This is a genomic window from Ignavibacteriales bacterium (assembly GCA_026390775.1).
Classification (GTDB): domain Bacteria; phylum Bacteroidota; class Ignavibacteria; order Ignavibacteriales; family Melioribacteraceae; genus Fen-1258.
Genome location: JAPLFF010000003.1, coordinates 173,014 through 288,356 on the forward strand (window position 1 = coordinate 173,014; position 115,343 = coordinate 288,356).

At 35.3% G+C, this 115,343-nt stretch carries 109 protein-coding genes, 7 tRNA genes and 1 other RNA gene (2 of these 117 only partly in view); 91 read left to right on the forward strand and 26 right to left on the reverse strand.

The window, feature by feature from the left end; all coding sequences use genetic code 11:
* The 3 genes from NTZ27_00965 to NTZ27_00975 form a co-directional block, all read left to right on the forward strand.
* Nucleotides 1–65, forward strand: partial view of an amidohydrolase family protein gene (locus NTZ27_00965; GenBank protein ID MCX6173313.1) — the 3' portion only. It extends 1,282 nt beyond the left edge of the window; 65 of the gene's 1,347 nt are visible here — the last part of the coding sequence; the start codon falls outside the window, past its left edge; the stop codon is at nucleotides 63–65.
* Nucleotides 62–652 (forward strand): RdgB/HAM1 family non-canonical purine NTP pyrophosphatase, encoded by a 591-nt coding sequence (gene rdgB, locus NTZ27_00970; GenBank protein MCX6173314.1) that lies wholly within the window; start codon nucleotides 62–64, stop codon nucleotides 650–652. The genes NTZ27_00965 and rdgB overlap by 4 nt, the downstream gene beginning before the upstream one ends.
* A gap of 79 nt (nucleotides 653–731) precedes the next feature.
* Complete coding sequence (locus NTZ27_00975) at nucleotides 732–1,928, forward strand: hypothetical protein (protein MCX6173315.1); 1,197 nt, start codon at nucleotides 732–734, stop codon at nucleotides 1,926–1,928.
* Nucleotides 1,929–1,967: 39 nt separating this feature from the next.
* Here the strand turns inward: NTZ27_00975 and ubiE are convergent, their stop codons facing one another.
* A complete protein-coding gene (gene ubiE / locus NTZ27_00980; protein ID MCX6173316.1) occupies nucleotides 1,968–2,657 on the reverse strand; it encodes a bifunctional demethylmenaquinone methyltransferase/2-methoxy-6-polyprenyl-1,4-benzoquinol methylase UbiE in 690 nt (229 codons plus the stop codon).
* Between the two features lie 49 nt (nucleotides 2,658–2,706).
* On the opposite strand from ubiE, the gene NTZ27_00985 reads away from it, so the two are divergent.
* A complete protein-coding gene (locus NTZ27_00985; protein ID MCX6173317.1) occupies nucleotides 2,707–3,030 on the forward strand; it encodes a hypothetical protein in 324 nt (107 codons plus the stop codon).
* An 81-nt stretch (nucleotides 3,031–3,111) separates the two neighbouring features.
* On the opposite strand, the gene NTZ27_00990 is transcribed toward NTZ27_00985, so the two are convergent.
* Together NTZ27_00990 and rsmA are read right to left on the reverse strand one after the other, a co-directional pair.
* Nucleotides 3,112–4,041, reverse strand: coding sequence for a phosphatase PAP2 family protein (locus NTZ27_00990; protein ID MCX6173318.1), 930 nt, complete (start codon nucleotides 4,039–4,041; stop codon nucleotides 3,112–3,114).
* Between the two features lie 19 nt (nucleotides 4,042–4,060).
* The gene (gene rsmA, locus NTZ27_00995) at nucleotides 4,061–4,849 is read right to left on the reverse strand and encodes a 16S rRNA (adenine(1518)-N(6)/adenine(1519)-N(6))-dimethyltransferase RsmA (GenBank protein ID MCX6173319.1); all 789 of its coding nucleotides are present in this window, start codon (nucleotides 4,847–4,849) and stop codon (nucleotides 4,061–4,063) included.
* 92 nt (nucleotides 4,850–4,941) lie between these two features.
* Between rsmA and NTZ27_01000 the strand changes: the two genes are divergently transcribed.
* The 12 genes from NTZ27_01000 (at nucleotide 4,942) to NTZ27_01055 (ending at nucleotide 17,132) form a co-directional block, all read left to right on the forward strand.
* On the forward strand, nucleotides 4,942–6,036 hold the full coding sequence (locus NTZ27_01000) for a glycosyltransferase (GenBank protein ID MCX6173320.1): 1,095 nt from the start codon (nucleotides 4,942–4,944) through the stop codon (nucleotides 6,034–6,036).
* 21 nt (nucleotides 6,037–6,057) lie between these two features.
* Nucleotides 6,058–6,879, forward strand: coding sequence for a DUF1207 domain-containing protein (locus tag NTZ27_01005; GenBank protein ID MCX6173321.1), 822 nt, complete (start codon nucleotides 6,058–6,060; stop codon nucleotides 6,877–6,879).
* 1 nt (nucleotide 6,880) lies between these two features.
* Nucleotides 6,881–7,876: a site-2 protease family protein gene (locus NTZ27_01010; GenBank protein MCX6173322.1), complete on the forward strand. Its 996-nt coding sequence runs from the start codon at nucleotides 6,881–6,883 to the stop codon at nucleotides 7,874–7,876.
* Between the two features lie 213 nt (nucleotides 7,877–8,089).
* A complete protein-coding gene (locus tag NTZ27_01015) occupies nucleotides 8,090–8,902 on the forward strand; it encodes a hypothetical protein (GenBank protein MCX6173323.1) in 813 nt (270 codons plus the stop codon).
* A complete protein-coding gene (locus NTZ27_01020; GenBank protein MCX6173324.1) occupies nucleotides 8,902–10,479 on the forward strand; it encodes a hypothetical protein in 1,578 nt (525 codons plus the stop codon). The genes NTZ27_01015 and NTZ27_01020 overlap by 1 nt, the downstream gene beginning before the upstream one ends.
* A gap of 2 nt (nucleotides 10,480–10,481) precedes the next feature.
* Nucleotides 10,482–11,477 (forward strand): hypothetical protein, encoded by a 996-nt coding sequence (locus NTZ27_01025; GenBank protein MCX6173325.1) that lies wholly within the window; start codon nucleotides 10,482–10,484, stop codon nucleotides 11,475–11,477.
* A complete protein-coding gene (locus NTZ27_01030) occupies nucleotides 11,464–12,387 on the forward strand; it encodes a PorV/PorQ family protein (GenBank protein ID MCX6173326.1) in 924 nt (307 codons plus the stop codon). Before NTZ27_01025 ends, NTZ27_01030 begins: the two co-directional genes overlap by 14 nt.
* A gap of 103 nt (nucleotides 12,388–12,490) precedes the next feature.
* Nucleotides 12,491–13,450: a GNAT family N-acetyltransferase gene (locus NTZ27_01035; GenBank protein MCX6173327.1), complete on the forward strand. Its 960-nt coding sequence runs from the start codon at nucleotides 12,491–12,493 to the stop codon at nucleotides 13,448–13,450.
* Nucleotides 13,451–13,464: 14 nt separating this feature from the next.
* Entirely contained in the window at nucleotides 13,465–14,586 is a 1,122-nt protein-coding gene (locus NTZ27_01040) for a glycosyltransferase (protein MCX6173328.1), read from the forward strand.
* Between the two features lie 99 nt (nucleotides 14,587–14,685).
* Nucleotides 14,686–14,782: signal recognition particle sRNA small type (gene ffs, locus NTZ27_01045), an RNA gene on the forward strand.
* Nucleotides 14,783–14,980: 198 nt separating this feature from the next.
* Nucleotides 14,981–16,840: a hypothetical protein gene (locus NTZ27_01050; protein MCX6173329.1), complete on the forward strand. Its 1,860-nt coding sequence runs from the start codon at nucleotides 14,981–14,983 to the stop codon at nucleotides 16,838–16,840.
* A 31-nt stretch (nucleotides 16,841–16,871) separates the two neighbouring features.
* The gene (locus NTZ27_01055; protein ID MCX6173330.1) at nucleotides 16,872–17,132 is read left to right on the forward strand and encodes a hypothetical protein; all 261 of its coding nucleotides are present in this window, start codon (nucleotides 16,872–16,874) and stop codon (nucleotides 17,130–17,132) included.
* Between the two features lie 115 nt (nucleotides 17,133–17,247).
* Here NTZ27_01055 and uvrC read toward each other — a convergent pair whose 3' ends face one another.
* On the reverse strand, nucleotides 17,248–19,077 hold the full coding sequence (uvrC, locus tag NTZ27_01060) for an excinuclease ABC subunit UvrC (GenBank protein MCX6173331.1): 1,830 nt from the start codon (nucleotides 19,075–19,077) through the stop codon (nucleotides 17,248–17,250).
* 106 nt (nucleotides 19,078–19,183) lie between these two features.
* Nucleotides 19,184–20,422 (reverse strand): glucose-1-phosphate adenylyltransferase, encoded by a 1,239-nt coding sequence (gene glgC / locus NTZ27_01065; GenBank protein ID MCX6173332.1) that lies wholly within the window; start codon nucleotides 20,420–20,422, stop codon nucleotides 19,184–19,186.
* Nucleotides 20,423–20,536: 114 nt separating this feature from the next.
* On the opposite strand from glgC, the gene NTZ27_01070 reads away from it, so the two are divergent.
* The 20 genes from NTZ27_01070 to NTZ27_01165 all read left to right on the forward strand — a co-directional run bounded on the left by NTZ27_01070 (nucleotide 20,537) and on the right by NTZ27_01165 (nucleotide 44,101).
* The gene (locus tag NTZ27_01070) at nucleotides 20,537–22,258 is read left to right on the forward strand and encodes a M1 family metallopeptidase (protein MCX6173333.1); all 1,722 of its coding nucleotides are present in this window, start codon (nucleotides 20,537–20,539) and stop codon (nucleotides 22,256–22,258) included.
* Nucleotides 22,259–22,269: 11 nt separating this feature from the next.
* Nucleotides 22,270–22,992 (forward strand): UDP-2,3-diacylglucosamine diphosphatase, encoded by a 723-nt coding sequence (locus NTZ27_01075; GenBank protein ID MCX6173334.1) that lies wholly within the window; start codon nucleotides 22,270–22,272, stop codon nucleotides 22,990–22,992.
* Nucleotide 22,993: 1 nt separating this feature from the next.
* Nucleotides 22,994–25,306, forward strand: coding sequence for a PBP1A family penicillin-binding protein (locus NTZ27_01080; GenBank protein MCX6173335.1), 2,313 nt, complete (start codon nucleotides 22,994–22,996; stop codon nucleotides 25,304–25,306).
* A gap of 44 nt (nucleotides 25,307–25,350) precedes the next feature.
* Nucleotides 25,351–25,434: transfer RNA gene (locus tag NTZ27_01085), tRNA-Leu, on the forward strand.
* Nucleotides 25,435–25,492: 58 nt separating this feature from the next.
* A complete protein-coding gene (hpnC, locus tag NTZ27_01090) occupies nucleotides 25,493–26,302 on the forward strand; it encodes a squalene synthase HpnC (GenBank protein MCX6173336.1) in 810 nt (269 codons plus the stop codon).
* Nucleotide 26,303: 1 nt separating this feature from the next.
* Nucleotides 26,304–27,146: a presqualene diphosphate synthase HpnD gene (hpnD, locus tag NTZ27_01095; GenBank protein ID MCX6173337.1), complete on the forward strand. Its 843-nt coding sequence runs from the start codon at nucleotides 26,304–26,306 to the stop codon at nucleotides 27,144–27,146.
* Nucleotides 27,146–28,438: a hydroxysqualene dehydroxylase HpnE gene (gene hpnE, locus NTZ27_01100; protein ID MCX6173338.1), complete on the forward strand. Its 1,293-nt coding sequence runs from the start codon at nucleotides 27,146–27,148 to the stop codon at nucleotides 28,436–28,438. Before hpnD ends, hpnE begins: the two co-directional genes overlap by 1 nt.
* 69 nt (nucleotides 28,439–28,507) lie before the next feature.
* Nucleotides 28,508–29,815, forward strand: coding sequence for a citrate (Si)-synthase (locus NTZ27_01105; GenBank protein ID MCX6173339.1), 1,308 nt, complete (start codon nucleotides 28,508–28,510; stop codon nucleotides 29,813–29,815).
* 95 nt (nucleotides 29,816–29,910) lie between these two features.
* Nucleotides 29,911–30,861 carry a lytic transglycosylase domain-containing protein gene (locus NTZ27_01110; protein MCX6173340.1) on the forward strand — a complete coding sequence of 317 codons (951 nt, stop codon included), beginning with the start codon at nucleotides 29,911–29,913 and terminating at the stop codon, nucleotides 30,859–30,861.
* Nucleotides 30,862–30,957: 96 nt separating this feature from the next.
* The gene (locus NTZ27_01115; protein ID MCX6173341.1) at nucleotides 30,958–32,586 is read left to right on the forward strand and encodes a CTP synthase; all 1,629 of its coding nucleotides are present in this window, start codon (nucleotides 30,958–30,960) and stop codon (nucleotides 32,584–32,586) included.
* Nucleotides 32,583–34,073, forward strand: a complete 1,491-nt coding sequence (locus NTZ27_01120) for a DUF3808 domain-containing protein (GenBank protein MCX6173342.1) — start codon at nucleotides 32,583–32,585, stop codon at nucleotides 34,071–34,073. The genes NTZ27_01115 and NTZ27_01120 overlap by 4 nt, the downstream gene beginning before the upstream one ends.
* Before the next feature lie 97 nt (nucleotides 34,074–34,170).
* On the forward strand, nucleotides 34,171–34,782 hold the full coding sequence (gene purN / locus NTZ27_01125) for a phosphoribosylglycinamide formyltransferase (protein ID MCX6173343.1): 612 nt from the start codon (nucleotides 34,171–34,173) through the stop codon (nucleotides 34,780–34,782).
* Nucleotides 34,783–34,795: 13 nt separating this feature from the next.
* Entirely contained in the window at nucleotides 34,796–36,313 is a 1,518-nt protein-coding gene (purH, locus tag NTZ27_01130) for a bifunctional phosphoribosylaminoimidazolecarboxamide formyltransferase/IMP cyclohydrolase (GenBank protein MCX6173344.1), read from the forward strand.
* Nucleotides 36,314–36,321: 8 nt separating this feature from the next.
* Nucleotides 36,322–37,347, forward strand: a complete 1,026-nt coding sequence (locus tag NTZ27_01135; protein ID MCX6173345.1) for a rod shape-determining protein — start codon at nucleotides 36,322–36,324, stop codon at nucleotides 37,345–37,347.
* Entirely contained in the window at nucleotides 37,347–38,174 is an 828-nt protein-coding gene (gene mreC / locus NTZ27_01140) for a rod shape-determining protein MreC (GenBank protein MCX6173346.1), read from the forward strand. Before NTZ27_01135 ends, mreC begins: the two co-directional genes overlap by 1 nt.
* A 7-nt stretch (nucleotides 38,175–38,181) precedes the next feature.
* Nucleotides 38,182–38,667 (forward strand): rod shape-determining protein MreD, encoded by a 486-nt coding sequence (mreD, locus tag NTZ27_01145; GenBank protein ID MCX6173347.1) that lies wholly within the window; start codon nucleotides 38,182–38,184, stop codon nucleotides 38,665–38,667.
* Nucleotides 38,667–40,484 (forward strand): penicillin-binding protein 2, encoded by a 1,818-nt coding sequence (gene mrdA / locus NTZ27_01150; GenBank protein MCX6173348.1) that lies wholly within the window; start codon nucleotides 38,667–38,669, stop codon nucleotides 40,482–40,484. The genes mreD and mrdA overlap by 1 nt, the downstream gene beginning before the upstream one ends.
* On the forward strand, nucleotides 40,474–41,703 hold the full coding sequence (gene rodA, locus NTZ27_01155; GenBank protein ID MCX6173349.1) for a rod shape-determining protein RodA: 1,230 nt from the start codon (nucleotides 40,474–40,476) through the stop codon (nucleotides 41,701–41,703). The genes mrdA and rodA overlap by 11 nt, the downstream gene beginning before the upstream one ends.
* Nucleotides 41,704–41,710: 7 nt before the next feature.
* Nucleotides 41,711–42,517, forward strand: a complete 807-nt coding sequence (gene pyrF / locus NTZ27_01160) for an orotidine-5'-phosphate decarboxylase (GenBank protein ID MCX6173350.1) — start codon at nucleotides 41,711–41,713, stop codon at nucleotides 42,515–42,517.
* 99 nt (nucleotides 42,518–42,616) lie between these two features.
* Nucleotides 42,617–44,101: a DUF2851 family protein gene (locus NTZ27_01165; protein MCX6173351.1), complete on the forward strand. Its 1,485-nt coding sequence runs from the start codon at nucleotides 42,617–42,619 to the stop codon at nucleotides 44,099–44,101.
* Here NTZ27_01165 and NTZ27_01170 read toward each other — a convergent pair.
* The 3 genes from NTZ27_01170 to NTZ27_01180 are packed head-to-tail and all read right to left on the reverse strand — an operon-like array spanning nucleotide 44,098 to nucleotide 46,441.
* Nucleotides 44,098–44,706 carry a bifunctional nuclease family protein gene (locus NTZ27_01170; protein MCX6173352.1) on the reverse strand — a complete coding sequence of 203 codons (609 nt, stop codon included), beginning with the start codon at nucleotides 44,704–44,706 and terminating at the stop codon, nucleotides 44,098–44,100. The genes NTZ27_01165 and NTZ27_01170 overlap by 4 nt on opposite strands.
* A gap of 8 nt (nucleotides 44,707–44,714) precedes the next feature.
* Nucleotides 44,715–45,683 carry an electron transfer flavoprotein subunit alpha/FixB family protein gene (locus tag NTZ27_01175; GenBank protein MCX6173353.1) on the reverse strand — a complete coding sequence of 323 codons (969 nt, stop codon included), beginning with the start codon at nucleotides 45,681–45,683 and terminating at the stop codon, nucleotides 44,715–44,717.
* An 11-nt stretch (nucleotides 45,684–45,694) separates the two neighbouring features.
* Nucleotides 45,695–46,441 carry an electron transfer flavoprotein subunit beta/FixA family protein gene (locus tag NTZ27_01180; protein MCX6173354.1) on the reverse strand — a complete coding sequence of 249 codons (747 nt, stop codon included), beginning with the start codon at nucleotides 46,439–46,441 and terminating at the stop codon, nucleotides 45,695–45,697.
* 132 nt (nucleotides 46,442–46,573) lie between these two features.
* Here NTZ27_01180 and NTZ27_01185 point away from each other — a divergent pair, with 132 nt between their 5' ends.
* From NTZ27_01185 to NTZ27_01195, 3 genes are all read left to right on the forward strand, one after another.
* A complete protein-coding gene (locus NTZ27_01185) occupies nucleotides 46,574–46,861 on the forward strand; it encodes an ATP-dependent Clp protease adaptor ClpS (protein MCX6173355.1) in 288 nt (95 codons plus the stop codon).
* A 96-nt stretch (nucleotides 46,862–46,957) separates the two neighbouring features.
* Complete coding sequence (gene ychF, locus NTZ27_01190; protein ID MCX6173356.1) at nucleotides 46,958–48,034, forward strand: redox-regulated ATPase YchF; 1,077 nt, start codon at nucleotides 46,958–46,960, stop codon at nucleotides 48,032–48,034.
* Nucleotides 48,035–48,049: 15 nt separating this feature from the next.
* Nucleotides 48,050–49,525: an aminoacyl-histidine dipeptidase gene (locus NTZ27_01195; GenBank protein MCX6173357.1), complete on the forward strand. Its 1,476-nt coding sequence runs from the start codon at nucleotides 48,050–48,052 to the stop codon at nucleotides 49,523–49,525.
* A 296-nt stretch (nucleotides 49,526–49,821) separates the two neighbouring features.
* Here the strand turns inward: NTZ27_01195 and NTZ27_01200 are convergent, their stop codons facing one another.
* The 4 genes from NTZ27_01200 to NTZ27_01215 all read right to left on the reverse strand — a co-directional run bounded on the left by NTZ27_01200 (nucleotide 49,822) and on the right by NTZ27_01215 (nucleotide 50,581).
* A complete protein-coding gene (locus NTZ27_01200) occupies nucleotides 49,822–50,061 on the reverse strand; it encodes a GIY-YIG nuclease family protein (protein ID MCX6173358.1) in 240 nt (79 codons plus the stop codon).
* A gap of 78 nt (nucleotides 50,062–50,139) precedes the next feature.
* Nucleotides 50,140–50,379, reverse strand: coding sequence for a GIY-YIG nuclease family protein (locus tag NTZ27_01205; protein MCX6173359.1), 240 nt, complete (start codon nucleotides 50,377–50,379; stop codon nucleotides 50,140–50,142).
* Nucleotides 50,380–50,400: 21 nt separating this feature from the next.
* Nucleotides 50,401–50,474, reverse strand: a tRNA-Cys gene (locus tag NTZ27_01210).
* Nucleotides 50,475–50,508: 34 nt separating this feature from the next.
* Nucleotides 50,509–50,581, reverse strand: a tRNA-Gly gene (locus tag NTZ27_01215).
* 172 nt (nucleotides 50,582–50,753) lie between these two features.
* Here NTZ27_01215 and NTZ27_01220 point away from each other — a divergent pair.
* From NTZ27_01220 to NTZ27_01265, 10 genes are all read left to right on the forward strand, one after another.
* Nucleotides 50,754–51,392, forward strand: coding sequence for a protein-L-isoaspartate(D-aspartate) O-methyltransferase (locus tag NTZ27_01220; protein MCX6173360.1), 639 nt, complete (start codon nucleotides 50,754–50,756; stop codon nucleotides 51,390–51,392).
* Nucleotides 51,377–52,294 carry a tRNA (adenosine(37)-N6)-dimethylallyltransferase MiaA gene (gene miaA, locus NTZ27_01225; GenBank protein MCX6173361.1) on the forward strand — a complete coding sequence of 306 codons (918 nt, stop codon included), beginning with the start codon at nucleotides 51,377–51,379 and terminating at the stop codon, nucleotides 52,292–52,294. Before NTZ27_01220 ends, miaA begins: the two co-directional genes overlap by 16 nt.
* Before the next feature lie 89 nt (nucleotides 52,295–52,383).
* Nucleotides 52,384–53,430: a hydroxymethylglutaryl-CoA synthase gene (locus tag NTZ27_01230; GenBank protein ID MCX6173362.1), complete on the forward strand. Its 1,047-nt coding sequence runs from the start codon at nucleotides 52,384–52,386 to the stop codon at nucleotides 53,428–53,430.
* A 13-nt stretch (nucleotides 53,431–53,443) separates the two neighbouring features.
* On the forward strand, nucleotides 53,444–54,634 hold the full coding sequence (locus tag NTZ27_01235; protein ID MCX6173363.1) for a thiolase domain-containing protein: 1,191 nt from the start codon (nucleotides 53,444–53,446) through the stop codon (nucleotides 54,632–54,634).
* A complete protein-coding gene (locus NTZ27_01240) occupies nucleotides 54,631–55,020 on the forward strand; it encodes a Zn-ribbon domain-containing OB-fold protein (GenBank protein MCX6173364.1) in 390 nt (129 codons plus the stop codon). The genes NTZ27_01235 and NTZ27_01240 overlap by 4 nt, the downstream gene beginning before the upstream one ends.
* A gap of 298 nt (nucleotides 55,021–55,318) precedes the next feature.
* Nucleotides 55,319–56,680, forward strand: coding sequence for a DUF1446 domain-containing protein (locus tag NTZ27_01245; protein ID MCX6173365.1), 1,362 nt, complete (start codon nucleotides 55,319–55,321; stop codon nucleotides 56,678–56,680).
* Nucleotides 56,677–56,991, forward strand: a complete 315-nt coding sequence (locus NTZ27_01250; protein ID MCX6173366.1) for a hypothetical protein — start codon at nucleotides 56,677–56,679, stop codon at nucleotides 56,989–56,991. The genes NTZ27_01245 and NTZ27_01250 overlap by 4 nt, the downstream gene beginning before the upstream one ends.
* 84 nt (nucleotides 56,992–57,075) lie before the next feature.
* Entirely contained in the window at nucleotides 57,076–58,113 is a 1,038-nt protein-coding gene (gene prfB / locus NTZ27_01255; GenBank protein MCX6173367.1) for a peptide chain release factor 2, read from the forward strand.
* Nucleotides 58,114–58,116: 3 nt separating this feature from the next.
* The gene (locus tag NTZ27_01260) at nucleotides 58,117–58,530 is read left to right on the forward strand and encodes a secondary thiamine-phosphate synthase enzyme YjbQ (protein ID MCX6173368.1); all 414 of its coding nucleotides are present in this window, start codon (nucleotides 58,117–58,119) and stop codon (nucleotides 58,528–58,530) included.
* 76 nt (nucleotides 58,531–58,606) lie between these two features.
* Nucleotides 58,607–58,948: a methylated-DNA--[protein]-cysteine S-methyltransferase gene (locus NTZ27_01265; GenBank protein MCX6173369.1), complete on the forward strand. Its 342-nt coding sequence runs from the start codon at nucleotides 58,607–58,609 to the stop codon at nucleotides 58,946–58,948.
* Here NTZ27_01265 and NTZ27_01270 read toward each other — a convergent pair.
* Nucleotides 58,945–59,841 (reverse strand): DUF5668 domain-containing protein, encoded by an 897-nt coding sequence (locus NTZ27_01270; GenBank protein ID MCX6173370.1) that lies wholly within the window; start codon nucleotides 59,839–59,841, stop codon nucleotides 58,945–58,947. The genes NTZ27_01265 and NTZ27_01270 overlap by 4 nt on opposite strands.
* A 13-nt stretch (nucleotides 59,842–59,854) precedes the next feature.
* A complete protein-coding gene (locus NTZ27_01275; protein ID MCX6173371.1) occupies nucleotides 59,855–60,304 on the reverse strand; it encodes a PspC domain-containing protein in 450 nt (149 codons plus the stop codon).
* A 145-nt stretch (nucleotides 60,305–60,449) separates the two neighbouring features.
* On the opposite strand from NTZ27_01275, the gene NTZ27_01280 reads away from it, so the two are divergent.
* The 7 genes from NTZ27_01280 to NTZ27_01310 all read left to right on the forward strand — a co-directional run bounded on the left by NTZ27_01280 (nucleotide 60,450) and on the right by NTZ27_01310 (nucleotide 70,082).
* Nucleotides 60,450–62,090 (forward strand): NAD+ synthase, encoded by a 1,641-nt coding sequence (locus NTZ27_01280; protein ID MCX6173372.1) that lies wholly within the window; start codon nucleotides 60,450–60,452, stop codon nucleotides 62,088–62,090.
* Nucleotides 62,091–62,109: 19 nt separating this feature from the next.
* Nucleotides 62,110–63,858 (forward strand): protein-disulfide reductase DsbD, encoded by a 1,749-nt coding sequence (gene dsbD, locus NTZ27_01285; GenBank protein MCX6173373.1) that lies wholly within the window; start codon nucleotides 62,110–62,112, stop codon nucleotides 63,856–63,858.
* An 88-nt stretch (nucleotides 63,859–63,946) separates the two neighbouring features.
* Entirely contained in the window at nucleotides 63,947–65,800 is a 1,854-nt protein-coding gene (locus NTZ27_01290) for a 2-oxoacid:acceptor oxidoreductase subunit alpha (protein ID MCX6173374.1), read from the forward strand.
* The gene (locus tag NTZ27_01295; GenBank protein ID MCX6173375.1) at nucleotides 65,790–66,821 is read left to right on the forward strand and encodes a 2-oxoacid:ferredoxin oxidoreductase subunit beta; all 1,032 of its coding nucleotides are present in this window, start codon (nucleotides 65,790–65,792) and stop codon (nucleotides 66,819–66,821) included. The genes NTZ27_01290 and NTZ27_01295 overlap by 11 nt, the downstream gene beginning before the upstream one ends.
* A 188-nt stretch (nucleotides 66,822–67,009) precedes the next feature.
* Nucleotides 67,010–67,990 (forward strand): bifunctional oligoribonuclease/PAP phosphatase NrnA, encoded by a 981-nt coding sequence (locus tag NTZ27_01300; protein ID MCX6173376.1) that lies wholly within the window; start codon nucleotides 67,010–67,012, stop codon nucleotides 67,988–67,990.
* Between the two features lie 19 nt (nucleotides 67,991–68,009).
* On the forward strand, nucleotides 68,010–69,506 hold the full coding sequence (locus NTZ27_01305) for a leucyl aminopeptidase (GenBank protein MCX6173377.1): 1,497 nt from the start codon (nucleotides 68,010–68,012) through the stop codon (nucleotides 69,504–69,506).
* 21 nt (nucleotides 69,507–69,527) lie between these two features.
* Nucleotides 69,528–70,082 (forward strand): ORF6N domain-containing protein, encoded by a 555-nt coding sequence (locus NTZ27_01310; protein MCX6173378.1) that lies wholly within the window; start codon nucleotides 69,528–69,530, stop codon nucleotides 70,080–70,082.
* A 73-nt stretch (nucleotides 70,083–70,155) separates the two neighbouring features.
* On the opposite strand, the gene NTZ27_01315 is transcribed toward NTZ27_01310, so the two are convergent.
* The 8 genes from NTZ27_01315 to NTZ27_01350 all read right to left on the reverse strand — a co-directional run bounded on the left by NTZ27_01315 (nucleotide 70,156) and on the right by NTZ27_01350 (nucleotide 79,309).
* Nucleotides 70,156–71,124 (reverse strand): NAD(P)-dependent alcohol dehydrogenase, encoded by a 969-nt coding sequence (locus NTZ27_01315; GenBank protein MCX6173379.1) that lies wholly within the window; start codon nucleotides 71,122–71,124, stop codon nucleotides 70,156–70,158.
* Nucleotides 71,125–71,365: 241 nt separating this feature from the next.
* Entirely contained in the window at nucleotides 71,366–72,574 is a 1,209-nt protein-coding gene (locus NTZ27_01320) for a T9SS type A sorting domain-containing protein (protein MCX6173380.1), read from the reverse strand.
* Nucleotides 72,575–72,820: 246 nt separating this feature from the next.
* Nucleotides 72,821–73,318, reverse strand: a complete 498-nt coding sequence (locus NTZ27_01325) for a hypothetical protein (GenBank protein MCX6173381.1) — start codon at nucleotides 73,316–73,318, stop codon at nucleotides 72,821–72,823.
* Nucleotides 73,319–73,435: 117 nt separating this feature from the next.
* The gene (locus NTZ27_01330) at nucleotides 73,436–73,912 is read right to left on the reverse strand and encodes a hypothetical protein (GenBank protein ID MCX6173382.1); all 477 of its coding nucleotides are present in this window, start codon (nucleotides 73,910–73,912) and stop codon (nucleotides 73,436–73,438) included.
* Nucleotides 73,913–74,246: 334 nt separating this feature from the next.
* A complete protein-coding gene (locus NTZ27_01335; GenBank protein ID MCX6173383.1) occupies nucleotides 74,247–75,986 on the reverse strand; it encodes a hypothetical protein in 1,740 nt (579 codons plus the stop codon).
* 59 nt (nucleotides 75,987–76,045) lie between these two features.
* The gene (locus NTZ27_01340; protein ID MCX6173384.1) at nucleotides 76,046–76,744 is read right to left on the reverse strand and encodes an ABC transporter ATP-binding protein; all 699 of its coding nucleotides are present in this window, start codon (nucleotides 76,742–76,744) and stop codon (nucleotides 76,046–76,048) included.
* Nucleotides 76,745–76,857: 113 nt separating this feature from the next.
* A complete protein-coding gene (locus NTZ27_01345) occupies nucleotides 76,858–78,084 on the reverse strand; it encodes an ABC transporter permease (GenBank protein ID MCX6173385.1) in 1,227 nt (408 codons plus the stop codon).
* A 1-nt stretch (nucleotide 78,085) separates the two neighbouring features.
* Nucleotides 78,086–79,309: an ABC transporter permease gene (locus NTZ27_01350; GenBank protein ID MCX6173386.1), complete on the reverse strand. Its 1,224-nt coding sequence runs from the start codon at nucleotides 79,307–79,309 to the stop codon at nucleotides 78,086–78,088.
* A gap of 216 nt (nucleotides 79,310–79,525) precedes the next feature.
* On the opposite strand from NTZ27_01350, the gene NTZ27_01355 reads away from it, so the two are divergent.
* The 20 genes from NTZ27_01355 to NTZ27_01450 all read left to right on the forward strand — a co-directional run bounded on the left by NTZ27_01355 (nucleotide 79,526) and on the right by NTZ27_01450 (nucleotide 94,480).
* Nucleotides 79,526–79,600: transfer RNA gene (locus NTZ27_01355), tRNA-Pro, on the forward strand.
* Nucleotides 79,601–79,657: 57 nt separating this feature from the next.
* Nucleotides 79,658–79,731 (forward strand) — tRNA-Arg (locus tag NTZ27_01360).
* A gap of 34 nt (nucleotides 79,732–79,765) precedes the next feature.
* Nucleotides 79,766–79,842 (forward strand) — tRNA-His (locus tag NTZ27_01365).
* A 22-nt stretch (nucleotides 79,843–79,864) separates the two neighbouring features.
* Nucleotides 79,865–79,936: transfer RNA gene (locus NTZ27_01370), tRNA-Glu, on the forward strand.
* A gap of 110 nt (nucleotides 79,937–80,046) precedes the next feature.
* Nucleotides 80,047–80,853, forward strand: a complete 807-nt coding sequence (locus NTZ27_01375; protein MCX6173387.1) for a lysophospholipid acyltransferase family protein — start codon at nucleotides 80,047–80,049, stop codon at nucleotides 80,851–80,853.
* A 70-nt stretch (nucleotides 80,854–80,923) separates the two neighbouring features.
* Nucleotides 80,924–81,697 carry an alpha/beta hydrolase gene (locus tag NTZ27_01380; GenBank protein ID MCX6173388.1) on the forward strand — a complete coding sequence of 258 codons (774 nt, stop codon included), beginning with the start codon at nucleotides 80,924–80,926 and terminating at the stop codon, nucleotides 81,695–81,697.
* Between the two features lie 99 nt (nucleotides 81,698–81,796).
* Complete coding sequence (locus tag NTZ27_01385) at nucleotides 81,797–82,819, forward strand: medium chain dehydrogenase/reductase family protein (protein MCX6173389.1); 1,023 nt, start codon at nucleotides 81,797–81,799, stop codon at nucleotides 82,817–82,819.
* A gap of 98 nt (nucleotides 82,820–82,917) precedes the next feature.
* Nucleotides 82,918–83,100, forward strand: coding sequence for a hypothetical protein (locus NTZ27_01390; GenBank protein MCX6173390.1), 183 nt, complete (start codon nucleotides 82,918–82,920; stop codon nucleotides 83,098–83,100).
* Between the two features lie 156 nt (nucleotides 83,101–83,256).
* The gene (locus tag NTZ27_01395) at nucleotides 83,257–84,315 is read left to right on the forward strand and encodes a porin (GenBank protein MCX6173391.1); all 1,059 of its coding nucleotides are present in this window, start codon (nucleotides 83,257–83,259) and stop codon (nucleotides 84,313–84,315) included.
* A 22-nt stretch (nucleotides 84,316–84,337) separates the two neighbouring features.
* A complete protein-coding gene (pstS, locus tag NTZ27_01400) occupies nucleotides 84,338–85,384 on the forward strand; it encodes a phosphate ABC transporter substrate-binding protein PstS (GenBank protein ID MCX6173392.1) in 1,047 nt (348 codons plus the stop codon).
* Nucleotides 85,385–85,398: 14 nt separating this feature from the next.
* Nucleotides 85,399–86,367 (forward strand): phosphate ABC transporter permease subunit PstC, encoded by a 969-nt coding sequence (gene pstC, locus NTZ27_01405; GenBank protein MCX6173393.1) that lies wholly within the window; start codon nucleotides 85,399–85,401, stop codon nucleotides 86,365–86,367.
* On the forward strand, nucleotides 86,352–87,218 hold the full coding sequence (gene pstA, locus NTZ27_01410; protein MCX6173394.1) for a phosphate ABC transporter permease PstA: 867 nt from the start codon (nucleotides 86,352–86,354) through the stop codon (nucleotides 87,216–87,218). The genes pstC and pstA overlap by 16 nt, the downstream gene beginning before the upstream one ends.
* Before the next feature lie 15 nt (nucleotides 87,219–87,233).
* On the forward strand, nucleotides 87,234–87,983 hold the full coding sequence (gene pstB, locus NTZ27_01415; protein ID MCX6173395.1) for a phosphate ABC transporter ATP-binding protein PstB: 750 nt from the start codon (nucleotides 87,234–87,236) through the stop codon (nucleotides 87,981–87,983).
* A gap of 16 nt (nucleotides 87,984–87,999) precedes the next feature.
* Nucleotides 88,000–88,674, forward strand: coding sequence for a phosphate signaling complex protein PhoU (phoU, locus tag NTZ27_01420; protein MCX6173396.1), 675 nt, complete (start codon nucleotides 88,000–88,002; stop codon nucleotides 88,672–88,674).
* A 197-nt stretch (nucleotides 88,675–88,871) separates the two neighbouring features.
* The gene (locus NTZ27_01425) at nucleotides 88,872–89,813 is read left to right on the forward strand and encodes an LD-carboxypeptidase (GenBank protein ID MCX6173397.1); all 942 of its coding nucleotides are present in this window, start codon (nucleotides 88,872–88,874) and stop codon (nucleotides 89,811–89,813) included.
* Between the two features lie 263 nt (nucleotides 89,814–90,076).
* On the forward strand, nucleotides 90,077–91,123 hold the full coding sequence (hydE, locus tag NTZ27_01430; protein MCX6173398.1) for a [FeFe] hydrogenase H-cluster radical SAM maturase HydE: 1,047 nt from the start codon (nucleotides 90,077–90,079) through the stop codon (nucleotides 91,121–91,123).
* 70 nt (nucleotides 91,124–91,193) lie between these two features.
* Nucleotides 91,194–91,697 (forward strand): tetratricopeptide repeat protein, encoded by a 504-nt coding sequence (locus NTZ27_01435; GenBank protein MCX6173399.1) that lies wholly within the window; start codon nucleotides 91,194–91,196, stop codon nucleotides 91,695–91,697.
* A complete protein-coding gene (locus tag NTZ27_01440) occupies nucleotides 91,697–92,605 on the forward strand; it encodes a DUF58 domain-containing protein (GenBank protein MCX6173400.1) in 909 nt (302 codons plus the stop codon). The genes NTZ27_01435 and NTZ27_01440 overlap by 1 nt, the downstream gene beginning before the upstream one ends.
* Before the next feature lie 328 nt (nucleotides 92,606–92,933).
* The gene (locus NTZ27_01445; protein ID MCX6173401.1) at nucleotides 92,934–93,671 is read left to right on the forward strand and encodes a hypothetical protein; all 738 of its coding nucleotides are present in this window, start codon (nucleotides 92,934–92,936) and stop codon (nucleotides 93,669–93,671) included.
* A gap of 224 nt (nucleotides 93,672–93,895) precedes the next feature.
* Nucleotides 93,896–94,480: a hypothetical protein gene (locus NTZ27_01450; GenBank protein ID MCX6173402.1), complete on the forward strand. Its 585-nt coding sequence runs from the start codon at nucleotides 93,896–93,898 to the stop codon at nucleotides 94,478–94,480.
* 48 nt (nucleotides 94,481–94,528) lie between these two features.
* Here the strand turns inward: NTZ27_01450 and glmM are convergent, their stop codons facing one another.
* A complete protein-coding gene (gene glmM, locus NTZ27_01455; protein ID MCX6173403.1) occupies nucleotides 94,529–95,902 on the reverse strand; it encodes a phosphoglucosamine mutase in 1,374 nt (457 codons plus the stop codon).
* A 103-nt stretch (nucleotides 95,903–96,005) separates the two neighbouring features.
* Between glmM and NTZ27_01460 the strand changes: the two genes are divergently transcribed.
* The 14 genes from NTZ27_01460 to NTZ27_01525 all read left to right on the forward strand — a co-directional run bounded on the left by NTZ27_01460 (nucleotide 96,006) and on the right by NTZ27_01525 (nucleotide 112,726).
* Nucleotides 96,006–96,728 carry an endonuclease III gene (locus NTZ27_01460; GenBank protein MCX6173404.1) on the forward strand — a complete coding sequence of 241 codons (723 nt, stop codon included), beginning with the start codon at nucleotides 96,006–96,008 and terminating at the stop codon, nucleotides 96,726–96,728.
* 229 nt (nucleotides 96,729–96,957) lie between these two features.
* Nucleotides 96,958–97,671: a lipoyl(octanoyl) transferase LipB gene (gene lipB / locus NTZ27_01465; protein ID MCX6173405.1), complete on the forward strand. Its 714-nt coding sequence runs from the start codon at nucleotides 96,958–96,960 to the stop codon at nucleotides 97,669–97,671.
* 65 nt (nucleotides 97,672–97,736) lie between these two features.
* Nucleotides 97,737–99,824 carry a dehydrogenase E1 component subunit alpha/beta gene (locus NTZ27_01470; GenBank protein ID MCX6173406.1) on the forward strand — a complete coding sequence of 696 codons (2,088 nt, stop codon included), beginning with the start codon at nucleotides 97,737–97,739 and terminating at the stop codon, nucleotides 99,822–99,824.
* Between the two features lie 77 nt (nucleotides 99,825–99,901).
* Nucleotides 99,902–101,506: a 2-oxoglutarate dehydrogenase, E2 component, dihydrolipoamide succinyltransferase gene (gene sucB / locus NTZ27_01475; GenBank protein MCX6173407.1), complete on the forward strand. Its 1,605-nt coding sequence runs from the start codon at nucleotides 99,902–99,904 to the stop codon at nucleotides 101,504–101,506.
* A gap of 62 nt (nucleotides 101,507–101,568) precedes the next feature.
* Complete coding sequence (gene lipA, locus NTZ27_01480; protein ID MCX6173408.1) at nucleotides 101,569–102,471, forward strand: lipoyl synthase; 903 nt, start codon at nucleotides 101,569–101,571, stop codon at nucleotides 102,469–102,471.
* A 319-nt stretch (nucleotides 102,472–102,790) separates the two neighbouring features.
* Nucleotides 102,791–103,078 (forward strand): ferredoxin family protein, encoded by a 288-nt coding sequence (locus NTZ27_01485; GenBank protein ID MCX6173409.1) that lies wholly within the window; start codon nucleotides 102,791–102,793, stop codon nucleotides 103,076–103,078.
* The gene (locus NTZ27_01490; protein MCX6173410.1) at nucleotides 103,075–104,145 is read left to right on the forward strand and encodes a 3-methyl-2-oxobutanoate dehydrogenase subunit VorB; all 1,071 of its coding nucleotides are present in this window, start codon (nucleotides 103,075–103,077) and stop codon (nucleotides 104,143–104,145) included. Before NTZ27_01485 ends, NTZ27_01490 begins: the two co-directional genes overlap by 4 nt.
* Nucleotides 104,142–104,978, forward strand: a complete 837-nt coding sequence (locus tag NTZ27_01495; protein MCX6173411.1) for a thiamine pyrophosphate-dependent enzyme — start codon at nucleotides 104,142–104,144, stop codon at nucleotides 104,976–104,978. Before NTZ27_01490 ends, NTZ27_01495 begins: the two co-directional genes overlap by 4 nt.
* A gap of 2 nt (nucleotides 104,979–104,980) precedes the next feature.
* Complete coding sequence (locus NTZ27_01500) at nucleotides 104,981–105,535, forward strand: 2-oxoacid:acceptor oxidoreductase family protein (GenBank protein MCX6173412.1); 555 nt, start codon at nucleotides 104,981–104,983, stop codon at nucleotides 105,533–105,535.
* Between the two features lie 148 nt (nucleotides 105,536–105,683).
* On the forward strand, nucleotides 105,684–105,866 hold the full coding sequence (locus NTZ27_01505; GenBank protein MCX6173413.1) for a hypothetical protein: 183 nt from the start codon (nucleotides 105,684–105,686) through the stop codon (nucleotides 105,864–105,866).
* A 2-nt stretch (nucleotides 105,867–105,868) separates the two neighbouring features.
* Nucleotides 105,869–110,308, forward strand: a complete 4,440-nt coding sequence (locus NTZ27_01510; protein ID MCX6173414.1) for a PAS domain S-box protein — start codon at nucleotides 105,869–105,871, stop codon at nucleotides 110,306–110,308.
* Nucleotides 110,309–110,363: 55 nt separating this feature from the next.
* Nucleotides 110,364–110,726, forward strand: a complete 363-nt coding sequence (locus NTZ27_01515) for a response regulator (protein MCX6173415.1) — start codon at nucleotides 110,364–110,366, stop codon at nucleotides 110,724–110,726.
* Nucleotides 110,727–110,897: 171 nt separating this feature from the next.
* Nucleotides 110,898–112,307: a F0F1 ATP synthase subunit beta gene (gene atpD / locus NTZ27_01520; GenBank protein MCX6173416.1), complete on the forward strand. Its 1,410-nt coding sequence runs from the start codon at nucleotides 110,898–110,900 to the stop codon at nucleotides 112,305–112,307.
* A gap of 2 nt (nucleotides 112,308–112,309) precedes the next feature.
* Entirely contained in the window at nucleotides 112,310–112,726 is a 417-nt protein-coding gene (locus NTZ27_01525; GenBank protein ID MCX6173417.1) for a F0F1 ATP synthase subunit epsilon, read from the forward strand.
* An 88-nt stretch (nucleotides 112,727–112,814) separates the two neighbouring features.
* On the opposite strand, the gene NTZ27_01530 is transcribed toward NTZ27_01525, so the two are convergent.
* From NTZ27_01530 to NTZ27_01540, 3 genes are all read right to left on the reverse strand, one after another.
* The gene (locus NTZ27_01530) at nucleotides 112,815–113,426 is read right to left on the reverse strand and encodes a superoxide dismutase (GenBank protein ID MCX6173418.1); all 612 of its coding nucleotides are present in this window, start codon (nucleotides 113,424–113,426) and stop codon (nucleotides 112,815–112,817) included.
* Nucleotides 113,427–113,541: 115 nt separating this feature from the next.
* Nucleotides 113,542–113,895 (reverse strand): iron-sulfur cluster insertion protein ErpA, encoded by a 354-nt coding sequence (gene erpA / locus NTZ27_01535; protein MCX6173419.1) that lies wholly within the window; start codon nucleotides 113,893–113,895, stop codon nucleotides 113,542–113,544.
* A gap of 17 nt (nucleotides 113,896–113,912) precedes the next feature.
* The gene (locus tag NTZ27_01540) at nucleotides 113,913–114,215 is read right to left on the reverse strand and encodes a hypothetical protein (GenBank protein ID MCX6173420.1); all 303 of its coding nucleotides are present in this window, start codon (nucleotides 114,213–114,215) and stop codon (nucleotides 113,913–113,915) included.
* 456 nt (nucleotides 114,216–114,671) lie between these two features.
* On the opposite strand from NTZ27_01540, the gene NTZ27_01545 reads away from it, so the two are divergent.
* Nucleotides 114,672–115,343, forward strand: the 5' end (the start) of a protein-coding gene (locus NTZ27_01545) for a sodium-translocating pyrophosphatase (GenBank protein ID MCX6173421.1). Its footprint extends 1,854 nt past the window's final position; the window shows 672 of its 2,526 coding nt (coding positions 1–672); the start codon lies at nucleotides 114,672–114,674; its stop codon lies beyond the right edge, outside the window.

Consider the following 115,343-nt stretch of genomic DNA (forward strand, 5'->3'; position numbering starts at 1 on the left):
AGGATGAATTGATGAAGAATGGTAAAAATGAATTACAACAATTATTAAAGCGAGCCCACGTTTGAAAATAATCTTCGCTACACAGAACAAAGGTAAAGCAAATGAAGTTAAAGCGATCTTCACAAACACACCCATTGAAATAATTTCTCTTTATGATCTTGGAAACAATATTGATATAGAAGAACATGGATCAACTTTTAGTGAAAATGCTTTCATAAAAGCTAAAGCTGTTTATGAAATCTATAAAGAACCGGTTTTAGCAGATGATTCCGGACTTTCAATTGATCAGCTAGATGGCAGGCCTGGTGTTTATTCAGCAAGATATGCAGGAGAGAATTGTACTTACGAGGATAACAATTTCAAAGTAATAAATGAACTGAAAGAATTTCCCGAACCGCACAAAGCAAAATTTATCAGCTGCGCAGTTTTTTACGATGGTAAAAATAAAATCGAAGCTTTTGGTGAATTACATGGCAGAATTATTATGGAACAACGCGGCACTAACGGGTTTGGTTATGATCCGATTTTTATTCCGGATGGATATGATAAAACAATTTCCGAATTTGAATTCGAAGAGAAAAATAAAATCAGTCACCGTGCAAAGTCTTTCAACGTTCTAAAAGAAAAACTATTAGATTTTTATTTCGGTTGATATTTGTTCAAACTATTCATTTATTTATAAAGTTGATGTTACATACTGTTACTTCCATTAATAAATGAGGTTGTTCTAAATGGAATGGATCCTACTAATATTATGGCTTTCGATAATTAATGGGGCTTTAGGCGGGCAATATGTTCTTAACTGGATGGGGAATCAGGAAAGATTTGTTGGTAACCAGCCGGTAGGTGTTTCTCCAGGTGTAATGACTTGGTGGAGAGAGCTTTCAAAATTAGTTTGGGCTTTGATTGCAGTTATCATTGAGGTGGCTCGCGGCAAGAAAATGAAATACTTATGGCCAGGTGTCATTTCTATGATTACAATTTCTATCTGTGCATTTACCGGAGTAATTGAAAACATCGGATTCTTTTATTTACCAAGATATTATTCTCCTCACCTCTTTGCGCCTTATGTAAATATTTATTTAGCGCTCCTTCCGTTTTTTGGAAAGATACTTTTCGATGCACCTATCAGAAAAGCACATTGGATTGGAATTCTGTTAGTCATAACCGGTTTAACGATTCCATATCTTCCACGTATTTTGGGAGGAGTTGTTGACCCGAAGTCGGTTCTTGATGGATCTGCGATTATCTGGATAATCATAATTAATTGTTGCCTCTTCTCTCAGCAAATACTTAATAACAAAACTGTTCAGACCGCATTTAAGGGAGTTGGACCAAACGCATTGGTAGTATGGCGTGAGATATGGAAAATGGTTTTTATTACATCAGCTTTATTTATTATTCCTTTGATCGGTAATTTGATGAATGTAAATATTCCCGATCAAATAAAGGCAAATACATTTGAGACAAGAGTATTAGCAAAGTTGGATGCTGGGAAAAAAGAATATCTTCTAAACTGCTATTTTGAAAAAGATGGTTCATATATTCAAAAAGAAAATCTTGATGAAGCAACAAAAGAAAATGTTAAAAAAATATTCGTATCAACTGAGTATCACAGATTCTTTTCTTTATTCCAAGGGAATATAATTCCCAAAAACTGGTGGCCGATTTTATTTGTTGTACTAGCTGGATTCACCGGGTATATCTACAGTTTCGGATTTTTCAAATTGGCAAAATTTGCTGCACATTTTTGGGTTCCATACACAAATGTTTATTTAGCAATAATTCCTTTCGTTATGTTTTTGTTTGGACAAAACGTTACTACCTATCAAATCATCGGAGCTGTTATTACAACTGCCGGATTGATGGTGGGAGTTTCTGATTATAAAAAGAATAAAATTGAAGAGATAGAAAAAAGATATAAGTGAAAATAGTTCTTGTTTTTGTGTTGTAAAGGAGAAGTTGAATTATTTTTCTGCTATTACTATTTGCACTAGTCCAAATGTAAGTGAATATTTTTCAACTTTGGAGAAACCACACACATTAAAAAGTTTAACAAGATTAACCTTTTTATCGAATTCGCCAACCGACTCTGGCAGATAAGTATATGCTTCTTTGTCTTTGGAAATCATTCGACCGATAAAAGGTAAAACTTTATTAAAGTAAAAGAGATAAAAATTTCTTACAAGTGGATTTGAAGGAAGACGAAACTCGAGAACAGTAACTTTTCCGTTGGCGGAAAGAATTCGATGGAAAGATTTAAATGCCTGAGGTATGTCGTAAAAATTTCTAACACCAAACGCCACGGTAATATTTGTAAACGTATTATTCTTAAAGGGTAAATACTCTGCTGCAGTTTCAACTACTTTACCGTTAATCCAATCTACTTTTTTGTTGAAGAATAAAAGCATATTGAATGAAAGATCTGCACCAAAAATATTTTCTATGCCAAATTTTTTTGCAGTGATTGCAAAATCACCTGTGCCGCAAGCAATATCCAGCAATTTCGATTCGGATGACATCCCGGAAAGTTTGATCGCCTTTTTACGCCAGTAAAAATCAACTCCTGCACTTAAGAAATGATTTAGGAAATCATATCTGTAAGAAATAGAATCAAAAATTCTTCGAACCTGAGATTTTTTATTTGTGCCTTCCATCTTTCCTAACTAATTGGTAATTTTTCTGTTGTATTAACAAGGCAAATTTATGGATAAATATTTAAAAGCATTAAAACAAAATGTATGTTCGATTTGTGTAGACTCCAACGAAAAGGGCGGCTGTACATTAAACGAAAAAGAAACATGTGCAGTTGAACTATATCTTACTAAGATTGTAGAAGTCATTCATAGTACTGATGACGCAGACATTAAAGAATTGCATAATAAATTAAGAGAAACAGTTTGTGTAGAGTGCCGCGCACAAGAAAGTGGCAACTGTTATTTGCGCGAAGATGCAAACTGTTCATTAGATAGGTATTTTTCGCTTATTGTTGAAACAATTCAAAAAGTAGATGCCGGTTTTATTTCTTGATCTTGCTCTTGATCATACTCATGTTATTGAAGAGATCAAGGTTATGATCAAGAGCATGAACCACATAAATTAAGTCGAAAATTAAAAATCATCTTTTACCCTCATCCACCAATAGTAGAGATATTCGCCGCTCCAAAGAGTTAAGAGCATAAAGAAAAACCCGCCGATTAAATCTACAACGTAATGATATCTAAGATAAACCGTTGCAAATATTAATAGTGTCCCGTTTACAATAAAAAACCATTTCAATTTACTTCCGAACTTCATTGACAGAAACATAACCAGTAATGTCATTTGTGTGTGTCCACTTGGGAAAGCATCGCGCTGAACAATCATAGCGGCATTAATTGTTCCGCTTGGAATGGATTCTCCGCTGTTAACGATCTCACGCAGAAAATTAGTTACAAATAATCCGGGTAATTCTAAATTATTAGTTCCAAAATTATGAAGAGTAAAACGAGGACCAATTGCCGGAACCAAGATGTACCCTATTAAAGACAGAATGAATCCATAAACAATTATGAAAGCAGAGTAATTAAATTCTTCAGATTTCTTTTGCCGTATCAAGTCTATACCAAGAATAATAGGAAGAAAGAAGAACGTTCCGTAAACAATTTGCAAAAGTTCTGTCAGATATGGGTTTGTGATTTGATAAAGAGCTATAGTAGGATCAGTTCGGAAAATAAATCTATCTATTAGAATGAGCATATCATCATAAATTTTTCCGCGTATCGGATCGATCATATTATAAAGTTCTTTGAAAAAGATGAAAACCAACGGAACTAAATACCAGAAATGAAGTTGCTTCCAAACAAAGTTCCGAGTTCTTATTTCTTGATAGACTGTTAGCAGAATGAATAAGATGATTATTATATTCACTAAAATATGAATATGCCATAATGCAATTTTTTGAACGAAGATTAAATTCAAGAGAGAAAGAAAAAAGCAAAAAGCAATAACAATAAAATCTGCCGGTAATAAATTTTTGATAGATGATTTAATGAAGTTCATGTTTCTAAAATGATTCATCCTATATTAGTTTGTCTTGGTAATTTTTTATGATCTGAGTCAGTTCAACAAATTCTTTAATTGTTAATTCCTCCGCACGTCGCGACAAATCAAAATCACACGCTTCAAAAACTATATCTGAAAAAATACTATTGCCGAGAGAATTTTTTAATTTTTTGCGTCTGTTACCAAATGCTGCTTTTACAACTTGGATAAAAAGTGTATCATCAACTTCACTTGGAAGTTTCTTTGTAAAATTAAGATGAATGATAGCCGATTCAACTTTAGGTCTTGGATAAAAAACATTCGGAGAAATCTTAAAACACAATTTAGTTTCAGCAAAATAGTTTAGAAGTACACCAAGTATTCCGTAATCATCACTTTTTTCTTTAGCAGTAATTCTTTTTGCAACTTCCAACTGAACCATAAGCATTGCATCGGAGACAAGAGGACGATTCTCGATCAACTTAAATAATATCGGCGAAGTAATGTTGTATGGAATATTGCCGATGATCCGAAAAGGAATATCATTGACTAAATAATTTAAATCCAGTTTCAAAAAATCATGATTTATTACGGTCACAGACGGAAAACCCAAAGCTAAACTCTCAACAACTCTTTTATCTATTTCAACAGCATAAAGTTTTTTTACTGAATTCATCAACTCGGCTGTTAGAGCGCCGGTACCTGGACCGATTTCCATAACTATATCAGTTTTTTGCGGATTGAATTCCCGGACAATTTTTTGAATGATGTTCTTATCAATTAAATAATTTTGTCCGAATCGCTTTAATGGTTGTAACTTTGGCATTAACTTTTTGTTAAAATTGAAATTTACATGTGCAATATAAATTTCTTCGCTTTAACTTATATCTATGAATTTACTTTTAAAGGTGAATTAAGTTGCTGTTTGAAATCATATTCTTAATCGGGCTTTCGCTCTATTTTATTCAACTTGTGATATTTACTATTGGAACGGGTAAGAAGTATCATAAAATACCGGAAGATAAATATTTATCAGCGACTGTAATTGTAGCTGCACGCAATGAAGAAAATAATATTCTCGATTGTTTACAATCTTTAGATAATCTTATCTATCCGAATGGAAAGCTTGAAATAATTATTGTGAATGATCATTCAACGGATTCTACCGGGAAGATCGTTGAATCATTCATAAAAGATAAACCAAAATTTAAGTGTATAATTCCGAATGAATCGATCGGCTCATTAAGAGGCAAGACAAATGCGTTAGCAAATGCAATTAAAATGTCGCATGGTGAAATCATCCTTACTACAGATGCTGATTGTATTGTATCTCGGGATTGGGCTCAAACACATTCATCATATTACCAAGATAATGTTGGTTTTGTAGGCGGATTTACCACTCAACAAGATCAAAATTCATTTTCCGGAATGCAGGCGATTGATTTTGTTTATCTTCTAACAGTTGCTGCCGGATCAATAAATCTTGGTAAACCGTTAAGTTGTATCGGCAACAATATGTCTTACCGGAAAAGTGTTTACAATGAAGTTGGCGGTTATGAAGGATTGCCTTTTTCGGTTACGGAAGATTTTAATTTATTAATGGCAATTCATGATCTAAAAAAATATAAAATAATTTATCCGCTTGATGTCGGTGCATTAGTTACATCGAAAGCTTGTCCTGACTGGAAGACTTTATATTGGCAAAAGAAACGTTGGGGTGTTGGAGGAATGGAAAGTGATTTGATCGGTTATTCGGTTATGGTTTGGGGATATATAGCTCATGCTGCCATGCTATTGCTTCCTTTCTTTTTCTCAATGACGGGATTATATTTAAGCATATTTAAAATATGCGTTGATTATTTTTTCGTTAAACCAGTATTTAATAAATTAAATCTAAGGATGAAATTCTCTCACTTCATTGCATTTGAAATTTACTTTATCATTTACGTCTTAGTGCTTCCATTTATAGTTCTTCTTAATCGAAAAATAAAATGGAAAGGAAGAACCTTTTAATTATTAACGGGTAAATGTATTATGAAAAAGCTTTTCTTATTAATTCTTTTGCTTTCTAGTATCACAGTTGCTCAAATAGAAGTTGAATACTTCCCGGATGGTTTAACGATTCATCCTTTTGCGGCAAATACTTTAGAACCAAAATTGGGATTTTTATTTAAAATCAACAGTAATGAATTGCAATTAAATATCGGCAATTCCATGGATCTCGTGAGAATTCAAAAAGGCAAACAGACATTTTCAGTCGGGGCGGATCTTTTTACTTGGACACTTTTAAGAAAGGAAAATAATTTCCATTTCCCTGTGGATGCTGTTGATTATCTATTCGGATTAAATTTTGGTTACAAGAGAGTAATGCATAATTTTAGTTTCGGAGCGCGTGTTAGATTAAGTCATATCAGCGCTCACCTTGTTGATGGTCACTATAACGGAATTCTCAACCAATGGAATAATGATCATTATCCTCGCGTTTACAGCCGCGAATTCATTGAAGGTCTTGCCTACGTTAAATATAAAAGACTTAGAGTTTATGGCGGGATAACTTATTTATATCATGTGGATCCTGTAGAGATCAAAAAAGATAATTATCAATTGGGATTCGATTACTATTTCAATAAATATTTTGGTGGTGGCATTACACCGTTTATTGGTTATGATCTAAAACTGGTTCATCTTTCAAAATATACCGGTAATAATTCTTTTACAGCCGGAGTTAAGTTCGGTAAAATAGAAGGTAAGGGATTGTCGCTTGCTTTCAATTACTACTCTGGTTATAGTATTCACGGCGAATATTTTGACTCTGTGGACAAGTATTCTTCCTTAAGCATTAATTTGGATCTATAGAATGTCTGGAAAAATATTCGAAACTATCACAAAATCATTCCGTACCAAAAAGTTTGTGCATAATTATATTCTTCATATATCATTGTTTGTTGTTACTTTCATAACAACCGTTCTTGCCGGAATTGAATGGACAACCGGGAAGATGGGTCCATATCAGCTAAGTGATTTGATGTACGGATTACCATATTCTCTCTCGATTTTATTCATTCTTGGAGTTCATGAGTTCGGACATTTTTTTGCAGCAGTTTATCACAAAATAAAAGTTACACTTCCTTTTTTTATTCCTTTCCCTCCAATTAGCGGATTTTTTAATTTCGGAACGATGGGTGCAGTTATAAAAACCAAAGAACCAATTCCCAATAACAAAGCTATGTTTGATATCGGCGCAGCCGGCCCCATTGCCGGATTTGTTGCATGTTTGATTGTATTGATCTATGGTTTTACTCATTTACCTCCGGCAGAATATATCTTGCAAATTCATCCTGATTATTATTCACCGGAGTATGGGAAAAATGCAATCCGTCTTGCTTTTGGAGACACACTTTTATTTTCAATGTTAAAATTTTTATTTACTAATGTCTCGCAATTCGTTCCTCCTATGTCTGAAGTTTATCATTATCCGTATTTGTGTGTGGGTTGGTTCGGCTTATTTGTTACATCTATGAATTTAATTCCGGTGGGTCAATTAGACGGCGGACATGTAATTTATAGCATGTTCGGTGAGAAGAAACAAGAAGCAATTGCAAGTATAGCAATGATATTGTTAGTAGCTCTCGGAGTATTTGGAATATTGGAATCATTTCTAAATATTGGTATAACAATTGGATGGAGCGGTTGGTTATTTTGGTCATTAATACTCTATTTCTTTATAAAGATTAAACATCCGCCTGTAAATCAGTTTGAAGAATTAGATTGGAAAAGAAAGATTTTGGGTTATTTAGCAATTCTTATCTTCATAATATCATTTTCACCTACACCAATTATTATTTCACTTTGAACTAAGAGTAAAGATTACTCTTGATTATATTATCAAACATCTATTAATTTACATATAAGAAAATGGGAAAAGATTATAGAGAACTCTGCTACTGTTAATTTTTTGATCTTAATAAAGTAGGATAGCAAATTCTCTATGGTGTTTTCTTTTTTTATGCATACCGATGATAATTCCAATAACTCAAAGATTCATTTCTCATTGATTCCATTATACATGAAAAAATTTGTAATAAATATTTTAAGTCTACTTTTAATTGCTTCGTCATTTATCTCTTGTGATAAAATCCCGGACGGAATTGTTGATTCGCAAACGGCAGATCATCGCGTTCTCAATGTAACCGCTCCAGCAAACTTTACTCCGACTTCAACCGATTCTTTTTACGTTACATCGCTGAAAATCGAAAACCCTGGAAGTGTAAATGAAGTCTGGTGCACTGTTAAGATACTCGGGGCAACAAAAAATATTTATGATAGGATAAATCTTTTTGATAACGGAGATCTTGCAAACAACGGCGATGTGAAAAGAAATGATAGTGTTTATACCGGAAAATTTTTGATGAGTCGACAATTCTCAAGCGGAGAATATGTAATCGAATATTTTGTTAAAGACAATATAAACAATGAAGGTAGTAACGTTACCAATGTTGTAGAGCATCAATTCGTTTTCAATAACGGAAAGAACAACAAGCCTCCTGTTATTTCAGATTTGACGATGCCTCCATCTGTTAACAGGAATGTGGATTTTGTAATTCAAGTGAAAGTTTCTGACCCAGATGGCTTAGCAGATATTTCAAGAGTAGAATTCAATCTTTATCAGCCGGGCGGATCTTATATCGGTAAGTTTGCGCTGCTTGACGATGGAAATACAGCTTCCGACGGGGATATTACCGCTGGTGACGGGATCTATTCATCTAAAAGGTCTTTTCGTGCGGATGTTACTCCCGGAGTATGGAAATTTGTTTTTCAAGCAACCGATCTTGTTGGAAATCCGAGCAATACAATAACTTCTTATTTGACAATCAACTGATGAAAAAAATATTAGGTGCTTTTATTATCCTTATGCCGATACTGAGTTTATTCGCTCAAACTATTCCGTTTGAATATTCTTTCGGCAAAAACCGTCTTTCGAAAACTTCGGATCAAACACCCGCCGGCAATACTATTGAAAAAATATTGATCCAGGATAATATTATTTGGTTGGCCACGGGCGAGGGTTTAAGCAAATCGACCGATAACGGCGATACCTGGACAAACTATAACAACACAATAGATTTCGGCACCGAAAGCGTTTCTGCAATCGGCTATTCTTCCGGCACAATCTGGGCTGCTACTTGGCATTTCGAGGATAGACTTGGGACCGCTACTCCGGTAGGAGCGGGCTTGCGTTATTCTCAAGACAACGGTGTTACGTGGAATGTTGTTCCACAACCTGTTGATAAATCTTCCGACACTGTTGAAATCTATGGCATTAACCGGATAAAAGCATTACCTGTGATTAATAGCGATCAAAATTTTGTTCGGCAAATTGCATTAACAAAGAACACGATATGGATTGCAACGTCCGGTGGCGGTTTACGCAAATCTACAGATATGGGAAGAACTTGGAAAAGAGTTGTAGTACCGCCTGACAATTTAGATTCGATCAAACCGACCGACACATTGAATTTTTCACTTGGACCACCGTTCGGTCCGTTCGGAAACCTGAATAATATCGGTTATTCTATTTTAGCTGTTGACGACTCGACACTTTATTTTGGTACTTATGGCGGTGGGATAAATAAATCCACCGACGGCGGTATGAGTTGGATTAAATTCAATCATGTGAATGAAACCAAACCGATTAGCGGCACTCAAATAATGGATCTTGCATACAACGAATTTGATAAAAGTATTTGGGCTGCTACGTGGAAATTATTCGGTGATACGGAATATTGGGGCATCAGCTTTTCAAAAGACGGGGGACAAACGTGGGAAACAACATTGCCCGATTCGCGGACACTGGATTTTGCCTTTAAATACTTTGGGACACCCGGTAGTTATACCGGCGCTGATGTCTTTGCAGCAACGCAAAACGGAGTATATCGAAGCGGCAATGGAGGTTCAACTTGGATAACTTCACCTAACATCAAAGATGATCAAACTGGTGTTGGTATAAGTACGACAAATTTCTTGAGCGTAAAGACTAACAGACGAAGCGACGGCTCAACTGATATCTGGTTTGGAACAGATAAAGGGTTAGCAAGATTAAACGAGACTAATGGATTTTGGAGCGGGAAGTGGAAAGTTTTTCTTGCTTTTGAAAAACTTGCTTCTACAAATGATACTTATGCTTTTCCGAATCCTTTTTCTCCGGATGTAGAAGGAACTAAGATTGTCTACTCAACATCTACAGTTGATAATGTAACAATCAGAATATTTGATTTTGGAATGAACCTCGTTAAAACTTTAATACAAAATGCCGGACGTGGAATCAGTGGTGAACATATTGCGTATTGGGATGGCAGAGATGAATCCGGGAAAATTGTTCCGAATGGAGTTTATTTCTATAGAATTGATATTGGTTCCGGTACTCCATTGTTTGGAAAAATTATGGTGGTAATGTGATAATGAAAAGAATATTTCTACTAATAATTACTGTTACTATGATTGTATCCGCCCAGTCAACAGTTTCTGATATTAGCAGTATGCCTGGTGCTTTTAGCCGTATGGGTTTCGGTGCCCGCGGCATGGGTATGGGAAATGCAATGTCTGCCGTCAGAGATGGGAGTCTTGTCTCTTATTACAATCCGGCTCTCGCACCATTCCAAGAAGGAAATTCTTTTCAAACATCATACTCAATTTTATCTTTAGATCGCTCACTTAACTTTTTAAATTATACACGAAGATTCGAACTTGGTAAGAAAGAAAACCCAGATGGTACCATAGGACCTAGGTCTGTAGCCGGTATAAGTGTTGGAATTATCAATGCGGGTGTTTCAAAAATTGATGCTCGTGATAATCAAGGAAGAAAGACAGGTGACTTATCAACAAGCGAGAATCAGTTTTTTGTAGCATTAGCAAATAGATTTTCAGGGAAACTTTCTATCGGTATTGCATTTAAGTTTTACTACTACAAATTGTATGAGAGTGTAACTTCCACAGGACTTGGATTTGATTTGGGTGCATTATATTTGCTCAATGAGAATATGACTTTATCATTTATGATTTCAGACATTAACAGTAAATATGAATGGGATACTGGCAAGATTTATGGTGCAAGTGGCAACATCACAAAAAATAAATTTCCTTTGTTGAAAAAGATTGGATTCTCATATAAGTTCGATGAGCCCAAGATTATTGCAGCAGTTGAATTTGAGAACAGTGATGGCGGAACCAACTTCATACGTGCCGGTGGTGAATATAATATTTATGAGAATCTTTTTTTGCGTGCAGGATTTGATAAACTGAACATTAGCAATTTTGATTTCCCCATAAGACCCACTTTTGGGTTCTCTTATTTTTACTTACTTAATTCAGTTAAATTTGGAATAGATTATGCATTCGTTATCGAACCTTATTCATCAAGCGATCAACATATAATAGGTATCAATGTTAACTTCTAAAAAAGAAAATATTGCAATAAAATTTCTGGTTTTGTTTTTCTTTTGCACAGTTTCATTTGCTCAGTCCGCCGGAGAAAGCGGATTGGCATTCTTAAAATTTGGATTTGGTGCACGCAATGTGGCAATGAGTGATCTTGGAGTAGTGGCTGCAAATGATCTAACATCTTTAAATTATAACCCTTCTTTAATTGCACTTAATAGCAAAACTCAATTGTCGTTCACACACAATTCTTTATTTCAAGATCTTAATTCGGAAATGTTCGGTGCAAGTTTTTCGGTTTTCGGTCTGCCGGTCGCGGTTGGAATTAATACAACCACTATTGCAAATATTGAAGTACGCTCTCAACCTGGTGATGTAGAATCAATATTCAGCGCACATTATTTTGCCGGAAGTATTTCAACAGCTTATGAGATAATAAATAGTTTCTATGCCGGTGCTACAATAAAATATCTTTATGAAAATCTTTTTTCTGATGATGCAAATGGATTAGGATTTGATTTTGGTATTTCATACGAAGGATTAGTAAATGGTCTATCACTTGGCGCCGCATTGCGTAATATTGGTTCAATGAATGAACTCCGTTCTCAATCAACAAAACTTCCTACGGATTTACGGATTGGTGCTGCTTATAATTATTACATTACAAATTCCAGATTAGATTTTACATTGCTCACTGGTTTTCAGAAATATTTAGTACAAACTGATTCACATCTTCATCTCGGCGGAGAAGTTGTTTATGATAAAATGTTTGCTCTGCGAGTCGGTTATGCAAGTGGTTACGATTCAAAAAGTATTTCTACCGGTTTCGGTATAAAGTGGAAAGGAATTAATCTTGATTATGCTTTTGTTCCATTTAAGTATGGATTGGGTGATTCACATATCATCTCTTTCATTTATACATTTGAATAAGGACACCATCTGATTTAATCATCTACGTTTGTTTCAATTCGCTGTTACACACAAATTGATTATTTTTGCTGAGTGAAAATCTTCAATCTTAATGTGGATGTAAATGGAAATCATCAAATATTCTGAAGAATGGAAGTTGAAGTGGGATGAGTTCGTTCTAAATTCAAATAATGGAACTATGTTCCATCTGCAAAAATTTTTTGATTATCACACCCCTGGTAAATTTAAATTTGATCATCTCATATTTCTAAAGTATAATAAAATTGCAGCGCTTTTACCCGGAAGATTAACAAATGGAATTTACGAATCACCAATTGGCGCTAGTTATGGTTCAATCGTAACCGGAGATATTAAATTTGCCGAGGCTATGGAATTCGTTTCTGCTCTTCTTGATTATGGACGGAAGAATGGTATAAAAGAATTTGAGTTAACTCCCGCACCAATGGTCTATGAAACATATCAGAATCAAAATCTAGACTTCGCTATGTTATGGCAAGGATTTTCTTTCAAGTTACATTACATATCAAGTGCCATTAAACTTGATAAAGAAAGAGACATCATTGAACGATTGTCTCCAACAATTCGGCGGAATGTTCGCAAGTCGCTAAAGAATCCGGCCATTCGCGTTGAGATCAACGAACGCTACGATCAATTTTATCCCATACTTCTTGAGAACAAAGCTCGTCACAATGTTAAACCAACTCACTCATACGAAGATCTTCTTCGCCTAAAAGAATTGATGCCGGATAATCTCAAACTGTTTATGGTTTACCTTGATGACAAACCGATCGGCGGTTCGTCAATGTTTTTTGCCAATAAAAACGTCGCGTTATGTTTCTATAACATGCTTAGGTATGAATATGCTGAATACAAACCAATTCAGCGAGTGATGTACGAAGTTCTGAAATATTCCACCGAGAATAGTTATGCGTATGTTGATATCGGAGTTTCCCAAGACACTAAAGCGCAGAATCCGATGACACCGAGCATGAGTTTGATCGAGTTCAAAGAAAAATTTGATGCAAAGACAATTATGAGAAACACTTTCCATATTAAACTTTGAGCGATTCGAAATGTATGGAACGAACAAAAAAAATTCACATATCATTTCTTGGAAATCCGCGTTTCGATTCACGCATAACTAATCTTTCTAATTCACTTCGAGAAGATAACTGTAAAGTTTCCGTTCTAGGTTTTGATTGGTTTATCTCTTCCGAAGATTATATTGATGAAGAAACAAAAATATTTGCGATCAAGAAAAATAAGTTCAGTTTATTTTTTTACCTGCATTTTGTTTTTATTTTAATAAGTGAACTGGTTAGATCAAGCGCAGATGTTTACTTCGCTGAAGATCTTTACACACTTCCTTTCGTAACAACAATTGCAAAAATTAAGAGAGCCAAAGTCTATTATAACAGTCGTGAGATTTATGCTCACCTTGGAGGATTGCGTAACCGTCCGATGCTTCAAAGTATTGTGAAATCAATCGAAAAATTTTTTATTAAGCAAATAGATCTTGTCCTTACAACAGGACCGCTTGATTCGGAATACATAGAAAAATTATATAAGATCAGTGAAACTTTAGTTATAAGAAACATTCCGCTGTATCAAAAGGCAGTTTCAAAAATTGATCTAAGAAAAAAATACAATATTGATCAAGGCAAAATAATTTTAATTTATCAAGGAGTGATATTACTGGGTAGAGGTCTTGAGCAGATTATTAACGCAATTGCAAGACTTCCAAAAACAGTTTTGATAATTCTTGGCGAGGGTGAACAGAAAAATAATTTTATTGAGCTTGCTAAAAAGTTGAATGTTTCGGGAAGAATTATTTTCGCAGGATCGGTTGATCAAAAAGATTTGATTAATTATACCGCAGGCGGAGATGTTGGTTTATCCTTGATTGAAAATATCAGCATTAGTTATTATCACGCTCTTCCTAATAAATTATTCGAATACATTATGGCCGGACTGCCGGTCCTTTGCAGCGATCTTCCTCAAATGAAAGCAGTTATTGAAAAATACAATGTTGGTGAAAGTATAAATATCGAAGATGAAGAAAATATTTTTTCGACTTTGAATAAGTGGTGCGCAAACCCGAATCTTCTTGAAGCTTACAAAAAAAATTGTGCTGTTGCAGCTAAAGAGTTAAACTGGCAGGAAGAATACAAAAGAGTGCGAGAGTTTTTGCTAAAATGAAAAACTTATCAAATACTTTCCTTCCCTTTGGGAAGAGTTGGGATGGACAGGTAATTTTTTTATATTAGCACCTGCCTACCGGTAGGCAGGCCCCATTTTTGCCAGGCACTGATCGGCAAGTTTATACCCAACCCCGCCAGATCCGGAAGGAAGCAACGGTCAGTATGTAACTTGGGTGATTGGCTGTCTGGCAATTTTTTCCCACAATATAACGTGAATTTCACTTGACGATGATTTGAAAAGATTCGTTTGAATAATGATAATATTTATTTTAAGTTGGGTTTAGTTCAAAAGTATGAATAATTTGTCTTTACAGTTAAATATATCATTACCTTATATTAATTTGCACAGAAAGGAGACGAAGAAAAGAGTTTAATATTGATGGGAGGATTATATGAAGCATAACATTCTTATTCTTACCTTAACAGTAATAACAATATTTATATTAATTACAAGTTGCAGCAAAAGTGATTCAAATAATCCAGCTAACCCGTCTGCAACCGCTCCAGCCATTCCAGCTTTATCATATCCTGCTCATAATTCAACAAATGTTAGTACAACTTTGATATTAAATTGGAACGCAAGCAGTAATGCAGCAAGTTATGGTTTACAGGTTGCTTCAAACAGTTCTTTTACCAACCTGGTCTTTGATCAGAAAAGTATAACAACTACAAGTCAGCAAATCACACAATTACTTACCTCAACTAAATATTACTGGAGAGTTAATGCAAGCAATAGTGCAGGGACATCAGATTGGAGTGACTATTGGGCTTTTACAACAACAGCCGGCGGAAGTGTTCCATCAATACCAACTTTATTTATGCCGCCTAATAATGCAACGAATATTTCAACTTCACCAACTTTATCATGGAATGAAAGTTCCGGTGCAAAAAATTATAGCTTGTCAGTCTGGCGGACAGATAATGGTCTAAGTGTTTTTCTTGGTTATGTAACAGGTACAAGTCAACAACTTACCGGATTAGAAAATAATGTTAACTACACCTGGTATGTAAATGCAAACAACGATTACGGCTCTTCCGGTTGGTCGGATAGATGGAATTTTACAACAAGTGCCGGTAATCCTCCTGCAGGGCCACCGGTTTTAACATCACCCACAAATAGTGCAATAAACATTTCCTTAAATCCAACTTGCAGTTGGAATGCGAGCGCCGGCGCTGCAAATTATAATTTACTTGTGTCTACAGAAAATATTTTTTCAAACATAGTCTTTACCGGAGAGACAGCAACTACAAGTTTACAGGTAACGGGATTAAATAATTCAATCACATATTATTGGAAAGTAAAGGCAATAAATAATTATGGTTCATCAAATTGGTCGAGTATTTGGAGTTTTACAACATTATCAGCAGGTACTGCTCCTGACCCGCCAACATTATATTCACCGAGCAACGGCGCAGCAAATGTTGAAATACCAACAACATTAACCTGGTATGTTAATACTGGGGCAACAAGTTATGCATTGCAAGTTTCATCAAACAGTTCATTCAGTGATTACATTTACAATCAAAGCGGATTAACAAAGGTAAACCAAATGGTAACTGGATTGAGCAATTTAACAACATATTACTGGCGAGTAAGTTCAGCGAATATTTATGGATCATCTGCATATTCAAGTGCCTGGTCTTTTACAACAGCGAGCAGCGGCGGTACGCCGTGTGTAGGAACGCCGACGGTAAATTATGGCAGTAAAACATATCACACTGTTCAGATAGGAACACAATGCTGGTTAAAAGAAAATCTTGATATTGGAACAATGAAACTTGGGACAGAAGAACAAACCGACAACGGAACGATAGAAAAATATTGTTTCAATGATGATCCATATAACTGCGCGTTGTTTGGCGGATTATATGAATGGAATGAAGCAATGCAATATGATACAACACAAAAAGCACAGGGTGTTTGTCCCAGCGGATGGCATTTACCAAATTTAGAAGAATTTCAGACTTTAATAACTGCAGTAAATAATGATGGAAATGCATTAAAGGAAATTGGCCAAGGTACCGGTAATGGAGCAGGAACAAACACAAGCGGCTTTTCCGCACTGTTAGCGGGCTACCGCTATTCTGATGGTAGATTCCTCGAATTTGGTCAGAGTATACGCTTTTGGATTTCTACCGAAAAATGGAATACTCACGCTTACGATATCGGCTTGTTTAACATCAATAATTTCATTTTTGTGTACTATACCGGCAGAAATATTGGTTACTATGTTCGCTGCGTTAAGGATTGAAGAAAAAAAAGTTATGAATTGTGAGTTATGAATGTTACTAAAGTATAAAAGAAAGAAGAGAAGAAATAAAAAGAGAATTAATTATATATTTATCTTGATTTGGTTCACTGTAAGCACAATGTCTGCACAGACAGTTAGTATTATTGTAAGTGAAATTAAAACTGATAAAGCTTTTGTCTATTCATTGCAAGGAGAAAAGACTTTTCTTATTGATTCGATTCAAGCATCTGCAAGATCGCCTAACAACTGGCGTATGCCTGCATCAGTAGTTCTTCATGTAGCAGCTTCATAAAAGTGGGGGTTTCGAATTCCAAAACTATAGACTATCAAATGAACACATGAAAACTCCTTCTCTAATTGTATTTTATTATTCAGGAAATAATAGTTTTAAATTGAATATGTACAGGTTAGGAATCTATATTACGATTATGATAATGTTCAAATATTTTTTTTGCTTTTGCTATGCCGATAACTTCTGCCAGCTTTGATTCATCTGCGATTTTAACTTCATCTAAACTAAGTTTTGTTAAGAGCTTTTGCGCAACTTTTTCGCCGACCCCTTTTATTTCCAGTAACTCACTTGTGATAGTTCTTTTACTTCTCCGTTCACGGTGAAATGTAATTGCAAAACGATGGGCTTCATCTCTTACATGTTGAAGAAGTTTCAAGCTTGATGACGTTTTCGGGATTGATTGCGCTTCAGATTCTCCCGGAAGAAAAACTTCTTCCAACCGTTTAGCTAAACCAATGATCTCATAATTTTTAATTCCTAGATTGTCGAGTGAATCTATTGCACTGGAGAGTTGTCCTTTACCGCCATCAACCATAATTAAATCCGGTACAGGCAATTTTTCTTCTTTTACTCTATTGTAACGCCGCGTAATAATTTCCTTCATACTTGCAAAATCATCCGGTCCTTCAACGGTTTTGATAATGAACTTGCGGTATAAACTTTTCTTTGGTTTACCATCAACAAAAACAACCATACTTGCTACTGCATCGGTTCCCTGAAGGTTACTGTTATCAAAACATTCAATTAATCGCGGAAGTTTTTTCAAACGTAAATCTCTCTGCAAAGCTGAAAGAACATACGGAACATTCCCTTCCTTCTTCATTTTCTGAAGTTGAATTTCCTTTAATTGGAATTCGGCATTATGCTTGCACATTAACATCAGCGATTTAGTATCGCTCTGCCTTTGCGGAATTACGAACTTACATTTCTTCAATGCTTTTGTATTCAGCCATTCAATAAGTGAATCAGAATCTTCCGGTTCTATTTCTAAAATAATTTCCTGCGGTACCTCAACAAACTCATTGTAATAAAATTTTATAATTGCAGAATAGATTTGTCCTAGTTCTTCATTTTCTCCAATGCTCAAATTGAATTGTCGTTGCCCAACAAGTTTCCCGCATCGAATATTTAATATTGTTGCAGCTGCATCCTTACCTTCAAATGCGGCGCTTATAACATCGCGGTCTTCCAAATCATTCGTTACAATTTTTTGTTTTGATGAATAAACTTGTAGCTGATCAATTCGATCGCGCAGTCCCGCAGCTTTCTCAAATTCATATTTTGCAGAAGCATTTTCCATTTGCGATTTTAACTCTGTAATCAATTCTTCGGTTTTGCCCCGCAGTACTTTTATTATCTGGTTAACCATTCCGTTGTAATGTGATTGCGTAACCAATCCTTCGCAAGGCCCTTCGCATTTCTTAATATGATAATCCAAACAAACCTTAATTTTTTTCTTATCAATAGCTTCTTGTGTTATATCAAGCTTGCAACTTCTAATTTTGAAAAGTTTGTTCAGGATTCGAAGAGAATTTTTCATGTTCTTTACATCTGTATAAGGACCGAAATATTTAGATCCGTCTTTTACAACATTTCTTGTCGGAAAGATTTGAGGGAACATCTCATTGGTAACATGAATGTATGGGAATGATTTATCGTCCTTAAGAGTTATGTTATAGCGTGGTTTAAATTCTTTGATGAGATTATTTTCTAATACTAATGCTTCAATTTCAGAATCGGTTACGATTAACTGAAGATCAAAAATTTTGGAAACAAGTATCTCCGTCTTTGGTGAATCAACCTTGATCTTAAAATATGATCGGACTCTATTACGTAGATTTTTAGCTTTTCCTACGTAAATCACTTTTCCTTTCTCATTCAGAAATTGATAAATGCCAGGCAAGGAAGGAAGTGAATTAAGTTTATCTTCTAATACAGCATTCATATATTTTTTTGAATTAGTATCTCTTAATTATAAAATGAAAATGTGAATTGCAATTAGCGGGGTGATAATATTTTGGTAAAGACGGGATATACCCCGTCTCTACAGTTTATTTAAAAATGTAATTCTTCGGAATTACAACAATACCCGTATCTGAAACAGTAAATCTTTTCCTGTCTAATTCGGGATCAAATCCAATCTCTGTTCCTTCCGGTATCACTACGTTTTTATCTATGATAGTTCTACGTATTCTTGAGTGTCTGCCTATTTTACAATTATCAAAAATTATTGAATCGGTAATATAAGAGTAGCTATTCACTCGTACATTAAAACCAACGATGGAACGTTCAACTAATCCGCCGGAGATTATTGTCCCATCAGATACGAGAGAATTGATAGCACGTCCAACTCGTTCACCTTCATGAGAAACGGTTTTTGCCGGAGGATATTGCTGCTGCTGAGTTCGTAACGGCCAGTCAAAATCGTACAAATTGAAATGGGGACTAACATTTATAAGATCCATACTTGCAGCGTAGTAGCTGTCGATTGTGCCTACATCAATCCAATAAGGCTTATCTTTTTTATTTTCATCAATGAACCGGTATGCTTGAACGTGATAATCATTTTTTAGCATAAACGGAATTATATCTTTGCCAAAATCATGATCGGGAATTTTTTCTTTTTCCATTTTAGCAAAGACTTCTTTCATTGCGGCAATATTAAAAACATAAATTCCCATATTGACTAAAGAATGATCTTGCTTATCCGGAATAGTAGGAGGTGATTTTGGTTTTTCGATAAAGGAAGAAACCTTATAGTTCGGATCAATCTCAATCACACCAAAACGCGAAGCTTGTTCTTTTGTAACTTCTATTGCTGCTAATGATAAGTGAGCTTTCTTTTCAATGTGGTATTGGATCATCTTTAAATAATCCATCTTATAGATATGATCACCGGATAGAATTAAGAGCCATTCGTAATGTTCATCTTCAAGCAGATTGAAGTTTTGGCGGATTGCATTTGCGGTGCCCATATACCAGTTGTTGCTAATCTTGAATTGGGGCGGAATCGAATAGATAAATTCTCTTAACTCCGGGTTAAAAATATTCCAAGCTTCATAAAGGTGGCGGTTAAGAGAATCGGATTTGTACTGAGTTAAAACAAAAATTTTTCTAAAGCCTGAGTTTAAGCAATTGGAGAGAGTGAAATCAATTATTCTGTATTTTCCTCCGAAAGGAACGGAAGGTTTTGTTCTATCTTTTGTTAAAGGGAATAATCTTTCACCTTGTCCGCCAGCCAAAACCATTGTTAAAGTTTTTCTTAGAATTGTTGAACCGGTGTAAGCCATAGCAGTCTCTTACGTAGTTAATTAAAATATATCTAATTAGTAATTGATTGGCAATTAAAGAAATTGTTAACTTTGAAATGAAATTCATATTTAACCTCTTATAAATTTTCTTAAATGCTAAAACGAAAAAATATTCTATTTGCCGGTCTTTCAATCTTTGCAATATTACTGTTGGTTGTAGGATATTTTATAATAAAATGGGCTTTAAATAATTTAGATCAGCTTAGACGAACCAAACAAGCCATCTCTCTCGCTGTCCAAATGAAAGATTTCAGTGAGAAAGAACTTGAAATCTATAATCCTAAAAGCCAAAGAGCTGTTGATGTTAAACATTACCTGATAAATCTTGATTTGTATCCTGAACAAAAAAAAATATTTGGAGATGTTACCATTAGCTTAAAAATAAATGATAAACAGTCAGATAGATTCGAAATTAATCTTTATGATAATTTTAAGATTAGTGATATTAATGTGAACGGTGAGCGGGCAGATTATAAACAAACAGAAAAAGTTTTATCTATTCTGAAAAAAAATAAAGAAATTGATTCAGCAGACGTTAGAATTAAATATGAAGGAACTCCAAAAAGTTTGGGTTTCGGCTCATTCAATTTTGAAGAAGTGGACGGACATTTGCAAACTTATACATTAAGCGAGCCGATCTTTGCTTCAACATGGTTTCCATGTATTGATTTGCCTGATGATAAAGCTTTACTCGATATTTATGTAACAAATGATTCATCTAACATATCACTTTCGAATGGAAAATTGATTGATGTTAAATCAAACAGAGCACGTAGAACTTATCACTGGAAAACATTTTATCCAATTGCCACTTATTTGATCGCTGTTTATTCCGGTAATTATAAAACGTATTCTGAAAAATATAGAACCGTTACCGGAGACACTCTTAATCTTTCTTACTATGCGCTTCCAAAAAATATTGAAAATGCGAAAAAAGATTTTTCTGGACATACTTCTTATATAAAAGTATTTGAAGAATTATTTGGTCCTTATCCGTTCATAAAAGAAAAATACAGCGTTGCGGAGTTCTGGTGGCAGGGCGGTGCGATGGAAAATCAAACATTGACTGGAATTGGTTCTAATTATATAATTGCTCTACGGCTTAGTACTGATATGTTGATTCACGAACTCTCACATCATTGGTGGGGAGATGCTGTTACCCCAAAAACATGGAAAGATATTTGGCTCAATGAAGGATTTGCAACTTATTCGGAAGCATTGTATTGGGAAAAACAAGCAGGCTTCAGTGCACTTCAATCAACATTAAGTGCAAAGTTTGGAAAGTTTGACCACGGTACTCTTTATAATCCGGGCAATGCTTTGTTTGGACCCCTCGTTTATAATAAAGGCGGATGGGTTCTGCATATGTTGAGAAAGGAAGTAGGGGATGGTGTATTTTTCAGAATATTGAAAGAGTATTTTCTTAAATACAAATATGGCAATGCTTCAACGGAGGATTTTAAGAATCTTTGTGAAAAAATATCTAAAAAGAATTTGAATCAGTTTTTTAACCAATGGGTTTATAAAGGGGAGGGGATAATTGATATAGAATCCGATTGGAAAACGGTTCAAACAAATAATAATTATAATTCAGAAATTAGAATAAAACAGTTACAAAAAGGTTATGATATTTATAAATTTCCGATAGATATTAAATTGATTTATGATAAACATGATGATTATACAGTCTCAACTGTTTATGTTTCGTCAAGAGATACTGTTATAAATATTCAGTCAAAGAAGAAGCCGTCAAAAATTATTTTAGATCCCGATAAATGGCTTCTTGCAAATATTGAAATGGTTAGTGTTAATTAAATAATTGTCTAATGAAGAAAACTTATTTTTTTATATCGGATATTCATCTGGGACTTCAAGCCCAGGAAGTTGAAAAAGAAAAAGAAAAACTTCTTGTAAAATTTTTAGATTATGCACGAACTTCTTGTGATGAATTATTTATCATTGGCGATCTTTTTGATTATTGGTTCGAATATAAGCGCGTTATTCAAAAAGGATTTATCAAGACACTAGCCGCTCTTACAGAATTTGCCGATTCAGGTAAGAAAGTTCATTATGTTATCGGTAATCATGATTTTCTTCATCGTGATTTTTTTGAAAAGGAGATCGGTGTAAAACTTTATCATCATTCTATAGATGTATTATTAAATGATAAAAGATTTTTTATGGCTCATGGTGACGGGTTGGTCAAGAATGATCTTGGTTATAAAATATTAAAAAAGATCCTTCGCAATAAATATTTACAAAAAATTTATTCATTAGTTCATCCGGATCTCGGAATTAAGATAGCTAGTTCAACAAGTAAAACGAGCCGTGATTACACCGCGAATAAAAACTATGGAAAAGTTGACGGATTGTTCGAAACAGCAAAACTCAAAATTGATTCCGGATTTGATATTGTAATCTTCGGTCATTCGCATATTAAAGCATTGGAAAAATATAAGAGCGGGAACTACATTAATCTTGGCTCCTGGCTTGATAAACCCTGCTATGGAAAATTTTCCAAAACATTTGAGATAATCGACTGGAAATAAGATGAACATAAAACAAATACTAAAATTTGTAAAAAAACTGAAAAAGCCCGATAAGAAAACCTTAAAATATATTTTAATTGGTGGGGGAATCTTTATTGTAGTAGCAATCTTTTTATTCATGCAATTCGTTTCCGAAGGATTGCCTTCTCTTGAAGAATTGGAAAATCCAAGCGCTCAACTTGCAACAAATGTTTGGAGTAAAGACGGACAGCTAATCGGATCATTCTTTAATGAGAACCGTGTTGAAGTTAGTATTGATAGTATTCCTGCCCCTGTAATCAATGCTTTGATCGCTACTGAAGACAAAAATTTCTATCATCACTGGGGAGTTGATCTTCAGCGTTTTATTAAGGCAATGGTCAAAAACGTTTTACTTTTCAAACGTGAAGGCGCAAGTACAATAACGCAACAGCTTGCAAAAAATTTATATGGATTGAAAAGCCATCATGAATCTGCTCGCGGAACTGTTATAAGAAAAATTAGAGAATGGATTACAGCGATTCAAATTGAAAAAAATTATACTAAACGTGAAATATTAGAGATGTACTTTAATACATCTTATTTCGGGCATAGTGCTTATGGTCTAAGTGTTGCTGCTAGAGTTTATTTTAATAAAAATGTCAAAGATCTAACTATTACTGATGCAGGTGTATTAGTATCTCTTCTAAAATCCTCAGTCTATTATGATCCCTTTGACAAATATGAAAATTCCATGCGCAGAAGAAATCTAGTTATGCAAAATATGGTTAATGACGGATTTCTTGATGAATCACAATTTGAAAAACTTAAGTTGGAACCGATTAAACTTTCATACAAAAAAATTGAAGAAGGAATTCATGGCGGTATTGCACCTCACTTTCTTGAATATGTTCGCCAACAGCTTGTTAAACTTGCACCAAAGTATGGATTAAATCTTTATGAAGGCGGATTGAACATCTACACTACATTAGACTACCGAATGCAAAAGATAGCTAACAATGCCGTTAAAGTTCACCTGGATGATTTTCAAAAACAATTTGATAAAAATTGGAATTGGCAAAAATATTCTGTCTTATTAAACGAGTTAACTGATAAAGCTATTAAGAATCATCCTGAATATAAATCTGCTGCTAATCAAGAAGAAAAAAAAAATGTATATAATCGTTTACAGCGGGACAGTCATTTGATTGATTCAGTGAAGAGAATTGGGAAAAGGATTGAAGTTGGTTTTGTTGTAATTGATCCGAAGAATGGTGAAATCCGCACGATGGTAGGCGGACGTGATCAAACATTTTTATACGGCTTAAATCATGCAACTCAAATAAGACGTCAACCCGGTTCAGCTTTCAAACCAATTGTTTATTCTGTTGCAATTGATGATGGTTTGTATCCTGCGTATCCAATTATGAACCAAAAATTTGATTTCCCTGATGGCTCCGGTAAAATTTGGAGTCCGGAAAATTTTGATCGTTCGACAAGTGGATTTGTAACTCTAAGAGATGCTTTGAGAGAATCATTAAACTTAGTTTCAGCAAGACTAATTATCGAAGGTCACGCTCCTTTATGGAAGATTGGAAGATTTGCAGAGAAGATGGGAATTAAAACTAAGCTTGATCTTGTTCCATCAATATCACTCGGTACTTCAGTTGTGTCGCCTATAGAATTAACTTCTGCTTTTGCAACACTTGCTAATCGAGGCATTTATAATGAACCGATTTCAATATTAAGGATTGAAGACAAAGACGGTGTACTGGTAGAGAATTTTACTTCGAATGCAAGTGAAGCTATTCCGGAAGAGACGGCATATATTGTAACAGATATGCTAAGGACAGCAATTGATGCGGGAACCGGACAAGCAGCCAGATCGAGATATAATTTTCAGCGACCGGCTGCAGGTAAAACCGGAACAACCCAAGATTATGCAGATGCTTGGTATGTTGGATTTACTCCGCAGTTAACCGCCGGTGTCTGGGTTGGATTTGATGATCAGCGAGTTTCATTTACAGGAGATTATGGACAAGGAGCGCGCGCTGCTTTACCAATTTGGGCAATATTTATGCATGATGTTTATGAGCAATTAAATCTTCCTGTTGAAGATTTTATTCCACCTGCAAGTGGAAAAATTGTTCAAGCTAAGTTTTGTAAAGAATCTATTTTTGAACTTGGTGATCCAAAATTATATTCTGCTGATTGTAGAACAGGTGTATGGGCGGATATTATTAACAAGAATGATATGCCTCCTACTTTTGATGCTTATCGCGATACTACTATAAAATTTTTTGATCGCTACCAAATAAAAGATACTGTAAGACATGAAGCCAGAGAAATTCGCTGAGTTTTGTAAAACAAAAACGTTTTTTATTTTTTGATTTGAATTTTGCCCGGATGGCGGAATTGGTAGACGCGCTAGCTTCAGGAGCTAGTGAGAGCAATCTCGTAGGGGTTCGAGTCCCCTTTTGGGCACAACAATTTATTTTGAGGTAAAAATATTTCATTAACATCGGCATATTCAGAAGCACTTCTGTTCACAAAATCTCATTACGAAAATTTTCCGGTTGTTTCATTATTTATTCCCCAAAAACTTAGAAAACATATTGCAGTTGTTTACCAATTTGCAAGACAAGCAGATGATATCGTTGATGAAGGAGAACAGAAATCAGAAATAAGAACTCAGAATTTAGAATTGTATGAAACTTATTTTTCAAAATCCTTGGAAGGAAAATTTCAAAATGATTTCTGGTTTGCCCTTTACAATACGATCCATGAATTCAATCTTACTCCAAAATATTTTTATGATTTGTTAAGCGCATTTAAACAAGACATTTCTAAAACCCGCTATCATTCATTCGATGAAGTATTGAATTATTGTGAACGGTCTGCAAACCCGGTTGGAAGAATTGTGTTAGAATTTTTTAATATTCGTGATGATGATTCTAAACGATATTCAGACGCAATTTGTACTGCTCTTCAACTCACCAACTTCTATCAAGATGTTTTAATAGATATCAAAAAAGGTCGGATTTATATACCGATTGATGAGATTGAAAGATTTGGTGTAAAGTTAAATCAGTTTGAGTTAAAGCAAAATAGTACTAACTTTGAACAGTTATTGAAATCCCAGGTAGATCGGACAAAAGATTATTTTTCAATCGGGAGAAATCTTTTTTCAAGATTACCTAGAAAACTTGAAAAGCAAATTAAGGCGACAGTTCTAGGCGGAGAAAAAATTCTAGAAAAAATTGAAAAAATTAATTTCAATGTTCTAACTCATCGCCCTAAACTTTCGAAAATAGATTATATGAATATTTTATTAAAAGCATTAATTAAATAGTATGGCAGATGATTCAAAACATATAGCTAAAGAAAGCAACAGCAGTTTCTATTACAGCTTTTCTCTTTTGGCCAAACCAAAACGAGACGCAATGAATACTGTTTATGCATTCTGCCGCAAAACAGATGATATAGTTGATGAAGGAACTGAGCCTGAAGAATTAAAGTACGAGCGCTTACGCAAGTGGAGAATTGAATTAGAAAAAGCTTTGTACGGAACATCAGATTTCCAGCTCTTCAATAAACTGGCTGCAATAATAAAACAATTCAATATTCCCATTGATCCATTCTTTGAATTAATAGTAGGAATGGAAATGGATTTGCAGCGCAAACGATATCCAAGTTTTGATGAATTGAAATTATATTGTTATTGTGTTGCTTCAACTGTTGGTTTAATATGTATAGAGATTTTTGGCTATAAAAATAAATCCGCAAAAGATTATGCAATTAATCTTGGACTGGCGATGCAGCTAACAAATATTCTGCGTGATATTAAAAAAGATTCAGATAGAGGAAGAATTTATTTACCTCAAAAAGATATGGCTGATTTCAATTATTCTGAAAATGATCTGATGGAAAGAAAATACAATCCGGATTTTGTTTCATTGATGAAATATGAAGCAGCACGAGCGGAAGAATTTTTTAAGAAGGCAGATCAATTTCTTGATTTCGAAGATAAGTCTTCGATGTTCCCGGCAAGAGCAATGCAGCATATCTATCATAAACTTCTTACAAAAATTGAAGCTAAGAACTACGATGTATTTAACAAAAAAATAAAAGTCGGTAAGTTTGAAAAAGCTGCAATCTCAGTTGGAGTTTGGGCAAAGTATAATTTAGTTTATTAATGAAACGTGTTATAGTTGTTGGTGGGGGTTTTGCCGGATTAAGCGCATCAGTATTCCTCGCAGAAAATAATTTTGAAGTTACACTTCTTGAAGCATCTCCTAAATTAGGCGGTCGTGCATACTCACTTTATAATCAGAAGTTTGATGATTATTATGATAACGGTCAGCATATATTAATGGGATGTTATGAAGAGACGTTATCATTCTTAAAAAAAATTGATTCAACGGATAATATCGAATTTCAAAATTCACTACGGATTCCTTTCCTTAAAAAGGGTGGAGGAGTTGTTGAATTAAGTACTTACAAAAAATTCTATCCATTAAATCTTTTATTGGGAATACTTAATTATAAAATTCTAAGTTTTAGTGAAAGATTAAAAGTAACTGATTTTTTCCTCGATCTAATGTGCTGCTACTCTTGTGATCTCAAAGATAAAACTGTTAAAGATTGGCTCGAATGTAAGAAGCAGTCTGAAAATACAATAAAATCATTTTGGGAAATTTTGGTTGTTGGTACCCTAAACACAACAACAGAAAAAGCTTCAGCAGAAATTTTTGGTGAAATTCTACAGCGAATATTTTTAAGCGGGAATAAAGCGGCAACTATTGTCCTACCAAAAACATCTTTAGAAAAATTTTATTTAGGAAATGCAAATCGCTTTATTAAATCAAAAAAAGGAAAAACAATTCTTTCAGAACGAGTAGATCGAATTGAAGTTAAGAATAATAAAATTTTCAAGATTGTCACTGAAAATAAATTCTATTCTGATTTTGATTTTGTGATCATGGCTCTTCCGGAATATGCTGCAAAAAAAATAATGGATAACTCGAATATTACCTTAAATTTGCCAGAGTTCGAGTATTCTCCAATCTTAAATGTTCATCTTTGGTTAAAAGAAAACCCATTCAAAGAAAAATTCTATGGATTCATTGGTTCACAAATCCATTGGCTCTTTAACCATGGAAAACATATCAGTTTAACCACTAGTTCTGCTGAAAATTTGATCAATTTAGAGAATAGTGAGATAATAAGACATTTCTGTTCGGAGATAGAATTATATTTTCCTATATTTAAAATAGAAATGGTGATTGATTCAAAAGTAATTAAAGAAAAACGAGCAACATTTATGCCCGATATAGCATCAACAGAAAGAAGAAAAAATTTTAATTGGCAGTTAGAGAATTTTCTACTCGCGGGTGACTGGACGAATACAGGTTTACCCGCAACAATTGAGAGTGCAGTATTGAGCGGTAAAATTGCAGCAACACAAGTGATATCTTCTCTGAAATGAATTTGCGATTCATTTTTTGAGATAAATATATTATATAACAGATACAGCAATAAACAAAACGGAGGAATGATGTCCATCCTAAAACAAAAACTTCGCGAAAAAATATTAATCGAGCGACCAAGAACCGAGAAATTGCTAAAAGAGTATGGTAATGTTAAGGTTGATGATGTAACTATCGGACAAATAATTGGCGGAATGCGTGATATTAAAAGTTTAGTGACTGATATTTCTTATCTCGATCCGTTCGAAGGAATACGTTTCCGCGGATTCACAATTCCCGAAGTATTAGAAAAACTTCCTAAAGTGGCTGGTAAAGATATGCCCTCGGTTGAAGCATTCTTCTACCTTTTATTAACCGGAGATATTCCCACCGCAGCAGAAGTAGATGCCGTTCATGAGGAATTCAACAACAGAAAAGAAGTGCCAAAATATGTTTATGATGTACTTCGCGCTATGCCGAAAGACTCACATCCGATGACAATGTTTGCAACCGGAATCATGTCGATGCAAAAGGATTCGATCTTTGCCAAAGAATATCACAAAGGATTAAAGAAAGGTGATTACTGGGAAGCCTACTATGAAGATTCGATGAACTTGTTAGCTAAACTACCGGAATTGGGTGCTTTCATTTACCGTTTGAAATACAGAAATGGAAATATTATTGCCGGCGATCCAAAATTAGATTTTGGAGGTAACTTTGCAAAAATGATGGGCATTGATAAACCTTATGATGACATTGCTCGTCTCTATTTTATACTTCATAGCGATCACGAGAGCGGAAATGTTAGCGCTCATACTGGCCATTTAGTTGCAAGCGCTTTATCAGATATCTATTATGCTATCAGCGCAATGTTAACCGGTTTGGCCGGTCCACTACACGGTCTTGCGAATGAAGAAGTATTACGCTGGCTACATGGTGTAATGGAATCAATGGGTGGTAAGATACCGACAGAAGAGGAAATGAAAAAATTCGTATATGATACGTTAGATAGCGGTCATGTTATTCCGGGATTTGGGCATGCTGTTCTTAGAAAAACTGATCCTCGTTATACGGCACAAAGAGAATTTTGTATAAAACATTTACCTGATGATCCTATCTTTAAATATGTAGATCTTCTATACAAAGTTGTTCCTCCTATTTTGTTGGAAAGAGGAAAAGCAAAAAATCCATGGCCGAATGTTGATGCACAATCCGGCGTTATACAATGGCATTATGGAGTTAAAGAATATGAGTTTTATACTGTATTATTTGGTATTGGACGTGCACTTGGTGTTTGTTCAAATATCATTTGGGCAAGAGCGTTAGGTTATCCGCTTGAGAGACCGAAGTCTTTAACAACTACTATGCTTGAAGAAGCAGCTGCTGGGAAGAAATAATTCTAATAGAAATAATTTTCTTTAAGCCCCGATTTATCGGGGCTTTTTGTTTTAGTATTTATATTTTTACATAAAATGATTCGAAAGATTGAATTATGATGGACAAGAAAAAATTATTTTTAATAATTGCAATTCCAATATCGTTTACGGTATTGGTCTTCCTTGTAATATTCTATTATATCAGAAGTGAAAAAGCGTTACAGCAAAAACATGTAATACTAACTGAAAATGAAAGAAAAATTTATTCACCGCCGATACCGGAAAAATTGGAATTTTGCGGAGAGAAAGTTCCGCTTGAAGATTTTGATGTGCGTGAAAGAATTGATAGAGAATTCCTCGTAAATACTTACTGGCATTCCGCAACTTTACTTTACTTAAAAAGAGCAAACAGATGGTTTCCGGTTATTGAAAAGATATTAAAGAAAAATGGCATTCCGGAAGATTTCAAATATATGTCAGTTGCTGAAAGCGGAGTTATTAATTCAGTATCACCGGATGGTGCAACCGGATTTTGGCAATTGATGGAACCAACCGCAAAGAAATACGGTCTCGAGATCAATAAAGAAATTGATGAGCGATATAATATTGAAAAATCAACTCAAGCGGCTTGCGATTATTTGAATGAAGCTTATTCGAAATTTGGTAATTGGACATTAGTTGCAGCAGCTTACAATATGGGTATTGATGGAATTGAAAAGCAGATTGAGCGGCAGAAAACAAAGAACTATTATAATATGTTTTTAAATGAAGAGACTTACCGGTTTGTATCTCGAATTGTAACTTTAAAAGAAATTTTTAAGGACCCGAATAAATACGGGTTTTACTATTCAGATTATGATTTATATCCTAACATTGAAACTTATGATCTTAAAGTAAACTACTCAATAAATGATTTTGCCGATTTTGCCAAACAATACGGAATAAACTATAAAATCTTGAAAATCTTTAATCCATGGTTAAGAGAAAGTTATTTGAAAAACAAGACCAGGAAGACTTACATTATCAAAATTCCAAAATCTGGTGAAATTACGTTACCGGAGGAATAAGTAAAAAATTAAAATGATATAATTTCTTTGCTATGATGTAAAGATTTTTTTTTATCTTTGACAAACAGAATATCCAACCAATTCTTTGTCATCAAAATGCCTCTCAAGAAAAAAGTAAAATACATTTTTGTAACTGGTGGTGTTGTATCCTCTCTTGGAAAAGGAATTACTGCATCTTCTATCGGTCTGCTTCTTAAATTACGCGGGTATAGCGTAACAATTCAAAAGTTTGATCCTTACATTAATGTTGATCCTGGTACAATGAAGCCTTTTCAGCATGGAGAAGTTTATGTAACAGATGATGGAGCTGAAACCGACCTCGATCTCGGTCATTATGAACGCTTTCTTGATGTTGATATGTCACGTGCAAATAATACAACTACCGGTCAAGTTTATCACGAAGTAATTACAAAGGAAAGACGTGGTGATTATCTCGGTGCTACAGTTCAAGTAATACCGCACATAACTGACGAGATCAAGAAGCGGATGAAACTACTTGGTGAAAGTGGGAAATATGATATTATTATTACCGAGATTGGCGGAACAGTCGGAGATATTGAAAGTTTGCCGTTTATTGAAGCGATGAGACAAATAATGCTTGAGATTGGAAGAAAGAATGCATTGAGTATTCACGTTACACTAGTGCCTTATATCAAGTCTGCCGGAGAAATGAAAACCAAGCCGACCCAGCATGCAGTAAAAAATCTTCTTGAACTTGGAATCCAGCCGAATATTTTAATTTGCCGGTCTGAAGAAAAGTTGTCTAAAGAGATTCGTGAAAAAATTGCTCTTTTTACTAATGTGAAAACAGAAGCTGTAATCTCTGCCTATGATTGCTCAACAATTTATGAAGTACCAATTGTTCTTTATGAACAGAAACTTGATGAATTTGTTTTGGATAGATTAAAATTACCTGAATTACATATCAAATTAGATGATTGGCAAAATTTTGTTAACACAATTAAAAATCCTATAGGAAAAGTTAAGATTGCAGTTGCCGGTAAATATGTAGAGAATAAAGACTCGTACAAAAGTATCGTAGAAGCTTTTGTTCATGCCGGTGCTGAAAATAATGTAAAAGTAGAAGCGGATTTTATCAGTTCTGAAAATATTGAAGACAAGGGTGCAGAACATTTGTTAAAAGGTTATGATGGATTATTAATACCCGGTGGTTTTGGTGAAAGAGGAATTGAAGGTAAGATACTGGCAATAAAATATGCGAGAGAAAATAAAATTCCTTTCTTTGGAATTTGTTTAGGATTACAATGTGCCGTAATTGAATTTGCACGTAATGTTTGTGGAATTAAAAAAGCTAACAGTCAAGAATTCGAAAAGAATGCATGGAATGTTATTCATATTATGCCTGAACAATTAAAAGTTACAAATAAAGGCGCAACAATGCGGTTAGGTGCTTATCCTTGCATACTAAAGAAAAATTCAAAATCTTATGATGCTTACCGCAAACAAAAAATTTCTGAACGGCACAGACATCGTTTTGAAGTGAATAATAAATTTAGAGAAGTAATTGAAAAGTATGGGATGGTGATGAGCGGTACATCACCTGACGAAAATTTAGTTGAAATGATTGAACTAAGTGATCATCCTTGGTTCGTTGGGTGCCAGTTTCATCCTGAACTGAAATCAAGAGCAACAAAAGCGCACCCGCTTTTCCGTGAATTTGTAAAAGCAGCATTTCAATACTCTGAGAGGAAAATTCAAAATTGAAAACTAAAATTTTCATTATTGTTCTTTTACTTTTTAATGCAGTATTGATTGGACAATCGCAAGTACAGGATCTTATTCGACAAGGATTAGATCAAGCTTATAATATGGAATTAAATTCCGCGGAAAAGACTTTCAATAAAGTTTTAGAACTTAGACCTAATTCGCCAGTCGGTTATTATCATATAGCACAGATTCATTTTTGGATTTATTTAGGTTCACGCGACCCCGGAGAGTATCAAGTATTTTTAAAATTTGCCGATTTGGCGCAAGATCGTGCTGAAAAAGTTATTGATAAAAATCCCAAGGATTATCAGACTAAATATTTAGCGGGAAATTTGGCTTCCTTCAGAGCAATGGCACAAGCAACTAATAATTCATCAGTTGATGCTTTTTGGTCCAGTAAAAAAGCTGTCAACTATTATGAAGAAACTTTAAAACTTAATCCAAAATTTTATAACGCTTATCTTGGTTTAGGATTATTTGATTACGCAATGAGTTTTGTCCCGGATTTTCTTAAATGGGCTGTTAATCTAACAGGACTTTCTTCAGATAAAAGACGCGGATTTAATTATATCAAAACCGCGTTCAGGAAAGGAACAGAAAAAACCGAAGCTGCATTTCACCTTTCAAAAATTTATACAGATTATCTTGCTGAGTATGATAGCGCTTTTATCTTACTTCAAAGTTTAAGTTCTCGTTATCCAAACAATACACTTTTCATCTATCAGTATGCTGTTAGTTTAATTAAAGATAAAAAACTTGATAGAGCAAACGATATGTTGAATCGTGTAATCAATCTAAATAATAAAAGACTACCGCAGATTACTGCACTTTCGTATTACAGAAAAGGTGAAATATATTTTAAGAAAAATCAATTTAAGATTGCAATCAAGAATTATAAGAAATTTTTAGATATCTCTAGAGAGCTTGATTTTATTGGTTTCGCAGCTCTTAGCACAGCACTTTGTTACAAACTAAATGGTCAAGAGAAAGAATTCCAGCAGTATCTTCAGCATGCTAAAGGCGGCAACCAAGATATCTTTGAAGATTCTTATGCAAAACAAAAGAGTGAAAAATATTTAAGCAGTGGAATTACTCCTGTAGAATTAAAAATTATAAAGCTAAAAAATGATCTTGATGCAGGAAAGTATAAAATAGTTTATGACAGTTTAAAAACCGTTGTTGAAAAAATTGATTCAAGAGAAGATAAAGCAGTTGCATATGTACTTTTAAGTGAAGCAGCTTTGAATCTTAAAAAATATTCTGAAGCAATTTACTTTGCCGATCAAATTGAAAATTTAAAAGTTAATTCGGGAAAGTATACTGAAGTAATGGCTTTACTATTGAAAGCTGAAGCAAAATATTTCTCTGGTAAAAGGCAGAATATTGAAGATATTTTGGATGATGCTGAGGATAACAATGATTTTGAATTCAAAGATTACATTCAGTCTCGAATAGAATGGTTAAAACGAAGATTAGGTAAGTAAAAAAGCGAATTAACCTCATAAATCTTAGTAAAAGCCATCTTATTAATTGATTATTTACCTTCATTTAGATAATTTTTTCCACCAAAACAAATAATTTATGCTCAATATTGCTGTTTTTGTTTCCGGCAGAGGTTCTAATTTAAAATCGCTTAATGAATCAGTAATTAAAGAAAAAATTAGAATCTGTGCAGTTGTAAGTGATAAAGAAAATTGTGGAGCAGTTAGTTACGCAATTGAAAATCAAATTCCTGTATTTCTTGTAAGTCAAAGTGATTCGAATAAATTTTTTAGCTACGATAAATTATTGGACCAGTTTAAAAAAATTAAAATAGATTTAGTTGTTTTAGCCGGATATTTAAAAAAAATTCCAGATGACATTATTGATAAGTATGAAAATCGGATAATTAACATACATCCCGCCTTGCTTCCAAAGTTTGGCGGAAAAGGGATGTATGGAATAAATGTTCACAAAGCTGTTTTTGATTCTTCAGAAAAAATATCCGGTGCTACTGTCCATTTTGTTGATAAGATTTATGATAACGGTAAAATAATAGCTCAAAGCTTTGTTGATATTTCTGAATTAAATAGTCCGGAAGAAATTGCCGGAAAAGTATTGGTTGCAGAACATAAACTTCTTCCTTTTGTTGTAGAAAAATTTGCTGATAAAAAAATTGTAATAAATCATAACTGCGTAATAATAGCGGATTAATTGGACGGAATGTGTGAAAAGATTTGCCTTAATCAGTGTGTCTAATAAAACAGCCATTGTAGAATTTGCCCGCGAATTAAATTCTCTTGAATATCAAATAATTGCAACCGGAAATACTTTTAAGCTTCTGCAGAGCAATCAAATTAATTGTATTGAGATCAAAGATTTTACCGGATTCCCTGAAATATTTGATGGTAGAGTTAAAACTATACATCCAAAAATTTTCGGCGGGATATTAATGCGTACTGATAACGATTCAGATATAAAGCAAGCTAAGCAAAATGATATTTACCCAATTGATGTTATTTGTGTGAACCTGTATCCATTTCCTCAAGTTGTAAATAGAAACGATATTTCGCTTGAAGAGAAGATTGAAAATATAGATGTAGGCGGGCCAAGTTTAATCCGTGCATCAGCAAAAAACTATGAACGCGTTTCTGTTTTAACTGATCCTTCTCAGTACTCAGAATTTCTCAGCGAAATTAAAAAAGGGAAAGTAAGTGAGGGGACGAGAAAAAAATTAGCTTACGCCGCTTTCAGTTACACTTCATATTATGATACTCTGATTGCCAATTATTTCGAGAAAGAATTTAATCAACCGAAAGCAGCAATCAGGTTAAACTATAAGTCGTCGTTCGATCTTCGATATGGTGAAAATCCTCATCAAAGAGCTTACCTTTTTGGCGAGTTCGAAAATTATTTCAACATTCTTCATGGTAAAGAATTATCTTACAATAACATTGTTGATCTTACTGCAGCTTATGAATTGGTAAATGATTTAGACGGTTGCGCTTGTGCGGTTATCAAGCATACTAATCCATGCGGCGCATCTATCGGGAAAAATGTTTTGGATGCTTATGAACGCGCACTTTCATGTGATCCGGTTTCTGCTTTTGGCGGAATTGTAGCATTCAATAAAGAAGTTGATGAAAGCACAGCTAAAAAATTGAATGAGATATTTCTTGAAATTGTTATTGCGCCGTCTTATTCTGAAAAGGCGATTGAGCAATTAAAAACAAAAAAGAACCGCAGAGTTATTAGTGTTAATAAAAATCAGTTTGATAATTCATTACAGATTAAATCTATTCCTGGTGGTTTGTTGGTTCAAGAGAAGGATAATTCAAAATTAAGTAATGATTCACTGAAGTTAGTTACAACTAAAAAATATTCTGATAAGGAATTAAAAGATCTTAAATTTGCTTGGACAGTTTGCAAGCATACAAAGTCCAATGCGATTGTTTATGTGAAAGATGAAATGACAATCGGTGTCGGAGCTGGACAGATGTCGCGTATTGATTCGACAAAAATTGCTTCATCAAAAGCTAAACAGTTCGGGCATGATCTAAATGAAGCTGTTGCTGCTTCAGATGCTTTCTTTCCGTTTGCTGATGGATTATTAGAAATAATTTCTAATGGAATTACATCTATAATTCAACCCGGGGGATCTGTAAGGGATGACGAAGTTATCGATGCTGCAAATGGAAAAAATATTTCAATGGTATTTACCGGGATTAGAAATTTTAAACACTAAGAGGAAAAATGGGAATTTTTGATTTCTTTTCGACTGACATAGCAATTGACCTTGGCACTGCGAATACTCTTATTTATATCAAAGGAAAAGGGATTGTTCTTAACGAACCATCAATAGTTGCATTTGATAGGAACACAAAAAAAATTATCGAGCTTGGAAATAAAGCTAAGGAGATGCAAGGTAGAGAACATAGGGAAATCCGTGTTACAAGACCTATGCGTGATGGAGTGATAGCCGATTTTGAAATTGCTGAAGGCATGATTCGAGCTTTTATTAAAAAAGTTACTCCTAACTCTGTAACTAGTAAGAGAATTGTAATTGCAGTACCAAGCGGAGTTACTGAAGTTGAAAAGAGAGCGGTGCGTGATGCAGCAGAACATGCCGGTGCAAAAGAAGTTCATTTAATTGCAGAGCCAATGGCTGCAGCTATTGGAATCGGTATTGATGTTGAAGCTCCGGTTGGAAATATGATTATTGATATCGGTGGAGGTACAACTGAGATAGCTGTTATTGCACTTGCCGGGATCGTAAATGAAGAATCTGTTCGTATAGCAGGAGACGAAATGAATAATGCTATCATGCAGTTCTTCAAAAAGAATTATAATTTGTTGATTGGTGAAAGGACAGGTGAATCTATAAAATGCGAAGTTGGCAGTGCTGTTCCGCTAAAAGAAGAAGTTACTATTCAAGTTAAAGGACGTGATCTTGTTGGTGGAATTCCTAAAACAGTTGAAGTTAGCTCTGTTGAAATTAGAGAAGCATTAAATGAAAATATTTCCCAAATTGTTGAAGCCGTTAAACAAACACTTGAAAGAACGCCTCCCGAACTTTCAGCAGACATTCTTGATAGAGGTGTTATGTTAACCGGTGGCGGAGCGTTATTAAAAGGGCTTGATGAACGTATCAGAATGGAAACTAATCTGCCTGTACATGTTGCAGATGATCCGTTAACAGCTGTTGTCCGCGGTGCTGGACGTGCTATCGAGAATTTAAATAAATACTCTAAGGTGTTCATTCGTAAAAGAACATATTAATGAGAAAATTTTTAAGACGACTTGTTTCAGATTATAAAGAATATCTTCTACTAATAGTTCTATCCATAATTAGTCTCACAATTTTAGCTCAGAATGAAAAACCGGCGGCAAAACATTTGAAGACTTTTGCTCTCGGTAATTTTGCAGTAGTAAATGAAATTACAAACTCGATTGTATCAATCTTTAAAAGTAATGAATCACGTGATGATTTAAGAAATGAAAATGCGCATTTGATGCTTGAGTTAAACCGGTTACGAAAATACCGTATTGAAAATGAAGAATTACGTTCGATGATCGCATTTAAAGATACAAGTAAGTATCCTCTAATACCCGCTAAGATTATTTCGAAACTTGTTACAAAAAGCCAGGGCAATTTTATAATTAATAGAGGATCAAATAATGAAATTAGGAAAGGAATGCCGGTTATTAATTACAAAGGTCTGATCGGATTGATTATGGATGTGACTGAAAATTATTCTGTTGTTCAAAATTTGTACAATAGTAATTTAAGTATAGCTGTAACACTACAACGAACAAACGTTGACGGTATTCTAAATTATGATGGCAACAATCTTATTATTAAGGATATACCAACTACGTATGATGTACAAATTGGAGATATTATAGAAACTTCAGACTTTAGTTCTCTTTTCCCTCCTTCGATTCCAATTGGGATTGTGTCGAAAAAGGAATCGAATATACTTGGGTTACTTCATAACTTAACCGTCGAACCATTTGCAAAAATTTCTGCTGCAAATAATTTATTTATCCTAAAAATTCTTCCCAGTAAACAGATCAATCAACTTGAAATGAATTTAATTAAATAGTGTTTGAATGAATATCCAATACTTAAAACCAATTTTATTTTTTATTCCTCTTGCTGTAATTCAGCTTGTAATAGTTCCATTAATTTCGATAAGTAACATTGCCCCGAATCTAGTTTTTATCTTAATAACTTATTTTACATTGAGACACGGACAGACTTATGGAACAATCCTTGGATTTATTTTGGGTTTTCTTTTTGATATTATCTCGGGAGGATTAATTGGCGCATTTATGTTTTCATTTACCTTATCGGCATTTGTAGTCGGTTACTTTTATAGTGACAATAAAATTGACATTAATATTTCAACTTACTTTTTCTTGTTTATTTTATTTGTCTGCGGAAGTATCAATTCGTTCTTGTACGCTGTGATATCTAATTCGAATTCCAGCATAAGTTTATTTTTTATGATGCTCGAAGAAGGAATTTTACCGGGATTGTACACAGCTCTTTTTGGATTGCCAATTGTAATCTTTCATCCGAAAGAAGGAATTTAATGGACGATAATTATTTCGGCTCATATTTTAGAAGAAGAATTGTATTTGTATTTATGATCGGCTTTTTTGCGGTCTCTATTACACAATTATTTAATATGCAGATTCTTGAACAACCATCATACTCTGAAAAATCTGATGAAAATAGTGTAAAGCCGATTTATCAAACAGCACCGCGCGGAGTATTCTTTGATCGGAATCATAAAGTTCTGGTTGGAAATAAACCATCATTTACTCTTCGTATCACACCTTCTACATATGATAAAAAATTAACTCCATATATTGAAGCAATACTTGGCACAAGCCCTGGATATATTGATCACATATTGAAACAGAATGAATCGTATTCAAAATTTATTCCTCGCAGAATTGCAAAAGATGTTAGTTTTAAAGTTATAGCTTGGTATGAAGAAAATGCATCTAAATTGCCGGGTGTAGACTATATAATGGAAACTCAACGTGATTATTCTTTTGGTATAATAGGTTCTCATATGTTCGGTTATACAAAAGAAATTCCTATGGAAACTTATCTACATAGAAAAAATGAATATGATATTGGCGATAACATAGGTTTTGGAGGAATAGAAAAAACTTACGAAGATTATCTACGCGGAGATAAAGGAATTAAGTACATGCTTGTTGATGCAAAACAAAAGACTATCGGCAGATACAAGAATGGTGAAGAAGATCAGACAACTGTTAAAGGCGACGATTTAATTCTGACAATTGATAAAGAAGCACAAAGTGTAGCAGAGGAAGCATTTAAGGATAAAAGAGGTGCTGTTGTTGCTATTGAACCGTCTACCGGTGAGATAATTGCTTTCTTAAGCGCCCCTCAATATGATCTGCAAGATTTTGCTAAAGTTACAACAAATGAAATGTGGAGAGATCTAAATAATAATCCCGACAAGCCGATGTTCAATAGAGCTTCAATGTCAACATTTGCGCCGGGTTCTACTTTCAAAATGATCTCTGCAATTGCCGCTCTTGAAGAAGGAATAATTGATACTAATTTTAGAGTTACTTGCGGCGGAGGTTATCAGTTTGGTGATCGGTATTTCAAATGTTTGCACGTTCATGGAACAGTTAATGTTCAAACCTCGATAGAAAAATCATGCAACACATTTTATTATACGCTTGTTAATAAAATCGGTCTTGATATTTGGTCCAAATATGCAAAGAAATTTGGATTCGGAAGTAAATCCAGAATAGATATTCCGGAAGAAGCTGCTGGAATTGTTCCATCAACTGATTATTATAATAAAGTTTACGGAAAGAGCGGCTGGACTAAAGGTTTTGTAATTAGTTTAGGAATTGGTCAAGGTGAACTTAATGTTACACCTCTTCAACTTGCTCAATATGCTGCACTCTTTGCCAACTCCGGAAAATCTGCCAGACCACATTTCTTAAAAGGTTATACTGACACTCGAACAAATCAGTATGTCGAAGTGAAACCTCAAACGTATGATATAGGAATTAGTAAAAAGTCATTCGATATAGTACGACGTGCAATGTACCTTGTAGTTAATGGTGCAGGTACAGCTACAAATATTAAATCTGATGAATTGCAGATATCAGGTAAAACTGGTACTGCTCAGAATCCGCATGGTAAAGAACATGCATTATTTATTGGATTCGCTCCTTATAACAATCCTAAAATTGCAATTGCAGTTTTAGTCGAGAATGCGGGATTTGGAAGTACAATTGCTGCACCAATTGCGCGCGATATAATTAAAGCATATTTGATAAAGGGAAATAAAGAAGGAAATAAAAACCTCGCTGCTTCAACTAATGTACAGGAGGAACAGATTGCACATTAATTATAAACTTCAGGATAGATTTGATCTTGCAATTTTTATCCCCATGATAATTCTTGTTATTTTTGGTTTGCTCGCTATTTATAGTTCAACATATAATCATCCTACAGCTAGCGGAAATTTTCAGAAGCAATTGGTTTTTGCTATTGTAGCAATCATTGCATTCTTTATTACATTCTCGTTACCTCAACAATTATTCAAATCGTTTGCTATACCTGTTTTCTTTGCATCATTATTTTTTCTCCTTGCCGTGCTTGTTGTTGGTAAAACAGTTTATGGCGCTAAAAGTTGGTTCGGTGTCGGTGGATTCGGATTTCAACCTTCTGAACTTGCAAAGCTTGGTACGATTCTAATGTTAGCGTATTGGCTTACTTATAAAAACCGCGATATAAATAATCTTTTAGATATTGGCGTTGCTCTCGCAATTGGTTTTGTTCCAATCATGTTGATTATGCTTGAACCGGATATGGGTACTTCAATTGTATTTGCAATTATTACAATATCATTAATTTTTTGGAGTGGAATAAGTTTATTTGGTCTATTCGTTGTACTCTCGCCGGGGTTTATTGTGTTTGCATCTTTATTCGGAGTTTATGCTTTTACTGCTGCGCTGCTTTTGATTGTTGCCGCTTTATTTTTTTTCAAGAGAGATTTATTTAATAGCGTTACGGTTTTCATAATTAATCTCTCGGCAGGTTTCTTTTTTGATTACGCATTTAAAATACTTAAACCTCACCAACAAAAAAGAATTGCTTCATTTCTTGATCCATCTGCAGATCCATTAGGTTCAGGTTACAATGCTCTTCAGGCAAAAGTTGCAATCGGTTCTGGCGGCTTTTTCGGAAAAGGTTACTTGCATGGCAATCAAACTCAGCTAAGATATATCCCTGAACAATGGACTGATTTTATTTATTGTGTAATTGGAGAAGAATTTGGATTTATTGGCAGTGTACTTGTCATAACATTATTCCTGATAATATTTTTAAGGTTATTCAAACTTTCTGCAACTGCCAAAGATAAATTTAGTGTACTGATAATTATCGGTGTCCTAACTTTATTATTCACACACTTTGCAATCAATGTTGGAATGAATCTTGGCATAACACCGGTTATTGGATTGCCTCTTCCTTTTTTAAGTTACGGAGGGAGTTCTTTACTGATTAATATGGTTATGCTGGGGATCGTGATGAACATTTATAGGAACAGAAAACTTCATACTTGAGAATGTTATGACTGCACAGGAAAAACTTCAGCAAAAATTAAATCAAAGTTTGCATATATGTGTCGGACTTGATACGGATTTCAATAAAATTCCAAAACATTTACAAAATAACTCTTCTCCAATTGTTGAGTTTAATAAAATCATTATAGAGAACACTTACAAAGAAGCAGCCGCTTATAAAATCAATTTTGCTTTTTATGAAAAGGGCGGCACAAAAGGGATTGATAACTTATACAAAACATTAGAACTCATTCCCAATGACGTTTTAACTATAGCCGATGCAAAACGCGGTGATATCGGTAATACATCACAAATGTATGCTCAATCAATTTATAATCATTTTCATTTTGATTCTGTAACTCTCCATCCATATATGGGGTTTGATTCATTAAGTCCCTTCTTCGATTATAGAGACAAAATAAATTTTATTCTTGCGCTTACTTCTAATAAGGGATCAGAAGATTTTGAAAAGTTAAAACTTTCGGAAGGGAAGTTTCTTTTTCAAAAAGTAATTGAAAAAGTTAACGAGTGGAATAAAAATCAAAATTGCGGAATTGTTTTTGGTGCGACAAATTCATCAGAGCTTAGAGATAATATTTCTAGTTTTAAGAACTTACCTGTATTAGTACCCGGGGTTGGCGTTCAAGGTGGAAGTTTGGAAAAAGTAGTAAGAATATTTAAGGAAAATAAATCCAATCATTTTCTGATCAATGTAAGCCGATCTCTAATCTATTCTGATCCAACAATAAATTTTGCAGCAACCACCTCTAGAATAATTAAAGACTACAACTCGCTTATTAGATCCTTATCATAAAAGATTGATAGCTTTTACCACGGTATTATATTAAATTTTAATTGAAAAATGATTTAGTCGAAATGTAATCTAAAGCGCAATTCAATCCTCAATTATAACATGGGCGAGAAAAATTCCATAGTTCTTGAAACCACTCTTTACGAAATTTGGAAAAATCAATATTACAACAGCTCACTAAAAACTAATTCCGGCGAAGATATAACAGTCCTTGACGTAGGGATTCATAATGATGAATTTGCCGGACCGGATTTTAAAAATGCACGTATCAGAATTGGCAACTTAACATATATAGGCGATATAGAAATTGACCGCGATTATTCAGATTGGAAAGCACACGGACATCATATTGATAATAAATATTCTAAGGTTATACTCCACGTTTCTCTGTTAAATAAAAATAAATATGGACACGTTTATACAAGAGACGGCAGAAAACTACCATCAATTTGTATATCTGAATTCATTGAAAAAAATATTCTTGATGGAGTACACAATGAACTTGATGATATAAAAACCAACCCGATATCAAATATCAAATGCAGCAATTATATCAATAGCATTCCCCATGAAGTTAAAGAAAAATATTTATACCAGCTTGGTATTAGTAGATTCGAAAGGAAATGTAAAAAAATATTTAATCGTCTTAAAGAACTACAATTTATTAATGAACTTCACATTAAAGAGCCTGTAATTACTTACGAACTAACATCACAATTTCAAGAAAGGAAATTCAAACATTCTGATTTTGTCTCGAAAGAAATATGGCAACAATTATTGTATGAATTGATCTTTGAAGCTCTTGGCTATTCTAAAAATAAAAATCAAATGATGAATCTTGCTCAAGTGGCAAATATTAATTTTTTGGCAAAAATAGATTATGACGGAATACTTGTTGAAAAATATGAAGCTGCGTTATTAAATATCGGCGGATTTTTCCAAGATGCAAGTATAGCTTCTGAAGTACACACAAAAAACTATTTGGAAAAAATATCTCTTCATTGGAATTCTATCCGCTCTTTTTATGATGGTAAAATATTATCTGAAACCGAATGGCATTTTTTCAGATTGCGGCCGCAAAACTTCCCTACAGTTAGAATTGCTGGCGGTGCTAGGATCTTAAAAGAATTACTTCATAATAATTTGATTGGCATAATGTCCAAGAAAATATCCGAAATCCATAATCTTACAGTATTGATAAATTCTTTACGTTCTTTGTTTGTAATTAAATCAGACGGTTATTGGAAAGACCATTATGTCTTTGATCAAACTGCAAGCGGAGAAATCAAATATTTTGTCGGCGCTTCTCGTGCAGATGAAATTGTTGTAAATGTAATTATACCGTTCTACTCAGTTTATTTTGAAATATTCGGCAATGGAATCCTTTCAAAAAAAATCTCAAGTCTTTATAGTATCTACGAACAGCGGTCGGAAAATCAAATTATAACCGAAGTTGCGGAAGCATTGAATTTTACTGATCAGGTTAGAAGAACAGTAATGTCTCAAGGTATGATTGAACTATTTAGAAATAATTGTTCGAAGAATAAATGTCTGGAATGTGAAATTGGAAAAGTAGTTTTTAATTAATTTGTACTTCCGCCTAATTTATTTATTTCATCTCTTAATTTTGCAGCTCTCTCATAATCTTCTTTGTCAATTGCTTCTCTAAGAAGATCTTGTAGTTGTGCTAATTTTGTCTCAGATAAATTTTTCTTAGGTCCCTTTGTTCCTGATTCGGAGGTAGGTTTAGCCGTCTCATTGAATTCATCGTCAGAATCTTCGCTTGAAGGTACGAATGCCGCTATTTTCATAACTTCTTCGGCAACATATAAAGGAGCTCCTGTTCGAACTGCAAGTGCAATTGCATCACTGGGACGAGAATCAATTTCATTCGTCATTGTTGCAATCTCTAATTTAATTTTTGCATAAAATGTATTTTCTCTTAACTCATTAATAATTATTTCATTAATTGTTGCACCAAGATTATCAATAACACTTTTAAGAAGATCGTGTGTGAGTGGGCGAGGGGGTTTTATTCCTTCCATTTCAAGTGCAATTGATTGAGCTTCGTACTGACCAATAATAATTGGCAAACGGCGAACACCAAACACTTCTTTTAGCAACAGAGCATAAGCTCCGCCCGCCGATGGACTTGCTGATAAACCTAATATTTCAACTTGTACTTTGTGCAATTAACCTTCTATGATTTAATTTTTTTGATTTCTTCAATCATTGCCGGTACAATTTCAAAAACATCTCCAGCGATTCCATAATCAGCTACTTGAAAGATTGGTGCATCTTTATCTTTATTGATTGCAACAATATACTTTGAAGAACGCATTCCTGCCAAATGTTGAATTGCACCAGAGATTCCTAAAGCTATATATAAATTTGGGGAAACAGTTTTGCCGGTTTGTCCAACTTGCTCGGAATGTGGGCGCCAGCCGGCATCTACTACTGCACGTGAAGCACCAGATGCAGCACCAAGAACTTCTGCTAAGTCTTCAACAAGTTTGAATTGTTCCGGACCTTTCATACCACGTCCGCCGGAAACTATGATATCTGCTTCGGCAACATCTATCTTACCTTCGGATTTTTTGATATCAATTACTTTAACGCTCAAATTTGGTGATGAAATATTTACAACAGAAACTTCGGCTTTTTTATCTGTTGGTATTCCGGGATTAAAAACATTAGGACGAAGTGCAAAAACTTTTTTTGGAGAAGTTAATTTTACATTAAACAATGCCTTGCCGGCATATATAGGGCGCGTTGCGATTATATCATTAGATTCACAATTTAATAAGATACAATCCATTGCAAGTCCGGAATCTGTTTTGACTGCAACACGCGGGGCTAAATCCTTACCCATAGAACTTGCAGCAAAGAAAAATAAATCAATATTATTCTCAGTTGAATACTTTGCGATTATATCTGCATAAGCACTTGGAGAATAATTATCTAAGTCAGCATTCTTAAAATGAGTAACCTTAGCTGCACCGAATCCGCCCACTTTCTCTAAATTTTCAATTTCATTACCAATAGAAATTGCTTCAACAGATCCGGAAACTTTTTGTGCAATATCAGAAGCGGTTTTAACTGCTTCAAATGATGACTTTTTTATTTTCCCGCTTCGCTGTTCAATAAAGACTAAAATTTTATTTGCCATAATATTTTTCCTTAAATGACTTTTGCTTCTTCTCTTAATAAACGGACTAATTCAGGAACAGCAGTTTCATCTGTTCCAAGAATTTTTCCGGCTTGTTTAGGTGAAGGTTTTTTCATCGAAATAATTTCTACGGAATTATTTACAGCGGCTGGTTGTTTTTCTAAAATTTCTTTTTTCTTAGACGCCATAATGCCTTTAAGCGAGGCATATCTTGGATCATTCAAACCCTTTTGAGCAGTTATTAAAGCCGGTAGTGTTGTTTCAACAATTTCTTTACCGCCTTCAATCTCGCGTTCGCAAGTAATCTTATTGCCGTCCAATAAAAAACTTACTACGACTGAGATACAGTTGTAACCTAGAATTTCGGCAGTAAGTTGCCCAACAACTGAATTATCAAAATCTACAGATTGTTTGCCAAAGAAAACCAACTCAGCATTTTGAGCTTTGATTTCTTCTGCAAGAGCTTTTGCTACTGAGAAAGAATCACGATAGCTATCATCTTTTAGTAAAACTGCATTATCTATACCCATTGCAAGAACCTTACGCAATGTTTCTTTGTTAGCATTACCGCCTAAACTTATAGCTACAGTTTCTCCGCCAATTTTTTCTTTAGTTTTTAGAGCTTCTTCAACTGCAAATTCATCATATGGATTTACTATAAACGTAACGCCATTAGGATCTAATGTTTTGCCATCACTTCCGATATTAATTTTGGCAGCAGTATCGGGAACATGACTAACACAAACAGCAATTTTCATTTATCCTCCTTAAAATCAAATTACTTAATGATTAGGAACAAATTAATAATCTTATCTTATGGGAGAACAAATATAATTAAAATTTATTTTTGTGAGGCAATTTTATAAATTGAGTAAGAATTGATGAAAAATATGAACGAAGAAAGACCACATGGAATAATTGAGCCCGAATCCGAAAATGAAGTAGTTATTGGGTCGCCATATAAAGTCATTTTATTTAATGATGACTGGCATAGTTTTGACGATGTAATAAATCAAATAATCAAAGCGGTTAAGTGCAGTTATAAAGAAGCCCGCTCTTACGCTTTTGAGGCACATGTTAAAGGGAGAACACAAGTTTTTAACGGCGAATTAAACGAATGCTTGAAAGTTAGTTCAATACTTGAAGAGATCGCGCTTCACACACAAATTATTTCTTAATCTTACACCAACTCGCACTACAGTTGTTATCCAATTCCATCAAAATTTACTTATATTTTAGATAGTAATTGTTCACTCTAATTGTTGAGATAAAATATGCAAATAGGTCTGGTCGGATTACAATTTTCCGGTAAAACAACTTTATTCAATACTTTGGCAAAGAAAGAAATCGAAGCTTCGTCCAAAGAAGAAGCATCAATTGAAGTTGTAAAAATTCCGGATGACCGGTTAGATCAGCTCACCAAAATTTTCAATCCTAAAAAACAAGTAAACGCTACAATTGAAGTATTTGACATTCCCGGTTTGAAAATGTCGGAAGATAATAAAGTTAAAATCACTTCTATTTTTCTGAATGCAGTAAAAAATAACGATGCGCTTTTTTATATTGTCCGCGGCTTTGAAGATCAATCAATTTCTCATCCGATGGAAAGCTTAAATCCGTTAAGGGATATTGAATTTCTGGAAACAGAATATCTTCTTTCTGATCTAGGATTTTTAGAAACACGATTAGAAAAATTGAAAAGAGATGTTTTAAAATCCAAAGATGAAAAACTTAAACGTGAGATTCCCATTTTAGAAAAATGCCAAGCGCATTGCGAAAAAGAATTACCTTTAAGAACTCTTCATCTTGATGAAAATGAATTCAAATTATTATCCGGTTATCAATTGTTAACAATTAAGCAGCTTGGAATTGCGATAAACTATGATGAAAACTCAATACCTTCAGTAGAAAAAGAAATTGATCAACTTAAAATGAAACTGAATAAATTGCACGCAACTATAATTCCTTTTTTTGCAAAAATAGAATTAGAACTTTCTAGAATGAGCGATGATGATCAATTAGTTTTTATGCAAGATTATGGAATTAAAGAATCTGCATTAAGTAAAATATTAAGAACATCTTACGAAATGCTTGGACTTCAATCTTTCTTCACAGTAGGTGAAGACGAATGTCGTGCTTGGACTATTAAAAAGAATTATACTGCTCAGCAAGCGGCTGGTGTAATTCATACTGACTTTTTTAATCGTTTCATTAGAGCTGAAGTAGTTCACTACGAAGATTTTATTAAACATGGTTCGTTCGCAAAATGTAAAGATGCCGGTGCATGGCGGCTTGAAGGAAAAGAGTATATCGTTAAAGATGGAGATATTCTTAACATTCGTCACAATTAAAAATTTGGAGTAAAAATGTTAACATCAGCTATTGAAGGACTTTCACCAATTAAATTGTGGAAAAGATTTTTTGAAATAAGTCAAATCCCACGACCATCTAAAAATGAAGAGAGAGTTCGTCTTTATCTTAGAAATTTTGCCGGACAAAATAATTTTGATATGAAAGAAGATGAGGTAGGGAATGTTGTGATTTTAGTTCCATCTAAACCAAGATTTGAAAACGCACAGACTGTTGTTATTCAGAGTCATGTTGATATGGTCTGCGAAAAGAATAAAGACATTAAACATGATTTTACAAAAGACCCGATAAAACTACTACGTGATGGCGAATGGATCAAAGCTGATGGAACAACCTTAGGTGCAGATAATGGAATTGGTGCAGCAGCAGCATTAGCAGTATCGCAAGATGATGATTTTAATCATGGCCCTTTAGAATTACTTTTTACAGTTGATGAAGAAACCGGACTGACCGGTGCAAACAATTTAAAAAAAGATTTCATAACCGGAAAAATGTTATTGAATCTTGATACCGAGGAGGATGGAGCGTTTTATGTAGGTTGTGCAGGAGGAATGGACTCCGTCGGAACTTTTAAGATTGAATATGAGGAACCTAAAAAAGGTTACGTCCCATTCACTTTTTTTGTCTCGGGATTAAAAGGTGGTCATTCGGGCATTAATATTTCAGACGGAAGAGCTAATGCCATTAAAATCATGGCGCAACTTTGTAGTATGATTGAAAAATATGATTATCAACTTGCTTATATAAATGGCGGGTCTAAACGTAATGCAATTCCGCGTGAAGCTGAAGCAGTAATTTTCCTAAGTCCTGATAACGATTCAGATGTACGCGAGTTGATAAATGAATTTACAATCGAGACTGTTTTAGAATTCAGATTAAGAGACGATAGCATTAAAATAAATTTTGAAAGAGATGATGCTGCAGTTAAAACTTATCCAAAAGTTTATACAAAACAATTTTCGACAAATGTTATTAATACAATTCTTGGAATGCCGCATGGTGTTATTGCAATGAATGCAGAAATACCCGAACTTGTTGAAACTTCTACAAACCTTGCAACAGTGTTAGTGGAAGGGGATAAACTAAAAATTGGAACCAGCCAACGTAGTTCAATTGAAAGTGCAAAGAAAAATATTGCAAAAAGTGTTAAAGCAGTTTTTGATTTAGCTGGAGCTGAAGTTACAGTTGGTGATGGTTATCCCGGCTGGCAACCTGATATGAGCTCAGAGTTATTAAAGACCTCAAGGAAAGTTTTTATAGATTTATTTTCTAAAGAACCCGAATTGAAAGCTGTTCATGCAGGATTGGAATGCGGAATTTTGGGTGATAAATATCCCGGGCTCCAAATGGTATCATTCGGTCCCACAATCGAAGGAGCTCACTCACCTGATGAAAAAGTGAAGATTGCAGATGTTGATAAATTTTATAGATTGCTAAAAAATATATTAACGGAAATAGCTAATGCAAAATGAGTAATGAAGATGTTTTTCATTAGTTGATTTTTGTCCTTCTTGATTCTATTCGATCATTCACAAAAAAAAATAGATCAAACATGAAAAAAGAAGTTAAGCTAAACAACGTCCCTCATATTATTTCTATCCAGGATATGATTTTACTACTACACAAAAGATCAAGAGATATCTCGTAAAGAGTGAGAATTGATAAATCAAAAAAAGAGAAGCCCTATCTGTAGGGTTTTCCACTTTTTTAGAGGCGCCGGTCGGATTCGCCCGGCAAAACCGGGTTGCAGACCTTATTCCACAATAAATCATTTACCAATTGAATTTAGAAAATTTCTACCTGGATGAGTTTTAAAATATTTTTCTCTCATCATTGCATCAGATTTATTTCCAAAATGTTCTGAATATATTAACTCAAAAGGTTTACGATTCTTTGTTGACTTAACTTTACCGGAGTTGTGTTCAATAAGTAGTCTTTCAATGTTATCGGTGTAACCAATGTAACGATGGTTATCGACTTTACTTCGAAGGACATAGATTGTGAACATAAAGATTTGATGAAGAGTTGAGGCGCCGGTCGGATTCGCCCGGCAGAGCCGGGTTGCAGACCTTTCATTTTACTATAACTATTTACCAATTGAATCTAGAAAATTTCTTCCCTGATGAGTTTTAAAATATTTTTCTCTCTTCATTGCATCGGATTTATTTTCATACTTCTCTGAGTAAATTAATTTTAGGGGTCGCCTATTCTTTGTAGATTTTACTTTTCCCAAACCGTGTTCAATAAGCCTTCTATCTAAATCGTCTGTAAAACCAATATAACGTTTGTTGTCTTTTTCGCTAAGAAGTATATATACAGTGAACATATAGAAAGGAATTGAGATTTGAGGCGCCGGTCGGATTCGAACCGACGAATAAAGGTTTTGCAGACCTTCCCCTTAAGCCACTTGGGTACAGCGCCAATAAAACAAATCCCGATTTTATCGGGATCGTAGAGCGGGAAACGGGACTCGAACCCGCGACTTCAACCTTGGCAAGGTTGCGCTCTACCAACTGAGCTATTCCCGCATATCAAAATTTTTAGAACGCTAATTTCTCGCACCGCAAATATAATACTGCAGAATCATTAATCGCAAGATTAAGATTTTTTTACTGAACTTTTGAACAATTAACAAATGATTGCTTAGAATAAGTTCTAAGTTTTTATCTTTGCTGTGCAAATTTAACATCTAATATTTAAATGTACGAAACCGAAAGAAAAGAACTAGTAGAAATTTTACATAGCAAAGGAATATCTAATCAGAGAGTTCTTGATGCATTTTTGAAAGTAGAAAGACATCTCTTTGTTCCGGATATAATGAAACAGCACGCATACAAAGATGTTGCACTTCCAATCGGGTTAGGGCAAACTATTTCTCAGCCGTATACCGTTGCATATATGACGCAGGAAATTGATCCGCAGCCGAAACAAAAAATTTTAGAGGTCGGAACCGGTTCAGGATATCAAGCTGCAATACTTTATGAGTTGGGTGCAAGGGTTTTTTCTATTGAGCGTCATAATGATTTATATAATTCAGCAATGAAAATGTTCGATAAACTTAATCTTAAAATAGCAGCTCGTTGCAGTGATGGAACTATTGGATGGGAAGAATTTTCTCCATATGATGGAATAATTGTTACAGCAGGAAGTCCAACAGTTCCTATCAACCTTAAAAAGCAGCTTGCTGTTGGCGGTAAGATGGTTATACCAATAGGTGATAAACAAGTTCAAACTCTGCAGATTATTACAAAAATTTCCGAAGAAGAATTTAAAACACAAGAAGTTCCGTATTTTGCTTTTGTACCACTCATCGGCAAAGAAGGATGGAAAGAAAAGTAATTATCATAACCGGGCCTACTTGTTCCGGAAAAACTAAAATTGGGATTTCTCTTGCAGAGAAATTTAACACTGAAATAATTTCTGCAGACAGCCGCCAAATTTTTAAATATCTGAATATCGGTACAGCAAAACCTACCGCTGATCAACTTCAACTTGTTAAACATCACTTCATTGATTTTTTAGAACCTGATGAAGTTTACAATGTTAGCCGCTTCGAAACAGATTCTCTCAAAATCATTAATAAATTATTTGTAAACGGTAAGACTCCGATTGTTGTCGGTGGATCCGGGCTTTACATTAAGGCCTTGGTTGAAGGGATCTTTGATTCGGTTGATGTTGATAAAGAATTCCGTGAAGAATTAAAACAAAAACGTGAAAAGTTTGGGAATGAATATTTGTATGATGAACTAAAGAAAGTTGATCTACAGAGTGCTTCAAAGATGCTTCCTCAAAACTGGAAACGCGTTATGCGTGCGCTTGAAGTTTTTCATTTAACCGGCGAACCAATCTGGAAATTCCAAAAGAATTATGAAAGGGAAACAGATTATAAGTTTATTCTGTTCGGATTGAATTGGGAAAGAGAAAAGTTATACCGCAATATAGAAGTCCGTGTTGATAGAATGATTCAAGACGGATTAGTTGATGAAGTGAAGAATATTTTATCTTTAGGTTATTCAAAAAATATAAATTCCCTTAACACAGTCGGCTATAAAGAAATCATATCTTATCTTGAAAGTGAAATCACCTTAGAAAGGGCAATTGAACTCATCAAACGCAACACCCGCCGATATGCAAAACGGCAAATGACTTGGTTCAGAAAGACAAAAGAAATTCATTGGCTCGCATGCGATGAAAATACAACTTCAGAACAATTAGTTTCGCTAATAATAAAAAAAATGTAGATAGTTGATTAATCAATTCATAATTTACTTCCAGAATCAAATTGTGTAACAACATTTAACTGAACAACAGACATAAACCAGAGGATAACATGATTGGAATAGTGGGTTATGGCTCTTACCTGCCACGTTATCGAATCAAAGTAGATCTAATAGCAAAACAGTGGGGTGCCGATCCCGAAGCAATTAAACGCGGATTGATGCTCTACGAAAAAACAGTTCCCGGACAAGATGAAGATACAATCACAATTTCTGTGGAAGCGGCGTGTTACGCATTGCAGCGTGCACGAATTAATCCGCAGAAAATTGGTGCAGTGTATATCGGTTCGGAATCACATCCTTATGCAGTGAAACCAAGCGCAACAATTTTAATTGATGCACTAGGCATCGGTCCGCACGTTCACGTTGCGAGTTACGAATTCGCATGTAAAGCCGGAACAGAAGCAATGTATGTAGCTTACAGTTTGGTAAAAGCAGGTGAGATGGATTACGCACTTGGTATAGGCGCAGATACTTCTCAAGGTGCACCCGGTGATGCTTTGGAATATTCTGCATCTGCCGGAGGAGCTGCGTATATAATGGGAAAAGAAAATGTTATTGCAGAAATTCTTTTTACTAATTCTTACACATCGGATACACCGGATTTTTGGCGACGCGAACATGAATATTATCCGCGCCACGCCGGAAGATTTACCGGTGAACCCGCTTACTTCAAGCACGTTCACAACGCCGGAAAAACTCTGTTGGAAAAATCCGGAATGTCTCCGAAAGATTTTCAATTCGCAGTCTTCCATATGCCGAATGGAAAATTTCCGCAGGAAGCCGGTAAGAAACTTGGATTCACAAAAGAGCAAATGGAAGTTGGTTGGATTTCTCCTTGGATGGGAAACACTTATTCCGGTTCATCACCAACGGGACTTGCTGCAATTCTTGATGTAGCAAAACCCGGTGATAAAATTTTTATGGTTTCGTTCGGTTCTGGTGCGGGAAGCGATGGATTCATTTATAAAGTTACAAACGAAATAGATAAAGTTAGAGACTTGGCTCCCAAGCTTAGAGATATGCTAGACAACGATAAAATTTATTTGGATTACGGTCAGTATGCAAAATTCAGAAAAAAAATTATTCTTAATGAGTAGGGAGAAAATTGATATGTCGAATGAAATGAATTCGCCAAAGGCGAACCGCTCTGCGGGAAAAGAAGTAGCAGTAGTTGGTGTTGGAATGACAAAATTCGGAGAGCTGTGGAAAAAATCTTTACGGGATATTTTTGTTGAAGCGTCTTTGAAAGCGATAGAAAATTCCGGAGTTGATCATATTGATTCTATGTATGTCGGAACAATGTCCGGAGGATTATTTGTAGGACAAGAACATATTGGTGCGGTTATGGCTGATTATCTTGGTGTTACGCCTGTCCCGGCGACAAGAGTTGAATCTGCTTGTGCATCCGGCGGCGCTGCATTTCGCCAAGCATATTTTGAAGTTGCTTCCGGACAAAGTGAAATTGTTCTTGCCGGCGGAGTTGAGAAGATGACAGACGGTGCAGACGTAACTGATGCATTGGCAACCGCCGCTGATCAGGAATATGAAGTTTATAATGGAATTACTTTTCCCGGATTGTATGCAATGATCGCTCGGGCGCACATGCATCAATATAAAACTACGCGAGAACAACTAGCACATGTTGCGGTGAAGAACCATAAAAACGGTTCGATGAATCCGAATGCACAGTTTAGATCGCCAGTAACTCTTGAACAAGTTATGAAAGCAACAATGGTTGCTGATCCGCTTCGATTGCTTGATTGCTCTCCGGTTAGCGATGGTGGTGCGGCAGTGATTGTCTGTTCTGTTGATTATGCGAAGAAATTGAAACAACCTTACATAAAAGTTATTTCTTCTGTACAAACTTCGGATACAATTGCACTTCACAGCAGAGAAAGTTTAACTGCTTTGAAATGTGTTTCTGTTGCCGCAGAGAAAGCTTATAAACAATCCGGACTGAAACCATCAGATATAAATTTTGCCGAAGTGCATGATTGTTTTACGATTGCAGAAATAGTTGTTACAGAAGATTTAGGATTTTTCGAGAAGGGAAAAGGCGGTGCAGCCGCTGAAAACGGATCAACAGCAATCGGCGGAAAAATTCCAATTAATACAAGCGGGGGATTAAAATCAAAAGGGCATCCGGTTGGTGCGACTGGCATAGCACAGATCATAGAATGTTATGAACAATTAACCGGAAATGCCGGTGAACGCCAAGTTAAAAATGCTAAGTACGGTTTAACACAAAACATGGGCGGTTCCGGTGCAAGTTGTGTAATTCACATATTGGAGGCAGTATGATCAGTCCAAGATATCATCGTGAAGTTCCTCAGCGTTATCGTCTTGAAGCAGGTAAATGCAAACAATGCGGACATATTTCCTTTCCGCCAAGATTGGTTTGTCCTAAATGTAAATCAAAAACTTTTGAAACAGTGAATTTAAGCAGAGAAGGAAAAATTTTAACGTTTACAATTATTCGTGTTGGACCGGATAAATTTTCCAAAGAAACTCCTTATGTAGTAGCCATTATAGAATTGAATGATGGAGTTCGTCTTACAGCTCAAGTAACAGATTGCGATGTGGATAAAGTAGAGATCGGTAATAAAGCAAAATTGATCTTCCGCAAAATACAAGATGAAGGGAAATCCGGTTTGCATTGTTATGGGTACAAAGCGGTTTTAGTATAATATATTTTTGTGAAACTCTGTGTCTCTCTGTATAATATTTTCAGCAGAGTTACACAGAGAATTCACAAAAACTAACAGATAGTTCATTTTCATCCCAATTATACTTTTCATGTCTCCGCGTTCTTTGCGAATCTTTACTTTGCGTCCTCTGCGTATAAAAGATTTTACCGCAAAGGGCGCTAAGAAAGCGCAAAGTTCGCAGAGAGTAGATTTATTTTATTAGCTAACCGAGTTCAATCACTTCATTTTTATTCCAACCTGACCTTTCATATCTTTGCACAGAAAATTTGGAGAATGTTTGAAAGACAAAATTCGCATCGCATCCGGATCCGGTTTCTGGGGCGATCTTCAATCAATTCCTTTACAGCAAGTAACCAAAGGTCCAGTTGATTATTTGATGATGGACTTTCTTGCAGAAGTTACTATGTCCATCATGCAGAAACAGAAGAAGAGAAATCCTGCTGCGGGATACGCAAAAGATTTAATTCAAATCATGAAAGATTTACTTCCTTACATTTCTGAGAAAAATATAAAAGTAATTACAAACGGCGGCGGCGCTAATCCAATGGGCTGTGTTGAAGAAATTGTAAAGTGCGCACACAAACAAGGTATCAAAGGATTGAAGATTGGCGTTGTTACCGGAGATGATATTTTAGATTCACTTGATAATCTATTGAAACACGGTGCCGGTTTGGATAACATGGAATCCGGTCAACATATAAAAGATGTGAAAGAAAAATTGATCAGCGCTAATGTTTATTTTGGTGCGCGACCAATTGTAGAAGCGTTGAAAAAAGGTGCGCAGATTGTTATCACAGGAAGAACGACAGATACTTCTCTAACTTATGCACCGATGATTCATGAATTCAAATGGGCGTGGGATGATTGGGATAAACTTGCCGCGGGAGTTATTGCCGGACATATTCTTGAGTGCGGCGGACAAGCAAGCGGAGGAAATTTTCTTGGCGATTGGAAATCTGTTCCCGACCTAGCACATATCGGTTTTCCAATTGCAGAAGCATATCCGAACGGAGAATTTGTAATTACAAAACATCAGAATACCGGCGGAATGGTTTCTGTTGAAACGGTGAGCGAACAACTGATGTATGAAATCGGCGACCCGACAAGTTATATCACTCCGGAATGTGTTGCGGATTTTACGTCTATAAAGTTAGAGCAATTAGAAAAAGATAGAGTTAGAGTTTATGGAATTAAAGGAAAGCCCGCGACAGATTTATTTAAGGTCTCGATGGCTTATAATGATGGTTACACAGCAATAGGCAGTTTAACTTATAGTTGGCCGGATGCATTAGAGAAAGCTCAGAAGGCGGATGAAATTTTGCGGACACGTCTTTCTGATTTGGGTTTGAAGTTCGATGAAATTAGAACTGAGTTCCTTGGTGTAAATGCTTGTCATGGTCCGCTAGCATCTAAGCAAAATGAAATCAATGAAGTAGTTCTGCGGGTTGGAGTTCGGAGTATTCACCATCATGATGTTGAAGCATTTGCAAAAGAGATAGCACCGTTGATCTTAACCGGTCCGCCAAGTGTTACAGGCTTTGCGGGCGGTCGTCCTAAACCGAATGAAGTTATTGCTTACTGGCCTGCACTAATGCCGAAGAAACTAGTTCATCCAAAAGTTGAGATAATAACAACATGAGTAAAATAAAATTAATAGATATTGCACACGGACGCAGCGGTGATAAAGGCGATGCCGCAAATGTTGGAATCATTGCCTACGACGATAAAGGTTATGAAATAATTAAAAAACATCTGACTACCGAAAGAGTGAAAAAACATTTTGAAGGAATCTGTCTTGGTAAAGTTGAGCGTTTCGAAATGCCGAACATTCGTGCATTGAATTTTTTACTGCACAACACTCTTGGTGGCGGTGGAACTGTTTCGTTAAAACATGATGCTCAAGGTAAAACTCTTGCCGCAGCACTGCTAAGAATGGAAATTGAAATTTAATTATAAAAAAGGAATAGAAAATGTTCGAAGATCAATTAAAAAGATTAAACGGCTACGCACAGAAGATCGAAAATTTACGGGGTTATCTTTAAGTTAGCCGATAAAGAAAAACAAATCGAAGAAATCCGAAAACAATCCGAAGCGCCTGGATTCTGGAACGATCAGAAAAACGCACAATCAGTTTTCCAAAAATCAAAATCTCTTCAAATCTGGATAGATGCATGGAATAAAATTGATGCTCAGCAAAAAAATCTAAGAGAGTTCATTGAACTTGCAGAAGCTGAACAAGATGAAAAGTTAGGAAGTGAAATTGATGCCGAACTTGATATCTTAGAAAAATCTTATTCCGATATAGAACTTAAAAGTATGCTCAGCGGTAAAGATGACGATAAGAATTGTATTATGACAATTCATTCCGGTGCGGGTGGAACTGAATCTCAAGATTGGGCGCAGATGTTAATGAGAATGTATTTGCGTTGGGGCGAGCAGAACGGTTACAAGATGAATTTAGTTGATTGGCTTGATGGTGATGGAGCGGGAATTAAAAGTGCTACCATCGAAGTTGAAGGTGAATTTGCTTTCGGATATTTAAAAGCTGAGAACGGTGTTCACCGTCTTGTTCGCATTTCTCCGTTCGATTCCAACAAACGAAGACATACTTCATTTGCATCAGTGTTTGTTATCCCGGAAGTTGACGATACAATCGAGATTGATATTAATCCCGCTGATTTAAGAATTGATACTTTCCGTTCCGGTGGAAAGGGAGGACAAAACGTTAACAAAGTCGAAACTGCAGTACGCATTACTCACATCCCTACAGGAGTTGTAGCTGCATGCCAGACGGAACGGTCTCAGCTTCAAAATAAAACCAATGCTTTTAAAATGCTGCGTTCCCGTCTTTACCAGATTGAAGTTGAAAAGCAAACTGCTGCAGCTGATGAAATAGAAAAAACAAAAATGAAAATAGAATGGGGAAGTCAAATCCGTTCTTATGTTTTCCATCCTTATAATATGGTTAAAGATCACAGAACCAATCATGAGACGTCGGACACTCAGGGTGTAATGAATGGTGAAATAAATAATTTCATTAAAGAATATCTTCTAAAATTTACTCAGAACTAAGAGATGAAATTTCTAACAGAATATCTTTGGTTTAGTACTTCAAAGAAAAGAGAATACATAAACATCACGGGTGAGGTAGAAAAGGCACTAAAGAAAAGCGGAATCAATGAAGGTATGATCTTAGTCTCTGCGATGCATATTACAGCTGGAGTTTATGTGAACGATGCTGAGAGCGGGTTGATTCAAGATATAGATGAATGGCTCGAAAAACTTGCACCGTTTAAATCTGATTATAGGCATCACAGAACCGGAGAAGATAACGGCGATGCACATTTGAAAAGCATGTTGGTCCATCATGAAGTTATTATTCCTGTAACAAACGGTAAACTTGATTTCGGTCCATGGCAGCAAGTTTATTATGCAGAGTTTGACGGGCAACGCAGGAAAAGAGTTTTAATAAAAGTTATGGGAGAATGAAAGAGTAATTGAGAATTGAAAATTGCGAAATGAAGAATGGAGGACTTTTCCATTCTCGAGAAGTTGAGATTGCCAAATGAAACAAGATTTTTTTGATCGTGTTTATAAAGTTGTTGCTAAGATTCCAAAAGGAAAAGTTACCACGTATGGTGCAATTGCAGAAGTATGCGGAATTAGATCTTCAGCAAGAACGGTTGGCTGGGCATTGAATGGTGCAACACAATCCGGATTACCATGTCACAGAGTTGTAAATCGTTTAGGTGCTCTTACAGGTAAAGTACATTTTGGAGATATTCACTTAATGGAAGAACTCCTTCGAAGTGAAGGAGTTGAGTTTGATGAAAAAGGTTATGTGATAATGGAAAAATATTTTTGGCAACCGAAAAAACTTAAAAAGAGTAAAAAGAAAAAAAATTAATATCTGTTAACAGTCAGCGAAGAAACACCAGCATTTACATCAATAATAATTCTTTTACCAATACTCGAAAAATTTTCCGTAATGTAATGACCTTTACCTTTACTATTAAAACCATGAATATTTTTTGATGATAATGCCATATCAGTTTGAATTTCACATCCAACATTTGTCGGAACATCTATAGTGATATTTGCTGCACCCATTTCAACATTTACATTTGTAGTTTCTGATTTGTCACCAAGTTTTACGTATGTGCTTGTGGCACCGGAACGAAGTTCGAGATTTCTAATCTTAAATTTTGATAAATCCAGATTCGCTTTTGAAGCACCATAATTCAATCTTATATCCCATATAGGATTTTCATTCATATTTACTTTTAAGTAATTCTTAAATCTTCCACCAAAGAAATTAAAATTTCTTTTGTGCAGATTGAATCTTACGTTTGCTTTGTCATCATCTTTCCAAGTTTCAAAATCATATTCTGCTATATTCCCTTTCGTTTTGCCCTCAACCAATTTATCGGTAGTCTCTCCGAGAATAAAAGTTCCGGCACCGGAATTAATTTCTAGATCTGCATTTGTAATCGCGGATTCGTAATCCTCGTTATAATACTCGGTATATTTTCCATCGTGTTCTGGAAAATCAAAACTATTAAAAGCATTTTCTACAAATCCAAAAAGAAGAAGTGCAAGAAAAATTCCGAACAAAGCACTTATTACAGGTTTAGCTAATGAATTTTTGAAAATTACTAGAGCACCCCAAAAGACAAAGATCATTGGCCAGATAGCGTAAACAAAATCAAATGAACTCTGAACAACATCGTACTTTGTCAAAAGGAAAAGAGCGCCGAGAGCTAAAAGAAAAAATCCCCAAAATAATTGTCCGCTTTTCATTTCTACCTCTCCATTACTTTTTCATTGAATTCCAAATTAATGATCCTCCAATAAGTACAAACGCGATTGGAAGAACATCTCTTAAATCAAATGACGGAATTATGCGGTCTGCGAAAAAAATTAATCCAATAACAATTAGAATTATTCCGACAACAATTCTTCCTGAACCTTGTTTCTTCGGAAGAGATTGAGCTCCATCGAAATTCATAGAACTGGTTTGTGCAGATTGTCCGCCGGCATTTGTTGGATCATCAGTATTAACTTTATATGCGATCTCGAACGGTTCTTCCGGTACTACAATCCAAAGAATTATATAAAGAAGAATTCCAAACCCATGAAGGATTGTGACAACAACAAATAGAACTCTGACAAGTATTGGATCTAAATTAAAATACTGTGCAAGTCCTCCGGCAATACCCCCAAAAACTCTCACACGCCGTGAACGGTATAACTTGTCTTTCATGGCATCACCTTTTATTGTTTTCAATACTTAAGACGCACCTCAAATCAAAAGGTTTGCAAAATTTTAAAAACAAAATAGAGCTTCTGATTTGAAAATACTATGCTTCTTACTAACTTTGGTCAAAAGATAAAATGATTTTTCATTAATGAAAATAGCAATCTGTCAATCAAATCCAATAATTGGTGATCTTAAAGGGAATTCCGCAAAGATTCTTTACAGATATAAGCAAGCTGTTTCTGATGGGGCAGACCTTGTGATCTTTCCGGAATTGTTTTTATGCGGATATCCGCCGCTTGATCTTGTAGAAAAAAAAGAATTTAGAGAAGCCGTAAAAAATGCCGCAAATGAAATTGCATTTCAAACTAAAAAAGTCGGATTGATCTTTGGTACAATCACCGAAGATTATGAAGATAAAGTTGGGACGGGAGTTTACAATTCTGCCGCACTTTGTTATGATGGAAAGATTCAATTCGTTCAGAATAAAACTTTAATACCAAATTATGATGTATTTGATGAAGTCAGGTATTTCGAATCTGCAAAAGATGTTTTTGTTCATGAGTTCATGGGAGAAAAACTCGGTATCTCAGTTTGTGAAGACATTTGGAACGATGCAGATTATTGGAAACATAGACGATATACAACTGACCCGGTTCAAAAACTTGCTGATGATGGCGCTACTTTATTGATAAACATTTCTGCCAGCCCATATGCATATGGTAAACGGAAAGAAAAATTTGAAATGCTGTCAGTCCTTACTAAAATAGATAATCTTCCTCTAGTTTATGTTTGCTGTGTCGGCGCTCAAACAGAATTGATCTTCGACGGCGGAAGTATGTGCTTAAATTCTTCAGGTAAACTTCAAATGTTAGGCAAAACTTTTGAAGAAGATTATTTCATTTATGATTCGAAGAAAAATTATTCGGAAATAAAAGAGATTGAAAGTTCATTCGAAGAAGAAGTGTTGAACGCATTAATTCTTGGGATGAAAGATTATGCAAACAAAACCGGTTTTAAAAAAGCTTTGGTTGGATTAAGCGGCGGGATTGATTCTGCGATTGTAACTTACATCGCAGCTAAAGCATTTGGTCCTCAAAATGTTCACGTTGTTTTGATGCCATCGAAATACTCAAGCGAAGGAAGTGTAACGGATTCTGAAAAATTAATTTCTAATCTCGGCATTACATCAGAGAATATTTCGATTCAACCGGTTGTTGATAAAGCACTTGAGATGTTGAACTCGGCATTCAAAGAAAAATCTGAAGATGTTACTGAAGAGAATTTGCAATCACGTATCCGCGGTATATACTTGATGGCTCTTTCGAATAAGCATGGCTATTTGCTCTGCACAACAGGGAACAAATCGGAAATTGCAACTGGGTACGCTACTCTTTACGGCGATATGTGCGGAGCGGTATCGGTTATTGGTGATGTATATAAAACTCAGATTTATAAAATTTCCAACTTTATAAATCGAAACGAAGAAATAATTCCTAAAGAAATAATTCTGAAAGTTCCTTCCGCAGAATTGCGTCCTAATCAAACAGACCAGGATTCACTACCGCCTTATGATTTACTTGATAAGGTCCTTAAAATGTATCTTGAAGAGCAAAAAGAATTTGGAGAAATTTGCAAAGAAATCGGTGATGCAAATATTGTAAAGAAAGTCTTGCGGTTAGTTGATATGAATGAGTTCAAGCGCAAACAAACAGCGCCGGTACTTCGTGTTTCAACAAAAGCATTTGGTTATGGCAGAAGATTCCCAATTGTACAAGGTTGGAGAAAATAAATAAGTATGGAGTTCTTTTATGGTAATACGTAAAATTTTTTTTCTTTTTTCCATTTCGATAATTTCATCATATGCGCTTTTTGGTCAGACTGATTTAGTAAAGGTTAAACTCTCTCAAAACAATTGGAAAGTTGATGCAGGAAGTAATTTCAAAATTATTCTTAGTGCAAACATAAAAGAATCATGGCATATTAATTCCAATAAACCGAATGATGAATTTCTAATCGCTTCTAAAGTAGCTGCCAAAAGCGAAGCAGTTATATTGACAAGCATAAACTATCCGAAGCCGAAAGAATTAAAACTTGAGTTCTCTGAAAAACCGGTCTCTGTTTTTGATGGCGATATTAAAATCGAATTAACATTTACTGTGGATAAAAATACTGTTTCCGGTAAATACACTATTCCTGTAAAACTTAGTTACCAAGCTTGTAACGACAAAATATGTATGCCTCCAACTGAAGTTTCAGATAAGCTGAATGTGGAAATTGTTGGAACAGTACAAGAAGTAAAAAGTGAAACGTCAAACGCGAGAGGCGAGAAGCAAGAAGTAAGAATAGAAAAGAAAGATGATAATTCAATAGCATCCACACTTGAAAAAAGCGGATTAATTTTAAGTCTAATTTTTGTATTCCTTGGGGGACTTGCACTCAATTTAACCCCGTGTGTCTATCCACTCATCCCAATTACGATTGGATATTTTGGCGGTCAGAGTGAAGGCAGAACCAGCAGACTTTTTCTGCTTGGAATTCTTTATGTGTTAGGTATGGCACTTACATATTCTGTTATTGGTGTCGTTACTTCATTAAGCGGAGCTGTGTTCGGCACTTTATTGCAAAACACATTTGTAATAATTGGAATTGCAGTTCTGTTTGTTGTATTGGCTTTAAGTCAATTCGGTGTTTATGAATTTAAGCTGCCGGACTCATGGGTTATGAAAGCAGGTGGTGCAAAGGGTGGTGCATTTGGTGCATTCTTTATGGGATTAACAATGGGAATTGTTGCTGCCCCGTGCATTGGTCCTTTCGTTCTCGGATTAGTTACTTATGTTGCAGCAAAAGGTGATCCATTTTATGGCTTCTTAATGTTTTTTGTTATGGCAGTTGGACTTGGATTCCCATATTTACTGCTAGCACTATTTTCCGGAAAAATTAAAAAGCTCCCGCGTGCCGGTGATTGGATGGAAGGAGTAAAACATATTTTTGGTTTCTTACTTCTAGGTATGGCAATATATTTTGTAGCTCCGCTTCTGCCAAAAGAATTAAATAAATATTTACTACCGGTCTTTGGAATTTTAGCTGCTCTTTTACTTTTGTTCATGGATAAGAAGGCAAATAATGTTAAAGCATTTAGAATCTTTAAAATTATTTTTTCATTGGTAATTGTTGCCGTTTCTATTTATGCGCTTATTCCGACAAAGCATTTAGAACCGCAATGGCAAAAATTCAGTGAAGTTAAATACGAACAGTCATTAAAAAATAATGAAAGAATGGTTGTAGATTTTTATGCCGATTGGTGTATTCCGTGTAAAGAATTAGATGCACTTACTTTTTCTGATCCAAGAGTAATTGAAACATTGGGAAAGTTTACTTCATATAAAGTTGATATGACAAAAACTTTATCCGATGAGACTGAAGCTTTAAGAACTAAATTTAAGATTGTTGGTATGCCTACAGTATTGATAATAAATGCTAAAGGTAAAGAAGTAGAAAGATTAACAGGTTTTATCAATGCAGATGAATTTTTGAAAATATTAGATAAAGTTAATTAACTATATAAATTGCTTAACGAACGTAGCTTTCATATTTTTTGGTGCGCTTAAAAAAAACTAATTGTTAATTAATTATTGAGCATTACAGATGGCACAAGAAACAGAAAAAGAAATACTTGGTTTGAGTGATGTAACTATAAGGTTTGCAGGCGACTCCGGCGATGGTATGCAGTTAACGGGTTCACAATTTAGCGATACAACTGCATTAATGGGCAATGATCTTGGAACACTTCCTGATTATCCTGCAGAAATTAGAGCTCCTGCCGGAACACTTTATGGCGTTAGCGGATTTCAGTTACACTTTAGTTCAAACGATGTTCATACACCGGGCGATACACCAGATGTTTTAGTAGCAATGAATCCTGCTGCATTAAAAATAAATTTAAAGGATCTTAAAGAAGGTGGAATGCTAATTACAAATTCAGATTCCTTCGATGCAAAGAATTTGAAAATGGCCGGTTATTCAACCAATCCTTTGGAAGATGATAGTCTTTCACGTTATAAACTTATTTCGATACCAATTACATCTCTAACAAGCAATGCATTAAAAGACTCGGGATTAAGTATTAAAGAAATCACCAGAAGTAAAAATTTCTTTACTCTTGGAATTACTTACTGGTTATTTAATCGTCCTCTTGAACCGACATTAGCTTGGATCGAAAGTAAATTTGCAAAGAATAAAGCTATAGCTGATGCAAATTCAATTGTACTAAAAGCTGGTTACTACTTCGGAGAAAATACAGAACTTTTCACAACACGTTATACAGTAGAACCTGCCCAACTTCCAAAAGGAATTTATAGAAACATTTCCGGCAACGAAGCGATTGCATTAGGATTTGTTGCAGCATCAAAGAAAAGCGGATTGCCTTTGTTCCTCGGCTCATATCCTATAACTCCTGCATCAGACATTTTACATTTCTTAAGCGGGTTTAAAAATTTTGGTGTAAAAACTTTTCAAGCCGAAGATGAGATTGCAGGTATTGCATCTGCTATCGGTGCATCGTACGGCGGTTCTCTAGCAATAACAACCACAAGCGGTCCAGGTATGGCTCTCAAAACAGAAGCAATGGGACTTGCAGTAATGACTGAACTTCCTTTAGTAATTATAAATATTCAGCGCGGAGGACCGAGCACAGGACTTCCAACAAAAACAGAACAAGCAGATTTATTTCAGGCTATTTACGGAAGGAACGGTGAGTCGCCAATTCCAGTACTTGCAACATCAACTCCAAGCGATTGTTTTAATATGTCGCTTGAAGCTGCTCGAATTGCTATCAAATATATGACTCCTGTTATCCTTCTTAGTGATGGTTACATTGCAAATGGAACCGAACCTTGGAAACTTCCACATGAAAATGAAATACCGGAAATTCCTGTTCATTTCTGGACTGATAAAGAAAGTTTTGCACCATACAAACGTGATGAAAATCTTTCCCGTCCTTGGGTTAAACCGGGAACACCGGGTCTCGAACATAGAATCGGCGGACTTGAAAAAGCACACATCACAGGTAATGTTAGTTATGATCCTGATAATCATGATTTTATGGTGAGGATGCGTGCAAACAAAATAAAAAATATTGAGAATGATATTCCCGATTTAGAAGTTAAGTATGAACAAGAAGGTGATCTGCTTGTATTAGGTTGGGGCGGAACTTATGGAGCTATAACGGAAGCTCTAATAAAAGTTAGAGCACAAGGCAAGAAAGTATCGCAAGCTCACTTAAAATATCTTTTCCCGTTCTCAAAAAATACCGGGGACGTATTAAAACGTTTCAAGAAAATTCTTATTCCGGAAATTAATCTTGGACAGCTTACAACAATAATTCGCAGTGAGTTTTTAATCGCTCCGATTTCATTTACAAAAATTAAAGGTCTTCCTTTCAAATCAAGTGAAATACAAAATAAAATTTTAGAAGTTCTTGGAGGCAGCAATGGTAAATAATATAGATGCACCTGTTAAATATACAGCAAAAGATTTTACTTCGAATCAAGATGTGCGCTGGTGTCCGGGTTGCGGCGATTACTCAATCCTCGCGCAAGTACAAAGATCATTTCCTGAAATCGGAAAGAAGAAAGAAGAGATCGTATTCATTTCCGGTATTGGCTGTTCAAGTCGGTTTCCTTATTATATGGATACATACGGTTTCCATTCTATTCACGGAAGAGCTGCTGCAATTGCATCCGGTTTAAAAATTGCTCGACCAGAACTTTCGGTTTGGGTTGCAACCGGCGACGGCGATTTAATGAGCATTGGCGGAAATCATTTTATCCATACATGCAGAAAAAATATTGATCTAAAAATATTAATGTTCAATAATAGAATTTACGGATTGACCAAGGGACAATATTCACCGACTTCTGAAAAAGGAAAAGTAACTAAGAGTTCTCCTTACGGAAGCATTGACTATCCGTTCAATCCGCTTTCACTTGCACTCGGTGCAGAAGCAAGTTTTGTTGCACGTACAATAGACCGCGATCCTAAACATTTGCAGGAAATGGTTAAACGTGCAGCCGAACATAAAGGAACTGCATTCATAGAAATTTATCAGAACTGTAATATCTTTAACGACGGTGCTTTCAGCATTCTAACAGAAAAAGAAACTAAAGGTGATAACGTTCTTGTCCTTGAACAGGGAAAGCCGATGGTTTACGGAAAAGAAAATGATAAGGGAATTAAGCTTGATGGATTTACGCCAGTTGTTATTGATTTGAAAGACGGTAAGAACTCAATTAATGATTGCCTCGTTCATGATGAAAAAGATCCCGACCCGATTCGTGCATTTATTTTAGCGCATATGACAGATCATGAAGGAATGCCGACACCAATCGGAGTTGTTCGCCAAATATTCAAAGAAACTTATAATGAAGGTGTAGAAAGACAAATAAAACATATTACAGAGAAGAAAGGTAAAGGTACAATTGAAAAACTTCTCTTCACTGAAAATACTTGGGAAGTGAATTAGCTTATAGCTTTCAGCTATCTGCTGTCAGCCATCAGCTTTTTTAAAATTGTTCGGGCGAAGTTTATTCTTCGCCTTCTTTTTTCATAAACTATTTTTTTATTAACCCCGCGATTCATCGCGGGGGATTGAAAAGATAGACAAACACATAGAACCGTTTCAACGGTTTATTGGTTTATACAGGAAATACAATGAGTGATTTTTTTCTACTGAAAAAAATAATTGATGAGCATAATTCGTTTCTTTTATCTACGCACGTTAATCCCGATGCAGATGCATTGGGAAGTGAATTAGCATTTTATCTTATCCTTAAAAAACTTGGCAAGAAAGTTAAAGTTGTTAATCACAGTTCTACTCCGTACAATTTAGAATTTCTTGATGAAGAAAAAGTAATTGAAAAGTTCGATGAGAAAATCCATAAAAATATTTTTGATGAAGCAGAAGTATTCCTACTGCTCGATCTTAATCAAGCTAACAGAATTGTAAAAATGGAAAAAGGATTCCGTTCATTTAAGGGAATTAAAGTTTGCATAGATCATCATCTGGATCCGGAAAATGTTTTCGATAATTATTTCGGCAGTGCCGATTATTCCGCAACATCCGAAATTATTTATGAATTTATCGAGCAGACAAAAATAGTTGAGATAGATTACTCGATAGCACTTCAACTTTATGCCGGAATAATGACCGACACCGGTTCATTCCGTTTTGATAGAACTAATCCGAGAATTCATAGAATCATGGCTGAGCTGCTTGAAACAGGTGTTAACCCAACAACCGTTTACGATAAGATCTACGATCAATTTAAATTTGCCCGCATAAAACTTTTAGGCGAAGCGCTTTCAACTATCGAGCTTGATTCAACAAAACAGATTGCAGCTATGTGCATCAAGAAGGAGGTTTTAGCAAGAACAGGTGCAACTGAAGCTGATATTGACGGCTTTGTAAATTATTGTTTAACAATTCAGAATATAAAAATTGGTATTTTGTTCTATGAATTAAGAGACGGATTGAAAATCAGTTTTAGATCGAAAGGGGAAATCCCGGTTAATAAATTAGCAGTAGAGTTCGGCGGTGGCGGACATACAAATGCTTCCGGCACACGGCTTTTTAATACAAACATTGAAGAGTACAAAGAGAAAGTAATTAAAGCAGCACAACAATATCTATAATTGTTAGAATGAGGGAATTATGTATTTCAATCTGAAGATCAATTCTTCAAAAGATGAACTGAGTTTCAAAAAGAACTCTGCACTAGTAAAATTCTTTGTCGAATCAAAAAAAATAGAAAAGACTTTAGATGATTTTTTTCTCTCACTGAACTATCCTCTGGGAAAAATCCAGAAGAAGAATTTCCTCGACAAAAAATCAAATGAGTTGACTTATTACAGCCAATCCGGTGAGCCATCGGTTTTGTATATAAAGAAAGCAAAAATTGATAAGGATTTCTCCGTAGATTTTTTCAGAAATTATTTTGCCGGACTTGTTCCGTCATTAAAAAAGAAAAATCTAAATTCCGTTCATATTGTTGTTCCGTCGTTCCTCGATCTCAAAGATCATCTTGAAAATGAATCCCAATTATTAAGATCTATTATAGAAGGAATCCACCTCGGCAATTACACTTTTGATAATTATAAATCTGACAAAGAGAAATCCGAAGAGCTTTCTTTCTTTATCCATTACACAGATCAGAAAATATTAAACAGTGCGATTGATTATTCTAATAAGCTTATGAACGCCGTTTTTTTCACACGCGATTTGGTTAACGAACCGGCAATAACACTTACTCCGGAAGAATTAGCTAATCGAACCAAGAAAGAACTTACTAAACTTGGTGTAAAAGTTATCGTATTTAATAAAGCAGAGTTGAAGAAAAGAAAGATGAATGCAATTCTTGCAGTTGGTGGTGCAAGCGATAAACCTCCTTGCTTGATTACAATACATTATAAACCGCGCGGAAAAGCAAAAAGAAAAATAGCACTTGTAGGCAAAGGTGTCTGTTATGATTCAGGCGGACTTACTATTAAACCAACATCCGGAATGCTTGAAATGAAAGCTGATATGGCAGGCGGCGGTGCTGTAATTGGAATTATCAAAGCCGCTGCTATGATGAAATTGCCGGTAGAAATAATTGGAGTTGTTCCGGCAGTTGAAAACATGATCGGCGGTTCTTCTTACAAACCGGGTGATGTTGTAAAAGCTGCTTCAGGTAAAACAATTGAAGTAAAAGATACCGACGCCGAAGGAAGAATTGTTTTAGCAGATGCTCTTCATTATGCATCTCAACAAAAACCGGATGAGATAATTGATTTTGCAACCTTAACCGGCGCGGTCTGTGTTGCACTCGGATTAATTGCCGCGGGATTATTTACAAAAGATGATCGTCTTGCTGATGAGCTTTTGCAATCGGGTAAGACTACTCATGAAAGATTATGGCGGTTACCGTTTTGGAATGATTATAATGAAATGATAAAAAGTGATATTGCCGATGTAAGTAATCTTGGTCCGCGATGGGGCGGGGCAATAACAGCCGGAAAGTTTTTAGAGCTTTTTGTTAATGAAAAAATTCCGTGGGCGCATATTGATCTTGCAGGTCCGGCTATTAAACATAAATACAACAACTACACTGAAAAATTTGACACCGGTTTTGGTGTGAGATTGATGATTGAGTATTTAAGTAAGATTTAACAAAGAAATAAATGGGGTGATATGAGCAAGCCAAACTATCTTCCGTTAGAAATAATTGAAAAGAAAATCTTTATTATCCGGGGACAGAAGGTAATGTTAAGTCCCCATCTCTCGGAGTTATATGGTGTGGAAGCCAGGGTCCTCATTCAAACCGTTAAGAGAAATATTAATCGTTTCCCATCTGATTTCATGTTTCAACTAACAAAGAAAGAGTATGAGGATTTGAAATCACAATTTGTGATTTCAAGTTGGGGAGGCGCTAGAAGAGCAAATCCTTATGCATTTAATGAACAAGGAGTAGCAATGCTCTCTTCAGTACTAAGAAGCGAACGTGCTGTTCAAGTGAACATTCAGATTATGAGGGCATTTGTTAAACTGCGGGAAATTATTTCTACTCACAAAGAACTTGCACAAAAGCTGAAAGAATTGGAATTGAAAATAGAATCTCACGATAAAAATATTACTGCAATCTTTGAAGCGATAAATCAATTAATTGCATCGGAAGAAAAGTCGAAGAGAAAAATAGGTTTTGATGTTAAAGAGAAAAGTTATAAGTATAAAGCGCGGCGCAAATAAAAATTATTTTTGTCAAGCTTACCCGCCATCTTTTTGGTGGGGCGTGGTCCTTGACGACCGAGTAAAAATTTTATTAAATATTAATTACTACTTTTCCTTTTGCATGTCCTTCTTCAATATAACGCATAGCATCGGCAGCTTCACTTAACTTGTAACGTTTATCTATAACCGGTACAATCTTTCCGGCTTCAAGAAACTCTTTCAGAAGAACCAAATCCGTTTTTTTTATCTTCGCCATGAAGCTGCACATCTTCTTACTCCCAATCATTGATAGTAATGATTGAAGCAGCATTCCGAGCAACATAACAAGCAGACTTTGACCGCCTCCACCAGCACCGACATAAATTCCGTTCCGGCTCAACGCACGCCTGTAACCGAAAATCGAATGATATGCGTTAGCACCAAGAATCAGATCATAATGTTTTCCGCTTTTTGTGAAATCTTCCCGTGTGTAATCAATGACATGGTCTGCACCGATCGATAGTGCTGTTTCCAAATTTTTCGTACTGCATACTGCAGTAACTTCTGCACCAAACGATTTTGCGATCTGCACGGCAAATGTACCTACACCGCCGCCCGAACCATCAACTAAAATTTTTTGCCCGGACTGAATCTTCCCTTTATCACGAAGACCCTGAAGGGCAGTGATTGCTGCAATGGGTACGGCTGCCGCTTGCTCGAAAGATATGTTGGACGGCTTCAGCGCCAATTTATTCTCATCAGCACAAACATACTCAGCCAAAGTGCCGATACATGCACCGAACACTTCGTCGCCAGGTTTGAATTGTGTTACATTTTTGCCGACTGCTTCAACTACGCCGGCAGCATCCCGCCCAGGTTGTATAATCTTTGGTTTGCGCAACCCGCCTATCATTAAACGGACGGCAAACGGTTTACCTCTCATTAAGTGCCAGTCGAGTGCATTTAATGATGCTGCCAGAACTTTTATCAACACTTCATCGTCTTTGGGAGAAGGTTTTTCTACTTCCTTTAATTCAATTACATCCGGTGATCCATATTTTGTGTACACAATTGCTTTCATAAGTCTCCACTAAATGGATTTTCAAAACCTAACGGCATTGCCGCTAACCGGCAGCCCAAAACAGGAATACCGAATAGTTGCAACAACTTTTATTTATTAAAAAATACTTTTAGAACAACCTACCTTAAAAAGCAACTTAACTTTACAAACTCACTTTTATAATTACAAAAATGCTACGCTGAAAGACAATTTACACTGCTCTACCAAGCTTTTCGTGTTGGGCAGCTGGTTATTTGCATTTCTATTTTAGTAATAAAAATTTTTTTGTTTCAGCATAATCTCCCACTGTTATTCTATAATAGTAAACACCACTTGCACAACCAGCTGCATTCCATTCTGTTTGATACGAACCTGCATTCATCTCTTGTGATAAAAGTTGTGACACTTTTCGTCCCACTGCATCATAAATTTTCAATGTTACATAAGTTGTTTTGGGAAGTGAAAATCTTATGATTGTATTTGGGTTGAATGGATTAGGATAATTCTGTTCAAGATGTATCATATTGCTTGGTACTTTATCCAGTATTTCTGAATCTACTGAAGTCATAATTTCCATTATAGTTTTGCCTGTGGCATATGGAGTTGGAAAATTTAGAAGAGATCCTATTGTTGGTGTGATATCTATGATTGAACGCCGAGTTGATGTATGGACTCCCTTCGGCATACCTAAACCAACACCTAGAAACATGACATGCTGGCATCCAAAGCAATTATCACCATGGCTTTTGAATCCATCTTGAATATTGTCGAGATGTCGGCCATGATCATTAGTTACCAATAAGGTCGTTGTATTTTGATAGACTGGATCGCTTTGTACGAAATCCCAAATCATCCCAACAATACTGTCGGCTATCATAATTGATTGTGTATAAGCAGACCAACCACTTGCTGGGGATGAATCCACATCAGGCAGATAGATCACCGTAAGCTCCGGATGATACATTTGAAGCTTCGATTTTGCATTTTGCCATACGTCCAAATCCGTTGTTCCCTGAAGAACATACCATGGCCAGTACTTTTGGCCGTAATCATAATAGAAACTTTGTATCCATGGAGTTGTCAACATCTTCATAATATACATTGCGTGAGTTGAATCCACTCCTCGATTCTTTCGAAAATACTCCCATAAAGTTGGGACAGTTGCATATTGGTTAGCAACACCGTTTACAACCGTATCTTTTGGTGTTGACCAAGAGCCGCACCATATTGCAGGAATGGCACGCTTAGTAAGTGTAATATTATCATTAAGCATTGTGTCAACTACCACACCTTGCTGTGACAGTTGGTACATGTGAGGTACATATCTTACAAGCGGGTCACCAAGTGTTTCAGAGTACCGAGCCCCATCTATAATCACCATAATAACATGGTTATCTCTTTGCGCAAATATTTTAACAGTGGAAATACTAACAATTAGAGTAATTAAAACGAACTTTTTTATCGTCGTCATTTTTTCTCCAGCATTTTAATTATGTTGCATAAAACGACGTAGTTTTTAGCCCGCCGCCAAAAACAACAATGCCACTTTTGTCAACGCAACTTTATTTTTATCTGTCCCGCGTTCTTTGCGGGAAAATCAGTTTGTTTACTAATCACACTTTTAAGAACAACCAGCACTGAAAAACTAAACCCGAAAAACTTACTACGACCGATTCGGAGAAGCGGCAGGGCTAAGACGCGGGTTAGGATTTATATATTATTTTATTTTAACTTTTTCTATCAAAACTTCATCTTCATATTTTAAGATACCACTTTTAACTTTTAGTGGAATTGGAAACAAAAAATCCACATACTCAACTTTTTCTTCTTCAGGTGGAGTCATTTCATAGTACTTACCTTTATCTAATTCATCATTTAAAATCCAATGTCCATCTTTGTTTTCTTCTGACATAAGAGTCATTCCAAGACACGGCGCTTTTATCTTTACACCTTTATCTTCTATCTCAAAAATTAAGTATAAAGTTTTCAATGATTCCATTGTAGGTGTTTTAAACATTTTTACTTTAATGACAAGTCCCTTTGTCTTGCTAGTATCGGTCGAATGCCAGTCGCCACCAAATGCTGCATCTACTCTATTTACCAATTTAGTTGATATCAGTTCAATCTTGAAACCGCTCTGACCATTTAGTTTAGTAGTAATGCAAATAAATAATAACGAAGAAAATAATAGAACATATAATAATTTCTTTTTCATTTCATATCTCACTTATTTTTAAAGTCTAGTGACGTTATTTTAAGTCACCACCCATAACATATATGACGGAATTATCAACACAATTTTATTTATTAATAAGTTTTTTGTATTTCCTAGTTACTTTAATATATAAAGATGGTTATACCTTCCCTTCCGAGACAATAAAGGTACATCCCAAGACTTACCAAGCGATTCTCTACATGCATCGGAAAGTGCTAATGAATAATACTGAAGAGTATCAATGTTTTTTATTTCTCCTTTTTCAAGAAGAGCTAATATATTTCCATAATCAATCATTGAACTATTAACAGTAGAATCAGTAATTATATTAAAAGAACCATAATACAATTCCCAAAAGCGTTGACGCGCATTTACAATTTCACTTGCTTTCAGATTAGTCGCTAGTGATATTTTTGATGCAACTTCGGATGATTCTATATATATTTTTATTTGGTTTGAAAAAAAATCCTTTTTGAAATCATGGTCTTTTGTTTCATAATATATAAAGGTACCCCAAAAAAAAGTTATTAAAATACCTAAACCGCCAACTACTTTTACGATGACATCCCAACGTCTATATTTTCCTTCTTCCACTTTGAATACTCCTTGTTATTTCATATAACGGTGTTGTACCTAACTATTAATTATTCTCTACAAAAAAGCGGACAGGCCCGCCATCGGATACAATTGCGAGGAATATATTCTATCTACATCTATTTTAATTGTGTTTATATCCACTGATGGAAGAAAGGAAATCTATATTCTTTGTTCTTATTATTTCAAACAAAGTATCCCGGTTAAAGAATTGATTTGGTGCTAACTCAACTTAGCGTAAAAGGGAATTGATGTCAAACGTTTTCTTACCCACCACCTCACCCCCGGCCCCTCTCCTTAATAAGGAGAGGGTGGCCCGAAGGGACGGGTGAGGTCAAACAATTACTCTTTTAGTTTTTTTCAAGAAAATATTTACTGCTAAGAATACAACACCAAGTGAAAGCAGAAACAGTAAAACATCAACTGCAATTAGAATGTAATTGCTATTCTTAATATAATCTAAAAACAGAATTACTAAAGACGTAATAGTTGTAGCAAGCATAAAGAGAGCAGGGAAGAGCGCAAAGAAATATTTTTTTCCTTTCAAGACTAACCAGCTTGAAACCGTTATTAATGCAAGTGCGGCAAGTAACTGATTTGCAGTTCCGAAGATCGGCCAAAGAACAGAAAATGCATTTGAGTATGCAAGTATGAACATGAAAATTACAGTCAATAAAGAATTGAACCAGTAATTTTTTAGAAATGGTTTCGGATTCTTAAAAAGAATTACCCACAACTCTTCAAATAAATATCTGTTCAATCTTACAGCCGCATCAAGAGTTGTAATTACAAATCCCTCGACAAGTAAAATCCCGAATACAGTACCGAGAGAAATTGGAATTCCTAAACCTTGATGGAATAAATTTCCCGCCGCTAAAGAAAATCCTAAAATCGGATTTGACTTGACTAACGGATCCGACGGCCATACAATGGATTTATAATCCACGAAACTTAATCCAACACCGATTGCAAGAAGTACGCAAATGGCAAGCAGTGATTCCAGCAGCATAGAATTGAAACTTACTTTACGTGCATCGGTTTCATTTGAAAGTTGTTTGCAAGTGGTTCCGCCGCCAACGAGAGAATGGAAACCCGATATTGCACCGCAGGCAATTGTTATAAACATCATCGGCCAAATCATACCGAGATTTTTAGCTCCTTCAACAAAATTAAAATTTGGAAGCGAGACAACTGCGCCGCCAAATCCAACGAACAACAAAGAAACTGCCATTAAAATAATTCCGCCGTAAAGAATTTGTACGTTTATAAAATCTCTGGGTTGAAGAATAACCCAAACCGGTGTTCCGGAAGCAATTAAAACGTAAATTGAAATTATGATCATCCAATGAAACGGCTGAAGTGAAACCGGGAATTGAATTCCGAGAAGAACCGAAACTATGCAGATTGCGGAAGCAAGCAAGTAAGCATATAATGTTTTTATTTCTTTCTTATGAATTAGCCAGCCAATAAAAGGCGCGCAAAGAGTTATAAATATTACTGATGTTGAAGCGATGCCGCCGATTCTTCCATAAGTAACTCCATCGGTCGTTACGGTTTTTAAGATTGTATCAGTTCCTTCAACGCCAAGTTTTGTAAGCGGCCAAAGTGATGTTAAAGAAATTGCCGTTGCACTCAAAAAAGATGAGCAAACCAAAAGCAGCATTACAATTGTGAAAGTGATCATCAAATTAAAACCGGTTTTGCCAAGAGTGGTTCTTGCAACTTCTGCAATTGATTTTCCTTTTTCACGCAGACTGATGAACATCGTTGTAAAATCATGAACTGCACCGAAGAAAATTCCTCCAACTACTATCCACATCCATGCGGGAATAAATCCGTAGAGCACTGCCATTGTTGGTCCTATAATTGGACCTGCGCCGGCTATTGCCGAAAAATGATGAGCAAACACAACGTAACGTTTTGTCGGAACATAATCGCGTCCGTCGTTTATTGTTACAGCGGGAGTAGGATTGTTTGGATCTTCACCCAGAGTTTTTGCAATAAACTTTGCATAAAATTTACTTGCTAAGTAAAATAAAACAATCGGAATTGCTAAGAAGAATAAAACGTTCATCTCTGCCTCTCAAGATTCGTGAAAGATTTAAAGTAATATAAAAATATTTTTAGTGATTCTTAAAAGATTTTAACCGGAGCGGTTTGGATTATTCCATCCTTCATTTCAAAAATTTTATCGCCGAGTCTTACTAACTGCGGGTTGTGAGTTACAATTAAAAAAGTAACTTTCAACTCATCTCTAAGTTGTACAAAAAGTTTATGCAGAGACTCACTGTTTATAGAATCCAAATTACCGGTTGGTTCATCGGCAAAAATTATATCGGGATTATTTGCAAGTGCGCGCGCAACGGCAACACGCTGCTGCTCGCCTCCGCTAAGTTCCGCCGGTTTGTGATGAATGCGGTCGCTCAATCCAACTAAAGCAAGCAGTTCTTCTGCACGTTTAGTAGAATTTAATTTTGTTTCACCGTAGATCATTAAAGGAATAGCAACATTTTCTGCGGCGTCAAACTCCGGCAGTAAATGATGAAATTGAAATACAAATCCGATATGTTTATTTCTAAACTTGGAAAGTTTATCATCGGAAAGAGAAAAAATATTTGTTCCTTTTATTTTTATCTCGCCTTCATCGGCATTATCCAATCCGCTTAGAATATGAAGAAGCGTACTTTTACCGGCACCGGAAGCTCCGACGATCACGCTGATCATTTTGCTTTCGACTTGCAGAGAAACACCTTTTAGGATTTCCAGCTTGTGTTCATTCTGTTTGTAAAATGATTTGTGAATGTTCTTCGCTTCAATAATAATTTCGTTCATAATAATTCTTCTGTATTATATTTTAAAATCTCTATGTACTTTGCGACTTCTTAGCGTCCTCTGTGGTTAAAAAGATTTAACGCAGAGTGCGCAGAGGAGACGCAGAGAAAATTTTATTCATATTTTATTGAATCAATAATTTTTGTATTAGCGGCTCTTTTAGCCGGATAAATTGCGGCGATAAACGCCATCAACAAGGCCATCATGCCGATTGCAAATATATCGCTTGTCCTAATTTCAACCGGCATCGCATTAATAATGTATTTATTAGAATCGAGTGGATAAAAATTATATTTTATCTGCAAGTAACAAACGATAACTCCAAGTATTAAACCGATTACTGTGCCGATCACGCCTACAAGAAGTCCTTCGAACATAAATATTTTTCTGATTGATTTTTGGTTCACGCCCATCGAGCGCAAAACACCAATGTCTTTCTTTTTTTCAATTACAGTCATTGTAAGAGAAGCAAAAATATTGAAGACGGCAACTGCAATTATTAAACAAAGAAGAATGTACGCACCCCAACGCTCTATCATCATTACGTTATAAAGTTCTTTGTGAAGGTCATACCATGTGTTGATCGAAAATAATTTAGTATCAATTCTTTTTTGAAGTTCGCTTTTGATTTTCTCGGCATTGTGGAAATCGTTAAGGCGTATCTCATAACCGGTAATTTGATCTTTCAATCCGAAAAGTTTTTGTGAGCTGGAAACTGATGTGAAAACAGAAGAACCATCGTAATCTTTATTGTTCGATTCGAAAATGCCCGAGACAACAAATCTTCTTGTCTGTGGAATTGAAAGAGTGGTGATCGTTCTTTCAATATTATAAGCGGAAGTAACAGTAATTGTATCGCCCACGCGCGAAGAGAGGCGGAGTGCGAGCGGTAAACCTAAAATTATTTTTTCAGACTGGTTATCATTCAGATTGAAGGAGCCGCTGATAATTTTTGATGCAACTCCCCATGATCTGTCTTTTACATCGAACTGAATTCCTTTTAGGTTAACTATCTCATAATTCTTTTTGTTTAGTAGAATTGCTTTGCCGTCAACAAATGGTGAATAGCTGGTTACTCCTTGTGTCTTATGCAAGACATTTTCAACTGTGCCGATCTTGGCGAATCCCTTTTCATCAATTACGGAAATTCTAATATGCGGATCGAAGCTTACCATAATCGAAGTAACAATCGAACCGAATCCGTTGAAGACTGACAATACAATCACAAGTGCTGCAACACCGATCGTAATCCCGACCGTAGAGAGAAGCGAAATGATTGTGATAAAATTCATTTTACGTTTCGCTTTCAAATATCTTTTAGCAATAAAAAATTCAATCATGCTATTCAAACCTAATTGCTGATATCGGTTTTATTCGTGATGCTATAAATGCCGGCAGAAAAGATGCAGCTAAAGAAATTACTACTGTAACTGCAGTAACTAGCAAATAATTATTCAATTCGATGGAGATTGGGACTTTGGTAATAAAATAGACCTTGCCGGGCAGAGAAATAATATCAAATTCTTGCTGCAGAATGCTTAGGATAAATGCTAGTACAATTCCAACAACTACACCAATTGCTGTTAGAAATGCAGAATGATATAGAAATGTTTTGATAATCAATTTTCTATTGGCGCCAAGCGAACGTAATATTCCTATTGCATTTGTCCGCTCGAGAACGATCATTAACAAAGTACCAACTATGTTGAACACAGCAACGAAAATTATTAGTCCCAAAATTATCGGTATCGGTTTTTTCTGAAGTTCGATCCATGTAAAAATATTTTGATGTAATTGAAAGACTGTACGTACATAATATGGATAGCCAAGTAAATCTTGAAGACGATCTGCAACCACATTTACATTTGCTAGATTTTTCAACTTTATGTTGTAACCGGAGATTTGGTTACCCATCCCGAAAATATCTTGCGCAACTTTAAGATTTATAAAAGCATTTAAGTCGTCGTATTCGCTCATTCCGCTTTCGTAAATACCGGAAACGATAAATTGTTCAATTCCCGGCGGATTATCTGCCGTTGGGATTTGATCTTTTCGCAAACAGAAAATTGTAACGATGTCACCAACTTTAACAAAAAGTTTTTCAGCGAGAGTTTTACCAAGTATTATTTTTTGTAATTCATTTTCGGATTGTGATAGATCAAAATTACCGCTTTGTAAAAAATTATTTAATTCGGAATTATCACTTTGCACACCAAGGAGTGTAATCCCTTCCGTAATCTTTTTTGATTTTATGATTGCAAGTTTTGAAGCGAAAGGTTCGATCTTGGTAACATCTTTATTAAACTCTTTTTCGATCAGCGGTGCAGTTTCAGAAAATGGAGGAAGGTTTCTATTCCCGAAAGAAACAATTTTAATATGTGAATTGAATCCGATAATTTTTTCTGTAACAACCTTATCAAAACCATCTAAAATAGTTAACGCAATAATTACAACTGCAACTCCAAGTGCAATACCAATTATTGTTATGTAGGAAATAACCGAAAGAAAGCGTGAATCTTTCTTTGATCGCAGATATTTATTGGTAAAAAAGAAAGGTAACGACATTCTTCACTTTGTTTTTTGTAAAGATATAAATAATATGAGAGAAGGGAAATGAATCGTCGTAAATTGACATTTCTAAACTAATACTATATTTTTGAAGCCCTAAAATGAAAAATTGATCCGGTAATTATTTAGCAAGGTTAGAGCTTCCCGATGTTAGAAGTGTTGTATTAGAAGCAAATTTTACGTTTTTTGAATATTTGATATGCAGAATGAAATCGGGGCGTAGCTCAGCCCGGCTAGAGCGCTTGGTTTGGGACCAAGAAGTCGCAGGTTCGAATCCTGTCGCCCCGACAACAATAGAGTGAATGTGTGTTAATAGAATTATTAGCACGTTCTTTTTTTATTAATGTGCCCATAGCTCAATTGGATAGAGCAACAGCCTTCTAAGCTGTAGGTTAGTGGTTCGAGTCCACTTGGGCATACACAGTTTTGTTATTTGGAATTTTGAAATTTATGGTGAGCATAGCTCAGTTGGTTAGAGCATCTGGTTGTGGCCCAGAAGGTCGTGGGTTCGATCCCCATTGCTCACCCCAAAAAATTTGTTGACTAAACTTTGGCCCTATCATCTAATGGTTAGGATAGCGCCCTTTCACGGCGTCAATACGAGTTCGAATCTCGTTGGGGTCACAAATTTATTTTTCATTTCTATCACTCCATTTTTTATCATTTATAATTCAAAATAATCTTGGAATGACTTTTATCATTTTGTAATTTCATTCTAACAATTAGTATGAGTTATGCAACAAGAATATATTTTCCGCAACAGAATATCTGATCAGGACGAATATAATACAGATCCAAAACTTCACAGAAAAAAAATCTTTCCTTCACTTTACTTTTTCCCAAATATGCTTCGTATTCTTTTATACTCGAACCGGCATGCCAAGCAAGGAATTTATAATAGTGAAAATTGGTATAATTCATCACTTGATACCTTTAAAAGTTTAGAGCGTACCGGAATTGAATTTCATTTATCCGGAATGAACAATATTAGAAAAGCTAACGGTCCGGTTGTTTTTGTTGGAAATCATATGACAACTCTTGAAACTATGGTTCTCCCTTCAATCATTCGTCCTATCAAACAACTTGTTTATGTAATTAAAGAAGAGCTTAGCAGGTATCCGTTGTTTGGACCTATCGCACTTGCAAGAGATCCTATTTTAGTTGGAAGAGAAAATCCGCGCGAGGATTTGAAGATTGTACTCGAGGAAGGAAGTAAAAGACTTAAGGCAGGTAAATCAATAATAATTTTTCCTCAACGGACAAGATCGGCAGTTCTGGATCCGGCATTATTTAATTCACTTGGGAATAAATTAGCAAAGAGAAATAATGTTCCGGTTATTCCAATCGCACTTATTACAGATGCTTGGGGAAATGGAAAACATATTAAAGAGGTTGGTAAAATAGATCCTAACAAACCTGTTCACATGGCATTTGGTGAACCCATCTATATTACCGGTAACGGTGCAGAGGAACACCAACACATTATAGAATTTATTTCCGGAAAATTTAGAGAATGGGGAAGACCGGAACTTGTGAAATAATTTGGCGGGTTGATTAATAGTTATATGCTTAGTATTGTAAAATAATAAAAAACTGAAAGGAATATTATAGATGAATAATTTTGATCATTGTTCTGGAGAATATTTAAATATAGATGGGGCAAAAATATATTATGAAATATCGGGGGCTAAAGATAAACCAGTATTATTAGTGTTGCATGGCGGGCATGGAAATATCGAAGATTTTAATTCTGTCCTTCCCGATATAGAAAAAGAATATAAAATAATCGGAATAGATAGTCGTGGCCAAGGAAAGTCAACAATTGGAACTGAAGAGCTAACTTATGAGCGAATACAAAAGGATATAGAACATGTGCTAGAGCATCATAAAATAGATAATTTAGATATTATTGGTTTTAGTGATGGTGGTACTGTTGCTTATCGATTAGCTGCCTTAACTTCATTGAAGGTTAAAAAACTTATAACAATTGGTTCAAAATGGAATATAAAAAACACTTATCCATTGAAAGAAAGTTTTTTAAGGATAACTGGCGAAAGTTGGAAGATTAAATTCCCAAAGATGTTTGATGCTTACCAAAGACTAAGTCCGGAGCCGGATTTTGATCTATTAACTAATAATTTAGTAAAGTTATGGCTTGACTCTGGTTTGTCGGGTTATCCAAATGAACAAGTCAAAAATATAACTTGTCAGTTACTAATTGTAAGAGGGGATGACGATCACCTGTTTGCATTAAAAGATGTTGCTGAATTATCAGGACTTGTAAAGGGTTCAAAGGTATTAAATATTCCATATGCAGGTCATGTTGCATTTGAAGATCAAAAAGAAATATTTCTGATAAGTTTAAATGAGTTCTTGAAGAAATAAAACTGAATGCAATTCAATAGAAAGAGAAAAGTTAATAAACGCACATAACCAGTTCTTCAAGGCCGAACGTTTTGAAACAAAAATAATCAAGGAGAAGAAATGAGTTACAAAAAAGTAATCATTACAAAATACGGTCCTCCTGATGTGCTGAAGGTTATTGAAGAAGAACATTTACCTGAACCGGAAAAAGGCGAAGTACGAATAAAAGTTTTAGTAACAAGCGCATCATTTACAGACACACTTCTACGTAAAGGAATGTATCCTGAAGTAAGAAAAAAACTGCCGCTATCTCCCGGGTATGATATGGTTGGAATTGTAGATAAGTGCGGCGAAGATGCATCTATGTTTAATGCCAGTCAAAAAGTTGCGGCATTAACTGTTTACAGCGCTTACTCCGAATATATCTGTCTTCACCAGGATACTTTAATCTCTGTTCCCAAAGGATTGGATGATGCAGAGGTTGTCAGCTTAATACTTTCTTATATGACGGCATATCAAATGCTTCACCGTACGGCAAAAATTCAGAAGGGTCAAAGTATTTTAGTGCATGGCGCAGGAGGAGCGGTCGGAACTGCATTGCTTCAACTTGGGAAATTACTCAATCTAAAAATGTACGGAACAGCAAGAAAATCCAAACACAATTTGATTAAAAATTTAGGCGCGATCCCGATTGATTATCAATCAGAAGATTTTGTAGAACGGATTAAAACTTATACCGGTTCCGGCGTTGATGCTGTATTCGACTGCATCGGTGGAGATTATTTTAAGAGATCGTTTGCTTCTCTTAAACCCGGCGGTATCTTAGTTGCGTATGGTTTCCAGCAAGCCGTGATGAGTAATGGAAATATGATGGATATAGTTCTTGGTTTCATAAAAATAAAACTATGGAACATTCTGCCGAATAAAAAAGCGGCAACATTTTATGCAATTAGTTCACTGCGAAAAAAACAACCCGACTGGTTTAAAGAAGATTTAACGGTGCTGTTTGGATTATTACAACAAGGTAAAATTAAACCTGTGATCGCAAAGAAGATGCCTCTTACCAACGCGGTAGAAGCTCACAAGCTTCTTGATCAAGCGAGTGTTGAAGGTAAAATCATATTAATCGTTAATAAGGAATGAGCATTCTTTTGAAAAAGATTAACAATTCCATAACACTACCATAATATTGAGTTAATACTAATTATTGATCTTTAGCCGAACAAAAAAATGAGGTAATTATGTTTGGTTTATGGTTTTCAATAGTTGGATTAATATTTGGGACACTCTGCTCATTTGCAGCAAAAGAAAAAAATAGAACTCAGAAGGATTGGTTCATATTAGGGTTCATCTTCTCGATTTTGGGTTTTACACTTCTCCATTTACTGCCAAATAAAAAAACAACATCAACTGCATCAGCGTAATTAATGAATTATAGTTTTACTGATGCAGGTTTGATTCATCTTCTATTTCCTCCCTTCTCAAAAATTCTTAACAATTCCTTAACACTGCCATAACATTGAGTTAACATTCGAAATATAAGTTTGGGTATCACAAAAAAATATAAGAGGAATCTTAGTATGAAAAAAATATACACCATTTCGATAATATTGGTTTTGTTTTCCACATTTAATTTTGCTCAGAACGTGACCGATAGAGTAAAACTTGGCGGGTTAATGTTTGGTGATTATTTCTATAATATTAATAACGTAGATGGAAACCAACAAAATATAAACGGTTTTCAGTTTAGAAGAATTTATTTTACCGCAGATATTACAGTAGCAGAAAGTTTTGATGCACGTTTCCGTTTAGAATCGGATCAGAGTGCAAACTCGAATACCGGTAGTGGAAAACTTGGAGTTATGGTTAAAGATGCATATTTAAAATGGAAAGGAATTTTCAGCGGTTCGGATTTGATCTTCGGTATCTCTCCAACTCCGGCTTTTGATATTTCGGAAGCAGCCTGGGGTTACCGTTCTTTGGAAAAGACAATCATGGATTTAAATGGAATTGTTTCTTCAAGAGATTTTGGTGTTGATCTAAAAGGAAAGATTACTGATGGCGGTTCGGTAAACTATTGGATTAAGATTGCAAACAATTCTAGTAATGGACCTGAAACGGATAAATACAAACGGTATTATGCTTTAGTGCAAGTAAAACCGGTTGATGGATTCCAAGCTACAGTATATTATGATTATGCAGCAAAAGCAGATGTTACTGATTCTTTCGACAAAACTACAAAATCAAATAACGCTTACGTAGCAGCGTTATTCTTAAACTATCAACAGAAAAGTGATTTTGCATTTGGGTTTGAAGGCTTCAAAAGAAGCATTCAGAATGGTTACAAAACAACTGGTGCACTGATGGATCAAAGTACTATGGGACTTTCTTTCTGGGCATGGGTAAGCTTAGCAGATAATTTTAGATTAGTTGCAAGATATGACAGCTACGACCCGAATACCGATCTTGACAATGATAAAACTACTTTATTATTAGCCGGTCTTGATTACAAAGTTGCAAAAAACATAAGCATCATTCCTAATGTGGAATTGTTTACTCCTCAAACAGCAACAAATACAAACGGATCGACAGCATCAAGTAATTTACAGGGTAGAGTAACATTTGCATTCACATTTTAATATATTTCAACAGGAGACAGAAATGAAATTAAGATCAATTATTTCAATAATATTTTTAGCGCTTTCCATTTCTTCAGTTACTCATGCACAACTACAATTAAACGGTGCAGGTGCTACATTCCCGGCAGTAATTTATTCAAAATGGTTTGACGAGTATAAAAATATGACTGGTGTACAATTCAATTATCAAGCAATTGGAAGCGGCGGCGGAATCAGACAAGTAACTGAGGGAACAGTTGATTTTGGCGCCACAGACGGACCAATGTCCGATCAACAATTAGCAGAAGCTAAATCCAAACAAGGAAGCGATGTACTTCACATTCCAACAGTAATGGGTGCAGTTGTAGTTAGTTATAATTTACCGGGAGTAAGTAGTAAATTAAATCTTGATGGAGAAACACTTGCGAATATTTTCTTGGGAAATATTACAAAATGGAATGACGGCGCAATTGCAAAAATGAATCCTAAAATGAATCTTCCCAATAAAGCTATTGTTGTTACACATAGATCTGATGGCAGCGGAACAACTTTTATCTTTACAGATTACTTAGCTAAAGTTAGTAAAAATTGGGAAGGCAAAGTTGGAAAGGGAACATCAGTAAACTGGCCTGTTGGTTTAGGCGGAAAAGGAAATGACGGCGTTGCCGGTTTAGTTAAACAAACCGAAGGATCAATCGGTTATGTTGAATTAGCTTACGCTGTTAAAAACAATATTGCTTATGCTAACATGAAAAACAATTCAGGTAATTTTGTTGAAGCAACTTTTTCATCTGTAAGTGCTGCTGCAGAAGGTGCATCTAAGAATATGCCTTCTGATCTAAGAGTTTCAATTACAAATGCCGATGGAAAAAATTCATATCCTATTTCCGGATTTACCTGGTTATTGGTTTATAAGAATATGAAAGATGAAGCGAAAGCAAATGCATTAGTTAAATTCTTGAAGTGGGCGATGGGTAAAGGTCAATCATTTGCAACTGATTTGTATTATGCACCGCTTCCAAAAGCTGTAGTTAAAATGTGTGAAAAGAACATTGCGACAATCACTGCAAACGGTAAAAAAATAAAATAATTAATGAGAAATAATTGAGTTATTCTGTATCGAAGAAAGAAAAAAATAATATTCTAAAAAGATTTTTTCCTTCAAATAATTTCGGTGATTTCATTTTTGAAAGACTGACTTGGTTTTTTGCCTTGTCGGTCTTTCTGCTTGTTATCCTTATGGGATACGAAATGTATGAAGGATCAAAAATCTCAATCCAAAAATTTGGTTTGGATTTTTTAGTTAATTCAACTTGGGATCCAGTTCGAGAAATCTACGGTGCACTTCCAATAATTTACGGAACGATTGTTTCTTCTTTGTTGGCGTTAATAATAGCTCTCCCGTTTAGTGTTGGAGTGGCAGTTTATTTGGCAGAAGTTGCACCGCACTGGCTGGAAAAACCGCTTTCATTTTTAGTAGAATTGCTTGCCGGTATTCCCAGCGTAATTTATGGTCTTTGGGGAATTTTTGTTTTAGTGCCATGGATAAGAACAAATGTTGAACCTTATTTATCAGATAAATTAGGATTCCTTCCATTCTTTCGCGGTGCGCCTTATGGTTTTGGTATGTTGGCGGCAGTTCTAATTCTAACAATAATGGTTTTGCCAATTATTACTTCAATTACTCGTGATGTTTTAAAGTCTGTACCAAAATCTCAACGTGAAGCTGCATTGGCATTGGGTGCAACAAAATGGCAATCAACTCTGATTGTTCTTAAAGATGCAAAATCCGGAATACTTGGTGCAACTATGCTTGGATTTGGACGGGCAATAGGCGAAACAATGGCTGTAACAATGGTAATAGGAAATCGAGCATTAATTTCTCCTTCGCTGTTCGATCCTTCCTACACAATGGCGAGTGTTATAGCAAATGAATTTACCGAAGCTACATCGGAAATGTATTTAAGCGCATTGATTCAATTAGCTCTGGTATTGTTTGTAATTACAATAATCATAAATGCTTTGGCAAGATTGTTAGTCTGGAGTATGGATAGAAAATGGAAAACAACATGATGAAACCAAATTTTTTCTTTTATAGAAAAAAGATTACCAGCTTCATTATGATGTCTTTGACATTTATAGCTGCTCTTGCTGCTATAATTCCTCTGGTATTAATTTTTTATTACACCATCTCAAAAGGAATTACTTATTTAAATTTAGATTTCTTTGTTGCTATGCCAAAACCGGTTGGAGAATCCGGTGGAGGAATGGCAAATGCAATCGTTGGTACTTTGATTCTAATTGGAATTGGCGGTGCTATTGGAATTCCGGTTGGAATAATGACCGGTACTTATTTATCGGAATTTGGAAATAATAAGTTCGGTTTTGTTGTAAGATTTCTAACAGATGTATTAAGCGGAATCCCATCTATTGTTGTTGGTGTTGTTGTTTATACTATGGTTGTAATGCCAATGAAACATTTTTCTGCTTTAGCCGGAGGAATTGCCTTAGGGATTCTTATGATTCCAACGATCACGCGAACGACTGAGGAAATGATAAAGCTTGTACCACATTCTTTGCGGGAAGCTGGATTAGCACTCGGAATACCAAAATGGAGAACAACTCTTTCTATTGTACTTAAATCGGCGTGGAAAGGAATTGCGACAGGTGTACTTCTCGGATTATCAAGAGCTGCGGGTGAGACTGCACCGTTATTATTTACTGCTCTCGGCAATAGATTTTGGTCAACAAATATCGGTCAGCCAATTGCATCTTTAACAGTTTACATTTATGATTATGCGAAATCACCTTTCGAAGATTGGAATCAACAGGCTTGGACTGCAGCTTTAGTCTTAATTTTATTAATCTCACTTTTAAGCTTGCTGTTTAGAATTATAACACGATCAAAATATAAAACGAATTAGGTTTGCAAAAAGAATATGGAAATTAAAATATCAGTTAAAAATCTTGATGCATTTTACGGTAAGAATAAAGTACTTCACAATATCTCGATTGATATTCCAAAGAACAAAGTACTTGCTATTATTGGTCCGTCCGGTTGTGGTAAATCAACATTTATAAGATGTTTAAACCGAATGCATGAAGTTGTCGGAGGTACTATAAAAGGGGAAATTTTACTTGATGGAGAAGATATAATAAAAACTGATCCGGTGCTTTTAAGAAAAAGAGTAGGTATGGTTTTTCAAAAACCGAATCCATTCCCTTCAATGTCAATATTCGATAATGTTGCTGCAGGGTTAAGATTAAACGGAGTGAGAAATAAAAAAAAGATTACTCCAATAGTTGAAAAATGTTTAAAGCAATCGGCACTTTGGGATGAAGTAAAAGATCAGCTTGATAAATCCGGTGCGAATATATCAGGCGGACAGCAGCAGAGATTATGCATTGCAAGAACTTTGGCAGTTGATCCGGAAGTAATTTTAATGGATGAACCTGCCAGCGCACTCGACCCGATCTCCACTACTAAAATCGAAGATCTAATCTTTCAACTTAAAAAAGATTATACGATAGTTATTGTAACACATAATATGCAGCAAGCCGCACGTGTAAGCGACTATACTGCTTTTTTCTATATGGGAAAATTAATTGAGCTTGATGAGACTAATAAAATTTTCACATCACCGTCAAATAAACAAACCGAAGATTATATACGCGGTCGTTTCGGATAAAATAAAAAGGATTAATATGTCAGAACACTTTAACCAAGAAATAGAAAATCTAAAATCAAATCTTATTAAAATGGCATCTTTAGTAGATGAGCAGGTTGATAAAGTTATCACTTCCTTAAATACTGGTGATGTTGAATTGTGCAAAGGAATTAAATCTCAAGATATCGAAATTGATAGATACGATAATTTAATCCAGACTCAATGTGAAAATATTTTAGCTTTATTCCAGCCTGTTGCTTCTGATTTAAGATTAGTAATGTCTGCTATAATGATTAACAACAACCTAGAACGATGTGGTGATATTGCTGTAAATATTTCTCAGAGAGTAAAGAAAACCGGTAATGAGCGTTCTCTTATTTCAGAATCCCAAATTATTGATATGGCACGTACTGCTCAAGAGATGTTAAAAAATTCAATTGATTCATTTATTAAAAATGACACAGAACTTGCAAGTAATGTTATTGCTAGCGATGAAAAGGTTGATAAATTGAATAAACAAATATTTAATTTCCTTGTTTCAAAAATGCAATCTAACAATGAATTAATTGAAGCTTGTACTCATCTTATAGTTATGTCTCGCAATATTGAACGATTGGCAGATCATGCAACTAACATTGCAGAGAACTTAGTGTTTTATGTTGATGCTCAGATTATTGCTCATAGAAAAAAACTTGAACGCAGTGGAAATTAAAATAAATCTGATCATTGCCAACAATTTCTTCAAGAAGATTATAAAAACTTCATATTATGCTCGAAATCGCTGCTTTTGAGCGGATCACAAATCTAACTTTACACATCTAAATTGTGAGTTAATTCAAAATTTGATTTTGCTTCGAATACTACCTTTTACTATATTGAAAATGAATTCGATCACGGAACTTATTGTTAATGGGAATTATCAAACCTAAAAGACTGAAACCAGGAGATGCAATTGGAATTATTTCTCCTGCTTCATCACCAGACGATCTAACAAAAATTAATAGCGGCGTTCATTATTTAGAAAAACTTGGCTATCGAGTTGAAGTAGGCAAAAATGTTGGTTCTCAAGAAGGTTATCTCGCCGGATCTGATTCTCAAAGATTAGCTGATCTACATGAAATGTTTAAGAACAAAAATGTTAAAGCAATTTTTTCTATTCGCGGAGGTTATGGTTCCGGAAGATTGCTTGATAAAATTGATTATAAACTGATTCGTAATAATCCTAAGATATTTGTCGGTTACAGTGATATCAATGCTTTACAATTGGCTTTTTTTGCTAAAGCCGGATTAATAACATTTGCAGGACCGATGGTTGCTGTTGATTTTCATGATGAAGTTAGCGCTTTTACAGAAGAAGTTTTTTGGCGGACTATAACATCGAACAAAAAAATTGGAAAACTTCTCAATCCTCGCAAAGAAAAATTTTATGTTTTAAATAAAGGTAAGGCAACAGGAAGAATTCTTGGCGGAAATTTAAGTTTATTAAATTCTCTTATCGGTACCGAATATCTACCGAAACTTAAAGATACAATTCTACTTTTAGAAGATATCCATGAAGCACCATATCGTATTGACCGAATGTTAAATCAACTTCGTTTAACAAAAATTTTGAAACAGATTCGCGGGGTGATCCTTGGTCATTTTGTTGATTGTGTTGAATCAGATCCTACTAAGCAGACTTATACCTTGAATGAAGTTATTGTTGAATATTTCCAAAATCAAAAAATGCCTGTTATTTACAATGTTAAACACGGTCATATCAAAGATAACATCACAATTCCCTATGGAATTAAATGTGTGTTAAATGCTTCACGCGCATACATTGAAATCCCGGAAAACGCAGTATTATAACCTATTAAAAGTATAACTCATCCAAATTTACTTAGATCAAAGAATTAATTTTAAGTTGATTCTTTTTTTTAAGAAAAATACGTTTCGTTTCTAACAATTCATTCAAATTGATAAAGATTTCTTAAAGCTCTTTGCTGGTATATTTATTGTCCTTTATCCGCTTTGGAAAAACACATCTTAATAGCATCAAGGTTTATAATGGAATTCATTAACGAATCGAAAATCAACTCTTTAATAAATAACGACAAGAGGTTGATAAAAATATGAACCTCTGCGAAATTTTGCATAAGGAAGAATTAACGAAAGAGGAAATTATATTTCTTCTTAATCTAAATGACAAAAATGATCAACAAAAACTTTTTGATCGTGCAGATGAAGTACGTTCTATCTATTGCGGCGATGAAGTGCATCTTCGTGGAATAATTGAATTCTCAAATTACTGCGAACAAAATTGTCTTTACTGCGGTTTGCGGGAAGACAATAATCAACTTACGCGTTACCGCATGACCCCTGAAGAAATTATTGAAACAGCGCACGTGATTTCTAATCTTGGCATTTTTACAATTGTACTTCAATCCGGTGAAGACAATTATTACGATACCGATCTGGTCTCTTACATAATTTACCAGATCAAGCAGAATACAAATGCAGTTATAACTTTAAGTCTTGGCGAAAGGCGATTTGATGAATACCGCGAATGGAAAATTGCCGGAGCGGATCGTTATTTATTAAGACATGAAACAGCTAGTACAAAATTATATTCTACATATCATAAAAAACAAAAATTGGAAGACCGCATTTCTCATCTAAGCTTTTTAAAAACTATTGGTTATCAAATTGGTTCAGGAAATATGATTGGCTTACCAATGCAAACAATTGAAGATATCGCCGATGATATTTTATTGTGCAAAGAATTAGATCTGGATATGGCAGCATTCGGTCCGTTCATTCCGTCTCCGAATACTCCTTACCAAAATAAATCCGCCAGTAATGTTGATTTAACATTACGGACAATGGCAACGGCAAGAATAGTGTTAAAGAAAGTTCATATCCCAGCAATAACTGCTCTTGCTACTCTTGATGATGATGGTAGAATTAAAGGTTTAAACGCCGGCGCTAATATTGTTATGCCTGATCTAACTCCAAGACCATACAGAGAGCAATATCAAATTTATCCTGATAAAAAGTGTATTGATGATAATCCGCTTAATTACAAAGATTGTTTGCAATTACAGATTGAAGCTGTAGGAAGAAAAATTTCCAACTCTCGCAGTGATTCAATTAAATTAACTCACCAGGTTACGGAATAATAAATCCCTTTTCTTACTTCTACATTTGATTGTATATTTCACATCAAGAAAAAATATTAAAGGTTATTCAATGAAATTATGTACTTCAATTCTTTTATCCACCATTGTTCTTTTTACGGCTTGTAACTCGCATAAAGATCAAGCATTATTTAATAGCGCTGCGGAAAAATCTAAAGCAAAAAATTATTCCGAAGCATTAAAAGATTACCAAGAAATTATAAATGATTATTCAGGAAGCGATAAAGCTGCGGAAAGTATTTTTTCTGTTGCAGCAATGTATCATATGTTTCAGATACCAAATGTTTCTAAGGATGAATCTCTAAAGAAAGCAGTGGAATATTATCAAAAATTATATCAGCAATTTCCTCAGGATGAAAGAGCACCTAAAGCTTTATTTATGTCCGGATTTATACAGGCTAATGAACTGGGAAACATAGATGCAGCAAGGTTAGCGTATCAAGAATTTTTAAATAAATTTCCTAAGCATGAACTTGCTGTACCTGCTAGAACGGAATTAGATAATCTCGGCAAGACTCCAGAAGAAATTCTTCAAGAGAAGACAGCGAAAAAATAGTGGCTGTAAAAACTCAAGACTATAAAAAATTTCTAGACCCGGTTGTAATTTCCAAACTTAAGACTCTTGAACTTAAAGCAAGAATGGTAGTTGAAGGTTTTAAAGTTGGTTTACATCGAAGTCCGTATCATGGATTCAGCGTTGAGTTTAGCGAACACCGTCCTTATATGCAGGGTGATGCACTTAAAAATGTTGATTGGAAAGTTTTTGCTAAAAGCGAAAAATATTATATCAAACAATTCGAAGAGGAAACAAATTTAATCTCCCATATTTTTGTTGATGCTAGTAAGTCAATGCAGTTCAAACATTCCGGTAAGGTTTCAAAAATAGATTATGCAACTATCCTAGCCGCTGCACTTGCTTATGTAATGATTGATCAGCAAGATTCTGTAGGGTTGGCAATTTACTCAGATAAAATTCATACGTATTTACCTCCAAAATCAAATCGTGTTTACCTCAAAACTTTGTTGTCAGCACTCAATCAAATTCAGCCGGGCGGGACAACAACAACTTCAAAATGTTTGGACTCTGTTGCAGAGAAAATAAAGAAGCGGGGACTAACAATTATTATCTCGGATTTTTTTGATGATATGAATTCAGTACTTACTGCGCTCAAGCATATTCACTACAAGAAAAATGAAGTAATAGTTTTTCAAATTCTGGATCCGATTGAAAAAAGTTTTGGTTTCGACCGTGACTCAGTTTTTGTTGACCTTGAAACTAACGAACAGATGACAACACAGCCGCATCAAATCCAACGGGCATATCAGGAAGCTATGAACGAGTACTTGAATAAATTAAAGAAGGAATGTCTGAATTTTGGAATTGAGTACAACTTGATTGATACTAGCCAGCCATTCGATAAAGCATTGATGAGTTACTTTGCTAAACGTGCAAAATTAAATTAGACCTCACCCGTCCCTTCGGGCCACCCTCTCCTTATTAAGGAGAGGGATTAAGGGTGAGGTCGGCAAAATTCATTTTTGAATAATTGAAATATTGTTATAGATTGCATTCACAACAACGGGGTAAACCCTCTTGATAACAAATTTAAACTCTTACTCTTCCCAACTAAAAAACTACAGCAAGACAAAATAAATTTCCTTTGCTGGTAACAAATTATATGTTCTCCGCTGGATTATATGTCCATCGGTTATTAGCGGTTTATCGAAAAGTTGTGGCAGGTTAATTAATAGTAATACGCAAAGTGTATTAATTCTAAAAGTAATATTCATTATGAAAAAACTCGAAAAAACTAATATCATCTTACAAATAATTGTTGGAATAATAATCATTGGTCAATTTATCTATGCGAGTAGAGAAATTATACTTTATGGATTAAAAGCAAGTATGCCAGTATGGGTATTAATCTTATCATCATTGATTTCTATTCTATTCGGTTTTTTAATTCCTAGGAATAAAAGTATTCGTATTAGAAAAGTATTTGAGCACCCTCATATTTTTAATTTTGATTGGCAAGAAAGTAATCCTGAATTAAAAGGTTGGACTATCGAAGCAGATGATGGTAAAACTAGTAAACCAACATTTAAATTATTAGCTGATGGCAAATATGGAAAAGTTCTAGATATTAAATCTGTTTCAAGTTACCATATGGATATTAATATACCTGCACTTTATAAATATGCAAAGATATATGAAGTAATTTTAAAGCCCGGTGAAGCTTATCAGTTTTATGCTCTGGTAAAAATTATCAGCCAAAACAAAAAACAAAATAAAGTTGTATGGTTAGCTTTTAGTGAAGGTAAAGGAATTCCCAGACCTTTTGCAGACGGTATGTATGAATGGAAAATAGATTTATCACCTGACAAACTGGAATATGGTTGGTTACAATTTAGAATAGATCTCGCTGATGCAGTTGGTAAAACATATGGTCTAGAAGGATGGCAGCTAGATGAATTTAAATTAATACGTATACGAGGTGAACTAGTATTAGCTGAAATAAACATTTATTAAAAATGTGTATAACCAGCCGCCCAACACGGACAGCGTTTTTCAGTGCGGCATTGTTCTAAATTATAAGGTTGGCTTGCAAAACTATGTTGCTCTTTAAAGTAGGTTTTTCTAAGAAATATTTTTGTAAATAAAAGTTGTTGTGGTTAATTGGCATTGCTGTTCTGGGCTGCCGTTTAGCAGCAACTTCGTTAGGGCGTTAATTGTTATGACAAATAAGGACTAATATGGATAATGAAGAAAATTCATTAGTAGATGAAAAATCTGAATCACCACGAAATCGAAAAAATGAAGAATTCCTAAGCTTTTTCAATGAATTCACAGAGGAATCTGACAGAGCAGCAGTTATATTAGGAGCAGCTAAACTCGATCTTCTACTTTACCAAATTCTCCAAAAAGCTTTGAGACCTTGTCCAACTGGGCAAGATGAACTTATGGATGGCGATGCACCTTTAAGCACATTTAGTAGCAAGATAAACCTTATTCATCGTATGGGAATAATATCTTCTGATTTTGCAAGAGTCTTACACATTATTAGAAAAATTAGAAACACATTTGCACACGAGATGGCAAGTCGGTCACTTGATTTAGGATCGCATCGTGATCGTGTAGCAGAATTGATATCTCCATTTCGACATTTGCCTATTTTTGAAAGCACATATAAAACTTTTTTTCAAGAAAATAGTGGGCCATCTTATGATTTTAGATATGCCCTTACTTGTATAATCATGCGACTTGAAGTTATTCTTGAAAATATCAAAGAAGTTCAAGTTGATCCGAATGGGTATTTGTTACCTCAGAATATTGTTTAAATTTATTCCTCGGCTGTCAAGAACCATTTCTTGACATTGAATTGAAAATTATCCAAAAGAAGAAATCTCTCTCACATATTTCTCCGCCAAACTCTCTGCATCTTCTTTTGTTTTCGCTTCAACAATACAGCGTATAATCGGTTCTGTGTTTGATTTTCTGAAATGTACCCAGTGATCATCAAAATCAATCCGTAATCCATCCTCAAGATTTATCTTTTCAAACTTGTACCGCTCAACAATTTTTTTAATTACATCATCCGGATTACGCGGTGCAGTTCCTTCAGGTACAGGGGCTAATTCAATTTTCTTCTTAACTATGAAGTATTGAGGTAAGGATTTTTTCAATCCGCTCATCTTTCCGCCGTACTCAATTAAGTGCTGAAGCATAATTATAGTTCCGGTAAGTGCATCTCTTCCAAACACAACTTGCGGTAAAATAACTCCGCCGCTTCCTTCGCCGCCGATAACCGCATCAACTTCTTTCATCTTCTTTACAACATTTGCCTCACCAACCGGAGCTCTGAAGACCTGGCATTCAAATCCTTTTGCAACATCTTCCACTGAGCGCGTTGTAGAAAGATTTACAACAACATTTCCTCTTTTCTTTTTGAGATAAAATTTAACTGCTTGTGTGATTGTATTTTCTTCGCCGAATGGTTCGCCCTTTTCGGTTATCAAAACTAACCGGTCAACATCAGGATCAACAACAATTCCTAAATCTGCTTTATGTTTTTTTACAGCATCCATTGTTGCAGTTAAATTTTCCGGTATCGGTTCAGGCAATCGCGGAAAGATTCCGGTTCTCTCGCAATTCATCTCGATCACTTTACAGCCAAGCTTACTCAACAACTTAGGCATCGAATAAGCCCCGGCGCCGTTTACGCAATCAAGTAAAACTCTAAATTTTCTTTTCCGGATCTTTGCAACATTTATATAATCCAACTTCAGAACTGCTTCAATATGATTATCCAAACCTTTTCTGTAACGAGTTACCTTACCTAATTTATCCCAGGCAGAAAATTTTTTATCTGTTTCATAAAGAAATTTCATCATGCCGACATTTTCTTCAGCGCTCATAAATTCACCATTGCCGTTGAGCAGCTTTAATGCATTCCATTCATTTGGATTATGACTAGCAGAAAGTTGAATTCCACCGACAGCATTAAGTTTTTTTACGTTGAACAAAACTGTCGGGGTTGGACAAATGCCGATATCTACAACATCGTTACCTTTTGCCATAAGTGTTCCGATAACAATGTTACGGACCATCTCACCGGAAATTCTTCCGTCACTTCCAACAATAATTTTTCCGCTGCCGCAGAAATCAGCATAAGCAGAAGTATAGTTCACCAAAACTTCCGGATCGAGTCCGTCGCCGATTATTCCTCTGATACCTGAAATGCTGACCATTAATGTTGGCATAACAACCTCTTAATTGCGAACCTGCCTGCTGGTAGGCAAGTTGAGAATTTAGAATTATATTCAAATGGAATTTAATAACTTTTCAGCGAAAATGATTTATTAAATGAAGACTCAAAAAGAATTTATCATAAGAACTAATTCGTTGCTTATTAAACATTTCGGTATTCCCAAACGAAATAAAAAGTTGCCTGATCCTCTTGATATGTTGATTGCAACAATTCTTTCTCAAAACACAAACGATAATAATTCTTATAAAGCATACCGAAATCTAAAAAGTCGTTATAAATCTTGGAATGAATTGTATGATGAAAAAAGAACAACAGTCGAAAAGATAATTAGAGTTGCCGGATTAGCCAGAGCAAAATCTACTGCAATAAAAAATGTTATCAGCCAACTTAATCGGTCAACAGGAAAAATATCTCTTGATCATATCAAAAAGTTCTCAAGTGAAGATGCAATTAATGAATTAACCAAGTACAAAGGAATCGGTGTGAAAACCGCTAGTTGTGTTTTGTTATTTGCACTGGATAGAAATGTCTGTCCTGTTGATACTCATGTTCACAGAACAACAAACCGAATTGGTATCGTTTCGGAAAAAACACCTGACAAGACATTTTTTGCACTCAATAAAAATTTTCCAGAAAGAATTGCTCATTCATTTCATACAAATCTTATTCGTCTCGGACGTGAAATTTGTAAACCAACAAATCCGAATTGCGGAATTTGTCCACTGCTCAAAATCTGTTGCTATCCCGACAAAAATTTTGATCTTAAGAAAGAAGGATCCAAACGGGATTTTATGCTGCTAGATAACGTGAACAAATAATTATGAATGATGAATTTTGAGTTATGAATTAAATAAACAGAAGTAAATTCTCCTCCCCAATACTAAGATAACAGACCACTAATTACTAACGACCAAAAATGAACGAACATGTAATAAAACTTGTTATAATTAGTAAAAAGGAACATAAGTTTGTTCTCAGAGCTCATATATTTATATTTCGGTAAAATTTTCCAATCAGAATCAATAATGGAAGCGGCGGCTAACGCGTATGGCGAATCAATCCACATATAGAACTTTTGATTACTGCGATCTCAGTATGATTGATTATAATCAAGCATGGGATTTGCAGAAAGAAATTTTTGATCTTCGTCATCGAAACGAAATTAACGATACACTTTTTCTGTTGGAACATCCGCATACTTACACTCTTGGAAAGGTAGCAGAGAAAGAAAATCTTATCAGTACGAGTGAGCAGTTACAAGAACTTGAAATCAGCGTTTATGAAATTGACCGAGGTGGAGATATTACTTATCATGGACCGGGACAGATAGTTGGGTATCCGATAATTAATTTAAGTGATTGGAAAGAAGATACACACGAATATTTACGCGCACTCGAAGAAGTAATAATCCAAACTTGTGCTGAGTATGGATTGAGTACAAATCGAAATCCAAAATATACTGGAGTGTGGCTTGGAGAGAAAAAAATTGCTGCGATCGGAATTAAGGTGAACAGATGGATTACAATGCACGGATTTGCTTTCAATGTGAACACTGATCTAAATTATTTCAGCGGAATAATCCCTTGCGGAATAAAAGATAAAGATGTTACTTCACTCCAACGTGAACTTGGAACAGAAATTAAATTGAGCGAAGTGAAAGAAAAACTTGTTAAGAATTTTCAAAAAGTTTTTGGTTATACTAAATTCATCATAAAAGAAAAAAGTAGTTATATAAAAGAGTTTGAAAAGATATCCTCGTGACGTGGTGTCTTGGTGGTTAAAACTTTACCGCAAAGACTCTAAGACACAAAGAAGGGAATAGATAAATGGCAAAAGAAATAAAATCAGAAATTACTATAGATAAAGGTAACGGTTCAATTCCAACCGGTAAGATTGATTCATTCGGCGGAATGACTAAAGATGAATTGATGAATGCTCTTCGTCTTATGAATCTTTCCCGCACGATGGATCATAAAGTAATGAACCTGCTTAAACAAGGTAAAGCATTTTTCCATATTGCCGGCGCAGGACATGAAGCAACACAAATCGCTTTTGGACTTGCAATGAAAAAAGGAACTGACTGGGCTTTCCCTTATTATCGAGATATGGGTTTGATGTTGACTCTTGGTTCAAAACCGGAAGATATTTTTCTTGGATTCCTTGGTAAAGAAAACGATCCGATGACAGGCGGAAGACAGATGCCGTGTCATTGGTCATCTAAAGAATTCAATGTCCCTACTCAATCCAGCCCAACTGGAACTCAGTTTTTACAAGCTGTCGGCGCTGCCCTTGCGATAAGGAAAAAAGGAATCAACGGCGTTGTTTATGTAAGCAGCGGAGAAGGAACAACATCTCAAGGTGAATTTCATGAAGCTGTTAATTGGGCCAGCCGTGAAAAACTGCCTGTTGTGTTTGTTATTCAAAATAATAAATGGGCTATTTCGGTTCCGGTTAAATATCAAACCGCAGGAAAAGATTCTTTGATAAGCGAGATGATGAAAGGTTTCGAAAATCTTTTACGAATTGAAGTTGATGGAACTGATTTTCTACAAGTTAATGTTGTTGCCCAATCGGCATTCAAATATGCACGTCAGGGTAAAGGTCCTGTTTTAGTTGAAGCACACGTAGTGAGATTACTCTCTCATTCATCTTCTGACGACCAGAGAAAATATCGTCCTGATGAATCGTTAAAAGAAGATTTGAAAAAAGATCCAATTGATCTTTTCTCAAACGTTTTATTAAAGAAAGAAATATTAACCGAGCTCGCTTATGATGAATTCAAAAAAGAAATTACGCGGCATGTAAATGATGCAGCTGATTGGGCATTGAAACAAGAAGAACCAAAACCCGAATCAGCAATAAGATTTGTTCTTGATGAATCCGGTAAACGAGATCGTCTCGAATATGAAAAAGGAAAGATTGATGGTAAACAGGTTGTATTGGTTGATGCAATTAACCACGCGTTAAAAGAAGAGATGGATCGCAACAATAAAATTTATGTTTTTGGTGAAGATGTCGCAGATGGTAAGGGCGGAGTTTTTACTTCTACAAAAGGTCTTTCAACAAAATTTGGAAACGATAGAGTTTTTAATTCACCGCTTGCAGAAGCAAGTATTGTAGGTGTTGCAATTGGTATGGCATTAAGCGGATTGAAACCATGTGTTGAAATTCAATTTGGAGATTATATCTGGCCTGCATTTATGCAGTTCCGCGATGAAATGGTGATGTATCGTTACCGCTCAAATAATTTATTTGAAGCGCCGGTAGTTACACGTGTTGCAGTCGGTGGATATATTCACGGCGGATTATATCACAGTCAAAATATTGAAGGATTTTTTGCTCACATGCCCGGATTGCTGATAGCATATCCATCAAATGCGGCTGATGCAAAAGGATTATTAAAAACTGCTCTGCGAATAAACGATCCGGTACTTTTCTTAGAACACAAAGGTTTGTACCGCCAAAGTTATGCTTCATCAGTTGAACCTGATGCTGATTATTTATTACCATTTGGGAAAGCGAAAGTAGTAAGAGAAGGAAATGATCTTTCGATAATTACTTACGGCGCAATGGTGCATGAATCTAATTTTGCTGTGAAGAAATTAGAAGATGACGGATACTCAGTAGAAATTATTGATATAAGAACAATAGCACCTCTTGATGTTGATACAATTTATAAGTCAGTAAAGAAAACAGGTAAAGCGATTGTTATTCATGAAGATACTTTAACAGCAGGATTTGGTGCTGAGATTGCAGCACTTATAACCGAGAACTGTTTTGAATCTCTTGACGGACCTGTAAAAAGGATTGGTGCTTTAGATGCGCCGATTCCCTTTGCCCCAAATTTAGAACAAGCAATTCTTCCTACAAGAGAAAAAATTTATAAATCACTTAAACAATTATTGGAATATTAAACTGTAGCGCAGAATAGTATTCTGCGCGCAAAAATATGCACAGATTATGAATCTATGCTACATTACTCGGAGAAGAAATGAAAGTTGATGTTGTAATGCCAAAAATGGGTGAGAGTATTAACGAAGGAACGTTGTTAAAATGGCATAAAAAGAAAGGTGATAGAGTTAAGAAAGATGAGATCATATATGAAATAAGTACGGATAAAGTTGATACGGAAATTCCAAGCTCTGAAGATGGTATCTTGATCGATATTAAAGTATTTGAGCAGGAAACCGTTGAAGTTGGAACTGTTGTAGCAGTAATTGAGACCAACGGGGAAGTTGCATCCGTTCAAGCAGAAGAAAAGAAAGTTGAAATTCCATCAACGACACAAGTAGGTGATGAATTAATTGATGTACCGATGCCTAAGATGGGCGAGTCAGTAATGGAAGGAACGATTTTGAAGTGGCATAAAAAAGTTGGTGATAAAGTTCAACGAGATGAAATTATTTTTGAAATAAGTACTGATAAAGTTGATACTGAAGTTCCTTCTCCTGTAGATGGTACACTTGCAGAAATTCTTTTTGGTGAAAACTCAACAGTTGAAGTCGGAGTTGCAGTTGCAAAAATTTTATCAAGCAGTGGAATAGTTAAACCGAAACTCGAACAGAAAATAGAACATGAGCAAGATCCCGTCAAAGATACGCCGGGCAAGCAAGAGCATGAGCAAGAAAAAAAATATATAAATATTTCCAACCAAAGAAAACCGATTGTTACGTCAAACAGATTTTATTCTCCACTCGTTCTTAGCATTGCTCGTACTGAAGGGATTTCTATGAGCGAGTTAGAAACTATACCGGGCAACGGTATTGGAGGAAGATTATCTAAAAACGATCTTCTCAGTTATATCCAAAGTGGGAAGAGCGGTAGTGTTTTATTTTCTAAAACAGAATCTGATTCTATTCCCGCAACTTCATCGCCAAAAAAAACTACCGGGCAAAGAGAAGAAATTATTCCGATGGATAATAATCGGCAGAGAATCATGCATCACATGTTAAATAGCAAAAATACTTCAGTTCATGTTTCTGCTATAATTGAAGTTGATATGTCGCGCATATACAACTTCATCGAAAAAAACCGCGATACATTTACTAATGAAGGTATTAAACTTACTTATATGCCGTTCATTTCATTTGCTGTAATAAAAGGATTGAAAGAATTTCCGTTGATGAATTCTTCCATTGACGGTAATAATATTGTGATGAAGAAATATATCAATCTGGGTATAGCTGTTGCAGTTGAACCAAACGGATTGATTGTACCAAATATTAAAAATGCTGATGAAAAAAACATACGCGGACTTGCTAAATCAATTGCCGATATTGGAAACAGAGCGCGGACAAAAAAACTTGTCCCCGATGATATAGTTGACGGAACATTTTCAATTACAAACTATGGAGTATTCGGTTCTTTGTTCGGAACACCGATCATCAATCAGCCAGAAGTTGGAATTCTGGGCATCGGTGCTGTTACAAAGAAACCGGTAGTTATTGAAAGCAATGGAATTGAAAGCATTGCAATCAAACCAATGATGTATCTTTCGCTAAGTCATGATCATCGTCTTGTTGATGGAATGCTTGGTGGAAAATTTTTGAAATCAGTAAAAGAAACTTTAGAAAATTTTGATACAAATTTAGTTTAAGATCAAGATCACGAGTTTACCCGCCGTTCTTTTGACGGGCAAGATCAAGAAGGAAAATTTTAATGATTAATCAACACCAGAAAAAATTTGCAGAAACAATTGAAAAGGAAAGACCGGAACTCGGCAAACGTCCCGATTGGTTAAAAGTCCGTTTACCAACAGGACAAAATTACAGAGAAGTTCACGAGTTGATGCGTAAATCAAAATTGAATACGGTTTGCGAAGAAGCAAAATGTCCTAATCTGGCAGAATGTTGGAATAATAGAACAGCAACATTTATGATTTTAGGTGATACATGTACACGAAGCTGCGGCTTCTGCAATATTAAAGTTGGAATACCAAACGAACTTGATCTCGATGAGCCCCGACGAGTAGCTGAATCTGTGGAAGCACTTAATCTTAAACATGTTGTTATAACTTCGGTTGATCGGGATGAACTGAAAGACGGCGGCGCTTCGATTTTTTCTGAAACTGTTAGATTGATTCGCGAAAGAATGCCGGCAACAACAATTGAAATATTAATTCCCGATTTCAAGGGTGAAGAAGAATCATTCAAAATAATTTTACAAAACCCTCCGGATATTCTTAACCATAATCTTGAAACAGTTCATCGTCTTTATCACGGTGTTCGCCCGCAAGCAAAGTATGACCGCAGTTTGGAATTGATCCGATGGTTTAAGAATCGTGGATTAAGAACAAAAAGTGGAATTATGGTTGGCATTGGCGAGACAAAAGAAGAAGTAGTTGAACTGATAAATGATCTCTACGATCATGGCTGCGATATAATGACAATCGGTCAATATCTTCAACCGACAAAAAATCATTTACCGGTTCATCGTTATGTTACTCTTGATGAGTTTAAGTTTTACAAAGATTGCGGTCTGCAGCTTGGTTTGAAAGCTGTAGAATCATCACCGCTTGTTCGGAGTTCCTATCATGCAGATAAACATGCAGAATTAGTCTGAACTGCAATAGCAAGTAGATTGAATTAATAGCCAATCTTTTCTCATTTTTTTTCTCCTCATTCTCATTTCTGAAAAGTAACTTATAAGTCTTAATTCATATTTATAATAATTATTTAAAGGAATCGTTTTTCAGAAATAATTACTATTTTTTAGCAGTAAATTTTAGGGAAGTTGTTATATCTTTGGCACGTTAGTTTCTGATGGTTTGGTAATCAATATGAGTAAAATCATAATCGAAATAAATAAACTCAATAAAACCAGAGAGAAAAGGTTATAGCAATGCTGTAACCTTTTTTGTTTAATAAGCTAAGGTAAATTTATGGCAAAAGTAAAAGGTGATATCATAATAGATATCGAGAAATGTAAAGGATGCGAACTTTGCGCTGCATCTTGCCCTCAAGAATCACTTGAGCTATCACGCAAATTGAACTCGAAGGGCTATCATTACATAGTTAAGATTATAGATAACTGTACCGGTTGTATAAATTGTGCTTTAGTTTGTCCTGACGGTGTAATTAAAGTATATCGTAAAACAGAAAAGAAAAAAGCAAACATTGCAACAATTACAAATGTAACCGGTGATATGACAGTAACGGTGAACGCATGAAAGAATTAAAATTAATGAAAGGAAATGAAGCTCTTGCTGAAGCAGCAATCCTTGCAGGCTGCGACGGATATTTTGGGTATCCCATAACACCTCAATCAGAAATTTTAGAATACTTAACACAAGATGCACGAAAGAGAACGGGGATGGTTGTTCTTCAAGCCGAAAGTGAAGTTGCAGCTATCAATATGATTTACGGTGCTGCAGGAACAGGCAAAAAAGTAATGACATCTTCATCATCACCCGGAATAAGTTTGATGCAGGAAGGAATTTCATATATCGCTTGTGCGGAACTTCCATGCTTGCTTGTTAATGTTGTGCGAGGAGGTCCGGGACTCGGAACAATCCAACCTTCACAAGGTGATTATTTTCAAGCAGTAAAAGGAGGCGGGCATGGAGATTATAAAATGATTGTTCTCGCACCATCAACTGTTCAGGAAATGGTTGACCATGTTAAATTAGGATTTGATCTTGCTTTCAAATGGAGAAATCCGGTTATGATTTTAACTGATGGTGCTCTTGGGCAAATGATGGAAAAAGTTCAACTGCCTGCACAATTACCAAGATCAACAGAAGATCCTACGTGGGCAACAGTAGGTAAACCGAAAACTCGTGAAAGAAATATTTTAACATCGCTTCATATACAGCCGGATAAAATGCAGGAAATAAATCTGCATCTGCAAAAAAAATACAGAGATATTGAAAAAGAAGAAATTAGATTTGAAAAATTTCAATGCGATAATGCAGAAATGATTTTAGTAGCATTCGGATTGGTAGCGCGCATTTGTCAGAAAGCTGCACAGCTTGCAAGAGAAAAAGGAATTAAAGTTGGTGTGTTCAGACCAATAACTTTATTCCCTTATCCATATAATGAATTGAATAAACTAGCTGATCAAGTAAAAGGATTCTTAACTGTTGAAATGAATGCAGGCCAAATGGTTGAAGATGTACGTCTTGCTGTTAACGGAAAAGTACCGGTAGAATTTCTTGGAAGAATGGGAGGAATTATTCCCACACCGGAAGAAATTTTACATAAGCTGGAAGAAAAATTTGTAGGAGAAATGGTATGAATGAAAAAACTATGACTGAAGAACAACATTATGCAGATGTAATTGCAGAAGAGAGCATATGCACAAATGAAAATTTAGTTTTCGAAAAAACTAATGTTTTAACGGATACACCTATGCATTACTGCCCAGGTTGCGGACATGGTGTTGCTCATAGATTAATCGCTGAAGCAATTGATGAATTAGATATCCAGGATAAAACTATTGGCGTTGCACCGGTTGGCTGTTCAGTATTTATGTACAACTATATGGATATTGATATGACAGAAGCTCCTCACGGACGAGCATCTGCAGTTGCAACAGGAATAAAAAGAGTATTGCCTGATAAATATGTTTTCTCTTATCAAGGTGATGGCGATTTAGCTGCTATAGGAACGGGAGAAACTATTCATACATGTAACCGTGGTGAAAATATTCTGATAGTATTTATCAACAATGGAATTTATGGAATGACCGGCGGACAAATGGCGCCAACAACTCTGGTTGGAATGAAAACAACTACAACTCCATTCGGAAGAGAAGTTGAAGTGATGGGAAATCCATTAAAGATTACTGAATTGATCGCACAACTTCCCGGAGTATATTATTGTACTCGAGTTGCCGTAAATAATCCGGTTAATGTCCGCAGAGCAAAAAAAGCAATTCTTAATGGATTTAAATATCAAGAGTTGAAAAAAGGATTAAGTTTTATTGAAGTCGTCTCGAACTGTCCTTCGAACTGGAAAATGACTCCGGTAGATTCGAATAAATGGATGGAAGAAAATATGTTTCCTTTCTATCCGCTTGGAGATTTAAAAGTACCAGCTAACCAACCTGCGGCAGGTAAAGGAGAATAATTATGCAAGAAGAAATTATCATAGCAGGATTTGGCGGACAAGGTGTTTTATCAATGGGACAAATTCTTTGTTACAGCGGTGTAATGGAAAATAAAGAAGTAAGCTGGATGCCTTCTTACGGGCCGGAAATGCGCGGCGGAACTGCAAATTGTATTGCAATTATAAGTGATCAAAAAATCAGTTCTCCTATTCTAACAAAGTTTGATACTGTAATCGCACTCAATCAACCATCGTTAGATAAATTTGAACAAGCTGTAAAACCGGGCGGACTTTTAATTTATGAAGCAAGCACGATTTTAAATCCACCAAAGAGAACAGATATAGATATCATTCCAATTGAAGCAGCGAACGAAGCAACAAAATTGAAAAATTCTAAAGTAATGAACATGATAGTACTTGGTGCATTCCTACAGAAAAAACCAATCATCAAGATGGAAAATATTATTGAAGGGATTAAGAAAGTTCTTCCGGAAAGATATCACCATCTCATTCCACTCAACAAGCAAGCTCTTGAAAAGGGAAGACAGTTAGCTCAGAATATAGGTGTTACAGTATAATTTGATCAGAACCTCGAAGGTTTTAAAATAACCTTCGAGGTTACTTACCTACAGACCATAACATCCGAAAAAGGTTTACTTCTCACTTTATAATTCCATCTCGATTCTTTTTTAGTTATCTTTTATTCAACTTAGTTCCTGGTGATTGATGAAATCAACTTACATCCAACTCTCAGTTGCATTTTCATATTCTCTAGAAAAACTTTTCTACTCTTATATAATAGACAAATCAACTCAAAATCCATTAAGAAAAACAAAAGGCACTTTTGCAACAATTAATCACAATGCTGTTTCCCATACTTTAAACCAAAAAAATAAGGAAGGTTATTAAGCATGATAAATTATGGGAGTAAAGAAACAGGTAAGCCCGTTCTATTCACTCTACTCTTTGGTTTATTAACATCTGGAGTTGGTATAATTGCTATACTTGGCTGGATCTTAGGTGTTCCTCTATTAGCAAGCTTTAATTCCGATTTTATTCCAATGGCGCCTAGCACTGCGTTTTTGTTCATATCGTTTGGTATTGCAATTTTATTCAGCGCGCAATTTCCTAAAACCAGTTGGTTTTACAAAGCAGGAATTATTATTTGTTCAATAGGTACGTTGATTTCTCTAATCTTGCTTTTTCTTTCTTCTTTTGGAATACATCCCGCGGTTGAACACAGCGGGTTCAAAATAGAAGGATTAATCTCCGGAACACCATATGGGCATATTTCTCCGTTGACCGCTTTTTGTTTTGTTCTTGCCGGTTTATCATTTCTTATTTCACAATCGTTGGAACGGCAGAAGCTAATGCTTGCCGCCCTCTCTTCTGCTTTTTTAGTTATCCTGATCTCAATCATACTTTTATTAGCTCATCTTTTTGGTACGCCGCTTTTTTATGGTACTCAATTTATTCCGCCAGCTCTTTCAACTTCACTTGCTTTATTCTTTCTTGGAATAGCACTGATAGCATTGATAAGTCCAAAAATATGGCAATATAAAAGTGAACATGATGCCGCTTCAACAAGATCATTCATAATCCTCATCTCGGTTTTTGTAGTTCTGGCAACTGGAATTATATCAGCGGGGTACCTTTATTATAAATACAATGAAAAAGAATTTAGATTGGAAAAAGAGCAAGAACTTTCTTCTGTTGCAGATTTGAAAATAAGTGAACTCACTCACATACGAAAGGAGTGGGTTGAGGACGCTTCTCTATTTTACGAGAACATAGTTTTTTCTACTCTTGTTGACCGCTATTTTAATAATCAAAAAGATATTTTGGCGCATCGGCAGCTTCAAACATGGCTGAGCCGTTTCAAGATTGTAAATAAATATAATAAGTTGAGTCTGCTTGATGCTAATGGCATTGAACGATTTACTGAACCCGATTCACCCAAACTACACTCATCCACTTATAAAGATAAATTTTCTGAAACTATAAAATCTGGTAAGATTACAATTGTTGATTTTTACAGAAATGAATACGATCAACATATTTATCTTAACATATTAGTACCCATTGCCGATCCTAAAAATAGTAAGCGCATTAATGGTGTTCTATCATTACGGATAGATCCGGAAGAATATCTTTATCCGTATATCAAAAGTTGGCCAACACCAAGTAAAACATCCGAGACTATACTCGTTCGAAGAGAAGGTGATGATGTTCTCTTTTTGAATGAGGTTAAGTTAAAACAGAACACAGCTCTTTCACTTCGTATTTCTCTTCAGAAAAAACATTTTCCTGCTGTTAAAGCGGTGCAGGGAGAAGAGGGAATTGTTGAAGGTTATGACTACAGAGATGTGCTCGTACTTGCAGATATACACCATGTACCAAACTCAACATGGTTCCTTGTTACTAAAATTGACATTGCTGAAGTATATGAACCGCTAACAGAAAGACTTTGGATGATGATTTTTCTGATTACTGCTCTTCTCTTTGGTGCCGGTACAAGTGTAGCTGTAGTTTGGCGGCATCAGCGTGCGCGCTTTTATCAGGAAAGGTTTCAATCTGCCGAGACTTTGCGAGATAGTTACGAATTGTTGGAAAAAGTTTTCAACAATACTCATATTATGATGGCTTACCTTGATCCTAAATTTAATTTCATTAGAGTTAATCAAGCGTATGCAGAAGCCGACGAACATACGCCGGATTATTATCTAGGCAAAAACCATTTTGCACTTTTCCCTTATGCAGAAAATGAAACTCTTTTCCGTAATGTTGTGGATACCGGTCAGACCCTAACAGTTTTTGCTAAACCTTTTGAGTATGCCGAACATCCTGAACGCGGAATTTCTTATTGGGATTGGAGTCTCCAACCCGTAAAAGCGAGTGATGGTTCTGTAACTGCTCTTGTTTTTAGTCTTATCAATGTTACTAAACATATGCAATCACAAGAATGGATACAAAAACTGAACCGTGTTTATGCTGTTCTTAGCAATATCAATCAAGCAATTGTTCGTATTCATGATATTGATCGATTATTCAATGAGATTTGCCGCATTGCAATTGAAGAAGGTAAATTCCGAATGGTATGGATTGGAATGATCAATCCGCAAACCAACATGGTTGATGTTGTTGCCTCTGCCGGATTGACGGAGGATTATCTGAATAAAATAAAAATTGATCTGAACGATAAAAAACAAATCGAGGGACCTACACTAAAAACTCTTAGATATGGTCATTATACTATTTCGAACGATATTGCAACTGATGAGAATATGCTTCCGTGGCGTGAAGAAGCACTTAAGCTTGGGTATAGGTCGTCAGCTTCATTACCAATAAAAGTTTTAGGAACAGTGCGCGGCGTGATCAAATTATACTCGGACGAGGTAGAATTTTTTGCTGAAGATGAAATTAAACTCCTCGATGAAATGGCGATGGATGTTTCATTTGCACTTGAATTTATTGAACACGAAGCCAAACGCAAACAAGCAGAGGAATTTCTTTTGAAGTTTAGATTGGGAGTTGAGCGGTCCGGTGATGCAGTCTTGTTAACCGATCCGGATGGAACAATTGTTTATGTGAATCCTGCATTCGAAAACATTTTTGGCTACACTAAAGAAGAAGCTGTTGGTAAAACACCGCGCATCTTGAAGTCCGGTACTTTGAATCAAGAATATTATAAAAACTTTTGGAACGACTTACTTACTAAAAAAGCTGTAACCCACGAAATAATAAATAAAACAAAAGATGGGCGACTGTTGAGTATTGAAGCTTCGGTCAATCCGATAATTAATGAGCGTGGAGAAATTATTGGACATCTCGCCATTGAGCGAGATATCACCGGACGCAAACGTGCTGAAAAGACGCTACAAGAAAGCGAAGCAAGCCTTGCAAAGGCTCAGCGAATCGCTCATATTGGAAGTTGGGAATTGGATATTTTTACTCATAAATTATTTTGGTCAGAGGAAGTATATAGAATATTTGGTTTTGAAATTGGTGCCTATAGTCTTACAATGGAAGCATTTTTCGAAAGTGTACATCCCGATGACAGGGTACTTATGAATGAAGTAACACAGGCATCCTGGTATGAAAAAAAACCCTTCGATGTTGATCATCGGATTATCTTACCAAATGGAAAGGTGCGCGTTGTACATGAAATGGCAGAAGTTATTTTTAATGATACTGGGCAGCCAATTAAGATGGTCGGCACTGTACAAGATATTACTGATCGAAAGCTGGCGGAAGAAGAAATAGTTTCTCAAAAAAATAGATTTGAACAATTGTTCGAGAATTCACCGATTGCAATTGTTTTATTAGACGATCAAGATAAAGTTGTTCAAATCAACGAATCGTTTTCAGTTATGTTCGGTTATTTCCTCGAAGAAGTTAGAGGACAGGCGCTAAATGACATAATAGTTCCTCCTGAATTGAAAGAGGAAGCTAAGAGCTATTCAGATCAAACAAGTAAAGGCAATCAGATAAATAAAGAAAGTTACCGGAAGAGAAAAGATGGTTCTAATGTTTTTGTCCAAATTATTGGGGTGCCTGTAGCAGTAAATGACAAGACAGTTGGTATATATGGCATGTACGTGGATCTGACTCAACGAAAAGAAGCCGAAGAAAAAATGAAATTAGCTAAAGAGTTAGCAGAGCAATCTGACAAATTAAAATCAGAATTTCTTGCACAAATGTCGCACGAAATTAGAACTCCTATAAATATAATGGCTGGGAATGTAGATTATCTTAAAGATTTATTTAGTGAAAAAACGAATACAGAAGCTAGCGAATGTTTTGATGGAATTGATCTGGCTTCGAAAAGAATTATTAGAACTGTAGATTTGATACTTAATGTGGCTGAACTACAAACCAGCGGTTATAAACCACACTTTATAAAAGTTGATAATTCCCAGATACTGAATAAATTGTATAAGGAACATCAACTCTCAGCCAAACAGAAAGGATTAGAACTGATTTACAAATGCGAGTTAAAGGAAGCCAAAACTTTAGCAGATGAATACAGTGTAACTCAAATCTTTGCCAACTTGATTGATAATGCCCTCAAGTACACAAAAAAGGGTAAAGTAGAAATACTTTTAGGAAAGAATAAAACTGGTAATATTATGGTTGAGGTAAAAGATACGGGCATCGGAATGAGTAAAGAATTTCTTTCGAAAATATTTGATCCGTTTGTTCAAGAAGAGCAAGGTTATAGCAGAAGTTATGAAGGTAACGGACTTGGCTTAACGCTCACTAAAAAATATTGTGATATCAATAATGCAATCATAGAAGTAGAGAGTGAAAAAAATGTAGGTTCAACTTTTAGAGTAATATTTAAGAGTTAGATCATGATCTTGTTCATGATCATGATCAAGAGCAATGACAATTGAGGAGACTCAAATGAAGAAAATGTTAATAATAGAAGATGATATTCTATCTCAAGATGTTATGAGAAGGATTTTTAAGAGTGATTTTGAAATGGATATGTGCGAATCCGCAGAAGAATATTATGAAAAATACTCGAATAAGAATTACGATATTATAATAATGGATATATCCTTAAAAGGAAAAAAGCATGGATTTGACCTGACTAAAGAGATTAAAGCATCACCCTCGTTTACTGGTACACCTATTCTATGTTTAACCGCACATGCCGAGATGAAGGCAAGAAAGATAGCAATGGAATCCGGTACTGATCTTTTTATTACTAAACCGGTTGCTACAAAAGTTCTCAGAGAAGCTGTAGCTTCCTTAATCAAGTAAAACTCATGAACAGTTTGTCATGAGTAAAAGTTTGATTAGTCTCCGTAAAGTTCTTACGAAATTTTTCATTTATTAAGTAAATTTATAAATCTCATTCGAGCTTCTGCTTTTTGGAAATCACCTCATTCTTTCATAATTTTCCGCACAAAATTTTGAACAGAAGGATTTAAAATGGCTCATAATGAAGGGGTAATAGCACAGGTCATCGGTCCCGTAGTGGATATTGATTTTCAAGACGGATACCTACCGGCAATTTTCAATGCTATAAAAATTCCAAGAAGAAATTTGGAAGGAATAGATGAAGAATTAACTGTTGAAGCACAGCAGCATCTTGGCGAAAACAGAGTCCGAACAGTAGCAATGGACACTACAGATGGTCTGGTTCGCGGTATGAAAGCAATTGATACAGGCGGTCCAATATCTGTTCCTGTTGGTGCAGAAACTTTAGGAAGATTAATTAATGTTATTGGTGATGGAATTGACGGACTGGGAGAAATTAAATCTAAAAAGAGATATGCAATTCACCGCCACTCACCAAAGTTCGAAAATCTTTCTACACGGCAGGAAATGTTTGAGACAGGAATTAAAGTTATTGATCTACTCGAACCATATTCAAAAGGCGGAAAGACAGGATTATTCGGCGGAGCCGGTGTTGGTAAAACTGTTATCATACAAGAATTAATTCACAACATTGCAAAACAGCACGGCGGTTATTCTGTATTTGCCGGCGTTGGTGAAAGAACAAGAGAAGGAAATGATCTCTGGCTTGAAATGAAAGAGAGCGGTGTTCTAAACAAAACGGCACTTGTGTTCGGACAAATGAACGAACCACCGGGAGCGCGTTTGAGAATTGGTCTAGCAGGTTTAGCTATTGCAGAATATTTCCGTGATGAAGAAGAACGCGATGTACTTTTATTTATTGATAACATTTTCCGTTTTACTCAAGCCGGATCAGAAGTATCAGCATTACTTGGACGAATGCCGTCTGCAGTAGGTTATCAACCAAATCTTGCATCTGAAATGGGCGAACTTCAAGAAAGAATTACATCAACAGATAAAGGATCAATCACATCTGTCCAAGCTATTTACGTTCCGGCAGATGATTTAACAGATCCCGCTCCGGCAACTGCATTCTCTCACTTAGATGCTACAACAGTATTATCACGTCAAATTTCTGAACTCGGTATTTATCCTGCAGTTGATCCTCTCGATTCTACATCAAGAATTCTTCAGCCTGATATTGTAGGACAGGAACATTACAACGTTGCAAAACAAGTTAAAGAAGTTCTTCAAGCGTACAAAGATCTTCAAGACATTATTAATATTCTCGGTATGGATGAGCTTTCAGAAGAAGATAAAGTTACAGTACGACGTGCAAGAAGAATTCAAAGATTCTTAAGTCAACCTTTCTTTGTTGCAGAACAGTTCACAGGATTTGCCGGTAAGTATGTTAAGATCGAAGATACAATAAGAAGTTTCAAAGAAATTCTTGAAGGCAAACATGATAATTTACCCGAGCAGGCTTTTATGTATGTCGGAACTATAGAAGAAGCTGTTGAAAAAGCAAAGAGTATGCAATAAAGATGAAAGAAATTTTTGTTGAAATAATTACTCCTTCAAAGAGCGTTTACAAAGGTTTGATAAAATCAATAACTATTCCCGGGACACTCGGAAATTTTCAAGTGTTATTCAATCATGCACCGATGTTAAGTACATTTGAAATCGGGAAAATAAAATTGAATGACACTAATGATAAAGAGATTGAGTATGCTACAAGTGGTGGGACAGTAGAAGTAAATGATAATAAAATTTTAATTCTTGCAGACAGCGCTGAAACTTCAGATGAGATTGATATTGAACGTGCGAAAAAATCATTAGAGCGCGCAAAGGAAAGATTGGCAAGCAGAAACAAAGGTGATATTGATATACTGAGGGCTGAACTTTCACTTCAAAGAGCAATTAATAGAATGAAGTTTGTGAATGCAAGTTTTAGCAACTAGCTATTGGCAGTTAGCTTTTAGCATTTAGTTTTAAAAGAAAAAACCCCAACTACGGTTGGGGTTTTTATTTTTGTCGGATTCATTAATTTTATTTAGCAGAAGCAAATCTCTTAGCTACTTCATCCCAGTTCACAACATTCCACCAGGAAGCAATATAATCCGGTCTTCGGTTTTGGTAATGCAAGTAATAAGCATGTTCCCAAACATCAAGAGTTAATAATGGTGTCCCTTTCACTTCAGTTACATCCATTAAAGGATTATCTTGATTTGGTGTTGATGTTACAACAAGTTTTCCACCGGAAAGAACCAACCATGCCCAGCCGGAACCAAAACGTGTTGCGCCTGCAGTTGAAAATAATTCTTTAAATTTATCAAACAAACCAAATGTACTGTTGATTGCATCAGCAAGTGCACCGGATGGTTGACCGCCTTTAGCCGGACCCATTACCTGCCAGAACATGTTGTGATTAAAAACTCCACCGCCGTTATTTCTAATTGCTGGAGGTGCTTTAGAAATGTTCTTGAAAATTTCTTCCAAAGATTTACCTGCTAATTCAGTATTGCTTTCAAGAGCTTTGTTTAAGTTATTAACATAAGCTGCATGATGTTTATCGTGATGTATTTCCATTGTGCGCGCATCAATGTGCGGTTCCAATGCATCGAATGCATATGGAAGCGGCGCCAATTCAAATTTACTCATTGTTATACTCCTAACTATTTTATGATTTAATTTATTTGTTATTGCATCAACTTTTTTTATTCCGCTTGCAACGGTTAGCAATCCAAGCGATGTTAAAAATTTTTTTCTATCCATATTAAACTCCAAACGATTCGCCGCAACCGCAAGTCTTGGTTGCATTAGGATTATTAAATACAAAACCTTTACCATTCAGACCATCGCTGAAATCCAGAATTGTTCCGCTTAGATAAAAGAAACTTTTTCCATCAACAACAAGTTTAATTCCTTCTTTTTCGATGATGGTATCGCCGTCTTTTACATCACCGTCAAACCCAAGCTGATAGGTCATACCGGAACATCCACCGCCTTTTACACCGATGCGGAGTGCGTAATCTGAAGGGATACTATTTTCTTCTTTTATTTGTTTTACTTGCTTAATTGCTTTTTCTGTAATGTCAATTTCAGTTTGGACATTAACTTGATCGTTCACTATGAAACTCCTTTCAATTAGGATTTACTTTTTTGTTCGTCTATTTGTATAACATTATTCCCCAAAGAAAAATTCACTTTCCAGGCATTGTTAGACATTTTTTTTAATTCACCGGTATCTTCAAGCTTTTGAATAAAATCATAAGCTACTTTTTCTGCTTGTGAGTATTTAATCCGAATGTCTTTCTTATCGAAATAACTTTTGATGGCATATTGAATATCGCGAAAGAAAATGTTGGAGTTTAGGTATAATCGGTATTTTTCCTTCATAAATTTGAAGAAAATTGATTTATTCGAAGTAAGATCGTTTAATAGATCCATAATTAATCCTAATATTATTTCCGATTGATGTTATCTGAATGTGGAATAAGTGAGTCTAAAATAACTACGCAAAGTTATGAAATACTAACCACTTTTTTGTTTTTTGTTGAAGAAATCATAGATTTGTATCCAAGATTAACAATCGTTAATCTTTCAATTTGGTCAACGACCGCTATTATGTCTATCTGAACTCAGAGATATTCTTTCTTTGATTCAAAACAAATTTGGATTATTTTCTGTTGTTAATGGAATTTTATTAACAAGTTTTTACAACGAAATTCCAGCGGAAATGTAAGCTTTAGATTTCGAAATAATGAGAATTGAATGCCATTATTTGAAAAAAATAAATCATTTTATCATAACAAGACTTACAATTCTACCAATCCTTATCTATGAAAATCTATTAATTAACTTATTCATTAATGATAAATCAATACTAAAACATATGGGAGGTCTATGAAAAGAATCAAAGAACTTCTCCGTTCTAGAACCACCAAACGGTATTATCTCCTCTTTATGATGATTGCATTTGCAGTTGGATTTGTTTGGCTGCCCGGCTCATCAGATGCATCATCGCAAGTTGTAGAAGAAGCTAAGAAGTTTGTTCCATTTTCTCTTTTTACCGATCCAAAGTATTCACCGATTGAAGTGATTGCTCTTTTTGTAGTATTAGGAATTGCAATTTCGGGATTACTTTATGCTTTGTTGCTTGTAAAACAAGTTATGAAAGCTGATAGCGGTACAAAGAAGATGCAAGAAATTGCTGCTGCTGTACGTGAAGGAGCTAATGCTTATTTAGCGGCTCAATTTAAAAAAATCGGTCCGCTCATTGTTATCATAACCATACTCCTTTTTGTAACATACACAGGTAGCCAAGGCGCTTTCCGTTGGGGACGTTCCGGTGCATTCTTAGTTGGTTCATTGTTCAGCTGGCTTGTAGGATTTGTTGGAATGCGTCTGGCAACACAAGGAAATTTACGAGTAGCTGCCGCGGCAAAAAGAAGTTACGGCGAAGCTATGCAGCTTGGTTATAGAACAGGAACTATTACCGGTATGTTAACTGATGGTCTTGGTCTTCTTGGCGGAACAATAATCTTTTTACTTTTTGGTGATCTTGCTTACGAAGCA

Excerpts from the sequence above, each read along its gene's own strand:
- NTZ27_00975 (MCX6173315.1), top strand. The coding sequence starts at position 732 with ATGGAATGGATCCTACTAATATTATGGCTTTCGATAATTAATGGGGCT.
- ubiE (MCX6173316.1), bottom strand. The coding sequence starts at position 2,657 with ATGGAAGGCACAAATAAAAAATCTCAGGTTCGAAGAATTTTTGATTCT.
- NTZ27_00985 (MCX6173317.1), top strand. The coding sequence starts at position 2,707 with ATGGATAAATATTTAAAAGCATTAAAACAAAATGTATGTTCGATTTGT.
- NTZ27_00990 (MCX6173318.1), bottom strand. The coding sequence starts at position 4,041 with ATGAACTTCATTAAATCATCTATCAAAAATTTATTACCGGCAGATTTT.
- rsmA (MCX6173319.1), bottom strand. The coding sequence starts at position 4,849 with ATGCCAAAGTTACAACCATTAAAGCGATTCGGACAAAATTATTTAATT.
- NTZ27_01005 (MCX6173321.1), top strand. The coding sequence starts at position 6,058 with ATGAAAAAGCTTTTCTTATTAATTCTTTTGCTTTCTAGTATCACAGTT.
- NTZ27_01010 (MCX6173322.1), top strand. The coding sequence starts at position 6,881 with ATGTCTGGAAAAATATTCGAAACTATCACAAAATCATTCCGTACCAAA.
- NTZ27_01015 (MCX6173323.1), top strand. The coding sequence starts at position 8,090 with ATGAAAAAATTTGTAATAAATATTTTAAGTCTACTTTTAATTGCTTCG.
- NTZ27_01020 (MCX6173324.1), top strand. The coding sequence starts at position 8,902 with ATGAAAAAAATATTAGGTGCTTTTATTATCCTTATGCCGATACTGAGT.
- NTZ27_01025 (MCX6173325.1), top strand. The coding sequence starts at position 10,482 with ATGAAAAGAATATTTCTACTAATAATTACTGTTACTATGATTGTATCC.
- NTZ27_01030 (MCX6173326.1), top strand. The coding sequence starts at position 11,464 with ATGTTAACTTCTAAAAAAGAAAATATTGCAATAAAATTTCTGGTTTTG.
- NTZ27_01035 (MCX6173327.1), top strand. The coding sequence starts at position 12,491 with ATGGAAATCATCAAATATTCTGAAGAATGGAAGTTGAAGTGGGATGAG.
- NTZ27_01040 (MCX6173328.1), top strand. The coding sequence starts at position 13,465 with ATGGAACGAACAAAAAAAATTCACATATCATTTCTTGGAAATCCGCGT.
- NTZ27_01050 (MCX6173329.1), top strand. The coding sequence starts at position 14,981 with ATGAAGCATAACATTCTTATTCTTACCTTAACAGTAATAACAATATTT.
- NTZ27_01055 (MCX6173330.1), top strand. The coding sequence starts at position 16,872 with ATGTTACTAAAGTATAAAAGAAAGAAGAGAAGAAATAAAAAGAGAATT.
- uvrC (MCX6173331.1), bottom strand. The coding sequence starts at position 19,077 with ATGAATGCTGTATTAGAAGATAAACTTAATTCACTTCCTTCCTTGCCT.
- glgC (MCX6173332.1), bottom strand. The coding sequence starts at position 20,422 with ATGGCTTACACCGGTTCAACAATTCTAAGAAAAACTTTAACAATGGTT.
- NTZ27_01070 (MCX6173333.1), top strand. The coding sequence starts at position 20,537 with ATGCTAAAACGAAAAAATATTCTATTTGCCGGTCTTTCAATCTTTGCA.
- NTZ27_01075 (MCX6173334.1), top strand. The coding sequence starts at position 22,270 with ATGAAGAAAACTTATTTTTTTATATCGGATATTCATCTGGGACTTCAA.
- NTZ27_01080 (MCX6173335.1), top strand. The coding sequence starts at position 22,994 with ATGAACATAAAACAAATACTAAAATTTGTAAAAAAACTGAAAAAGCCC.
- hpnD (MCX6173337.1), top strand. The coding sequence starts at position 26,304 with ATGGCAGATGATTCAAAACATATAGCTAAAGAAAGCAACAGCAGTTTC.
- hpnE (MCX6173338.1), top strand. The coding sequence starts at position 27,146 with ATGAAACGTGTTATAGTTGTTGGTGGGGGTTTTGCCGGATTAAGCGCA.
- NTZ27_01105 (MCX6173339.1), top strand. The coding sequence starts at position 28,508 with ATGTCCATCCTAAAACAAAAACTTCGCGAAAAAATATTAATCGAGCGA.
- NTZ27_01110 (MCX6173340.1), top strand. The coding sequence starts at position 29,911 with ATGATGGACAAGAAAAAATTATTTTTAATAATTGCAATTCCAATATCG.
- NTZ27_01115 (MCX6173341.1), top strand. The coding sequence starts at position 30,958 with ATGCCTCTCAAGAAAAAAGTAAAATACATTTTTGTAACTGGTGGTGTT.
- purN (MCX6173343.1), top strand. The coding sequence starts at position 34,171 with ATGCTCAATATTGCTGTTTTTGTTTCCGGCAGAGGTTCTAATTTAAAA.
- NTZ27_01135 (MCX6173345.1), top strand. The coding sequence starts at position 36,322 with ATGGGAATTTTTGATTTCTTTTCGACTGACATAGCAATTGACCTTGGC.
- mreC (MCX6173346.1), top strand. The coding sequence starts at position 37,347 with ATGAGAAAATTTTTAAGACGACTTGTTTCAGATTATAAAGAATATCTT.
- mreD (MCX6173347.1), top strand. The coding sequence starts at position 38,182 with ATGAATATCCAATACTTAAAACCAATTTTATTTTTTATTCCTCTTGCT.
- mrdA (MCX6173348.1), top strand. The coding sequence starts at position 38,667 with ATGGACGATAATTATTTCGGCTCATATTTTAGAAGAAGAATTGTATTT.
- pyrF (MCX6173350.1), top strand. The coding sequence starts at position 41,711 with ATGACTGCACAGGAAAAACTTCAGCAAAAATTAAATCAAAGTTTGCAT.
- NTZ27_01165 (MCX6173351.1), top strand. The coding sequence starts at position 42,617 with ATGGGCGAGAAAAATTCCATAGTTCTTGAAACCACTCTTTACGAAATT.
- NTZ27_01175 (MCX6173353.1), bottom strand. The coding sequence starts at position 45,683 with ATGGCAAATAAAATTTTAGTCTTTATTGAACAGCGAAGCGGGAAAATA.
- NTZ27_01180 (MCX6173354.1), bottom strand. The coding sequence starts at position 46,441 with ATGAAAATTGCTGTTTGTGTTAGTCATGTTCCCGATACTGCTGCCAAA.
- NTZ27_01185 (MCX6173355.1), top strand. The coding sequence starts at position 46,574 with ATGAACGAAGAAAGACCACATGGAATAATTGAGCCCGAATCCGAAAAT.
- ychF (MCX6173356.1), top strand. The coding sequence starts at position 46,958 with ATGCAAATAGGTCTGGTCGGATTACAATTTTCCGGTAAAACAACTTTA.
- NTZ27_01195 (MCX6173357.1), top strand. The coding sequence starts at position 48,050 with ATGTTAACATCAGCTATTGAAGGACTTTCACCAATTAAATTGTGGAAA.
- NTZ27_01200 (MCX6173358.1), bottom strand. The coding sequence starts at position 50,061 with ATGTTCACAATCTATGTCCTTCGAAGTAAAGTCGATAACCATCGTTAC.
- NTZ27_01205 (MCX6173359.1), bottom strand. The coding sequence starts at position 50,379 with ATGTTCACTGTATATATACTTCTTAGCGAAAAAGACAACAAACGTTAT.
- NTZ27_01220 (MCX6173360.1), top strand. The coding sequence starts at position 50,754 with ATGTACGAAACCGAAAGAAAAGAACTAGTAGAAATTTTACATAGCAAA.
- miaA (MCX6173361.1), top strand. The coding sequence starts at position 51,377 with ATGGAAAGAAAAGTAATTATCATAACCGGGCCTACTTGTTCCGGAAAA.
- NTZ27_01230 (MCX6173362.1), top strand. The coding sequence starts at position 52,384 with ATGATTGGAATAGTGGGTTATGGCTCTTACCTGCCACGTTATCGAATC.
- NTZ27_01235 (MCX6173363.1), top strand. The coding sequence starts at position 53,444 with ATGTCGAATGAAATGAATTCGCCAAAGGCGAACCGCTCTGCGGGAAAA.
- NTZ27_01240 (MCX6173364.1), top strand. The coding sequence starts at position 54,631 with ATGATCAGTCCAAGATATCATCGTGAAGTTCCTCAGCGTTATCGTCTT.
- NTZ27_01250 (MCX6173366.1), top strand. The coding sequence starts at position 56,677 with ATGAGTAAAATAAAATTAATAGATATTGCACACGGACGCAGCGGTGAT.
- NTZ27_01260 (MCX6173368.1), top strand. The coding sequence starts at position 58,117 with ATGAAATTTCTAACAGAATATCTTTGGTTTAGTACTTCAAAGAAAAGA.
- NTZ27_01265 (MCX6173369.1), top strand. The coding sequence starts at position 58,607 with ATGAAACAAGATTTTTTTGATCGTGTTTATAAAGTTGTTGCTAAGATT.
- NTZ27_01270 (MCX6173370.1), bottom strand. The coding sequence starts at position 59,841 with ATGAAAAGCGGACAATTATTTTGGGGATTTTTTCTTTTAGCTCTCGGC.
- NTZ27_01275 (MCX6173371.1), bottom strand. The coding sequence starts at position 60,304 with ATGAAAGACAAGTTATACCGTTCACGGCGTGTGAGAGTTTTTGGGGGT.
- NTZ27_01280 (MCX6173372.1), top strand. The coding sequence starts at position 60,450 with ATGAAAATAGCAATCTGTCAATCAAATCCAATAATTGGTGATCTTAAA.
- dsbD (MCX6173373.1), top strand. The coding sequence starts at position 62,110 with ATGGTAATACGTAAAATTTTTTTTCTTTTTTCCATTTCGATAATTTCA.
- NTZ27_01290 (MCX6173374.1), top strand. The coding sequence starts at position 63,947 with ATGGCACAAGAAACAGAAAAAGAAATACTTGGTTTGAGTGATGTAACT.
- NTZ27_01295 (MCX6173375.1), top strand. The coding sequence starts at position 65,790 with ATGGTAAATAATATAGATGCACCTGTTAAATATACAGCAAAAGATTTT.
- NTZ27_01300 (MCX6173376.1), top strand. The coding sequence starts at position 67,010 with ATGAGTGATTTTTTTCTACTGAAAAAAATAATTGATGAGCATAATTCG.
- NTZ27_01305 (MCX6173377.1), top strand. The coding sequence starts at position 68,010 with ATGTATTTCAATCTGAAGATCAATTCTTCAAAAGATGAACTGAGTTTC.
- NTZ27_01310 (MCX6173378.1), top strand. The coding sequence starts at position 69,528 with ATGAGCAAGCCAAACTATCTTCCGTTAGAAATAATTGAAAAGAAAATC.
- NTZ27_01315 (MCX6173379.1), bottom strand. The coding sequence starts at position 71,124 with ATGAAAGCAATTGTGTACACAAAATATGGATCACCGGATGTAATTGAA.
- NTZ27_01320 (MCX6173380.1), bottom strand. The coding sequence starts at position 72,574 with ATGACGACGATAAAAAAGTTCGTTTTAATTACTCTAATTGTTAGTATT.
- NTZ27_01325 (MCX6173381.1), bottom strand. The coding sequence starts at position 73,318 with ATGAAAAAGAAATTATTATATGTTCTATTATTTTCTTCGTTATTATTT.
- NTZ27_01335 (MCX6173383.1), bottom strand. The coding sequence starts at position 75,986 with ATGAACGTTTTATTCTTCTTAGCAATTCCGATTGTTTTATTTTACTTA.
- NTZ27_01340 (MCX6173384.1), bottom strand. The coding sequence starts at position 76,744 with ATGAACGAAATTATTATTGAAGCGAAGAACATTCACAAATCATTTTAC.
- NTZ27_01345 (MCX6173385.1), bottom strand. The coding sequence starts at position 78,084 with ATGATTGAATTTTTTATTGCTAAAAGATATTTGAAAGCGAAACGTAAA.
- NTZ27_01350 (MCX6173386.1), bottom strand. The coding sequence starts at position 79,309 with ATGTCGTTACCTTTCTTTTTTACCAATAAATATCTGCGATCAAAGAAA.
- NTZ27_01375 (MCX6173387.1), top strand. The coding sequence starts at position 80,047 with ATGCAACAAGAATATATTTTCCGCAACAGAATATCTGATCAGGACGAA.
- NTZ27_01380 (MCX6173388.1), top strand. The coding sequence starts at position 80,924 with ATGAATAATTTTGATCATTGTTCTGGAGAATATTTAAATATAGATGGG.
- NTZ27_01385 (MCX6173389.1), top strand. The coding sequence starts at position 81,797 with ATGAGTTACAAAAAAGTAATCATTACAAAATACGGTCCTCCTGATGTG.
- NTZ27_01390 (MCX6173390.1), top strand. The coding sequence starts at position 82,918 with ATGTTTGGTTTATGGTTTTCAATAGTTGGATTAATATTTGGGACACTC.
- NTZ27_01395 (MCX6173391.1), top strand. The coding sequence starts at position 83,257 with ATGAAAAAAATATACACCATTTCGATAATATTGGTTTTGTTTTCCACA.
- pstS (MCX6173392.1), top strand. The coding sequence starts at position 84,338 with ATGAAATTAAGATCAATTATTTCAATAATATTTTTAGCGCTTTCCATT.
- pstA (MCX6173394.1), top strand. The coding sequence starts at position 86,352 with ATGGAAAACAACATGATGAAACCAAATTTTTTCTTTTATAGAAAAAAG.
- pstB (MCX6173395.1), top strand. The coding sequence starts at position 87,234 with ATGGAAATTAAAATATCAGTTAAAAATCTTGATGCATTTTACGGTAAG.
- phoU (MCX6173396.1), top strand. The coding sequence starts at position 88,000 with ATGTCAGAACACTTTAACCAAGAAATAGAAAATCTAAAATCAAATCTT.
- NTZ27_01425 (MCX6173397.1), top strand. The coding sequence starts at position 88,872 with ATGGGAATTATCAAACCTAAAAGACTGAAACCAGGAGATGCAATTGGA.
- hydE (MCX6173398.1), top strand. The coding sequence starts at position 90,077 with ATGAACCTCTGCGAAATTTTGCATAAGGAAGAATTAACGAAAGAGGAA.
- NTZ27_01435 (MCX6173399.1), top strand. The coding sequence starts at position 91,194 with ATGAAATTATGTACTTCAATTCTTTTATCCACCATTGTTCTTTTTACG.
- NTZ27_01445 (MCX6173401.1), top strand. The coding sequence starts at position 92,934 with ATGAAAAAACTCGAAAAAACTAATATCATCTTACAAATAATTGTTGGA.
- NTZ27_01450 (MCX6173402.1), top strand. The coding sequence starts at position 93,896 with ATGGATAATGAAGAAAATTCATTAGTAGATGAAAAATCTGAATCACCA.
- glmM (MCX6173403.1), bottom strand. The coding sequence starts at position 95,902 with ATGCCAACATTAATGGTCAGCATTTCAGGTATCAGAGGAATAATCGGC.
- NTZ27_01460 (MCX6173404.1), top strand. The coding sequence starts at position 96,006 with ATGAAGACTCAAAAAGAATTTATCATAAGAACTAATTCGTTGCTTATT.
- lipB (MCX6173405.1), top strand. The coding sequence starts at position 96,958 with ATGGCGAATCAATCCACATATAGAACTTTTGATTACTGCGATCTCAGT.
- NTZ27_01470 (MCX6173406.1), top strand. The coding sequence starts at position 97,737 with ATGGCAAAAGAAATAAAATCAGAAATTACTATAGATAAAGGTAACGGT.
- sucB (MCX6173407.1), top strand. The coding sequence starts at position 99,902 with ATGAAAGTTGATGTTGTAATGCCAAAAATGGGTGAGAGTATTAACGAA.
- lipA (MCX6173408.1), top strand. The coding sequence starts at position 101,569 with ATGATTAATCAACACCAGAAAAAATTTGCAGAAACAATTGAAAAGGAA.
- NTZ27_01485 (MCX6173409.1), top strand. The coding sequence starts at position 102,791 with ATGGCAAAAGTAAAAGGTGATATCATAATAGATATCGAGAAATGTAAA.
- NTZ27_01490 (MCX6173410.1), top strand. The coding sequence starts at position 103,075 with ATGAAAGAATTAAAATTAATGAAAGGAAATGAAGCTCTTGCTGAAGCA.
- NTZ27_01495 (MCX6173411.1), top strand. The coding sequence starts at position 104,142 with ATGAATGAAAAAACTATGACTGAAGAACAACATTATGCAGATGTAATT.
- NTZ27_01500 (MCX6173412.1), top strand. The coding sequence starts at position 104,981 with ATGCAAGAAGAAATTATCATAGCAGGATTTGGCGGACAAGGTGTTTTA.
- NTZ27_01505 (MCX6173413.1), top strand. The coding sequence starts at position 105,684 with ATGAAATCAACTTACATCCAACTCTCAGTTGCATTTTCATATTCTCTA.
- NTZ27_01510 (MCX6173414.1), top strand. The coding sequence starts at position 105,869 with ATGATAAATTATGGGAGTAAAGAAACAGGTAAGCCCGTTCTATTCACT.
- NTZ27_01515 (MCX6173415.1), top strand. The coding sequence starts at position 110,364 with ATGAAGAAAATGTTAATAATAGAAGATGATATTCTATCTCAAGATGTT.
- atpD (MCX6173416.1), top strand. The coding sequence starts at position 110,898 with ATGGCTCATAATGAAGGGGTAATAGCACAGGTCATCGGTCCCGTAGTG.
- NTZ27_01525 (MCX6173417.1), top strand. The coding sequence starts at position 112,310 with ATGAAAGAAATTTTTGTTGAAATAATTACTCCTTCAAAGAGCGTTTAC.
- NTZ27_01530 (MCX6173418.1), bottom strand. The coding sequence starts at position 113,426 with ATGAGTAAATTTGAATTGGCGCCGCTTCCATATGCATTCGATGCATTG.
- NTZ27_01540 (MCX6173420.1), bottom strand. The coding sequence starts at position 114,215 with ATGGATCTATTAAACGATCTTACTTCGAATAAATCAATTTTCTTCAAA.